Here is a 113,099-nt window from a genome sequence, read left to right on the forward strand (position 1 = left end):
TGCAGCTGGATCGTCGAACCGCCCACCCGCGCCTTGAGCTGCGCCGCCGTGCCGTCGGCGACGATGTGCCCGTCGTGCAGCACGAGGATCCGCTCGGCGAGCACGTCGGCCTCGTCGAGGTACTGCGTCGTCAGCAGGATCGACGCGCCCGCGTCGCCAGCGCGGTGATCTCGTCCCACAGCGCCTGTCTGCTGCGCGTGTCGAGTCCCGTGGTCGGCTCGTCGAGGAAGATCAGCTGGGGTTCGGCGACGAGGCTCGCGGCGATGTCGAGCTTGCGTCGCATGCCGCCCGAATAGGTCTCGACGTGGTTGCCGGCCGCGCCGGTCAGGTCGAACCGTTCCAACAGCACATCGGCCCGGCTGCGCGCTTCCCGACCGGACAGGCCGAACAGCCGGCCCATCATCAGCAGGTTCTCCATGCCGCTGAGTCGGCCGTCGACCGCCGCGTACTGGCCGGTGAGCGAGATGCGGGTCTGCAGGGCCTTGCGGTCGCGCCGCGGGTCGAGGCCCAGTACGCGCACGTCGCCGGTGTCGTGGGGGATGAGCGTCGACAGGATGTTGACCAGCGTCGTCTTGCCGGCCCCGTTCGGCCCCAGCAGTGCGTGGATGCCCGGTGGCAGTGTCAGGTCGAGGCCGCTGAGTACGACGTGGTCGCCGTAGCTCTTCGAGACCCCCGACAGCTCGAGAAGAGTGGAATCTGTGTACGTCATAAACCGAGTATGACATATACAGTGTAGGTCGTACACATCTAATTCGGATGGTGCGAGAATGCGCGCATGGACGAACGCACCGAGACCGGACTGCCGCGCGCCGTCACCATCGCCTGGGGGATGCACGAGGTGCCGCAGCGCGGACCGAACCGCGGGCTCAGCCACGAACGGATCGTGGCCGCGGCGATGGAGATCGCGGACACCGACGGTCTCGCGGCGGTCACCATGCAGGCGGTGGCCAAGTCCCTGGGCTTCACCACCATGTCGCTGTACCGATACGTCTCGGGCAAGGACGAACTGCTGCGCCTCCTGCAGGACGCGGCGCTGAACATCCCGGGACCGATCGACCTGCCCGACGACTGGCGCGAGGCGCTGCGCGTGTGGGCGGGCCACATCCGCGAGGGCTATCGCAGGCACCCGTGGGTGCTCGGGATTCCCCGCGGCCAGGTGTCGGTGCTCATGCCCAGCAGCGTGCGGATCGCCGACCTCGGCATGGCCGCGATGCGCGAGCTACCGATCGACGACGGCGAGAAGATCGGCGTCGTCCTCGTGCTGTCCCAGCACGTCGCCGCGACCGTCGAACTCGAACGGCACCTCGCCGACGAAGGTCCCGTCACGGTGTCCGCGCAGGGGGCGGAGATGCTCGACCAGGTCATCACCGCCGAGCGGTTCCCGCACCTGAGCGCGGTGATCAAGGCCGGCTACTACCCGGGCGCCGAAACGGAGATCGGCAGTATGGCCGACGGGATGGACGAGGACCACGGGGTCGACGACGACTACGAGTACGGACTGGACCTGGTCATCTCCGGCCTGGAGCGGCGACTCGAACAGCAACAGGCCCAGCACGACGAGCAGGGTCCGGCCGCATAACCCGAGGTCGGCGCGCATTACCCGGTCACCCGCGCCGGACTCGGGTTACGCTCGGATTACGACCCCGGCCGTGTCCCCGACGGCCTCACCCCGACCCGAGGTTGTGCGTGCACCCCGACGAACGCCCCGGACCGACCGGTCCGGACCGCCCCGAGCCCGAACCCGGCGCCGACCGCAGGGTGCGCTGGCTGCCCGTCGTCCTGGCGATGGTCGCCGCGGTGCTGATGGTGGGCGGGGTGGTGGTCGTCAGCAACGTCCTGGCCGGCGACACCGATTCCGGTGCGGACGTCGCGCCCGCGGCCGACCCGGCCGCGCCGGACTCGGCCGCCACGGCCCTGCGCGACTCCGGCGCCGAACTGGCCGACGTCGACTGCGAACCCGCCGAGCTCGGCCCCGGCCGCGAGGCCACGCGCGCCTACTTCGAGGACGTGCTCGACTGTCTCGACCGCGCATGGCAGCCCGTGCTCGACGAGACGGGCGCCGAGCCGAGGCCCGCGGCGCGACGTGTCCGAGACGACCGACACCGCCTGCGGTCCGCTGCCGCCCGCCGACCGGGCGCTCGGTCTGTACTGCGACGCCGACCACACGATCCACCTGCCGTACTCGCGGCTCGCCGAGTCCGCGGGCGAGGCCAACGAGCCGGCGTTCCTGGCCACGCTCGCCCACGAGTACGGCCACCACGTCCAGGCGTTGACGGGGGTGTTCACCGAGGCGGGCCACGCGCTGTCCGATGCGACCGTCAGCCGCGAGAACGAGGTCGGCAGGCGGCTCGAACTGCAGGCCACGTGCTTCGCCGGGATGTTCTTCGACGCCGCGCGCGACACCGGACTCGGTGACCGCGCCAGCGGCCCCGCGGTCGCCGTGCAGGACTTCGCCCACTGGAGCGGGGTCGAGAGTCACGGCGGAACGCAGCTCCAGCAGCGATGGGCCACGATCGGCTTCGACGGCGGTTCGCTGGCCGAATGCGACACGTGGAACGTGCCGGCCGCCGACATCGGCGGCGCCGAGCAGGACCGGGGGAGCGGTTAGTCCGACTTCTCCGCGGTCGCGCCGTCGGCGCCGTCCTCGGACTCCGCGGCGTCGGGCTCGGAGCCGGAGCCGGAGTCGCCGTCGGAGCCGGCCAGCACGTGGACGACGACGCAGGTGATGTTGTCCGGACCGCCGGCCTCGTTGGCGAGCTCGATCAACGTCGCGACCGCGTCGGCCGGGTCCTCACCCTTGCCGAGTACCTTGCCGATCTCGTCGGGGGAGACGACGTCGCTGAGCCCGTCGGAGCACAGCAGGTACCGGTCGCCCTCGCGCGCCTCGTGCATGTCGACGTCGGGCTCGGCCTCCTGGCCCGCCAACAGGGCCTTGATCAACACCGAGCGTGCGGGGTGGACCGCGGCCGTCTCCTCGTCGAGCTTGCCCTCGTCGACGAGCGACTGGACGAGCGTGTGGTCGCGGCTGAGCTGGGTGAGCTCGGCCTCGCGCAGCCGGTAGGCGCGCGAGTCGCCGATGTGCCCGAGCGCGAATTCCGAGCCGAGCCACAGGATCGCGGTGAGCGTCGTGCCCATGCCGGCCAGCTCGGGGTCGGCGGCGACCCGCTCGTCGAGCACGCCGGACGCGGCGGCGTAGACGGCGGCCAGCTCCTCGGTGGGTGAGAGCTCGGTGGTCGCTGCTTCCAGGCGCGCGTCCAGGTCGCGGACCGCGTCGATCGCGATCGCGCTGGCGACCTCACCCGCGGCGTGCCCGCCCATTCCGTCGGCGACGGCGAGCAGGCGTGGCGTCGTGAGAGCGGAGTCCTCGTTCCCGCTGCGCCGACGCCCGACGTCCGAGCCTGTCGCACACCGCAGCTCGAGCACCTCGTCACGTGTCATGACTGCAGTGAACCATCACCGGCCGGCGCGCGTGACGTGGCGGGTGGGAAACGGTGCATTTCGACCCGCCTCGGCGGCCCCGGGTGGGCGATTGGTCGCGTTCGGACGCCGCCCGGGCGCGTTCGGTGATCATGACGACGACCGGTGACCGCCGGTGGCGGCGTTCACCCGAGTCGCACCGCGAGACTCCGATCGCGGCGAGCTAGGGTGGGCGTCTCGATCGAGGTTCGCGGGTCCGCGCGTGCGCGCGGAAGGGGAGGTTTCGCCGGTGTCCAACGATTCCTTCGTCCACCTGCATGTGCACACCGAGTACTCGATGCTCGACGGTGCGGCGAAGATGGCTCCGCTGTTCGCCGAGGCGTCCCGGCTCGGGATGCCGGCCGTGGGCATGACCGACCACGGCAACATGTACGGCGCCGACGAGTTCTACCAACAGGCGAAGAAGGCGGGCATCAAGCCGATCATCGGCATCGAGGCCTACATCGCCCCGGAGAGCCGGTTCCACAAGAAGCCGGTGTTCTGGGGGCAGAGCAACCAGCGCGGCGCCGACGACTCCGGTGAGGGCGGCGACGTCTCCGGTGGCGGTGCCTACACGCACATGACGATGCTCGCCCGGAACGCCACGGGCCTGCGGAACCTGTTCAAGCTCTCGTCGCTGGCGAGCATGCAGGGCTACTACCGCAAGCCGCGCATGGACCGCGAGCTGATCGCCGAGAACGCCGAGGGCATCATCGCCACCACCGGCTGCCCGTCCGGCGAGGTCCAGACGCGCCTGCGCCTGGGCCAGCCCGACAAGGCGCTGCAGGCCGCGGCCGACTACCGCGACATGTTCGGCAAGGACAACTTCTTCCTCGACTGATGGACCACGGCCTGGCCATCGAACGTTCGGTGCGCGAAGGCCTGCTCAAGATCGGCAAGGAACTCGGGCTGCAGCCGCTGGCCACGAACGACTCGCACTACGTCACCAAGGACCAGGCCGACGCCCACTCGGCGCTGTTGTGCGTGCAGTCGGGCAAGACGCTGTCCGATCCGAACCGGTTCCAGTTCAACGGCGACGGCTACTTCCTCAAGTCCGCCGAGGAGATGCGCGAGTACTGGGACAAGGAGGTCCCCGGTGCCGCCGACGCGACGCTGCTGATCGCCGAGCGCGTCGAGTCCTACGAGGACGTCTACGCGCACAAGGACCGGTTGCCGCGGGCCGAGGTGCCCGAGGGCTACGACGAGTCGAGCTGGCTGCACCACGAGGTCCTCAAGGGACTGGAGTGGCGGTTCCCGGAGGCGTGCCCGACGGCTACGTCGAGCGGGCCGAGATGGAGCTGGGCGTCATCGCCCAGAAGGGCTTCCCCGCCTACTTCCTCGTGGTCGCCGACCTCTGCAACTACGCACGCAGCGTCGGCATCCGCGTCGGCCCCGGCCGAGGGTCCGCGGCCGGCGCGCTCGTCGCCTACGCACTCGGTATCACCAACCTGGACCCGCTGCCGCAGAACCTGCTGTTCGAGCGGTTCCTCAACCCCGAGCGCGAGTCGATGCCCGATATCGACATCGACTTCGACGACCGCAGGCGCGGCGAGATGGTCCGCTACGCCACCGACAAGTACGGCGCCGACAAGGTCGCCCAGGTCATCACATTCGGCACGATCAAGACCAAGGCCGCGATCAAGGACGCCGCGCGCGTGCACTACGGCCAGCCGGGCTTCTCGATCGCCGACCGGATCTCGAAGGCGCTCCCGCCGCCGATCATGGCCAAGGACATCCCGCTGTCCGGCATCGTCGACCCGGAGCACGAGCGCTACGGCGAGGCCGCCGAGGTGCGCTCGCTCATCGAGAGCGACCAGGAGGTCTCGACGATCTTCGAGACCGCGCGCGGTCTCGAGGGCCTGATCCGCAACGCCGGCGTGCACGCGTGCGCGGTGATCATGTCGAGCGAGCCGCTGCTCGAGACGATCCCGCTGTGGCAGCGCGACGACGGCGCGATCATCACGGGCTGGGACTACCCGTCCTGCGAGAACATCGGCCTGTTGAAGATGGACTTCCTCGGGCTGCGCAACCTCACGGTCATCGGCGACGCGATCGACAACATCAAGGACAACCGCGGCGAGGAGATCGACCTCGACCGGCTCGGCATGGACGATCCCGAGTCGTACAAGCTGCTCGGCCGCGGCGACACGCTCGGTGTGTTCCAGCTCGACGGCGGCGCGATGCGCGACCTGCTGCGGCGCATGGGACCGACCGGCTTCGAGGACATCGTCGCCGTGCTCGCGCTGTACCGGCCCGGTCCGATGGGCGTGAACGCGCACAACGACTACGCCGACCGCAAGAACGGTCGGCAGGAGATCATCCCGATCCACCCCGAGCTCGAGGAGCCCCTGAAGGAGATCCTGGCCGAGACCTACGGCCTGATCGTCTATCAGGAGCAGATCATGCAGATCGCGCAGAAGGTCGCCGGTTACTCCATGGGCCGAGCGGACGTGCTGCGCCGGGCGATGGGCAAGAAGAAGAAGGAGGTCCTCGAGAAGGAGTTCGAGGCTTCCACGCCGGTATGCAGACCAACGGCTTCTCCGACCAGGCGATCCAGGCCCTGTGGGACACGATCCTGCCGTTCGCCGGTTACGCGTTCAACAAGTCGCACGCCGCCGGCTACGGCCTGGTGTCGTACTGGACCGCCTATCTGAAGGCCAACTACCCGGCCGAGTACATGGCGGCGCTGCTGACGTCGGTCGGGGATAATAAGGACAAGTCGGCGGTGTACCTGTCGGAGTGCCGCAGGCTCGGCATCAAGGTGCTGCCGCCCGACGTCAACGAGTCCGGCCCGCGCTTCGCGGCGGTCGGCGACGACATCCGGTTCGGCATGGGCGCGGTGCGCAACGTCGGGCTCAACGTCGTCGACTCGATCATCAAGACCCGGGGCGAGAAGGGCAAGTACAGCTCGTTCACCGACTTCCTCGACAAGTCCGAACTCGTCGCGTGCAACAAGCGCGTGCTGGAATCGCTGATCAAGGCGGGCGGGTTCGACTCGCTCGGCAACACGCGGCTGTCGATGGTGCAGGTGCACGAGGACGCAGTCGAGGCGGTCGTGCCGCTCAAACGCCAGGAGGCGATGGGCCAGTTCGACCTGTTCGGCGCGGGCTCGGCCGACGACACCGACGCGGCGGCGTCGTCCTCGTCGCCGCTGGCGCATCTGAAGTTCGACGAGGACGAGTACCCGCGGAAGCAGAAGCTCGCCTACGAACGGGAGATGCTCGGCCTGTACGTGTCCGGGCACCCGCTCGACGGCGCCGAGCGGATCCTGCGCAAGCACGCCAGGAAGCCGATCGCCGCGATCCTCGCCGACCCGCCGAAGGAAGGCGAGATCGAGGTCTCCGGACTGCTGACGGCGGTGGAGCGCCGCGTCAACAAGAAGGGCGAGCCCTGGGCGATCTGCACCGTCGAGGACATGGACGCCGCGCTGGAGGTGCTGTTCTTCCCGAAGTCGTACGCGATCTTCGCCGCCGACCTCGTGGAGGACAACGCCGTCGTGGTCAAGGGCCGCGTCAACTGGCGGGAGGACAAGATGTCGGTGTTCGGCGGCGGGCTCGTGCCGCTGGACCTGTCCGACATCGCCGCTGGCGACGAGGAGGCTCCGCTGATGCTGGTGGCCTACCCGGACAAGCTCAACCACAGCGCCGTCATCGAACTCAAGCAGACGCTCAAGGCCCACCCCGGTGACACGCCGGTCCGGGTGAAACTGCAGGGCAAACGCGAAACCGTGTACGCGCTGTACGACTACCCGGTGAAGGTCAGCTCGATGTTGATGGGCGAGCTCAAGGGCATCCCGGGCATCATGGCCGGGTGAACCCTCAGGGGGCAGGGGCCGCTTCCGCCCGGGAGCACACCCCGGACCGCGCCGGTGGCGGGCACTGGCCGTCACGCTGACGGCCGGGTTCATGTCGCTGCTCGACGTCAGCATCGTCACCCTCGCGCTGCCGTCCATTCAGGACGGACTGGACGCGTCGGTGTCGGGGACGCAGTGGATCGTCTCCGGCTACGCGTTGACGTTCGGGCTGGTGCTCGTGACCGGCGGCCGCCTCGGCGACGCGTTCGGCAGGCGGCGCATGTTCCTCGTCGCGCTGTCGGCGTTCGTGCTCACCAGCGGTATCGCCGGCGCCAGTTCGAGCGAGGAGATGCTCATCGCCGCGCGGCTCGCGCAGGGCGTGGCCGCCGGCATGCTGACCCCGCAGAACACGGGGCTCATCCAGGAGCTGTTCCACGGCGCCGAACGAGGCAGGGCGTTCGGCATGTTCGGCGCCACCGTCGGACTGTCCACCGCGATCGGGCCGGTGCTGGGCGGGGTGATCATCGCGGCGTTCGGCGACGACGGCTGGCGGTGGGTGTTCTACGTCAACCTGCCGATCGGGCTCGTCGCGCTCGCGCTCGCCGCGCGGTGGCTGCCGACGAGCGCGCCGCGGCGGAAGGGCATCCTCGCCGACCTCGACGTCCTCGGGATGCTGCTGCTCGGCCTGGCCGTGCTCGGCGTGCTGCTCCCGCTCGTGAACTCCGAACAGGGTGGGCTCGCGCGGCTGTGGTGGATGTTCCCGCTGGCGGCCGCGTTCGGCTGGCTGTTCGTGCGCTGGGAACGCGTCCTCGTCCGCCGTGGGCGCGCGCCCGTGCTGCATCCCCGCCTCTACACCGACACACCCGGGTACGCGATCGGCGCGGCCATCGGCGCCGTGTACTTCTGCGGGTTCGCGGGCATGTGGCTGGTGTTCGCGATGTTCTTCCAACAGGGGCTCGGCTTCTCGCCCCTGGTCTCGGGCCTGCTGGTGACGCCGTGCGCGCTCGGTTCGGCCGTGGCGTCGGCGTTCGCGGGCCGGGCCGTGGCCCGATGGGGCACTCGGGTCACGATCACCGGGCTGGTCCTCAGCGCGCTCGGACTGGCGCTGGTGGCCGTGCTCGTGCCGGTCGTGCCGGACGCGGCGCTCGGCTGGGCCGTCGCGTCCTCGCTGCTGCTCACCGGTATCGGCGGCGGCATGGTGATCTCCCCGAACACGACGTTCACCCTCGACCGTGTGCCGACGGCGATGGCCGGCGTCGCCGGCGCGGCGCTGCAGACCGGGCAGCGGCTCGGCACGGCGGTGGGCGTGGCCGTGCTCGCCTCGGCGTTCCACGCGGGCGGCACCGACGGCGACGGTTACCGCACGGGGCTGATGCTCGCGATGGTGTGCGCGGTCGCGTTCACGCTGGTCGCGCTGACGTTGGCCGTCCTGGACGCGCGGAGGAATCCGCGCCGCCGGTTGGCCACCCGACCCGCGGAGGCGGGCCCGTCGACCTGATGCCGGCGGTCAGGACTTGGTCGTGGAGCCGTCGTCGGGCTCGTCGGTCCTGGTGGTCGCCGCGGCCGCCGTGGTGTTCGCCGAGCCCGAGTCGGACGGCACCGTGTCGTCCGTGGTGGCACCCGCGGACGAGGTGTCCGCTCCCGCCGAGGCCGTCGCCGGCCTTCCCAGAGCCTTCTTCTTCTTGAACCGCAGCAGCGCGAACACCGCGGCCGCGGCGAGCAGGCCCACGACGATCGCGCCGCCGGTGCTCATCGCGTCCTCAACCTGCTTGGCGGCCTCGCCCATGGCCGCGCCGAGGGCGATGTGCAGCCCCGACCAGCATGTCGCGCCCGCCACGGCGGCGGGGAAGAACTTGCGGAACGGCAGCTTCGACGTGCCCGCGGCCGCGGGCGTCAGGGTGCGCACGACCGGCAGGAATCGGGCGAAGAACACCGCCCACGCGCCGCGGCGCTTCAGGATGTCGGTGGCCTTGTCCCACGCCTCGGCGCCCGAACGCTGGATCAGTTTCGTCTCGCGCAACCGGGGACCGAACCGGCGGCCGATCGTGTAGCCGATCGAGTCGCCGATACCCGCGCAGACCGTGACGACGACCCACAGGATCATGAAACGCTCGACCGTGGTCGCCGTGGTGGCCGCGATCAGCAGTCCCGACTCGCCCGGGGCGATGAAGCCGAGCCCGATGGTGCATTCGGCGAGGACCAACAGGCCGGTCGCCGTGACGAGCGCAGGCTGCGGCAAGCCTTGCAGCCAGTTGAGAAAGTCGGTGACCACCTGTCAAACCCCTGTTCGTCGAACCCCCGTGCGGCCGGACACGTGGACGTGTCCCACCGCCACAATGTGTGTCGCAGCCTGTAACCGTGACACTAGCTGCTCACCACGTGCCGATGGTGCGGGGTCAGTCCGATTCGAGAGATTTACACCGCGGTGTCTACGACGATTCGCGGGCCAGTACGCTGCTGGCTTCCTGCGCTGCGGGGGCCGCGGCGGCGAGGTGCTCCAGGTTCTCCGGGAGCTGTTCGCCGCGGTGTTCCTTCGTCGTCGCGTAGAGTTTTCCGGCTCGGTACGACGAGCGCACGAGCGGCCCCGCCATGATGCCGGGGAAGCCGATCTCCTCGGCCGCCTTGGTGTGCTCGACGAACTCCTCCGGCTTGACCCAGCGGTCGACCGGGTGGTGCCGCGGCGAGGGCCGGAGGTACTGGGTGATCGTGAGGATCTCGCAGCCGGCGTCGAACAGGTCCTGCATCGCCGGACGCACCTCGTCGGGCGTCTCGCCCATGCCGAGGATCAGGTTCGACTTGGTGACCAGGCCCGCCTTGCGCGCCTCGGTGAGGACCTTCAGTGACCGCTCGTAGCGGAAACCCGGGCGGATGCGCTTGAAGATGCGCGGCACGGTCTCGACGTTGTGCGCGAGCACCTCCGGCTCCGATCCGAACACCTCGGCCAGCTGGTCGGGCTCGGCGTTGAAGTCGGGGATCAGCACCTCGACACCCGTGCCCGGGTTGAGGCGGTGGATCTGCCGCACCGTCTCGGCGTACAGCCACGCGCCGCCGTCGTCGAGGTCGTCGCGCGCGACACCGGTCACCGTCGAGTAGCGCAGGCCCATCGCCTGGACGCTCTCGGCGACCCGGCGCGGCTCGTCGGTGTCGAGCTCGGCGGGCTTGCCCGTGTCGATCTGGCAGAAGTCGCACCGCCGCGTGCACTGGTCACCGCCGATGAGGAACGTGGCCTCGCGGTCCTCCCAGCACTCGTAGATGTTCGGACAGCCCGCCTCTTCGCACACGGTGTTCAGACCTTCGCGGCGGACGAGGCCCTTGAGTTCGGTGAACTCCGGGCCCATCCGGGCGCGGGTCTTGATCCACGACGGCTTTCTCTCGATCGGCGTCTGGCTGTTGCGGACTTCGAGACGCAGCAGCTTCCGACCTTCCGGCAACGCAGTCACGTCACCCACCCTACGCGCCGGAACCGGGCGGACAAGGTCATCCCGGGTCGGGCGTGACGCCCGTCAAGTCGGCGGTCAGATCCCACAGGGCCGTGGCCGTCGCCGCGTCGGTCGCGGACGGCAGCGGGGGCAAGACCGTGGGGTGCCCGCGCGACTGGCCGAGCCCGTCCGGGCCGACGTACTCGCCGCCGCCGAGCTCGGGTGCCGTGGCCGCGTACAGCTGGGGGAGCGTGCCCATGCGGGTGTTCTGTGCCAGCACCAGTCCGCCGAGCTTGCCGCCGACGTTCATGACGGTGCGCAGGACGGGGTTGCGCTGGGACTGTGCCATCGCGCCCGCCAGGCCCGTGTCGGTGTAACCGGGGTGGGCGCCGAGGCTGAGCACGTCCGCACCCGCCGCGCGCAGCCTGCGATGCAGCTCCAGCGCGAACATCTGGTTGGCGAGCTTCGACTGGCCGTACGCGGCGACCGGGTTGTACCGGCGGCGCGTGAAGTTCGGGTCGGCGGTGTCGATGCTGCCCGCGCGGGCGGCCAGGCTCGACACGGTGACCACGCGCGCACCCGACCGCGCGCGCAACGCGGGCATGAGCAGCCACGTCAGCGCCGCGTGGCCGAGGTGGTTGGTGCCGAACTGCAGCTCGAAGCCGTCGGCGGTCGTCTCGCGCGGCGGGGCCATCAGCCCGGCGTTGTTGACCAGCAGGTCGAGGCCGTCGCCGGTGCGCTGCCGGACGTCGTCGGCGGCCCGCCGGACCGAGCTCAGATCGGCAAGGTCGAGGCTGATCAGCACCGGTTCGGCGGCGGCCTGCGCAGCGACGGTCTCCAGGGCCCGCTTGCCGCGTTCGGCCGACCGGCACGCCAGCAGCACCGTCGCCCCACGGGCGGCGAGCACCTCCGCCGTGCGCAGGCCCAGACCGGAGTTCGCCCCGGTCACGAGCACTGTCCGACCCGACTGGTCGGGAATATCCGCTTCGTTCCACTTGCCCGATCCGCGCGTCATGCCCCCAACCTACCGACGCCGTGTCAGCAATTGGCGACACCGTGTCGGCACCCCACGTCGCCGTGTCAGCAGTTGGCGACGCCGTGTCAGCAGTTGGTGTGCGTCAGGTCGGGGTCCCGGTATACCCCGGGCAGCACCCGACCTGGCGACTCGCCCGGCACCCGCGGTGTCGGACTCTGCTGCGCAGCGTAGTGGTCAGCCGGTCGGGGCGAGCTTGCGGAGCAGCTGGCCCACCGGGTTGCGGCGCGGGGCGCCGAGGCCGCCCGCGGTGCGGGCGCGCATGAGGGTCACCAGGGCGTTGCCGGCCTCGGTGATCTCCTCGTCGGACTCGCCGAGCTCGGCGACGCCCGCGGTGAGCGCGAGCATACGCAGTTCGGCGTCGTGCGCGCGTCGCAGTTCGGGGTGGTCGTCGACGTGGGCGTCGAGGACCGCGCGCAGCACCGGGTTGTCGGCGACCGTGCTGCGCCAGGCCCGGGACACGGCGTCGATGTCGTCGGAGTCACCCCCGCCGGGGATGCCGCCGGTCTCCTCGGGGCCGCCGATCGTGGTCCGCAGCCGGCCGCCGAGGGTGTGTCGCCAGCGGTAGTGCATCGCCAACAGCAGGTTCTCCGGGGTGCCGAACAGCTCGGCGGCGCCGGGAACCGCGTCGAAGGGCAGCGGCCCGCCGGCGTCGCGGCGGGCATGGCGCAGGACCTCGTCGATGACGTCGCGCCGTCTGTAGTAGTCGTTCCAGCTCATGAGGTCCCCCTGCTGCAGGTGTCACACGGTTGGGTATTCCGAGATGGCGGCCATACCGCGGGTTTGCGGCATACCGTGGGTGCGGAGCTGACACCACAGAACATACCACCGGTATGGCCGACGGAAACCCAGGTACAGTTGTGAGCGTGGTGACAATGCGGTCCAGGCGTGACGACTACTCGGAATCGACCCGATCTGCGCTGGTGAGGAGTGCCGTTCGGCTGTTCACGGAACGTGGCTACGCCGGCACCTCCCTTGACGAGATCGCCAAGAACGCGCGCGTTACAAAAGGTGCGCTCTATCACCATTTCAGTGGCAAACAGGCAGTTTTCGAAGCCGCCTTCGACGAGGTCGAAAGCGACGTCAAAGGTCGCCTGGAGAAGATCCTGACCGGCTCGCAGCCGCCGTGGGACCGGGCGATGAGCGGCCTCCGGGAGTTCATCCAGATCTGCCTCGACCCGGCGTACCAGCGGCTCGCGCTGCACGAGGCGCCCGTCGTCATGGGCTGGCAGCGCTGGCGCGAGGCCGAGGACCGCTACAGCTTCGGGTTGATCAAGCAGGCCCTGCAGGACCTCATCGACGCCGGTGAGGTGCTCGCCGTACCGGTGGAGGTGACCTCGCGGCTGCTGTTCGGCGCGCTCGTCAACGCCGCCACGGAGATCGCGGGCTCGGCCGACCCCCGCCAGGTGGGTGCGCAGATCGAGGACGTCATCGTCAGCCTCCTGAACCAGGTGCGCCGCACCGAGTCGTGACGGGCACCGGTCACGTCGCCGTGTCTCAGGTTGCCGCGCCTCGGGTCGCGGCCTTTCAGGTCGCCGCGTCGATCAGGCCCTGCAGCGCTGTGCGCGTGCTCGTCAGATCGGCGATCCGCTCGTCGTAGGCGCGCAGGTGCTCGGCGAGCATCGGCACCGCGCACGGTTCGAGCCGGCCCGGTTCGTGCAGGCAACCGAGAAGCTCGCCGATGACGCGCGTGGGCAGACCGGCGTCGAGCAGCATGCGGATGGAGCGCACCTGCTCCACCGCGTTCGGTTCGAACAGCCGCTGGCCGGTCGCCGACCGCTGCGCAGCGAGCAGCCCCTGGGCCTCGTAGTAACGCAACAACCGGGTGTTGACGCCCGTGCGGGCGGAGAGTTCGCCGATGCGCAGCAGTTCGCCGGGTTCGCGACTTGCAGTTGTCACTGGTGTCAGCTCCTACTGTTCGGGCCATGACCCTTCGAGCCACGTATGTCAACGGTAAGACGGCCACCGCCGACGACCTCGCACCACTGGCCTTCGCCGGCTACGCCCACTTCACCGCGATGCAGGTCGTCGACGGCGGCGTCCGTGGTCTGGACCTGCACCTCGACCGGCTTCGGCACGGCAGCGACGTGCTGTTCGGTGCCCACCTGCCGGACGACGTGATCGTCGAGTTCCTCCGCGCCGCCGTCCACGATGCCTCCGCGGCGCACGGGCCGGATGCCTCCCTGTCGTGCTACGTCACGTCCCGGCCGGGGGAGTTCGCGGCGAGTGCCTCGGCACCCGCCCTCGACGTCGTGATCAAGGTCGGCGATCCCGCGCAGCCGCCCGCGGGGCCGTTGGCGCTCGACCTCGTCCGGCACCAACGTCACCTCGCCGGAGTCAAGCACGTCGGCGAGGTCGCCAAGACGCTGTACCTGCGCCGGGCCCGCGAACGCGGATTCGACGACGCCGCGTTCGTCGACACCGACGGCCGGCTCGCCGAGGCGACCATCTGGAACCTGGCCTTCCGGGCCGGTGACGGCACGATCGTGTGGCCCGAGGCCGACGTGCTGCCGGGCGTGACGATGCAGATCGTGCGCCGCCGGCTCGCCGAGTCGGGCGCGCCGCAGGTGACGCGGGCCGTGTCCGACGGCGACGTCGCGGGCATGTCCGCCGTGGTCCTGAACTCGTGGACGCCCGCCGTACCCCTCTCCCGACTGGGTGATCAGCGGCTCGAGCCTGCCGACGAGCTCACGACGTTGCTGCACGAGGCCTACCGCAGCGAGCCGCTCCGCCCGTTGTAGGTGCCGACACGGCGACGCAGGATGCCAACACGGCGACGTGGGGCGCTGACACGGCGACGCCAAGTGCTGACACGGTGTCCTGAGGTGCTGACACGGCGCGATTAGTCTGTGCATTGTGGAACTCAGGATCTTCACCGAACCCCAGCAAGGCGCCGACTACGAGGACCTGCTGCGCGTCGCGAAAGCCACCGAGGCGGGCGGCTTCGGCGCGTTCTTCCGGTCCGATCACTACCTGAAGATGGGCGACGCGTCGGGACTTCCCGGGCCGACCGACGCGTGGCTCACGCTCGCGGGCCTGGCCCGGGAGACCTCGACGATCCGCCTGGGCACGCTCGTCACGGCGGCCACGTTCCGCCACCCGTCCGTGCTGGCGATCTCCGCGGCGCAGGCCGACCGGATGTCGGGCGGCCGCATCGAGTTCGGCTTCGGCTCGGGCTGGTACGTCGACGAGCACACCGCCTACGGCATCGAGCTGCCCGCCGTGAAGGAGCTGTTCGACCGCTACACCGAGCAGCTGGCCGTCATCACGGGCCTGTGGGACACCCCGGAAGGGGAGACGTTCTCGTTCTCCGGTGAGCACTACACGCTTGAGGGCGCGCCGGGTCTGCCGAAGCCGGCGCAGCGTCCGCGTCCGCCGGTGATCCTCGGCGGTGGCGGCAAGAAGCGCACGCCGGCGTTGGCGGCGCAGTACGCCGACGAGTTCAACACGCCGTTCATGGACGCCGACTCGGCGCTGGCGCAGTTCGAACGCGTCGACGCCGCCGCGAAGGAGGCCGGTCGCACGACGCCGATCCTGCGGTCGGCCGCGCTCGTCGTGGCCGCGGGCCGGGACGAGGCCGAGGTGTCCCGGCGCGCCGACGCCATCGGCCGGGAGGTGCCGGAGCTCAAGGAGAACGGTCTGGCCGGCACGCCCGCCGAGATCGTCGACACGATCGGCCGGTGGCGGGACAAGACCGGTGTCGAGCGGCTGTACCTGCAGGTGCTCGACCTGTCGGACCTCGACCACCTCGAGCTCATCGCCTCGGAGGTCTCCCGCCAGCTCGACTGAGCGGCACTGCTCCCGTGGGCCCGATGGTTGCGGTCAACGCAACCATCGGGCCTACGGGAGCGTTTCAGTCCTGGAGGGCGAAGGTGATGCCGGGCGCGGTGGGCTGTTCGCGGGTGATCGACCGGTCGGTGATCGGCAGTTCGCCCTCGAGCGCGGCGAGCACGGCGTCGCGGGCGAGGGGCAGGGCTTCGGCGACGGTGACGTCGCGGCCGAGTTCGGCCGACAGTGATGTCGTGCCCGCGTCGCTGATGCCGCACGGCACGATCCGGTCGAACGCGGACAGGTCGGCGTTGCAGTTGAGTTCGAACCCGTGCATCGTGACGCCGCGCTGCACGCGGATGCCGATGGCGGCGATCTTGCGTTCCGGTCCGCGGTCGTCGGCGGGCAGCCACACGCCGCTGCGGCCGTCGACCCGGCCCGCCCACACGCCGAACTGCCCGCACACGTGGATGAGCGCCTGTTCGATGCGCCGTACGTACTGCACGACGTCGATCGGGTCGGCGAGTTTCACGAGCGGGTAGCCGACGAGCTGGCCGGGTCCGTGCCAGGTGATGCTGCCGCCGCGGTTGACGTCGAGCACGGGTGTGCCGTCGGTGGGCCGGTCCTCGGGTTGGGTCCGTTTGCCGGCCGTGTACACCGACGGGTGCTGCAGCAGCAGCATCGTGTCGGGCCCCGCGTCGTCGGCGCGCGCCGCGGCGTACTCCTGCTGCACATCCCACGCCTCGAGGTAGTCGATCGTGCCGATGTCCCGCACGTCGACGGGTTCGGTGGAGGCACGGCAGGACGGTATGGTGTTCGCAGTCACGATCTCGACTGTACTCCCGTGGGGCGCCCCGGGAGGGGGATGAGGCCGGTGAGCACGGCGGTCACGAGGCCCACGCCGGTGACGACGAGCACCGCGCCGATCGTGTCGGTCAGCCAGTGCACGTCGAGCACGATCCGGCAGGCGGCGATGACGATCGTGGCGAGCACGGTGACCACGATCGTGGTGCGCAGCAGCCGCGGGATCAGCCACGCCACCAGCAGTATCGCGGCGAACCCGGTCGCCGCCACGGACGTCGTGTGCCCGCTGGGGAAGGCGAGGTCGGGGTACTCGCGCGGCCGTTCCCTGCCGAACAGCGGTTTCGTCACGACGGTGGTGAGCCGGCACGCGACGAGCACGATGAGCACGCGGCCGAACAGTTGCGCCCGCAGCCGGTCCCGGCGCCAGTCGACGGCCGCGGCGATCGCCAGGGCCACGGCCGCCGCGATCGGCAGGTACGGGCCCAGCACCAGGCTGAGGAAGCCGGCGACGGTGCCGACCGGGCCCTGCCACGTGTCGGCGAGGGCGTCGCTGATCCGCAGGTCGAGGTCGGTGCCGTTGCGGGCGAACAGGCCGAGGGCCACGAACGCGGCGAGGAGTGCACCGGCGGTGGCGAGGACGCCGGTGCGTGGTTCAGACCGCAGCTGAGAGAGCATCGTCGATTCCGGGGTGGGTGAAGGTGAATCCCGCGCGGCGCAACCGTTCCGGGACGGCGCGCGGGCCGGTCAGCAGCATTTCGTCGGCGGCTTCGCCGAGCACGGCGCGCAGCGGCAGTCGCGGTGCGCGCCACGGTGTGGGGCGGCGCAGCGCCCGGCCGAGCGCCCGGGTGAACTCGGCGTTGGTGACCGGGGTGGGCGCGGTGAGGTTCACCGGCCCCGACAGGTCGGAATCGGTCAGCAGACGCTGCATCGCGGCGATGTGGTCGTCGAGCGAGATCCACGGGAAGTACTGGGTGCCGTCGCCGAGTTTGCCACCCAGTCCCAGGCGGAAGAGGATCTTCAACGGTCCGAGCAGTCCGCCGTCGCGTGCGAGCACGGGCGAGGTGCGCAGCAGGACGACGCGGGTGCCGGCCTGCCGTGCGGGCTCGGTGGCGCCTTCCCATGCGGTGCACAGTTCGGCGAGGAACCCGGCGCCTGCAGTTGCGGTTTCGTCGACCTCCCGGTCGCCGGTGTCGCCGTAGACGTTGATGCCGGAGGCGTTGAGCAGCACGGGCACGTGGTGCCGCGCGACGGCTTCGGCGAGCACCTCGGTGGGTTCGATGCGACTGTCGACGATGTGCTGTTTGCGGGCGCCGCTCCAGCGTCCGGAGGCCAGCGACGCGCCGCACAGGTTGACCACGGCGTCGACGCCGTCGAAGGCACCGTCGTCGATGCGTCCGGCGGGCGGGTCCCAGCTGCGTTCCTCCGGTGTCGTCGAGTCCGGGGGGCCTGAGTCCGGGGGCGCCGATGCGCCGGCGGGTGGGCGTCGCACCAGCCGCACGACGTCGTGGCCGGCCGCGCGCAGCCGGGACGTCAGCGCGCCGCCGAGGAGTCCGCTGGATCCGGCGACCAGAACTCGCATGAACACACCTTAGTAGGTGTCCGATCCGGCCCTGACGCCCCGAGCATGTCCGGTTACCCACCAGAGCCAGTGCGGCATGGGTTCAGCCTTCCACGTTGGTCAGTGCCTTCTCGGCGATCTTCTTCGCCAGGTCGCACGGCTTGTCGTCGGGGGAGGCGTTGGTGATCGACGTGCTGAGCGTGTCGGCGGGCGCGTCGGCGCCCAGCGTCACGTCGACCAGGCACTGCGTTCCGTCGGGCGCGGCACCCTGGACGGCGTCGAGCTCGCCGACCGTGGTCTGCTCGGTGTCGAGGTGGTCGGCGACCGTCTCGAGCCCGCTGCTGACCGTTGCGGACAGCGTGTAGTCCGTGGTCGAGAAGTTGCACTGGGGGCCGTACTCCCGACCTTCGGCAAACTCGATTCCCGTCGCTTCGCGGAGATCGGCGGGCGCCGCAAGATCGCACGGGTCGATGGGCGACACCTCGGGATGCGTGGCCCCGTTTTGCTGGGCGCCTGTTTCCTGGGCGCCCGTGGGCTGGGCACCGGCCTGACCGGACTCATCCTGCCCACACGCACCGAGCATCGCGATCAACGCGAGGGCACAGGTTCCGGCGAGTGCCGAACGGGAGAATATCGACATGGGGGCCTCTCTGTCTGTGCTGTCTCACGCGCCGCTAGCGAGACCAGTGTGCGTTGTTGGTCAGTGCCTTCTCGGCGATCTTCTTCGCCAGGTCGCACGGCTTGTCGTCGGGGGCGGCGTCGGTGATCGACGTGTTGAGGGTGTCGACGGGTGCGTCCGGGCCCAGGGTCACGTCGACCAGGCACTGCGTTCCGTCGGGCGCGGCGCCCTGGACGGCGTCGAGCTCGCCGACCGTGGTCTGCTCGGTGTCGAGGTGGTCGGCGACCGTTTCCAGCCCGCTGCTGACCGTTGCGGTCATGGAGTAGTCGGCGGTGGCGAAGCTGCAGTCGGGCCCGAGCTCCATCCCCTCGGTGAAGTCGGCTCCGGTTGCGTCGCGGAGGTCGGCCGCGGTCGCCAGGTCGCAGGGGTCGATCGGCGACACCTCGGGATGTGTGGCCGACGTGGCCCCTGTTTCCTGGGCGCCCGTGGGCTGGGCACCGGCCTGACCGGACTCATCCTGCCCGCACGCACCGAGCACCGCGATCAACGCGAGGGCACCGAGGGTGGGGACGACGGAACGGGCGGCGTTCGACATGCGCGACAGCCTGGCACAGTGGCCCGGCGCGGTGCGGAGAAACGGCGGGATTCGCCCGCCTCGGTCACCGGATGCGGGCACAAGACCGTGGGACACAACAACGCCCGGGGCGGTGAGTCCGCCCCGGGCGCTGTGTTCGGTGCTGTGCGGCGTTGTCGCCGGCGGTTGGGCCTACAGGCCCAGCTCGCCCTCGAAGTTGCCGTCCTCGAGACGCTGCTTGATCGTCGTGACGAAGCGGCCCGCGTCGGCGCCGTCGATCAGGCGGTGGTCGTAGGTCAGCGGCAGGTACGTCATCGACCGCACGGCGATCGTGTCGTTGCCGTCCTCGTCGGCGACCACGACCGGTCGCTTCACGACCGCGCCCGTGCCGAGCATGCCCGACTGCGGCTGCACGATGATCGGCGTGTCGAACAGGGCACCGTTGCTGCCGATGTTCGTCACCGTGAACGTGCCGCCGGTCAGCTCGTCCGGCTTGATCTTGTTGTTGCGCGCCCGGTCGGCCAGATCCGCGATGCGCTGCGCGAGACCGGACAGGCTCAGCTCACCCGCGTCGTGGATGACCACCGACAGCAGACCACGCTCGGTGTCCACGGCGATGCCGAGGTTGATCGAGCCGTGGTAGGTGATCTCCTTCGTCTCCTCGTTGTACGAGGCGTTGACGTTCGGGTGCTGCTTGAGCGCCTCGACCGTCGCCTTGGCGAAGAACGGCAGGAACGTCAGCTTGACACCCTCGCGCTCGGCGAACGCGGCCTTCGCCCGCTGCCGCAGCCGGGCGATCTTGGTGACGTCGACCTCGTGCACCTGCGTGAGCTGCGCCGAGACCTGCAGCGACTCCTTGGTCTTCTCCGCCGTGATCTGACGGATGCGGTTGGCCTTCTGCACGGTGCCGCGCAGCGCGGCCTTCTCCGTGTCCGACACCTGGGCCGGGGCCGACGTCGCCGCGGCCGGTGCCTGCGCCGCGGGCGCCTGCGCAGCGGCCGGTGCCTGCTGCTTCGAGTCGACCGCGGCCAGCACGTCCTGCTTGCGGATACGGCCGCCCACACCGGAGCCGGTCAGCGTCGACAGGTCGATGCCGTGCTCGGCCGCCAGCTTGCGCACCAGCGGCGTGACGTACGGCGAGCTGCCACCGGAGTCGCCACCGGACTGAGCCGGCGCGACGGAGCGGGCGCGGGCTGAGCCGGTGCCGACTGCGCCGGAGCCTGCTGAGCGGGCGCGGGCTGGGCCGGCGTCTCCTGCTGCACGGGCTGCGACTGCTGCTTCGGCTGCTCGGCGGGCGGCTGCTCGACCGGTGCCTGCTGGGCGGACTGGGCCGGAGCCGAAGGGGCCTCCTGCGCGGCGGGTTCGGGCTCGGGCTCCGGCTCGGGGGCCGGCTGCGAGGAGGGAGCGGCCGGTGCCGCGTCCGCGGAGCCGATCACCGCGAGCTGGCCACCGACCTCGACGGTCTCGTCCTCACCGGCGCTGATCTCCAGCAGGGTGCCGGCGATGGGCGAGGGCACCTCGGTGTCGACCTTGTCGGTGCTGATCTCGAGCAGCGGCTCGTCGACCTCGACCGAGTCGCCGACCTGCTTGAGCCATCGCGTGACGGTGCCCTCGGTGACGCTCTCGCCGAGCTCCGGCAGCGTCACCGGCGAACCCGAGGCGGCACCACCGGAGGCGCCACCACCGCCGGACGGGGCCGGAGCGGCCGGCTCGGCGGGAGCGGCCTCGGCGGCCGCCGGAGCGGGCTCGGACGGCTCGGCCGGCTCGGCCGGAGCGGCCTCCGCAGGAGCGGCGGCCGCGGGGGCCTCGCTCGCGGCCGGAGCCGCCTCGCCGCCACCGGAACCGTCGTCGATCACCGCCAGCTCACCGCCGACCTCGACGGTGTCGTCCTCCTTGGCGATGATCTTCTGGATCGTGCCCGCGACGGGGGAGGGGACCTCGGTGTCGACCTTGTCGGTGCTGATCTCGAGCAGCGGCTCGTCGACCTCGATCGACTCGCCCTCCTGCTTCAGCCACCGGGTGACCGTGCCCTCCGTGACGCTTTCCCCGAGCTCCGGCAATGTGACGGAGTACGCCATCGCTTCCTGACTCCCTTGGTTCGTTGTCGATGTTGGTCTGTGCGAGGCGTCAGCCGTGGACGTGCAACGGCTTGCCGGCGAGCGCGAGGTGCGCCTCGCCGAGCGCCTCGGACTGGGTCGGGTGGGCGTGGATCAGCGGCGCGACGTCCTCGGGGAAAGCCTCCCAGCTGTAGATCAGCTGCGCTTCGCCGATGAGCTCGCCGACGCGGTCGCCGACGAGGTGCAGGCCGACGACCGGCCCGTCCGGCGCCTTCACCAGCTTCACGGCGCCGGAGGTCTTGAGGATCTGGCTCTTGCCGTTGCCGCCGAGGTCGTAGGTGAACGCCTGCACGTCCGCGCCGTACTTCTCCTTGGCCTCGGCCTCGGTGAGACCGACGGAGGCGACCTCGGGGTGCGAGTACGTCACGCGCGGGATGCCTGCCTCGTCGATGGGCGACGGGTTCTGGCCCGCGATCTCCTCGGCCACGAAGATGCCCTGCTGGAAACCGCGGTGCGCCAGCTGCAGGCCGGGGACGATGTCACCGACGGCGTAGACGTTCGGCTGATTGGTGCGCAGCCGCTCGTCGGTGACGACGAAACCGCGGTCGAGCTGGATGCCGGCGTCCTCGTAGCCGTGGCCCGCGGTGTTGGGGCCGCGGCCGACGGCCACCAGCAGCACGTCGCCCTCGAGAGTCTCGCCGGACTCGAGCGTCACGGTGACCCCGGAGTCGTCCTGCTTGGCCTCGGTGAACTTCACGCCCGTCTTGTAGCCGATCTTGCGGCGACGGAACGCGCGCTCGATCTGCTTGGAGGCGAACTCGTCCTCGTTCGGCACGAGTCGGGGCAGCGCCTCGACGATCGTGACGTCGGTGCCGAAGGAGGCCCACACGCTCGCGAACTCGACGCCGATGACACCGCCGCCCAGCACGATCGCCTTCTTCGGCACGTAGTCGAGCTTGAGCGCGTCCTCGCTGGCCATGATGCGCCCGCCGAGTTCGAGACCCGGCAGCGTCTTGGAGTACGAACCGGTGGCCAGCAGGACGTTCTTGCCGGTGTAGCGCGTGCCGTCGACGTCCACGGACGTGCCGCCCGCGTACGTGCCGGTGCCCTCGACGAAGTTGACCTGGTGGGCTTTGGCCAGGCCCTGCAGGCCCTTGTACAGGCGGGTGACGATCCCGTCCTTGTACTTGTGCACCCCGGCCATGTCGACGCCCTCGAACGTGGACTTGACGCCGAACTGCTCGCCGTCGCGGGCGGTGTCGGCGACCTCGGCGGCGTGCAGCAGCGCCTTGGTCGGAATGCACCCGCGGTGCAGGCAGGTGCCGCCCAGCTTGTCCTTCTCGATCAGCGTGACGGACAGTCCCAGTTCGGCGGCTCGGAAGGCCGCCGCGTAACCGCCGGATCCGCCACCCAGGATCACCAGGTCGGCTTCAGCGTCGCTCACTTGTCCAACTCCCTCGCGAAGATCTCCTCGGGCACCCGGTCGACCCTGTGCACACTACGCGGCACCTGCGTGCCTCGGGTGTCCACGCGGCCTCGAAGAGGGTGGCTGTGGTCTCGCACGCGCGCACGCGCGCGGTTGTTCTCGTCTCATCTTGTCACCTCACGTCGGTGGTATGCGAAGTGTGGTCGATCAGCCGCTCGTGCCACTTCGGAAATAAGGGACAATGATCGTCACAGCGACGGCGAGTGAGGTGATCGACGTGGGGCTGTTCGACCGGCTGCGAGGCAAGGGCGGCGGGAAAGGCAGCGGCAAGAGCGGCGGCAAGCAGCGACCGGGGACGTTGCGCGGGGCCACCGAGGCCGACACGAATCATCTGGACGAGTGGGCCGCGAGCCGCCGCGGCGTCGAGGCGTACGTGGAGCCGCGGACCAACGTCACCGAGACGACGGTCGTGCTGGTCGCCCACGACGGCGAGTGGACGCGCAGGCGGATCGGCAGTCTGGGGCGGGCGCAGGACTTCGGCCGGAAGCGGTCGATCCCGGTGTACGAGGTCGGCCGCACCGGATATCCCCAGCGCATGCGGGATTACACGCGCCGGCAGCAGATCCTGGAGAAGCGCAGGCGGCAGGGCGAGCAGGCCTGAGGCCGGACTCGGCCGGCCCGGCGGCGAGTTACTGCTCGCCGGGTTCGGCGAGCCGGGCCTCGCTGGCCTCGAGCAGCCGCAGATGCTCCTCGAGGACCGACCGGATCCCGGGGTGGACGGTGCGGCCGAACAGGTCGTCGTCCTCGGTGACCTCGCCGGACGGCCACAGCGTCAGCACCGGTGGTTCGCTGATCGTCACCGCGCCTGCGCCCTGCGCGGGTGCGGGCGTGAGATCGGCCACGCCCAGCAGGCGCGGGAAGACCACGTCGGCCCGCAGTCCGTCGCATGTGCGCAGGAACGCGCGGAACTCCTCGGACAGGGCCACGCCGAGTCCGCGTTCGGCGGCCTCGATCGCCGCCGGGGACGACGGCGGTGGGACGGCGTCCGGCTCGCCGCGCAGCCGCATGATCGCCTCGATCAGCTCGGCCCAGTCGCCCCGTTGCCGGTCGACGCGGTAGCGCTGGTCGAGCGCCGCGATGAGCGCGGCCGTGTAGTTCCACGCCCAGTTCTCCTCGACCGCGAGCACACCCGCGACGAGCAGGGGAGCGACGTGCCGGCAGGCCGCGAGGGTCGCGGCGTCCGGTTTCGGGATCTCCCTGGCGATCTCGGCCCACCGGTGCAGCGCCTCGGTCGCGGCCGCCGTGTCGCCCTCGGCCGCGGCGTGTGCGGCGTCGGCGGCGGCCGCCCGCTGGCGCTGTCCGCGAGGCGGGAGCGGATCGCGTTCGGCCAGCACCTGTTCGTGCGCCTGCTCCTCGGCGTCGAGGTCGAGCGGGGTCAGGCCCTCGGCCCAGTCCGGCCGCGTTTCACGCGCGGCGAACAACATCTCCCACGCCCTGGCCGTGACGGCGGTGGCGGCGAGCCGGTCGACCGGACGGCCGGTCGCCGCCGCCCAATGCCGCACGAGCGATCCGAGTCGTCGAGCGCGCCCGCGCACGCCAGCAGCAACGCCTCGTGCGCCACGGTCGCGTCGACGGCGTCGTCGGCCGCCGTGAGCAGGGTGCGCACGGCACCCTCCGGGTGTTCACCCGAGCCCGAGTCCGTGCCCGAGCCGGAGCTCGGGTCCGACCCCGTGCCCGCGTCCGCCGTCACCGCGCGACCGCCTCCGTTCGTTGCCGCTCGACCGGACCCTGACCGAACCCTGTCCGGATGTCAGCCGACCTCAGCAGACCTCAGCCGTTGTCGGCGATGTCGGCGAGCACGGCGCCGATGGTCCGGACCGGAACGCCGGTGCCGCCCTTGCCGGTGTAACCCCACGGGCCGCCGGTGTTGTACGACGGGCCTGCGATGTCGATGTGCGCCCAGGACACGTTCTCGGGCACGAACTCGCGCAGGAAGATGCCGGCGGCGAGCATGCCGCCCCACCGCGCGCCCGTGACGTTGGCCAGGTCGGCGAGCTTGGAGTCCAGTTCGGACCGCAGCTCCTCCGGCAGCGGCATCGGCCACGCGTTCTCGCCGGTGGCCTGGCCCAGTTCGGCGATGCGGTCGCGGAACTCGTCGGTGCCCATGACGCCGGCGGTGCGATTGCCGAGTGCGACGACCTGCGCGCCGGTCAACGTCGAGGTCTCGATGATGTAGTCGGGGTCGTCCTCGCCGGCGCGCACGATCGCGTCGGCCAGCACGAGACGGCCCTCGGCGTCGGTGTTGAGCACCTCGACGGTCTTGCCGCCGTACATCGTCAGCACGTCACCGGGCCGGTAGGCCGTGGCCGAGGGCATGTTCTCGGCGAGCGGGATGTAGGCCGTGACGTCGAGCGGGAGCTTGAGCTTCGCGGCCAGCAGCACCGACGCCAGCACGGCGGCGGCCCCGGACATGTCCGAGGTCATGTTGTCCATGCCCGCCGCGGGCTTGATGGAGATGCCGCCGGTGTCGAACGTGATGCCCTTGCCGACGAGGGCGACCTTCTTGCGTGCCTTGGGGCCCTTGTAGGAGACCTGGACCAGCCGCGGCGGGCGGGATGAGCCGATGCCGACGCCCAGGATGCCGCCGAAGCCCTTGCGCTTGAGCTGCTTCTCGTCGAGCACCTCGACGCCCAGGCCGGCCTCGTCGGCCAGTGTGCGGGCGCGGTCGGCGAACGAGCCGGGGTAGAGGTCGTTGGGCGGGGTGTTGATGAAGTCGCGGGTGGTGCACACCGCCTCGGCGGTGGAGGTCGCGGCCTTGAGCGTGGCGCGGTGCTGCTTGGCCGCGCCCTCCGCGGGGGTAGCCACGTCCACAGTGGACACCGGCTTGTCGCCCTTGTCGGACTTGTACTCGGTGAAGACGTAGGCACCCAGCGCGATGCCCTCGACGGCGGCCTGCAGGTCCACGGCGGACAGTGTCGTCAGCGCGCGCTTGGTGCCCGCGAGCGCGCGGCCCGCGGCCCCCGAGGCGCGGCGCACCTGCTCCGCGGTGACCTCCGGCTTGCCCAGCCCGACGGCCAGCACGACGTCGGCCGACAGCTTGCCCAGCGACGGCACCTTCACGACCTCCTCGGCCGCACCCGTGGCGCCGAGGGTCGTGAGCACGTCGGCGAGGGCGCCGCCGAACGCGGCGTCGACCGCCTCGGCTCCTGCGGCGAGTTCGAGGCCGTCGGTGCCCTGCACGGTGCCGACCACGACGGTCTGGGCGCGGGTCTTGGCCAGCGACGCTCGGTCACCTCGGTCAGGGCAAGCTTCGGTACGGCCACGTCGGACTCCTCGTCTCTGGGGGTTGTCGCTCGTAGGCCATGCTATTGGCGTTCGACATCCTCGTCCCGGGTAGGGGGAATCAGGCGTGCGGATCGCGCTCGGTGTGCTGGGCGGACTCGCGGTCGCGGTGTCGGGCGCGGGCTGGTGGGCTCCCGTCGGCATCGCCCTGGCGGCACTGTTCGCGCTCGCGATGCCGAGGACCGGCGACTCGGCGGGTGCGGTGGCGGCGGGGGAGGGGACTTCGCGGGATCGCCTGCTGGACGGACTCGGCAGGGCGGCCAGGCTGGGCGTCGTGGTGTTCGCGGCGTCGACGTTCGCCGAGTACCTGGCCCCGGACTCGCGGCTGGCCGTGGCGGTGCTGTTCGTCGTCGGCGTGGCGATGGTCGATCTGATCGGCGTCCGGTTCGGACTGCGGCTCGATGCCTACTGGCGGCGGTGGATCGGCGGGTTGTGCGCGGCGGCCGGCGCGGCGTTCGTGGCGGTGTGCCTCGGTGTGCCGCCGGTCGCGACGTCGGGCAGGTCGAACCGGTCGCGCTGTGGGGTGTGCCGTTGGCGGCCGCGGTGTTCGTGCCCGTGTTCGTCGACACCACGCGGCGGGTAGTGATCGCAGGCGGCATCGCCGCGGTCGCGGTGTCGGCCGCCGCGCTGTACCAACTCGGCCCGGTGCGGCTCGGCCTGTCGACGACGGCGCTGCGCGACGTGTTCGCCGCCGCCGACGCGCAGGCGCTGGCCCCGGTGCTGGGGATGGTCGTGGCGCTCGCCTGCGTGCCCGCGGCGCTGCTGGCGTTCGGCGCGGCGAGCCGCGACGCGCATCCCTCGCCGGTCGTGCGCACCGTCGTCCCTGCGGCCGTCGCGTCCGTCGGGGCCGCGCTGCTCAGCCCCGTCGGCGCGGTGACGGTCGCCGCGGGCTTGGTGCTCGCCCACGTGGTGGCTCGGGTCGTGGCGGTGCCCCCGCACGGCAGGCGCACCCCGCGGGCCGTCGCTGTCGCGGTCGCCGGGGTGGCGCTGCTGGCGGGTCTGGTGGCCGGACTGTGACCGGAGCGGGCGGCGTGGGCGCGCATGCGGTGGGCGAGGACGTGGTGCTGACGTTCGTGCGGCCCGACGGCAGCGTCGGCCAACGGCATCCGCTGCGGGTCGTGGCCGACGACGGAACGCGGCTGCTCGGCTGGCTGCCCGTCGGCACACCGATCGTCGGCAGCAGGCTCGTCGACGGCCGCACGCTGCGCGAGGCACCGCTGGCCGAGCGGTTCCGCGTGCCGCGCGTGCCGGTCCACGACGTGTGGCGGGGCACGTCGACGCTGCGGCTCGTCGACGACGAACGGTGGTCGTCGGTGTGGTGGTTCTTCGCCGGCGACGGCACGTTCACCGGGTGGTACGTCAACCTGGAGATCCCGTGCGGCCGCGACGCCCACGGCCCGGTGCGCATCGACGGGGTCGTCGACGTGGTGGTCGAGCCCGACGGCACGTGGCGGTGGAAGGACCTCGACGAGGCGGCCGCCGCGGTCGAGGCGGGCAGGCTCACTCAGACCCAGCTGGAGCGGTTGCGGGACGAGGGCCGACGTTGCGGCGAGCTCGCCGAGCGCGGCGCGTACCCGTTCGACGGGACGTGGACCGACTTCCGCCCGGAGCCCGGCACGCCCGCGCCGCGGGTGCCGGCCGCACTGCTGCGGGACGTCGAGCTGGTGCGGGACGTCGAGACCTAGCGGTTCGGGTCAGGTCATCACGGCGGCGAGGCCGAGCAGGACGGCGCCGGTGACGGCGGTGCCGACGATCGACTGGGTCGGGAAGCCGGCGCGCGGGAACACCTTGCCGCCGTGCACACCCGCGAGCCACACGATGCCGAAACCGGCGCCGAAGATGCCGAGGAACGCGCCGAACCCGCCGATCATCATGTAGCCGATCAGCACGAGCATGCCCGCGGCGAACGTCAGGAACGCCGCACCGGCCAGCGTCCGCACACCCGCCGCCAGGTCGCTCTCGGGCGGCGGTTCGGCCGGACGCTGCTGCGCCGGGCGGCCGTACGGGTGGCTCTGGTGCTGCGGATGCATGCTCACACCGCGATGGTAGCTACCGCCGCCGGCGTCCGGGACCCCATCGGCGAGATATGCTCAGGTGCATGACGACGACAACCCTCTTCACCCGTATCCCCAGTTCGCAGCCCGCTTCGGCGGAGCGCGTAGCGGAGGTACTGGCGGAGCCCGGGTTCGGCGTGAAGTTCACCGACCACATGGTGACGGTGAAGTGGAACGCCGAGCAGGGTTGGCACGACGCGCAGGTCCGCGAGTACGCATCGCTGACCTTCGACCCGGCGACGCAGATCCTGCACTACGGCCAGTCGATCTTCGAGGGGCTCAAGGCGTACCGCCAGCCCGACGGTTCGATCGCGGCGTTCCGGCCCGAGGCCAACGCACAGCGTTTCCGCGACTCGGCGCGCAGGCTCGCGATGCCGGAACTGCCGGACGAGCTGTTCCTCGGTTCGATCGCCGAGCTGGTGGACATCGACGAGCGCTGGGTCCCGACGCGGCAGGGCGACGCGCTGTACCTGCGTCCGTTCATGATCGCCACGGGTGAGGGGCTGGGCGTGAACAGCCCGTCGGCCGAGTACCTGTACCTGCTGATCGCCTCGCCCGCCGGGTCGTACTTCGCCGGTGGCGTGAAGCCGGTGACGGTGTGGCTGTCGACCGACTACGTGCGCGCCGCGCCCGGCGGCACGGGCGAGGCCAAGTGCGGCGGCAACTACGCGGCCTCGTTCGTCGCGCAGGCCCAGGCCGTGGAGCAGGGCTGCGACCAGGTGGTGTGGCTCGACGCCGCCGAGCACCGGTGGGTCGAGGAGATGGGCGGGATGAACCTGTTCTTCGTCCTCGGCTCCGGTTCCGACGCGACGGTGGTGACGCCCGAGCTGAGCGGCTCGCTGCTGCCGGGCGTGACGCGCAAGTCGCTGCTGCAGTTGGCCACCGACCACGGCTACAAGGTCGAGGAGCGGCGTATCTCCACCGAGGAGTGGGAGAACGCGGCCAACTCCGGTGAGCTGACCGAGGTGTTCGCGTGCGGCACGGCCGCGGTGATCACGCCCGTCGGGCACGTCAAGCACGCCGGCGGCGAGTTCACGATCGGCGGCGGCGAGCCGGGTGCGCTCACGATGCAGCTGCGCGAGCACCTGACGGGCATCCAGGAGGGCACCCGCAGCGACGACCACGGCTGGCTCCACACCTTCGCCTGACCCAGCGGATCAACACCCCGTAATCACGTTAAAGCTCCCGAGGCCCCATAGTCGCATCGGGCGCTGCCGCGCGTCAGCGCGTTGTTGGGGGGTGGTGGTCGGGCGACGGGTGGGCGCGACCATGGGGCCTCGGGAGCTTTGTGCGGCAGGGGCTGGGTGGGCCGGTCAGGTGATGTCGGCGTCGGCGGGGAGGGTGGGCTTGTCGGCCACGTCGGTCAGCAGGCGCACCGCCGCGGACAGTAGCGGCAGGACGGTCGCCGCGCCGGCGCCCGCGCCGAGCCGGATGTCGAGGTCGACCACCGGGTCCAGGTCGAGGTGGTTCAACGCCAGCACCTGGGCGGGTTCGGCGGCGCGGTGGGCGGCGAGCCACCACGACCGCGCGCCGGGTGCGAGTTCCTCGGCCAGGAGCGCCGCGGCGGCCGACGGGAGTCCGTCGAGCACGACGGGGGTCCGCCGCACGGCGGCCTGGGCGAGGAATCCGGTCATGGCTGCGAGGTCGGCGCCGCCGGCGGTGCGCAGCAGCGCCAGGGGTTCGCCGGTGACGGCGCGGCAGCGGCGCAGCGCGTCGCGCACGACGGTCGCCTTGCGCATCCACCCGTTGTCGTCGATGCCGGAGCCGCGTCCGATGACGGCGACGGGTTCGGTGTCGGTCAGCGACGCGACGAGCGCGGACGCCGGGGTGGTGACCCCCGCCCCGATGTCGGCGGCGACCAGCAGGTCGGCACCTTCGTCGACCTCGGCGTCGGCGGCGCGCATGCCGGCCCGCACGGCGGCGACGGTCTCGTCCTCGGTGAGCGCGTCCTCGACGTCGATGGACCCGGAGCCGCGGCGCACGTGGTCGGGCCCGGTGGCGTCGCCGTCCGTGCCGACGTCGACGACGCGGATGCCCGCACCGGCCGTGTCGGCCAGGACGTTCAGTGCCGTGCCCCCGGCGTCGAGCGCGGTCAGCAGTTCGCGGGTGGTGCCGGGCCCGCCGCGCGACACGCCGCGGGCGACGACCCCGTGGTCGGCGGCGAACACGACCACGCGCATCCGCCGCAACGGCTTCGGCGGCGTACGTCCCTGACAGGCCGAGACCCACGCGCCCAGGCGCTCGAGCCGACCCATCGATCGCTCGGGCGTGAGAAGTGCGGCATGTCGCTGGAGTGCCCCCGCACGCGCGTGCTCGTCGGGCAGGGAAACGGGACCGAACTCGATGCTGCTCACGCGCTCAAGCTACCGGGTGGTGCGAGTCAGCAGCGCCCGGCTCCGCGGCGCCGAACGCCGCCTAGACGAATCGTGCGAAGCCGACGGTCCTTCCGGTGATGGTGAGCGGGACTCCGCCTTCGGCCATGGGGCGGAGTCCCGCGCGGATGTCGTCGTCGGGGTCGCCGTGGACCTCGAAGCTCTCGACCGCGCAGTGCTCCATGACGCCGCGGATATAGGGGTCCGACAGCTGCCAGTGCTCGCGAATCGCGTCGGAGTCGCGGTAGAGCTGGTAGCTGTGGGCCACCATCCGTTCCTCGTCCACGAACACGTCCACCATCAGCTGCGGACCGTGCGCCTCCACGAATTCCACGGCCCGCCGCACGGCATCCCGGAACTCCTCGAGATGCCCGTCGGTGATCCGCATGGTGTTACGGAAGAGGATCGGACCGTCATCGGATCTCCACATGCTCCCAGTCTCGAACCTCCACTTAACACGAGGTCAAGGCCGCGCGTCCCGTCGTAGCGAGCTGACGTAGTCGGCGAGGTTGGCCAAGGTCTGGTTGCCACCGTCGATCGCGCCGAACTGCTCGACGGCCTCGTCCCGTTGCGCCTTGGTGCGGAACAGCGTGTACAGCTCGATTCTCGTCGCGTCGCCGGTGTCCCCAGTGGACGTGAAGGTGAGGACCGACTCGAACGCATCGGGGTCGTCACGTCGCTCGCCGTGGATCATCGCGATCCGTTCCGGCGGGACGATCTCCGTCCACGTGATCCAGTCCTGGTAATCCGTTCCGTCCGGACCATGCATCACGAAGTCCCAGTGCCCGCCGACGCGGAACTCGAAAGCCCGGGTCGTGGTCGTGAACCCGTTCGGTCCCCACCATCGGGACAGGTGCCGCACCTCGGTGAAGGCCTCGAAGACCAGCTCCCGTGGCGCGTCGATGAGTCGGGACACGACGACCTCGCGGTCGTCGGTGGGCGGCCGCTCCGGCGCGGTCCCTCGTGTCGTGTTCATGGGTCATTCCTCCCGGTTGTCGTGTGCTCGAGTGCTCCGTGCCTGCTTGAGGTCCTGTACGTAGGCATCCAGTCGGTCGAAGCTCTCGTTCCAGAACTGCTCGAATCCACCGGCCCACTCGTGGACCGGCCGTAAGCCGCGTGCGTCGAGGCCGTACACGCGCTGCTTGCCCTGCTTGCGATCCCGAACGAGTCCGACCTCGCGGAGAACGCGCAGATGCTTGGACGCGCCGGGCTGGGTGAGTCCCAGTTCCCGGGTCAGCTCCGTCACCGACCGCTCGCCACCGCGTAGCAGGACGAGGATGTCCCGGCGCTGAGGTTCGGCGATGGCGTTGAAGACGTCCGATGTCGTCGTTGCTCGTGCCACACGGTCATCATATACCCATATCGGAATATGTAAACGAGGAATGTTCCGAGTCCTGTCGATCGGTACATGCGTGCAGTCGACGGCTTGCTCGGTGGCGGGCTCGTATGATCGCGGCGTGGCAGAACGCAAATCCCGGCGACCTCGGGCAGGCCGGGTGCCGCCCGCCGCCGGCGTCGTCCTCGCCAGCGGGGCGGGCACCAGGGTCGGCGCGGAGATGAACAAGGTGTATCTGCCGTTGGCCGGTCGCAGGCTGGTGTCGTGGTCGCTGGGCGCGTTCGCCCGGGTGCCGGAGATCGGCGTGCTCGTGCTCGTGGCCCGTCCCCAGGACGCGGACCTCGTCGAGTGGGTGCTCGAACGCGAGGTGGATGCGCCGGTCGAGGTCGTCTACGGCGGGCAGTCCCGGCAGGAGTCCGAACTGCGTGCGTTGCGGAGCCTGTCGAGCCGCATCGAGGACGGTGGCATCGACACGGTCCTGATCCACGACGCGGCGCGGCCGCTCGTGAGCCCGTCCCTTATCGCCGGGGTGTTGCACGAGGCCAGGGAACACGGGGGAGCGATCCCCGCCCTGCCCTCCGACGACCTGGTGACCGTGACGTCGGACGGCACTGGCTTCGCGGAGCACGAACGCTCGCCGTCATCGATCGTGCGGGCGCAGACCCCACAGGGATTCCGGGCCGCACCGCTGCTCGAGGTCTACGAACGGGCGGCCCGCCACGACTTCGTCGGCACGGACACGGCGTCCTTCATGGAGTGTTTCTCCGAGCTCCCGGTGCGCTGGGTGCGCGGGGACCAGCAGAACTTCAAGATCACGTATCCGCATGATCTTGTGGTCGCCGAGCACGTGCTGGCGGCGGACGGCCAAATCTGACGGCGGCGGCGCAGGCCCGTCGTCGCCGGGGTGGCGACGACGGGGCCTGACCGCGCGAAGCGGCTCAGATCGCGTCGGGGCTCTTCGTGTGCCTCGGGTCGGTCTCGACGACGTCGCCGAGGACGCCGTCGATCGCGGCCAGCAGGTCGGCGTCGAGCTTCACGCCCGCGGCCTTGACGTTCTCGTGCACCTGCTCGGGGCGGGAGGCGCCGATGATCGCCGAGGCGACGTTCGGGTTCTGCAACACCCACGCCACCGCGAGCTGGGCCAGCGACAGGCCCGCCTGCTCGGCCAGCGGCGTCAGCTTCTCGACCCGCTCCAGCACCTCGTCGCGCAGGAAGCGCTGCACCGCACCGGCGCCGCCCTTCTCGTCGGTGGCGCGCGAACCGGCCGGCGCGGGCTGACCGGGCTTGTACTTGCCGGTCAGCACGCCCTGCGCGATCGGCGACCACACGATCTGGCTCATGCCCTCACGCTGCGAGGCGGGAACGACCTGATCCTCGATGACCCGCCACAGCATGTTGTACTGCGGCTGGTTCGACACGAACGGGATCCTCAGCTCACGGGCCAGTTCGGCGCCGCGCGTGATCTGCTCGGCGTTCCATTCCGAGACGCCCACATACAGCACCTTGCCCTGGCGCACGAGATCCGCGAACGCCAGCATCGTCTCCTCGAGCGGAGTCGTGTGGTCGAACCGGTGCGCCTGGTACAGGTCCACGTAGTCGGTGCCGAGTCGCTTCAGCGACGCGTGCGCCGACTCCATGATGTGCTTGCGGCCCAGGCCCTTGTCGTTCGGGCCCTTCGGGCCGGTCGGCCAGAAGACCTTCGTGAAGATCTCCAGGCTCTCCCGGCGCTGGCCCTGCAGACCACGGCCGAGCACCGACTCCGCCGCGGTGTTCGCGTAGACATCGGCCGAATCCGAGGTTCCATAGTTCCAACAGACGGAGCAACCGAAGGAGAGAGATGACCCACATGAACGAAGTTCAGCGCTGGATTACGGATGTCGCCGAGACGGCTGCGTCTACCGACCCCGCTGACGTGACGATCCTCGCTGACGTACCCGGGGTCGCATGGATGGTCGCGAAGCCGGTAGACGGCGGCTCGGTCGTCTACGCGGTTACAGAGAAGTCGGTTCTGTACTCGGACGAGATCTTCGCCGACCTCCGGGACTACCTGAGCCACGCGGGGTGCTGGGTCGGCCCGTGGATCGAGCAGACACGAGGCGAGTACGTCGAATCGCTCGGGGAGACGGTCGACGCGGTCTCACGGATCTACGTGACGTTCACTCACTGCCCGGGAGACGACGACGGCGGTACCGGTCACGCGTGCCGGAGGTACCTGTGACGGACGTACCCCGTTGCGAGAACTGCGACGCGAATCTGAGTACGGGTTTCCCGGAGGGTGCTAGGCATTGCTCTAGGTGGTGTCGAGAAACTGTAATCAATCCGTATTCATTCTCCGCTAACGATTCTGCGACGGAAACCGATAACACGAGTAGAAAGGGGTTGAAATAATGAATAACACGTGTCAGATGTGGTGTCCTGAAGGAATCACCCTCGTAACGCCCGGCGACGGAGGCAGCATCGGGGACGAGAACATGAAGACCGTGTGCGCCGAGTGCACCCGGGTTGGCCGCTGGCTGTATCACGAGGTTCTCCCGTCGATTCGTAAGAACGGCTACTACTCGCCGGAGGGGGCGGACGTCGATTCCGAGTTCTACGCGATGCAACAGCAGGCGGGTCTGCGCGACAAGATGCGGCTACTTCTCTCCGATATCGACGATGACCTATCCCGGAGGTTGTTCCGCGATGACATGCCCTAACGGACACGGCCCGGAGAACATCGATATCCGTTCAGACGGCAGCCGTGTCTGCCTAGCCTGCCAGGCGAGGTATCAGCGACGCAATCAGAACCACGAGCACGCCAAGAAGCGTTCATTCGCTCAGAACCGTATCCGTAACCGCGCTATGCGCGAGACCGAAACCGAGAAGGTAAACAGTGCCCGAAGCGAACTATTGTCACCCTGAGGAGGTCTACGCCTACTGCCCCGGGTGCGACGTCTGCCAACGACAAGGCGAACGACGACGGGGAATCGCCGATGATTCACCGATCACCGATGACGAACTGGAAGCCCTCACAAGCGCTCTGCTGGACTGGGCTATCCCTGCTGGGCTGACCGATACCGAGATTGAGTCTCTCGCGGTCAGCGGCCCGCACACCGGTAACCACCAGCGGTTACGCGCTGAGCTGGCTGAGTTGTCGGAGCGTATCCACTCGCGGGTGTGGGCCGGTCGGAGCGGGAAGACAGACCGAGCGGTTGCCTTAGCGCTGGTCGAGTGGGCTCACGAGGTCTGCGTCTGGCACCTGGACGCCAACGTCAGGGACCTAGCCGTCCGGGCCGGTGTCGGTAAGACCACGGCTGCCCGTGCCTTAGGTCGGCTACGGAAGATCGGTCTGTGTCGGCCGGTAGCCGACAACGACCAAGCCCCCGAGAAGGCTCAACGGTGGGCGCTGAACGTCGACTGGGAAAAGTCGCGAACTGGGACATATTATTCCAGGGGTAGTAGTACGGTTAATATGTCCCACTTCGTTCCTTTGAGAACCGATCAGCAGCACCCGGCCTTCCTGCCGGGGGCTCTCGGACGTACAGCGGGTCTTATCTACTTCGGGATGCCGGAGAACGAGGAGGCATCCCCAGCCGACGTAGCAGGCACCGTCGGTTGCCGTACCCAGACAGCCCGAAAGCTGATGAAGCGACTCACCGAACACGGGCTGTTGGTTGAGACCCGTCGGAGGCCGGTCGCTTACCGGCTAGCCGACGTAGACCCGTCGGCTCTGGACGCTATCGCCGATGAATACGGCACGGCCGACTGGGCAGACAGGTCAGTCGATCGAGTCAGCCGGGAACGAAAAGGCTACGAGTTGAAACGGCAAGAGTGGTCCGAGAAGAAATCCGCTCGGTCTGCCGCGACTGCCGATGGATGGGAAACCGTCACCTAGGAAACGGAAGGAAACCTAGATTGACCATGCGTAACGGTCGGAGTACTCCGACATGCAGTAACTGTCAACGACCGAAGACCAAGAGAACACCTCGTTCACCGTGGAAGTGTCAGCCGTGTCATCTCCGCCGGTTGTCCGAGTGGAAGGCCGGTCACCGATGACTACCCCTCCGCCTCAGAACGCTCTCCGAGTCCTCTTCGTCAGCGGTTGGGTATGCGTGATCGTGGCCTACCCGGGACTAGCGATAGCTGCCGGTCTGCTTGCTCTGCTTCTCGGGGGTCGGTGGAGATGACGTTCACCCCACGGGCTACGCCCGAAGACCGGGAGGCAGTCAAGGTCCACCACGAGACCAAGACGAAGAAGCCTGAGGACAAGCTCCAGACGTGGCGACGGAAGAACCCGGACTTCTTTCGGACATGGGAGACCAAGACCGGCTGTGTCATCGCGTTCGGCGGGATGAAGGTCTTCTACGGCCGGTGCCCTGACTGCGGAGCGTTGGTCACCACCCGCCGACGAATGAAGCACGGAGGCTTTAAAGAGGGCCGGTGGCCGGTCTACTGCCGTCCGTGCGGACAGCTTCGACAGAAGCGGACCCCGGCGCAGGAAACAGAGCGGAAACGACGGTACCGGCGGAAGAAGCGTCAAGAACAGCTAGAGTGGCTAGAAGCCAACGTCAACCGGAAACGCAGGGCTAAAGGCGAAGAGCCGGTAACGTGGGCGGAATGGCAACGCAAAGTCAACGGGGAATGATCAGGGAATACGTCCCCGTAAAACATTCTATTCTGGTGTAGGGCGTGCCCAAGAGTGGCGCCACCAGTTCCACTTATCGGCTGGGTACGTTCTACCGACAGATGGATGCCTCTAGCATCGTTAGGGCCTTCGGGTCCACAAGACGCCCCGGGAACCCGGGCCGCGTCAGCTACCTAGTGCGACGTCGTAGCCGTCACTGCGACGTCTGTGTTCGGTCAGCCTCCGTTGTCAGGGCGGAGGCTGGCATTCACTCCCTATAGTCTTCCCGCTGCCAAATCCAGCGGGTTGAGTCGACTGCGGTCGGCTTCGTTTCCATCATTCAACTATCGATCGCGACTTGCTTCTTTCGCTTCCGGTCGTTGAGGACTATGGAAACCGCTAGGTCGAGCCAGCGGGTCTAGGCAACTCGCTGGCACTAGTCTTCTGTACTCCCGTGGTTTGTGTGGGTTGGTTCGGTGGCCACGGGTTGCCGGTGGTGCTCCTTCCCCACCGGCTCAGAGCGCCTTTCTCGGAGCGCTCCGCCGGTTGGGCTTCTTCGGTTTCTCTCCAGTCCCGGGAAGCCTGCCGGTGTTCTCCGTCACGTGGGTGTCATGAAATCGGCTTTACGGCACCCCTTAATAGGTGTAGGGAAATCGCCCGGTGCCTTATGCGGGCTTCGGTGACTTCGCTCACTGCGGTGTGACAAAACCCGACTTGGAACACCACTTAGTAAGTGTAGAGGCTGACTACGGTCGGCTCAAAAAATTTTACCCGTTTCAGATCTATCAAGGAGGACACCATGCCACGCCCGGACGCCTGGTCGGTCAATCTGGCTAGCCACGAGCAGAAGAGGGAACGGCTGAAGACGTACCAGAACGAGTACGAGCTAACCCGTTCTCAGGTGCTGCTGAACGCTATCAACGCTCTAATCCGAGAGCTGGACGAGCGGGAGAAGGCAGAGGCCGGCTAGAGCGCTTCGCCTCTCTCCGGACCGTTTCTGAAACATCCCCTGGTCAACCGCTATTTCCCAAACCTCCCCGGGTCACCCTACTGACTCGGGTCTTTTTGTCACCGTTTCCGCAGGTCAGACCCCTTGAAAAATCGAGGTTCCCCGTGCTCCGAGCTATCCCGTGCAAACAGTGCCGCCAACCGTTCCGCCCGTCGGCTCCGAAGTTCGTTCGGTGCCAGCCGTGCAGACAAACCAACCGCGTGAAGCGGGGCAGCACCGACGACACCCCGCCCACGCTTCCGACGGTAGACACCAACGACCCCGAACGGAGGCGGTACGCACCACCGAAGACGGATGCGGTCAGGCTGGCTACCAAGCTGGCGAAGACAGCACACAAGAAGTGGCGAGAGTTCAGGTCCGCTGCTGAGGCTCAAGAGCACATCAACGCTCTAGCGTGGTTCGCCGAGTGTGCACAGTCCGGGTACATCCCGTCGACCGAGTGGCAGCTTCACCGGGTCGGTTTCATCATCACCCGTCCGGAGGTGGCTTCCCGTGGCTGACTTCCACAACGTGCCGTACAACCGGGATACCGGCTACACGGTCCCCGCCTCCGACTGGAACAACGTCGCAGAGAACACCGTCTACGCGAAGGAAGCCCTAGACGCTCACGCTGACCGCATCGGGTCGCTGGAAGACACCACGTCGGATGACTCCACGGGAAACCTCGCTCTCGGGTTCCGGCTAGGTACCGGGGTCACCGATGACAACTCCGCGACAGCTCAGTTCACCGCGATCCGGAACACCACGAGCGCACTCACCGACCGGGCCGACCGGCTGGACGCTGAGGTGTTCCACGACTCCCGGGGTAACCGGCGGCTCAACGACCGTGTGACGCTGATCGAGAGCACGCCTCCGTCAGAGCGGATCGTGTGGATCACCGGTGCGGACTTCGACCCGAACGCGGTCGGTATGGAGATGCAAGGCACCGCTACCGAACAGCCGTACCACACACCAGGCGGTCCTATCGCGATCTCGTTCCCGAACCCGGAGAAGGTCGTCCGGGTGACCGCGTGGGTTTCCTACGGTGCCTACCTGCCCGGCGATCCGGTGAACCGGTTCATCCGGGGCTACGTCCGCCCCGAAGTCTCGTTCGACAACGGCAACACGTGGAACTTCTCCTCGTCTAACCCGTGGTGCGGTGTCGCTATCCGTTCGGGTCAGTCGACCGTGCCTGAGCGTTCGGCTGTGGGCTCGACCTCGTACAGCTCGAACAACAACGGAGACGTCCCCACCGGCGGTATCTACGTCGGGCTTCGGGCAGTCTCGGACGGTGCCCCTAACGGGAACATCGCGTTCTACCGCGTGAAGCTGTCGGTAGCCGTCACGGAGGCCACAGCAGGCCGCCCGGTGTACGAGTGACCCAACCCCTCAACTTGAGTGGTTGCCACCCAGCGGCCCTCAAGGTCCCGACGGGGGTAGGCGCCTCCCGGCCCCGGCCGCCCTAGGTGCCCCCCTAGGTGGCAGGTAGCCCCCGGGCACCCATGCGGCCCCACGGGCACGGACAGCCCCGTGAGCCCCTTGTGCCGGCCGACTACCTAGAAGCCCTCAGCGAACGCCTGCGAGCCGAATACAGCGGGCTCTAGTAGACACAGCAGGCTCTAACGACTAGCTAGGTAGCCACAACACACACGAGGCTTCCTATTAGCGATCGACATCAACCAGCTAAAGGAAGATTCGTTGTTGTTCTACTCGATCAGAACTACAGATCACACAGATAACTCACGATGATTACTCTTCATTGTTACTGTTCTTGTTAACTAACAAGATACAAACAAGAAAGTAAACAAGAAAGCATTTTCATCTTCGAATCATCTTCGATCTCGATCAACCGTCGATGACCTAGGTCATCACCGCCCGCATGGGCGGCCACTAGCCGCCATACGCGGCCTAGGTCCGCCCTAGGTATACGTGGACACGCAGGTCACTACGCACCCGAGCGGTTTAGGCGTCATTCTGGCCGTTTCAGCGGGCTTTCGAGGCTGCCGCTAGTCGGCTCTGTCCGCTCCGGTATCCGTGGCCGTTGGGTCGACTACGGGTGTCTGTCTCCGCTGGCGGGGGTGCTGTTTCTGATAGCCGGGGGCGGCTCGGATTTCTCGGGGTGTCCCGTTGTCGTCGGATTCGGGGTGTGGATACCCCCGGGGGGTGGGGGAGGCCTCGGCTCTCTGACCAGGGCTTTCGGCGCGCATAGCACGCCGGGAGACAAGCGCATGGTCCCGTGTTTTTCCACGATCCGAAATAGCCCCGGTCAATCCGCATCAAACACGTTTTCCCTAGTCAACCACCGGTTGACGCTTACGCATCCACCAGAAGCGGCGAATAAGAACACCGCGAAACCCTGCCGCGAATGCGGCAGAACAAGAAGATAACCACCATTGGAAGGATCAAATAATGACCGAATACAGCGTCGACGAACCGACGTTTACGCACTCCTACTTTCAGAAGTATTACGCCCCGGGCACCATCGGCCTCACCGATAGCGACTTTCAGAGCACATCCCGCTGTGGTAAACCGGAACTGTCCGTAGACCGCTTCGCGCGAATCGTGGAGCGCGACACCGACGGGAAGTTCCCGAAGAGCGCCAAGAAGCTAGCCGCAGAGATCCGGCAGGCTCAGGACGAACTGAAGGCAGTCCCGGAGTTCACAGAGCCCGACACTGATGACCCCGTAGCGATCGCTGAGGCGAGGGTGAAGCACAAAGAGATCCTTCGCGAACTGAAGCCGGTGAAGGAACAGCAGGCGAAGAAGCGCTTCACGGAGCAACTCCACAAGATCCAGCACGAAGTCGGCCCGGAGATCACAGAGGTTATCCGGGCGGAGTTTGATTCGGCTCTCGCTGACGGAGCTGCCGCTGTGGAACCGTTTATGGGCGACGTCCCCCGGAGTCACCTAGCGGACAGCTCCAAAGACACCGACGAATTCTGGAGGCGGGTCGTCTCCCGGCATGCGTGGGCAGACGTTCAGGAAGCTAACGCCCGGGCGTGGGGTGCTCTGGGGCTCTATCTGAGCCTGATGAGGGACGACTTCATCCCGAGCCCGCTCTGGCGGGGGGTCAACGGCGGTACTTTCTCTACCGTTCACTACCTCGCCCCGGGCATCTTCGTGCCTTCGCCTGCCGGACCTACCGGAGGTAAGCCGAAGCGGACGGGTGGTCTTGTGGCCTACCGCGCGATGTTCGGTGACCTGGTCCGCTTCCGGTCGTCCGAAGAGGTCTGCCAGGACTGGATCACGCTCTCCAGCGTTCCGGACGACCGGCGACCGAAGTTCCACGAAGACCTATATCGGGACCGCCTAGCCCGAGCCGAGCGATCGCAGGAAGCCCGTAAGGAAGCAGACCGGAAGCGCCGGGAGGCCCGCCGTGCCCGTTGGTGATGACTCCCGCCGGTTTCAGCTAGCTCTCCGGTACGCCCCGCCGGGGACCGACCTCGAAACGGTCGACCAGGTCGCCCAGCGGCTGATCGGGTCCACCGACGAAGAGTTATCGGCAGACGCTGAGAAGCTGTACGGGATGATCCCTCCGCCCGTGACGGTCGTCCGGGATCACGTCGACACCCGGGAGCTAATCGGCGGAGGCAACCCCGAAGAGTCCCGGGGTTGGCTGAGGGAAACTCCAAGCTACCTCGCGTCCAAGATCCCTCGGGGTCAAGAGCCGTTGTGGTCCTAGGCCGAAAGTAGCCGGTCGATATCGGTAATCCTGCGTTCCAACCTCGCGGAGTTGACTCCGTTCGAGGTCTTCCGGGCTCGGGTCAACGTGCTGTGCGCGGCATCGAACACCCCGGCCCGGGCGTAGGACTCGGCTAACCACGTCTGATACAAGGCAACTTCCCGGGCGTGGCTCTGGTCGTACGAGTCGATAGCCGCCGACAACAACGGCTCAGCCTGCATAGGCTGTCCCAGCTCGATCAGGCACCGACCGGCCATGACGTCGATTTCCCGCCGGTTGAGCCAGTACACCCACTCCGGCTCTTCGGTGCCGTCGGAGCGCTGGTCGTAAGTGTCGTCTACGAGGTCCAGTGTTCGCCGGGTGGAGTCGTAATCCCGGGATCGAGCGCTGGCCCACGCGACCCGCTCCAACAGTAGGGTCTTAGCCACCGGTGATGCACCGTGAGCACCCCGGACCGCTGACCGAGCGAGTAGGGCAGCGTCCGCAGGGTCTCCGACGTTGGCTATCTGGTAGCTCAGCGACGACAGCAACTGACCGGCTAACGCGTGATCCCCGGCATCCCGGGCGCCGAGACACCGTCCAGGTACACGCGTTGCGCTTCGGTGTACTGCCCGGCGTCGCTGGCCACCCACCCGGCGAGCTGGGCAAGCTCACCGACAACCACCAGCAACCGCCGGCCGATCCGCTCGGAGTAGCTGCCGGTCCTCACGACCTGCTGAGCCTCGGACAACTCCCGAAGCACCAGCGGCGACAGATCACCACCCCCGACGAAGTCGTCCAGGTGTCGTAGCTCAACCACTCGTTCTCCTAGTCGAGTGGCGAGGGTGTCGCCTACGCGTCGACCAGAAGCCGAGTGCAGAGCGATCGGGGTATCGGACACCAACCACTCGTGAGCCACCCGGAGCGGGTCGTCTGGGCTGCCGTACAGCGTGTCGTGGAGACGTTCAGAGCACGGGAGTAGGCGGTGACGTGCTCGGGGCGGACAACCCGTTTCCCGGTCTCCAGATGCCCGAGAAGCGCTTTCGAGTAGTGCGTCCGGGCAGCCATAGCCGACAAGCTCACCCCGGCAGCCTCGCGGGCTGTCCTCAGGTTCTCGCCTAGCTCCGTCACGTGTAGACCCTTGTAGACGCGTTACCGGTTCCGCTCACCGTCTGTGCCGACCAGGCTACCGAACTAAGGCGGCCCCGGTCGGTGCTGAGACATCCCCTCTCATTCCCCGAGCCGGTCGGGGCTGCCTCACCAGTAGTCGTAGTGAGGAGTTGGTATGTCCGGACCGCCGATGAGAACGTGTCCTACGTGTCTAGGTAGTGGTCTCGCGAACAATCGGAAGGATGCTTGTGGAACCTGCGGAGGGCTCGGACAAGTCCCTGACGGCTGGTGACCTCTGTCCGGTATGCGAAGGCGACGGAGTCCTGGTCTGGCAGCAGCCGGACGCTAACGGGGTGTTCCACGAGCTACAGGCACCGTGTCCGCACGGTTGCGGGGACTTCTGGACGTACCCCCACGCGGAACGTCGGCGGGTGGTCCCTGAGCGGGATGACGCACCCGCTAGGCAACGCGACCTAGCCGCCGAAACCGGCGGAGCGATCAGCCTGGACACCCTCCGGGACTTCATGACGCGGCAAGGACTGCCACCCGAAGACCGAGAAGAACGCTGAGGACGACCCCCGGCCGATCGTGGCTGGGGGTCTTCTCGTTCCGGGGTGCAAACAATGCACCCTCGGGCTGACCTGGCTTTTTCCCACCTCCGGGAAGAAGTCAAGGGGTACCTCAATTGCAGGGACCCCGGGGGCCAAAGAACGTCCCCCCGGGCTGACCAGGCTTTTCACGGTCAACCGTGAAAAGGGTCTAGCTACTGTCGATACCCCCGGCGGTGACCAGCGGAAACGTTGTCACCCCGGATCAGGGTTAGTAGCCTTCCAACCCTCTAGCACGCTGTCGGGGATAGGTTCTTTGGTCCCGTCCCGGTGTACGAAGTACGCCCCTTGATCCCCGGGGTCGGTCCAGGCTGGCAACGCCTCCCGGATCTCCTTGGGCTTCCCGATCGACATCAACACGAACGGCTCAGCTATCGCGAGAGCCTTGATACCGGTCTTGTGGATCAGCTCCCGCCGCTGGTCGGTGTCCATCCGGTCCCACGCTTCCCGGTACGTCTCGCCGGTCGGATGCTGCTCCCAGTGCCCAGCCGTCGACGGGAGCGCCTCTAGTTCTCTCCGGCGGTCGGTCAGGTTCTTCAGCCGCTCTAGGTAGCCGTCTTCGTCATCGTCGTAGAGCCCTGCGTCTGCCTCGGACCGAACACGAGCGATAGCCCGCTGGACTTGTTCTAGCTCGGCTGCTGTGTCCGTTCCGGGAATCCAGACAGAATCGGTAACTTCGGTATGCCCGATCCTGCCTAAGAAGTCGTTCGTAAACGCTTCTTCGAGGTCGTCCGCCGTAATCGACTTCATGCTACACCCGGAGGTTGTCACCCGCCTCCGGCAACGCCAATACCGGTAAACCGTCCCTTTCCGGTCTTTGCGGTACTGCATGTTCAGGTACAGCGGGACTAGTTCGCCTTCACCGGTCTCTTTCTCGGTTCGGGTGTAGCACTCGCCGCAGTAGACGACATGCAACAACAGCCCTTGCGGGTGGCTTCGTCGGTTAGGGATCTTGCGACTAGCGAGAGCGGCGTTAGCCGTGCGGTACAAGTCGTCGGAGACCAACGGTTCGCCGAATTGCATCGGCATACCGTCCTCACGAAGGACTAGTTTCCCGTGGTGCTTCTTCTGCCCGAGAACAGCGGTACCTTGAACGATGCGTTTTACGGTAATCCCGCTCCATTGCTTCGCGTGGCTCCGGCCAGGCTTCACACCTCGTTCGTTCAGGTCTCGGACGATCTTGTTCACAGCCCAGTTATCAGCGACTCGCTCGAAGATCTCCCGGACGATCTCGGCTTGCTCCGGGTCGACTTCTAGCCGGTATCCGTCACCGTCGGTCGCCTTGACCGATCGATACCCGTACGGGGTCGCTCCGCCGTGCCAGCGTCCTAGTTCAACCAGCTTCGCCCGGCTGGCCTTCGTGCGGGCCTTGATCGCTTCTAGCTCGCCTTCGGCGACACCGGCGAGGACCGAAGCGACCATCCGACCGGCCCAGTTGCTGAGGTCGATCGACTCGCGAACCGTGGCGAGAACCTTCTTGTTCTCCTCAGCCCACGCGAACAAGTCGTTCAGGCCGAACAACGTACGCCCGAGACGGTCCAGGGCTGCCGCTACGAGGACATCCCAGCTCTCGGGCTGGGCGAGCCACTGGGACAGCTCCGGAGCGTCCAGCGGGCTCACAGCTCCGGATACGTCTACGTCAATGGCCCAGCCGACTATCTGACCGTGGTGCATCTTCGCCCACGCCTCGATACTCTCGCGCTGCCGTTCGACGCTGGTACTGGTGTCGGTGTCCCGGCTCAGTCGGATACGACCGACGATGCGAAGTTGTGACATGTCGCTACAGTAGTCAACTTGACACGTCGGCGGAGTCGAAGGTAGTCACGCCGGCGTCCAGGGCCGCCTTGATGCAGGCGTGCGCCTGGTCCTCCTCCACCTGAGAACCGTGCGTGAGCCAGTTGCCGTACGAGATCTCACTGACCGAGAGGCCGCTGCGGCCGAGACGTCGAAATTCCATGTGTCCCACCCTAGTCCGGTTTGTTCGCATGGCTAACGAACCGGAGCAGGGTGTGCGGCGCAGGGGGTTACGGGACCGGGTCGCCCGCCTTGAGTCGCGGCTTCGGCACCCGCAGCCGGCGCAGCTGGCTGGCGCGGACGAACGCGTACCAGCCAAGCGAGGCACCGCGGATGTGCTCGTTCGGGAAGCGCTCACGGGCCGCGTTCGCGACCCGCCGGCCGTTCAGGAAGCCCTCGGCGAGCATGCCCAGCAGGAAGATCGTCGTCACCATCGTGGCGTACTGCTGGATCTCCACCACGGGGATGAGCAGCGAGAAGAACACGAGAACGGCCAGCGGCATGAACAGCCCGAGCACGTTGCGGCGGGAGTCGATCATGTCGCGCACGAACGCCTTCACCGGGCCGCGGTCGCGGGGGAGCAGGTACCGCTCGTCGCCCGCCATCATGCGCTCGCGGCGCTCCCTGGCCGCGGCGCGCCGCGCTTCCTTGTCCTCCTTCGTCACCGGATTCTGCTTCTTCAGCTCCCGGTTCCGACGGATGGCCTCGCGCGTGGTCGTCGGAGGCGGTGCCACGGGGCCGCGGCGCTTGCCCTCGGCCTCCGTGCGCTTCGGCGTCGGCCGTCCCTTCGCGGGGGTGTACCCCCGGGGCGTGTGAGATCCGTCGGACTCCTCGACGGTCTCGTCGACGGCGTCCGACTCGGTCTTCTCGGCATTATTACGGCGCAGGAACCTCACACCACCAGGGTATTGCAGTGCTCACTGCCGATGTTCAGCCGGTCGAAACATGTGACACCATGGCGGCGAGGGAACAAGACGGACGTCCTCCGTGTTGGCTCCGATAGAGGCTCCGGGCCCCGCACGAACGTGCGCGTCCTGAGGACTGAGCTGCATAGATGTGAGGAGTGCCATGACCACCGCTGAGCAGACCGGCAACACCGCAGCCGAAGAGGCCACCCACGGCGTCGTCCTGACCGAGTCGGCCGCGTCGAAGGCGAAGGCGCTGCTCGACCAGGAGGGTCGCGACGACATGCACCTGCGCATCGCGGTGCAGCCGGGTGGCTGCGCGGGCCTGCGCTATCAGCTGTTCTTCGACGAGCGCGAGCTCGACGGCGACCTGTTCCGCGACTTCAACGGTCTGCGCGTGGCCGTCGACCGCATGAGCGCACCGTACGTCGAGGGCGCCCAGATCGACTTCGTCGACAGCATCGAGAAGCAGGGCTTCACGATCGACAACCCCAACGCGGGCGGCTCCTGCGCCTGCGGCGACTCGTTCCACTGAGTCGAGGCTGAGTCGAAGCCGCGCAAGGCGGAAACGACACGAGCGCCGGCCCATCCGGGTCGCGCTCGTTGCATGTTCACCGACGGCAGCTTGGGCGGCCGGTCGGTATCGAAGGGGCCGCGATCGCCGTTGATCGCGGCCGCCTCAGAGCTTGCCTGGTGTCACACGTAGGCGTCCAGTTCCGCAACCTGAGCGTGACATGCTTCGTCGACCTCCCACGGCTCCGCCTCCGGGTGCGGATGCTGGCCCGGAACGTGCGGACGCGGAATGTCGCGACAATCGGAGATGAGCTCGTCCATCGATTCGGGCTCGGGCGTGCGTTCGGTGCTGTTCACCAGGCCGAACGTAGGGACCACCGGCCGCCGCCGACAGCCCTACCAGTGGGTAGTCGTGCCTTACCGCTCGGTAGTCGCCCGGCGGGGTGAGCGCACGTCGGCTCCGCACCGGCGCCGGGTCGGAACACTGCCGATTCCGAACGGTGCCGATTCAGAACAGCGACGCCTGGGTCTGGGAGAAGAAGGCGTTGTCGACGGCGATGATCGCGGCCAGGATCAGCGTGCCCATCGGCTCACGCGTGGGGAACGGCCGCGTGATGATGTAGGCGTCCTCGCGGCTGAACATCGGCGGTTTGCGCTGACACTCGATCACCTGCCGCCCGCCGGCGTCGGTGAAGTTGAGGACGTTGTTGCGCAGCCCCGCGAGCTTGAGCTGCCCGATCCGCGCGTTGTGCGCGTACAGGCCCATCGTGATGCGTCCGACGAGCTTCTCCGACTCGACGTGCCCCAGCGGCGCCCCGTTCGGCAGCGTGACGTCGAACCGCGGCTTGGCGGCGGACTGCAGTCGCAGGGCCCGCGCCACGTGGAAGTACGGCGTACCGCCCGCGTCGACGAGCTCGAAGTGCTGGGACAGTCCCGCGCCGCCGCCGTCGTCGCCGAACGTGCGTACGTGCTTCGACTCGTCCGGATCCACCTGGGCGACCGCGCCGATGGGGTTGCCCTCGCCGTCGGTGATCGCATAGGTCGCCTTGCCGAGCATGCCGACGAAGAAGCGCTTGTCCTGCACGATGCTGACGCTCGGCGCCCCGTACACCGGCCCCGCGCCCACCTGGGCCATCGGACGTTGCGGAGACCCGTCGGCCTGTTGCGGCACGAGACCGCCCTGCACCGGTTGCGGGCCCGCGGGCTGCGGAACCTGCTGCGGGGGCGGCGCCTGCGGGGTCGGGGCCGGCGGCGCGGCGGGTGCGGGGGTTGCGCGTGCTGGGGAGGCGCCTGTGGGGCGGCGGGCCGGGTGTGCGGCGTCCAGCGGTACCCGTCCCACCACCGGACGTACTGCGGATTGACCTGGTCGGGATACCAGCCCGGTGCCGGCTGCGTCATGCCACGGAGTCTAGGTGCTCACAGGCCCGGTGCCAGCCGGAAAGAACCCGAAACCACCGGAACGCACAACCACCGGAACGAGAAGCGGGCCTGCGCGGAATGATCCGCGCAGGCCCGCTCGTCGGGGAGACCTCAGAGGTAGACCGGGTACTGGGGCTCGGGCACCTCGGGCTTGATGCGGTTCTCGATGAAGATGCCGTGCCAGACCATGAACACCAGCAGGGCCCACAGCCGGCGGCTGTGGTCGAGCGTGCCGGCCCGGTGCTCGTCGAGCATCGCGCGCACCGCGGCCTTGTCGAGCAGGTGACCGGTCTGCGAGTCGGCGATGATGCCGCGCGCCCACTCGTACATCTCGTCGCGCAACCACACCCGGATCGGCACGGGGAAACCGAGCTTGCGCCGGTTCAGCACGTGCTGGGGGACGATCCCGTCGAGGGCCCGGCGGAGCGCGAACTTGGTCGTCTCCTTGGTGATCTTCTGGTCGAGCGGGATGCCGGAGGCCACGCGGAACACCTCGGAGTCGAGGAACGGCACGCGCAGCTCGAGCGAGTTGGCCATGGTGACCTTGTCGGCCTTGACGAGGATGTCGCCACGCAGCCACGTGAACAGGTCGACGTGCTGCATCCGCGACACCGGGTCCCAGCCACGGGACAGGTCGTACCAGGGGCGCGTGACGTCCTGGTGGCCCACACCCTCGGTGAACACCGGCAGCACCTCGCGCAACTGGTCGTCGCGGAACAGGCGCGCGTTGCCGTAGTAGCGCTCCTCCAGCGGCAGCGACCCGCGGCGCAGCAGGTCCTTGCCGCGCTTGCCCTCCGGGATGACGTTCGACACCTTCCCGGCCAGCCTGCGCAGCGCGCCGGGCATCTTCTCGAACGGCGCGAGCGACAGCGGCTCGCGGTAGATCGTGTACCCGCCGAACAGCTCGTCCGAGCCCTCGCCGGACAGGACGACCTTCACGTGCTTACGCGCCTCGCGCGCGATGAACCACAGCGGCACCAGCGCCGGGTCGGCGACCGGGTCGTCGAGGTACCAGACGATCAGCGGCAGCGTCTCCATCATCTCCTCGGCGGAGACGGTGCGCACGACGTGCTTCACACCGATCGCGGCGGCCGACTCGGCCGCGACGTCCACCTCGGAGTAGCCTCACGCTCGAAGCCGGTCGTGAAGGTGATCAGGTTCGGGTTGTGCTCCTTGGCCAGCGCGGCGATGGCCGTCGAGTCGATGCCGCCGGACAGGAACGCGCCGACGGTGACGTCCGCGCGCATGTGCTTGGCCACGGAGTCGCGCATCACCTCGGCGACCTCCTCGTGCAGCGTCGCCGTCTGCGCGGGTCCCGACACCTCCTTGGTGCGGAACTCGGGGGAGAAGTAGCGCTCGGTCTTCAACTCCCCGCCGGGGGCGACGGTGAACGAGGTTCCGGACTCGATGCGGCGCACGTTCCGGTGCAGCGACTCGGGCTCGGGCACGTACTGCAGCAGCAGGTAGTGCTGCAGCGCGGTGCGGTCCAGCTCGTCGGACAGTCCGAGGGTCTCCGACAGCTCGAGCAGGCTCTTCTTCTCGCTCGCCAACGCCACGCCGTTCGGCCCGGACGAGACGAACAGCGGCTTGATGCCGAACGGGTCGCGCGCGCCGAAGACGACCTTGGCCTCCGAGTCCCAGATGAGGAACGCGAACATGCCGCGCAGTCGCCCGACCGCGGCCGGCCCGAGGTGGTGGTAGGCCGCGACGATCGCCTCGGTGTCGCCCTCTGTGGTGAACGTCGCACCGTGCTCGTCGGCGAGCTGGGCGCGCAGCTCGAGGTAGTTGTAGATCTCGCCGTTGAAGTTGATGGTGTACCGGGTCGGATTCTCCGGCGGACCCCAGGTCAGCGGCTGATGCGAGTTGTCGACGTCGATGATCGCCAGCCGGTTGAACCCGAAGACGACCTCGCTCTCGGCCCACGTGTCCGTCTCGTCGGGCCCGCGGTGGCGTTGGCAGCGCAGTGCCTGGCCCACGGCGGGCCGTGCCTTCGCCGCGTCGTCTTCACTGGGACACACCAGTCCAAGCAGGCCGCACACGCGTCTTCACACACCCTTTTCGCTCATCGTGCTCGCTGATCGAACCCCGGCGCGCCCGGTGGTCCGTCCCTGCGTACGGGCCGATACGGACCGCCCGCGGAGGTGATTCAGCGCTGGAGTGGCCAGTATGCCCGGCATGTGTGCCGGGTTACGGCAGCGGGGGCAGGGATACCCCTTGGACGCCGATCCGGTTCAGCTCGGCTAAAGTCCCCCTACGTCACGTAGTGATCGGGCGAGGAGGCATCGCGCAGTGGGCGTTCCAGAACGCACCCGGAACTCAGGCCGGGGCAAGGTCGCCAAGGTGACCGTGCTCGCCGGACTCGTCGCCGTATTGGCGACCGGATGTTCCGGCGAGGAGGTCCTGCGGTTCGGGTGGCCGGACGGGGTGACTCCCGAAGCGACGCCATGCGGACCTTCTGGACCTGGTCGGTCGTCGCAGCATTGATCGTCGGCGTCATCGTGTGGGCGCTGATGTTCTGGACGATGATCTTCCACCGGAAGAAGAAGACGGCCGAGGGCGAGCCGGAGGAACTGCCGCGGCAGTTCCAGTACAACGTGCCGCTCGAGCTCTTCTGCGTCGTCGTGCCCGTGATCATGGTGTGTGTCCTGTTCTTCTTCACGGTCACCACCGAGAACCAGGTGCTGGCGAACGAGGACGACCCGGATGTGACGGTCGACGTCATCGGCTTCCAGTGGAACTGGGAGTTCGCCTACCCGGAGGAGCCGGAGACCGCGGACGGTCAGACGATCTCGACGGTCGGCAGCTCGGCGGAGATCCCGATCCTCGTCCTGCCGACGGATCGGAAGATCCAGTACAACCTGCGGGCGACCGACGTCATCCACTCGTTCTGGGTTCCGGAGTTCAACTTCAAGCGGGACGTCATGCCGTTCCCGGAGAACAACAACCAGAACAACGTCTTCCAGAACACCATCGATCGTGAGGGTGCGTTCGTCGGCCGCTGCGCCGAGCTCTGCGGCACCTACCACGCGATGATGAACTTCGAGGTGCGGGCGTTGTCGCCGGACAAGTACGACCGGTACATCGAGCTGCGCACCGAGACGAACCAGGAGACGGGTCGGACGAACACGACTGCGGAGGCCCTGGCGCAGCTGCAGAACGAGGGCTGCGACTCCGAGCTCTGCAGCCCGACCGCGACGACGACCCAGCCGTTCGCGACCGACCGCACCCTGCGGACCGCGACGGGCTGATCCACGAAGCGGCGCGGCCGGATCCCGGCCGCGCCGCCTTCGGCGGGATCGACCGACCCATCGGACCACCTGAAGAAACCAGACCACTCAGTACTCTGATCACGAACGCTGAGCTAGTAGTAAGGACACAGGGCACATGAAGGACGAAGCCAGGCTTTTCGACATCGTCATGGTCTTCGCGTTCTTCACGGCGGTCGTCTACGGCGTGATGACGGGTGTCATGACCGACGACGGGGTGGAGCCGGTCGGCACCGTCTCGCTGATCCTGACCGGTGGTCTGACCCTCATGGTCGGCAGCTACATCCGCTTCATCGGCCGCCGTATCCCGGCCCGGCCGGAGGACAACGACGAGGCCGAGGTCAGCGACGGCGCGGGCGAGCTCGGCTTCTTCAGCGCGGGCAGCTACTGGCCGGTGGGCCTGGCCGCCTTCTGCGCCCTGGCCGGTGCGGCCATGGCGTTCTGGCAGGTCTGGCTGCTGGTCTTCGCCGTGATCGGCATCCTGATCACCATCGGCGGCCTGGTGTTCGAGTACCACACGGGCCCGAACGCGCACTGAGCCGCAGCTCGACGAACCAGGAGGCCCGCCCCGATGTTCGGGGCGGGCCTCCTCTTTTCGTGTCTCTCCTGTTGTGTGCCGCCGGGGCTCGGGCGGGTCAGCTCTCGGACGACACGGTCGCCGAGAAGTCGATCCACCGCTGCAGCAGTTCGGCCGCCGCGCCCGAGTCGACGGCCTCGGCCACGCGCGCGAGTTGCGTGCGCAGCTCCGCGGTGAGATCCCCGCTGTCGGCGAAGCCGGGGAAGCCCTCGTACGCGGCCAGGGCGCCCGCGGCGTTGAGCAGGACCGCATCCCGCACCGGGCCCGATTTGCCGCTGACGAGCTCCTGGACGACCTTGGCGTTCACCTCGGGTGAACCACCCTTGAGATCGGCCTCGGTGCTCAGAGGGACGTCCAGGGCCCGCGGATCGATCATGGTCTCGTGGATCCGGCCACCGCTGATCACCCACGCCGTCGTCGTGGTCGTGTTGGTGATCTCGTCGAGCCCGTCGTCGCCGCGCACCAGCAGCACGTCGTGGCCCCGCTGGGCGAACACCTCGGCCAGCACCCGCGTCTTGTCGGCGTAGGCGCAGCCGATGAGGCTCGCCGACGGCTGCGCCGGATTGCTCAACGGGCCGAGCATGTTGAACGTCGTCGGCACGCCCAGTTCCCTGCGCGTCGCGCCCGCGTACCGCAACGCGGGGTGGAAGGCGGGCGCGAAGCAGAACCCGATGCCGACCTCGCGAATGCAACGGAGCACATCCGCCGCGGACATGGTGATCGCCACACCCAGCGTTTCCAGTACGTCCGCCGCGCCCGATTTGGACGATGCCGCCCGACTTCCGTGCTTGACGACCGGAGCCCCCGCCGCCGCCGCGACCAGCGACGACATGGTCGAGATGTTCACCGAACCCGACCGGTCACCACCGGTCCCGACGATGTCGACGGCGCGGAAATCGATGTCAAGGGTGCGTGCGTGCGTGAGCATGGCGTACGCCATACCCGCGATCTCGGCGGGCGTTTCGCCCTTGGCCCGCAGTCCGACGGCGAACCCGCCGATCTGCGACGGGCTCGCGGCGTCGGACATGATCTGGTCCATCGCCCAGGCCGTCTCCGATTCGGAGAGGTCGGCGCGCTCGATGAGCCTGCTCAGGACGGTGGGCCAGGTCGGTTCGTCGGTCATGTGAGTGAGATCAACCCTGTACTGGTGTGAGGTGCTGCTTGCGCAGCACCTCGGCGATGGTTTCGGCCGAGGTGAGGGGGTCGAGCGGGTGCACGAGCACGGCGTCCGCCTGCGACCAGGTGGCGAGCCAACGGTCGTCGGCACGCCGGACGGCGACCGCGATCGGCGGGCACGGCTCGATCTCGTTCTTGAGCTGCCTGCACAGGCCGATACCGCCCGTGGGCTGGGCCTCTCCGTCGAGAATGGCCAGGTCGACGGCGCCGGAGTCCATCTCGGCGAGCACGTCGCCGATGCCCTCGGTGTCGCCGTACTCGACGTACGTCACCGTGCCCACGTCCGGCGCCGGCCTGCGGCCGATCGCGGTCATGATCGCGTCCCGAACCTCGGGTCGGTGGCTGAACACGAGGATCCGCCTCGCCTGGTCGGTCATGTTGCCGTCCTCCATGTCACCGGTTCGCGGAGCCTCGTCGCTGCCGCGGGTCGATCTTAACCGTCCCGACCAGGATCAACCCAGGCGATCTCGAGGCTTCCACGACTCTCCGTAGGACCCGGCCTGCACAGCCCGGAAGCGAACAGACATAATGCGACTCGTGACAACGGCAGCTCCCAACATCAGCCAGCGAGTGCACTCGCTGAACCGGCCGAACATGGTCAGCGTCGGGACCATCGTCTGGCTGTCCAGCGAGCTCATGTTCTTCGCCGGGCTGTTCGCGATGTTCTTCACGGTCAAGGCACAGAACGACACCGGGCACTGGCCACCGGTGAACGAAGCCACTGGCGAGCTGATCCATTTGGATATCGCCTATGCGCTGCCGTTCACCGCCATCCTGGTCGCGTCCTCGTTCACCTGTCAGATGGGCGTGTTCGCCGCCGAGCGCGGTGACGTGTTCGGCCTGCGCCGCTGGTACCTGATCACCCTGGCCATGGGCACGGTGTTCACGCTCGGACAGGCCGGCGAGTACATCCAGTTGTTCAGCGAGGGCGTCACGATGCCCTCCGGTGCCTACGCCACCGTCTTCTTCATGACGACCGGCTTCCACGGACTGCACGTCATCGGTGGTCTCGTCGCGTTCGTCTACCTGCTCATCAGGACGAAGCTGAGTAAGTTCACCCCGGCGCAGGCCACCTCGGCCATCGTCGTGTCGTACTACTGGCACTTCGTCGACGTCGTGTGGATCGGCCTGTTCGCGGTGATCTACCTCGTTCCTTGACGCACTGACCACTGTGATCCGTTCTCCCAAGTACGGCCGAACTGACAGCAAGGGTTGCCGCAGAAGATGACCTTCACGAAGAAGCCCGCCACGGCGGGAGACCGGCGAGCGCGCCGCCGCTCGAAGTTCCGTAAGCGTGTCGCCGGATTCGCCGCACTGGCGATGGCGCTGATCGGGGCCGGCGGGCTCTATGCCGTGTTCGCCCCCGAGCCGCAGACCGCCGAGGCGGCGGTCGACCCGGCTCTGCTGCGCAAGGGCGAGCAGATCTACAACAACACCTGCATCTCGTGCCACGGCGCGAACCTCGAAGGTGTGCAGGACAAGGGGCCGGCCCTGGTCGGGGTCGGCGAGGCCTCGGTGTACTTCCAGGTCTCCAGCGGCCGGATGCCGATGGTGCGCCAGGAAGCCCAGGCTTCGCGCAAGCCGACCAAGTACACCCCCGAGGAGATCGACGCGCTGGGCGCCTACATCCAGGCCCACGGCGGCGGTCCGGAGACGCCGAGCGAGCGTGGGGAGCAGCTGCACGGCCAGAACCCCGCGCGCGGCGGCGAACTGTTCCGCCTCAACTGTGCTTCGTGTCACAACTTCACCGGTCAGGGCGGCGCGCTCTCGTCCGGCAAGTACGCGCCCGAGCTCGCCCCGGCGAGCGAGGAAGAGATTTACACCGCGATGCAGAGCGGTCCGCAGAACATGCCGAAGTTCTCGGACCGGCAGCTGAGTCCCGAGGAGAAGCGGGACATCGTCGCCTATGTGAAGTCGGTCAACGACGGCAACAACCAGCCGGGCGGTAACCCGCTGGGTGGTCTCGGGCCGGCTTCCGAAGGTGTCATCGCGTGGTTCGTGGGTATCGGCGCTCTGATCGGCGCCACCCTGTGGATTGGATCGAGGGCATAGGCATGAGTGGCAACGAGCCAGGACCCCGTCCTTCGGACGAGGAACTCGCGGCGATGAGCCGTGACGACCTCGTCAAGCTGGGTGGCCAGCTGGACGGTGTCGAGATTGTCGACTATCCGGACCCGTTCCCGGTCGAGGGAACCAAGGCCGAGAAGCGCGCCGAGCGCGCCGTCGCGGCGTGGTTCCTGCTGTCCGCGATCACCGGACTGGCGTTCGTCGTGGCGCTCATCTGGTGGCCGTGGGAGTACGTGCCGTGGACCGACGAGTCCGGCCACTTCTGGTACAGCCTGTACACACCGGTGCTCGGGATCACCATGGGTGTCTCGATCCTGAGCCTGTCGATCGGTGTGCTGCTGTTCGCGAAGAAGTTCATCCCGGCCGAGACGTCCATCCAGCAGCGCAGCGACAACCTCGGACAGGGGTCGGCCGAGCTCGACCGCAAGACGATCGTCGCGCACCTGCAGGACGCCGGTGAGCGTTCGGGCATCGCCCGTCGCTCGATGATCAAGCGCACCGCCGGTCTCGGTGTGGGTGCGCTGGGTCTGGGCACCGTCGCGCTGCCGCTGGCGTCCTTCATCAAGGACCCGCACGCAGAGGCCGACAACAAGCACGGCCTCATCCACACGGGCTGGAAGCCCGAGCACGAGGGCGAGATCGTGTACCTGCGGCGCAGCACCGGCGACACCAACGAGGTCTCCCTGGTGCGTCCGGAGGAGCTCGACGCGGGTGGCATGGAGACGGTCTTCCCGTTCCGCGAGTCGGAGCGCGGTGACCACGAGGCGCTGCTGCACGCGATCCGCCGTGCGGACAACCCGGTCATGCTGATCCGCCTGCGCCCCGACGACGCCGCCAGGGCGGTCAAGCGTCAGGGCCAGGAGGACTTCAACTACGGCGACTTCTTCGCGTTCACGAAGATCTGCAGCCACGTCGGCTGCCCCACGTCGCTGTACGAGCAGCAGACCAACCGCATCCTGTGCCCGTGCCACCAGTCGCAGTTCGACGCGCTCCAGTACGGCAAGCCGGTCTTCGGCCCGGCGACCCGTGCGCTGGCGCAGCTGCCCATCACGGTGCACACCGATGGATACCTCATCGCCCGGCACGACTTCATCGAGCCGATCGGGCCCGGTTTCTGGGAGCGCAAGTCATGAGCTCACTGACGACACCGACCAAGGGGTCCAGCGCTCTCGCCCGGCACGCGGCCGAGGCGGGCAACAACGCCGATCAGCGGTACGTGCTGTCCAAGGGCCTTCGGCACCAGCTGAACAAGGTCTTCCCGACGCACTGGTCGTTCCTGCTCGGCGAGATCGCGCTGTACAGCTTCATCATCGTCATCCTGTCGGGCGTCTACCTGACCCTGTTCTTCGATCCGTCGATGACCGAGATCATCTACGACGGGCCGTACGAGAACCTGCAGGGCATCGAGATGACCCGCGCGATGGCGAGCACCCTCGAGATCTCGTTCGAGGTCCGGGGTGGACTGTTCGTCCGACAGGTGCACCACTGGTCGGCGCTGATCTTCGTGGCCGCCATGGCCGTGCACATGATGCGCGTGTTCTTCACCGGTGCGTTCCGGCGCCCACGTGAGGCCAACTGGGTCATCGGTGCACTGCTGCTGATCCTGGGTGCGTTCGAGGGCTTCTTCGGCTACTCGCTGCCGGACGACCTGCTCTCCGGTACCGGTATCCGCGCGACGCTGTCCGGTATCACGCTGTCGGTGCCGGTGATCGGCACCTGGGCGCACTGGGCGCTGTTCGACGGGGAGTTCCCGGGAACGGCGATCGTGCCGCGGATGTACACGCTGCACATCCTGATCATTCCGGGCATCATGCTCGCGCTGGTGGCCATCCACCTGGCGCTCGTGTGGTACCAGAAGCACACGCAGTTCCCGGGCGCGAAGCGCAAGGAGACCAACGTCGTCGGCGTTCGGATCATGCCGCTGTTCGCCGTGAAGGCCGGCGCCTTCTTCGCCGTTGTCACGGGCTTCATCGCGCTGATGTCCGGTCTGTTCCAGATCAACGCGGTCTGGCATATCGGCCCGTACAACCCATCACAGGTCTCGGCGGGTTCCCAACCGGACTGGTACATGGCATGGGCCGACGGCATCCTACGAATCTGGCCCGCGTGGGAGCTGTACATCGGCGACTACACGATTCCGCCGGTGTTCTTCGCCGGTGCCGGCGGTATGGGCCTGATGTTCACCCTGCTCATCGCGTATCCGTTCATCGAACGGAAGTTGTCCAAGGACACTGCGCACCACAACCTGCTGCAGCGTCCCAGGGACGCACCGGTACGCACGAGCATCGGCGTCATGGCGCTGACGTTCTTCATGGTGCTGGAGATGTCCGGCTTCAACGACATCTTCGCGTTCGCCTTCGACGTCTCGCTGAACGCGACGACGTGGATGGGCCGGATAGGCATCCTGGTGTTGCCGGCACTCGCGTACGTCATCACCTATCGGATCTGCATCGGGTTGCAACGGTCCGACAGGGAAGTGCTCGAGCACGGCATCGAGACGGGCATCATCAAGCGCCTGCCGCACGGTGAGTTCATCGAGGTCCACCAGCCGCTCGGCCCGGTGGACGACCACGGTCACCCGCTGCCGCTGGACTACCAGGCGCCGCGGTGCCGAAGAAGATGAACAAGCTCGGTTCGGCCGGTAAGCCGGTCGCCGGTGGCTGGTGGTCGCCGGACCCGGCGGACGAGACGGCCGCGCTCGAGGAGGCACACGCCGAGCAGCACGCACGCCAGCACGAGGCTGTGGAGTCGGCCGAGGCGGTCGAGTCCGCCGAGGACACCACGTCCACGGACAGCACGGCGGACGGCACCCAGGCGATCGACTCCGACTCGGGTGAGTCGGACGACTCGAGCGGTGGTTCGACGCCGCGCGCCTGATGCGACGCAACTGAACACAGGAGGAGCCCCGGCCATTCGGCCGGGGCTCCTCCTTTTTGCGTGGACCTGTGAGTGGGCCGCCGGCCGGAATCGCAGGCGGCCCCGGTTGCTCGCTCAGGCCGATTCGATGCCGATCTCGAAGGCCGAGTCGGTGTCGGCGCTCGAGTACGAGCGGAACGCGATGTGGGTGTCGGTGTGCACCACGCCGTCGACCTTGCTGATCTTGGCCGGGATGAGCGCGGCCAGGTCCTCGTGCGAAGCCACGCGCACCCGCGCGATGAGGTCGACGTCGCCGGCGCACGAGTAGACCTCGGACACGCCCTCGATGTCGGCGATCTCCTGTGCCGTTTCGGGAATCCGGTCGGCGGCTGCGCTGATGAGGACGATCGCGGTGATCACACTGGCCTCCTGGGGGAACGTACGGTCATGCCGCGATCCTAAGCCCCCCGCGCCGCCGCCGTGGTTCGTCTCACGTGACGTTCTCGAGGGTCGCGGCGGTGGCGACCTTGTCGAGCCACGGACCCCAGCCGCCGGCGCCGGCGGCGGGTTCGCACCACGGTGCGGTGGTGCGGACCAGTCGGGTACCGGGTGTGGTGAGCCAGCGCAGCAGCAGTGCGGTCTCCTCGGCGGGGGCGCCGCGCAGCGGCCCGGGGGAGGGCAGCACGGTCTCGGCCGAGGCGACGAGTGCGTCGACGACCGGCATGGGCGGCGTCCCGCGCCGCGCGGTGCCTGCGGAGGCGAGGCGGCCGTGCCGGATAACGGCGAACTCCCAGCCGCCGTGGCCGTCCGGGGCCGCCCCGATGAGCTGTTCGATGCTCGCGAGTGCGGCGAGCCGGTGCGCCTTGCCGACGCCGCGCAGGAGCGTGACGAGTTCGTCGCGGCGGCGGGCGGCCTGTTCGAAGTGCCCGCCCGCGGCGAGCTGCTCGATGTGCGAACGCGCGGACCACAATGGAGTGTCACCGGTCCCGGCGACGAGGTCGCGCGCGGCGCGGACGGACGGGGCGTACTCGTCGACGCTCTGTCGGCCCGCGCAGGGCGCTCCGCAGCGCCCGAGTTCGGCCAGCACGCACGGCCGGCCCTGCGGGTCGCGAGCCGGGATGCGCTGGGTGCAGGTGCGCAGTCCGGCGGCCCCGGCGAGGGTGTCGGCGGCCGTTCTCGCCCTGGCCTGCGAGCCGAAGGGGCCGAGCGCGCCGTCGCGTTCGGAGCGGACCACCGACAGCCGCGGGAACGGTTCGTCGGTGAGCACCACCCACCATGCGGTGTGCGGGTTCTTCGAACGCCGGTTGTAGGACGGCCGGTGCGCGGCGAGCAGGCGCAGCTCGCGGACCTGGGCCTCGAGGGGGTGGGCGCATTCGATGCCGTCGACCCGTTCGGCGAGGGTGACCATCTCCCGCATCCGGCCGCGCGATTCGGAGCCGGTGAAGTACTGCCGTACGCGCCGCCGGAGGTTGCGTGCGGTGCCGACGTAGAGGACCTCGTCGCCGGGACCGCGGAACAGATACACACCGGGGCGTTCGGGCAGATGGGCGGCGAGGCCGCGTTTGCGTCGTTGGGCGGGGGTGACGTCGGGCAGGTAGTCGAGGAGTTCCTCGAGGGAGTGCACGCCGAGTGGCCCGACACGTTCGAGGAGACCGTGCAGCACGTCGACCGTGGCGTGCGCGTCGGCGAGCGCACGGTGGTTCGGGGTGGTGCGGGCGCCGAACACGCGCGCCAACGCCGACAACCGGTGCGACCGTGTGTCCTGTGTGGACAACACGCGCCGGGACAGTTGCAGGGTGCACACGACGGCGGGTTTCGGCCATGCGTAGCCGTGACCCTCGCACGCGGCGCGCAGGAAGCGGGTGTCGAATCCGGCGTTGTGGGCTACGAGCACGGCCCCGGCCGCGAACTCGAGGAATGCCGGCAGCACCTGCTCGACGGGCGGTGCGGCCTGGACCATCGCCGTGGTGATGCCGGTGAGCTCGACGATCTGCGGCGGGATGGCGCTGCGCGGATCGACGAGCGTGCCGAACTCGCCGATCACCTCGCCGCCGCGGACCTTCACGGCCCCGATCTCGGTGATCCCGTCGGGTCCGGGAGCCGCGCCGGTGGTCTCGACGTCGACGATCACGAAGGTCACGTCGCGCAGCGGGGTACCCAGTTCGTCGAAAGCCAGCTGCATGGCCGCGGAGGGTACTGGCGGGCACCGACAATCCGCGGCCGGCCACCGCCCGTGGCAGCTCGGGCGGTGGCGGCCGCAGGGCCGTGGTGACGGTGGTGGCGGCGACGCCCAGGGTCCACATCCACACCACCGCGTACAGCACACGTTGCAGGAGACCGCCGAGTTCGGCGACGCCGGGAACGACCGGAGCCACGAGCACGGCGGTGAGCGTCGCGATCGAGACCGCCGCGCAGATCCCCGTCCAGCGGGAGAGTCCCGGGCGCGTGTCGCGCAGGTCCGCGCGCAGCATCAGCAGTGCCGGGATGTGCACCACCATGCCCGGCAGGGCGAGGAGCGTGTGGACCAGGAAGTGCGTGTCGGCGGGGAAGAGGCCGGAGGAGGCCATGCTCAGGCCCCACACCACGAGGAGCGCCGCGGCGACCGTCGTCCGGCGGTTGCGGTGAGATCCCGGACGGCCGTCGAAAGGGTGCAGGTACCAGGCCCCGAGCGCGACCACGAGCCCGCTGAGCAGGAACGCCCAGTTCATCGCGTCGTGCCACGGGGAGCAGATCGCGTAGTCGGCCAGGGGATAGGTGCCGGTGCCGCACGCGGTGACGCCGAGGTCGCTCATCGGCTGGGCGAGCGGGTCGTACGCAACCGTCGACGCCGCGATGGCAGGCAGCTCGACCGCGAAGTAGGCGGTGCCGACCGCCCACGCGCCGGTACCGAGGATCAGGCGCGCACCACTGCTGCGGCGGACGGTCACGCTCAGTGCGAGGCATCCGAGCAGCACCGCCACCATCAGCCACGTCGTCATGCCGACCGTCCCTGCCTTCTGCGTACCCGGTGATGGATGTCGGAAATGTGTACTTTAGTCGTATCCGTGTCGTTGGTCGGGTGTTCATACCGGACTCACCGCTGGGTCGTCCACGCTCGACACGATCACCCCAGGAGTCACCGATCGGGTGAACGACGACTGGAGGGTGCACGGATGAGGAGTCTGCGGAGAGCGACGTCGTCGCTGGTACTGGTGGTGAGCATGCTGGCAGCCGGCGTGTTCGGGGCCTCGGCGGTGAGTGCCGCGCCGCCCGACCGTTCCTCGTTGTCGGTGCTCTCGTTCAACATCCACCACGGGGTGGGCATGGACGACGAACTGGACCTCGACCGCATCGCGCGGGTGATCGCGCGCAGCGGCGCCGACGTCGCCGCGCTGCAGGAGGTCGACCGGCACCACTCCGAGCGCAGCGAGTGGCGCGACCAGACGCGGGAGCTGGCAAAACGGCTCGGCTACCACGCCGTGTTCGGCGCCAACATCGACCGCGATCCGCCGGAGGCGGGCAAGCCGCGCGTGCAGTACGGCACGGCGATCCTGTCGCGCTACCCGATCGTGCAGTGGTCGAACACCTACCTGGAGCGTTCGCCCGACCAGGAGCAGCGCGGTCTGCTGCACGCCCAGCTGAACCTGTGCGGCGAGCGCGTGAACGTCTACAACACGCACCTCGCCGCGTCGTCGCAGCCGGACCGTGCGGCGCAGGCGCAGCAGATCTCGGAGCTGGTCGACCAGACGCGCCCGGCGGTGGTCGCCGGTGACATGAACGCCCTGCCCGACGCCCCGGAGCTCGCGCCGCTGCGCGAGACCTTCACGGACGTGTGGCCGGTGGCGGGCAAGGGCCCCGGTGCGACGTTCCCGGCCGACGAGCCCGACCGGCGCATCGACTACATCTACACCGGCGACGACGTGACCCCGACCTTCGCGAAGGTGCTCGCCACCGAACCGGAGGCCTCGGACCACCGCCCCCTCCTGGCCCACCTAACCCTGGACTGACGGCCGCACGAGGACAGCACCATGGCCTCGGGTGCGTTTGAAGAGCACCCGAGGGCCCCATGGTCGCGTTGAACGGGACCGAAGTTCCCTTCGCGCGATCCCGCCGCGGGCCCACCTCACCCCGTGGTGGGATGCCGGGCGGCCGGTGGGGCGGAACCTAAACTGGACGGATGCAACCGTCGTCGCACCGTCCCGAGGAGTCCGGGGACGCTCCCGACCCCGAGGCGTCCGAACCGGACTGGTCGGCGTTGCCGGAGCCGGTGCGGGAACGGCTGGCGGGTCTGGCTGCGGCTGCGCTGGGTGGACTTCCGACGGCGGATCTGCCGCGCCAGTTGCGGCCCGTGGCACGGTTCGCGCCGGCGAAGCGTGCGCGGGCCGGGGCGGCGGCCCTACTGGCCGGATTGCGGGATTCGCCCCGGTTCCGCACCGGGGTCGTCGAGTGGTTGCGGGCACGCCGGCCCGAGGACCTGAAGCTCGATGACGACGATCCGGTGCGCGTGGCCGCGTCGGCGTTGTTGCTCGAGCACGCCGACGCCGGCGAGCGGGTCCGGCTCGCCGCCGAGCGCGCCGAGGAGTCGAACCTGCGGGCCGAACGCGACGCGGCGTCGGCCCGCGCGCACCGCCTGGAGGCCGAGCTCGCCGAGGTGCGGGCCGAGCTGGCGGCAGCCCGCACCGATGTCGACCGCGTCCGTGCCGAGCGTTCGGATCAACTGGACAAGCTGCGCCAACGGTTGCGCGCCCAGGGCATGGAGCTTCGACAGGCCAAGGACGCCGCCGACGAGGCCAGGGCGGAGGCGGAGGCGGCCAGGTCGGGGCGCGGCGACGAGACCGAGCGGTTGGCTGCCGAACTGGCCAGGGAACGCGACCGCGCCGACGCCGAGCGTGCCCGGGCCGAGCGCGCCGTCGCCGATGCCGACACGGCACGGCGCGCCGCACGCGAGGCCCGCGACGCCGACGAGGTGCGGCTCGGTCTGCTGCTGGACACGCTCGGCGGTGCGGTCGACGGTCTGCGCCGGGAGCTGTCGGTGGACGAGACCGGGCGCGGTGCCCGCCCCGCCGACACCGTCGAGGCGGCGACGACGCAACGCGGTGGTGACCGGGTCGCCGACGTCGAGGCGCTCGACCGACTGCCCGCCCTGCCCGCGGTGCACCTGATCGTCGACGGGTACAACGTCACCAAGACCGGCTATCCCGAGCTGCCGCTGGCGGATCAGCGTTCGCGGCTCGTCGGGCAGTTGGGCGCGTTGAAGGCGCGCGTGGGCGGGGAGGTCACGGCCGTGTTCGACGGGGCCGGTGTCACGTCGATCCCCGCGGCCAACCCGCGCGGCGTGCGCGTGTTGTTCTCGGAGCCGGGTGTGCTCGCCGACGACGTGATCCGCGATCTCGTCGCCGCCGAACCCCGTGGACGGCCGCTCGTGGTGGTGACCTCGGACCAGGAGATCGTCACGTCGGTGCGACGGGCGGGGGCGCACGCCGTGCCGTCGTCGGTGCTCGTGATCCGGCTCCGCTGACGCCCCGAATTCGGTGCGCAGTGACCGTTTTGGCGCGCGGACACCTCGTTCGTCCCGCTCTGTCCGTGCCGCGGCGCCTCACCCTCACGGGTACATGAGAATCCCTTCATGTGGCGTTCATGCCGGTCACGGGATCGCCGCAGTACGGTTCGCCGTATGAAGACACGGAAGATGCTTGCCGTCCTGGCCGCTGCCGGCGCGTTCGCCTTCGTCTCGGCGTGCAACGACTCGGAGCCCGCCGAGGACAACGGTGGCGACACGCAGCAGACCACCCAGCAGCAGGACGGCGGTCAGACCGGCCAGAACAACGGCGACGACGACGCCGACGATCAGGACGACGACCGCGACGGCGATGACGACCGCGACGGCGACGACCGCGACGGCGACGACCGCGACGGCGACGACGACCGTGACGGTCAGGACGACGACCGGGACGACCGGGACGACCACGACGACCACGATCACGACGACAACGACGACGACCACGACGACAACTGAGGCTCGGCCTCACCCCGCGCGTGAGCTCGCCGACCCCGCCGCGAGCGGCGAGCTCACGCGCACGACATGGACAGCCCTCCGTCGACGGGCAGGCACACGCCGTTGACGTAGGCGGCCTCGTCGGAGGCCAGGAACAGACTCGCGTGGGCGACGTCCCACGGGGTGCCCATCCGGCCCGTCGGACTCACCGCATTCCTCGTCGCCAGCAGATCCTCGATCGAACCGGCCTGGGACGAGAGCTGGGCCCGTACCAACGGGGTGTCGATGAAGCCCGGAGCCACGGAGTTCGCGCGGATCCCGCGATCGGCGTAGGTGAGTGCGAACGACACGGTCGCCTGATTCACGGCCGCCTTCGCCGACATGTACGCGGGATAGTCGTAGCCGACGTGCCGTAGCGCCGCCAGTGACGACACGTTGACGATCGCCCCCCGACCGCGCTCGAGCATCGACGGCAGCACGTGCTTGCACGCCAGGAACACACCGTCCACATTGAGCGCGAACGCGCGCCGCCACTCGTCCAGACTCAGCTCGACCGGACCGCCCAGCACGGTCACGCCGACGTTGTTGTGCAACACGTCGACCGGGCCGAGCTCGGTGGTCGCCTCCCGCGCGGCGGCCTCGACCTGATCGGAATCGGTGACGTCCGCGGTGATCGCCACCGCGGTGCCGCCGGCCGACCGCACCGCGTCGGCGGTGAGCGCCGCCGCGTCGGACCGGACGTCCACCACCGCGACCCGCGCGCCGTGTCGGGCGTACGTCACCGCGGCGGCCTGCCCGTTGTTGACGCCGTCCGGGGTGCCACCGCCCCCGAAGACCAGCGCCACCTTGCCGGCCAGTCGTGGTGCGTTCATCTGCCATCCCCTTCTGCCTCGTCCTCGAGGTACAGCTCGTACGTCACGGCCACCGGGTTCTCGCCGGGGAGCACCGCGCCGGAGTGGACGTCGCCGTGGCGGTCCACCATCGCGGCGACGAGCGCGACGTCGTCGCCGCGGACCGTGCCGGTCAATGACGTCAGCTCCGTGGCCGGCCAGTCGACCTCGACGATCTCGTCGGAACTCACGCGCAGGCGGGCGCGACGAGGCTGCCGACGCTCGCGCGCACGGTGGCCGAGGCGAAGCCGGCACGCCGGGCGATGGTGGCGACGGCGCCGCAGAGGTCCTCGCCGGGCCGGATCCGTGACATGACCGCGCGCGCCCGACCCGGCGTGCGGCGCGGATGCGGGGTGAACACCGGCATGTCGGTCTCGGGGTCCGTGGCACTGACGAGGTCCACATCGGACAGCAGGCGCACGGTGGCCTCGATCGGGATGTCGCCGACGGTGGTGTCCGGCAGCAGGTGGCCGCCGCGCACCCGCCCGTGTTCGTCGAACCACGTCGCGTGGATGTGGGCGAAGCCGGCCCCGTCGCGCACGCCGACCGTCGCCGAACCGGTGCGCACGAAGCACGGACCAGCGGGTTCGACCGTCTCGCTGAAGTAGGCCGGCCGGTCGGTGCCGATCGCCGGGTACACGTAGCGCAGGATGCCGAACGATCCGTGGGCCAGCTCGACGCTCGCTGCCGTGGCACCGGATTCGGAGGTCAACCGCCACAACGCGTCGGCGATCCGCTCACCGCGCGGCAGCTGGGTCCGGACAACGGTCACGTCGGTCGGCACGGACACGATCCGCTCGGCGTGCCGCGGTCCGGGGTGCCGCAAGGGAACCCCGGGACAGCGCTGCTCGGCCGCGGCCCCGGTCATGACGTCTCCAGACGCTGTTTGATGGTGCGTTTGACAACCTTGCCGTAGCCGGACTTGGGGATGTCGTCCCACCACACGAACCGCTTCGGGATCTTGTACCGGGCCAGGGACTCGCCCAGCCACGACCGCAGCTCGTCGGTGTCGGCGGGTCGCGCGCCGGCGGCGACGCACACGGCCACGCCGACCTCGCCCCAGCGCGGGTCGGGCACGCCCACGACCGCGACCTCGGCGATCGACGGATGCCGCAGCAGGCGCTCCTCGATCTCCCGGGGGTACACATTGGACCCACCGGAGATGAACATGTCGGACGCTCGGCCGGTGACGTAGACGTAGCCCTCGTCGTCGACCATGCCCAGGTCGCCGGTGCGGAACCAGCCGTCGCGGAACGACTCGGCGTTGGCCGCGTCGTTGTCGAGATACCCGGGGAACACCGCAGGCCCGGCGACGCAGATCTCGCCCTGCTGGCCGGGTGACAGTTCGGTGCCGGTGGTGTCCTGGATGCTCACCTGCATCCCGGTGCGGACCCGGCCGCAGGTGCCGAACTCGATGCCCTCCGGCGACGGCCGGCCGTGCTCGTCGGGCGGCAGGACCGTGATGTTGCCGGTGACCTCGCCGAGCCCGTAGTACTGCACCAGCACGTCGCCGAGCACGGCGCGGGCGTGTTCCTGGTCGGCCCGGTACATGGGCGCACCGGCGTAGACGACGTAGCGCAGCGAACCGAGGTCGTGCCGTGTCGCCTCGGGGCCTGCGTGAGGGTCGTCAGGATCGTCGGCACGGTGAAGGCGTTGGTCACCCGCTCGGTCTCCACGAGCTGCCAGATCTCGGCCGGGTCGAGACTGATCCGTGTCGGCAGCACGGTCTTGGCGCCGCGGGCGACCTGAGGCAGCAGGTGGATCCCGGCGCCGTGCGACAGCGGCGCCACGACGATCTGGGCGTCGTCGCGGTCGAGTCCCGGCATCAGATCGCAGATGTGGTTGGTCACCACGAAACCGAGCCGGTCGTGGGTGAGCACGACTGCCTTCGGGCGTCCGCTCGTTCCCGAGGTGAAGAAGTACCAGGCGGGATCGCCGTTCCACACCGCCGCATCCGTCTCGGGGGAGCTCATCTCCGGAAGTCCCGCGATCGCGCCGGGAGTGTCGGCCGCGGCGCCGAGCCACAGCGTCCCGCCCGGCAGCGCGACCGCATCGGACACGGCCGCGGCGTGCTCGCCGTAGTCGGCGTGGCAGATCAACGCCGCGGGTGTCGTCAGCCGGGCGAGGTCGGCGACCTCCGCGGGGGTGAGGCGGAAGTTGGCCGGGGCGAACACGGCACCCGCCCGCCAGATGCCGAACATCGTCGCGACGAGCTCGACGTGGTTGGGGGAGTGCACGAGGACCGCGTCCCCGCGGCCGAGCCCGCGTCGGCGCAGTTCCGCGGCCACGTCGGACGCGCGGGCGTCGAGCTCACGCCAGTTGAGGCGCCGCCGGCCGCGGACGACGGCGTCGCGATCGGGCAGCCGGGCCGCGGTGTCGGTGAGGAGCCTGGCCACGTTCACCGCGCGCAGCGGACCCGCGGCCGAGGTCGGTGCGCTCATCGGATGCGCTCCAGCACCGAGCAGTAGTTGGCGACGGCGACACCGCCCATGTTGAACACGCCGGCCAGCTCGCTGCCGGGCACCTGCATGTCGCCGGCCTCGCCGGTGAGCTGCAGCGCGGCCATGATGTGCTGCGAGATGCCGGTGGCACCGATGGGATGTCCCTTGGCCTTCAGTCCGCCCGACGGGTTGACGGGCAGCGCACCGTCGCGTTCGGTGCGGCCCTCGGCCAGCACCTCGGCACCCTTGCCGGGCTCGGCAATGCCGAACGCCTCGTACTGGAGCAGTTCGGCGACGGTGAAACAGTCGTGGGTCTCCAGCAGGTCCAGATCGGACAGTCCGGCGCCGGCTTCGGCGAGGGCGTCGCGGAACGCCCTGGCCGCCCCGGAGAAGGCCAGCACGTCCGCGCGCCGGCTCAACGGGAGGTGGTCGTTGGCGTGGGCGCGGCCACGCCACCCGACGGCCCGCGGTGCGTGCGCCGCCACGTCCGGTGCGGCCACGACGAGCGCCGCCGCACCGTCGGACACCAGCGAACAGTCGGTCCGCCGCAGGGGATCGGCGACCAACGGGTTCCGCTCGGAGACCTGGGAGCAGAAGTCGAACCCGAGGTCCTTGCGCAGATGGGCGTAGGGGTTGCCGACGCCGTTGCGGTGGTTCTTCGCGGCGATCCGCGCCAGCGTGTCGCCGTGCTCGCCGTAGCGCTCGAAGTACTCGCGGGTGAGGTCGGCGAAGATCCCGGCGAAACTGCCCGCCCGCTCCTCCTGCCTGCGGTAGGAGGCGGTGAGCAGCGCATCGCCCACGACGTCGCCGTCGGCGGCGGTCATCTTCTCCGCACCCGCGACGAGCGCGACCCGGCCCCGTCCGGATTGGACGAAGTCGAGCGCCGCGAACAGCGCCGACGACCCGGTCGCGCAGGCGTTCTCGGTGTGCACCGCGGGCACGGTCGCCAGCTCCGGGGTGCCCGCGCCGACGAGGCCGGCTTCGAAACCCTGGCGCGACAGTCCACCGTTGAAGACGCCGACGACGATGCCGTCGACGTCGGCGGCGGACAGGCCCGCATGCTCGAGCGCGGGGCCGGTGACACCGGCGAGCAGCGCCTCGACGTCGGGTTCGGCTGCCTTGCCGAACGTCGAATGGGCCCAGCCGATGATCGCGGGGCCGGTGACGGGATCCGTGGTCATGGTCTTCCTCTCGTCCGTCGGGACTGCTGAGCCCGGACCAGTGCGGTGTGGACGGTCGCCGCCTCCTGGGCCAGGAGTGCGGCGAGGTCGTGTTGCCGGTTGCGGTCCAGCCGTTCGGCGATGCTGGCGACGCTGAACGCGGCCACGGGACGGTCCGCGGCGTCGTGGATGGCGACCCCGACCGCCCATGAACCGGGCACGACGCGTCCCTCGTTGAGCGCGTATCCGGCCTGGCGCGAGCGCCGGACCAGGTGCCGCAGCGCGTCGTCGTCGAAGAGCGGATAGCGCCGGCGCGTGGCGGACGTCGAGGCCAGCACCTCCTCGACCTCGGCATCGGACAGTGCGCTGAGGATGGCGAGGCTTCCCGCACCGATGCCCAGCGGATGGCGGTCGCCGACGGCCAGTGCGTAGTTCCGGATCCGGCCCGGCCCCTCCTGCCGGTGGGTGCAGACGCCGTAGCTGCCGTGGCGCACGGTGAGGAACGACGTGTCGGCGGAGGCGTCGGCCAGGCGGATCAGGCTGTCGGTGCTCAGCGCACCGAGATCGCCGCCGTCCTGTTCGGCGAGCCCGCCGAGCACCCGGGCCTGAACGCCCAGTCGGTAGAGCGCGCTGTCGGGGTCCTGTTCGACGAAGCCCTCGCTCGCAAGCGCGACGAGGGTGCGGCGGACGCTGGCCTTCGGCCGTCCGCTGACGCGCGTCAGCTCGGCGAGCGACACGCCCTCGGGACGGTCGCGGGCGAGCACGCCGACGAGATTCAACAGCACGAGCGCCCGTTGGATGCTCTGCGAGCCCGCGGGGCGGGGGCCGTCGTCGGCGGTGTGAGCGATGGTCCACGATGCGGACCGCCTGGCTGCGTGTCCGGGATCGACGGGACGGGTCCGCGGTGGATTCGCGTCGGCATTGGCGCTCACACCACCCATCATGCGAGCGCGAAGCCTCGCGTCGCAATGGTCCACGATATGGACCGAAGATCCACCCGATGGATTGACACCGTTGATCGGGTCTCTCAGGATCGGTGTGCCCTTCCGGGCGGACGAGGAGAACGGACAATGATGTCGAAGCGTCTTCGCGGTGCCGTCGCGCTGCTGGCGTGCCTGGCGCTCGGCGCGTGCGGTACGCCCAGCGCCGGCCCGAACGACCCGGTCTACACCTGGGACATGACCGTCACGGTGGGCGAGTCCTCCACGTGGTACCAAGCGGCCGAACGGTTCGCGGACACGTTGGAGCGGGAATCCGACGGCCGGATGCAGCTGCGCGTGTTCACCGGCGAGCAGCTCTCGGCCGGCGACCCGGTCGCGGGTGTCGAGCAGTTGATGAACGGGGACAAGGATTTCTCGTACAACTCGACGATCATCTACGCCGGGATCGACCCGCGCTTCGGCGCGATCAACGCCCCGTTCCTCTACCGGGACTACGACGAGGCCGACCGCGCGCTCCGCGGCGGCGCCACCGAGGCGTACGAGAAACTGACCGCGGAATTCGGCATCACCATGCTGGGATTCGGCGAGAGCGGTTTCCGGCAGCTGACCAACAACGTGCGTGCGGTCGAGCAGCCGTCCGACCTCGCGGGCATCAAGACGCGGATCCCCGGTATCGGCATGTTCACCGACTTCTTCCGCGACCTGGGCGCGAACCCGACGACGATGAACTTCTCCGAGGTCTTCACCTCGTTGCAGCAGGGCACCATCGAGGGCCAGGAGAACCCGATGGACGTCATCTCCTCGTCGGGACTGGCGGAGGTGCAGACGTATCTGACGGTGTGGAACTACGTCTACGACCCGCTGGTGCTCGGGGTGAACCAGGAGCTGTTCGACTCGCTCAGCCCGGAGGACCAGGAGATCGTCCGGGAGGCCGCGGCCGATGCCAACGCGTTCCAGGTCGAGACCAACCGTGGTCTGGAACAGCAGCAGATCGCCGAGCAGTCCGAGCTGATGGAGACGAGCGAGCTCTCCGACCGTCAGCTCGAGGATTTCCAGCGTGCCGTCGGGCCGCTGCACGAACGGTACGAACAGGTGTGGGGCCCCGAGATGGTCCGCGCCGTGACCCCGGAGCGCTGAGCCGTGCGCAAATCCACTGTGGACCGCGTGCTCGAGGTGGTGGAGAACGTCCTGGCGGCGGTGCCGTTCGCCATCGTCGCCGTGGTCGCCTTCGTCAACGTCGTCAGCCGCTACTTCCTCAACGCGTCGTTGGCGTTCACGTCCGAGCTGACGGTCAGCCTCGCGGTGTGGATGGTGATGATGGGCGGCGTGGTCGCCCTCCGCGAGGGAGGGCACCTCGGGTTCAGCGCCCTGCACGATGCGGCCACCGGCGCGGTGCGCGCGGTCATGACGGTGCTCATCTCCGCCGCGATCCTGGCGTTCCTCGCGGTGCTGCTGATCTTCGGCATCGACGTGGCGATGCTGCAGGCCGAGAGCGGACGCACGACGCCGTCCATCGGCATCCCGCAGTGGCTGTTCACGATCGCCCTGCCGGTCGGCGCGCTGCTCGGGGCGTACCGGACGGTGCAGGCGGGCCGGAACGGCTTCCGGCGATCCACAGTGGACGCCCTGCCGAGTGAGGAGGCCGACCGGTGATCGGTGCCGTGCTGTTCGCCAGCTTCTTCGTGTTGCTGCTGCTCGGGGTTCCCGTAGCGTTCGCCCTCGGCGTCGCCGCATGTGTCGCGCTGGTCGCGATGGGCGGGTTCACCGAGCTGTCGCTCGTACCCAACGTCTTCACGGCGTCCGTGTCGTCGGAGACGCTGCTGGCCATCCCGTTCTTCATCCTCGCCGGCGTGATCATGGAGTACGCGGGCATCTCACGCAGGCTCGTCGATTTCGCGCACGCATGCGTGGGCGGGCGCAAGCATGGGCTCGCGATCGTCGTGGTGCTCGCGGCGTTCTTCTTCTCGGCCATCTCCGGCTCGGGGCCGGCCACGGTCGCGGCGATCGGAACGATCCTGATCCCGGCGTTGATGCGCCACGGCTACCGGGCGCGGCACGCGACGTCGCTGCTGGCGACGGCGGGGTCGATGGGCCTCATCGTGCCGCCCAGCGTCGCGTTCATCATCTTCGCCGTCGTGGTCAGCGACTTCGAGGGCGTGTCGATCGTCCGGCTGTTCGTCGCGGGCATCATCCCCGGCATCCTGCTCGCCGCGGCATTGATGATCGCGAGCCTGTTCCTGCCCCGCAGGCAGGTCGCCGCGCCGGCGAGGGTCGGCGTCGGCGGCGGGGGAGGTGCCGACACCGAGTCCGGCGCCGGTGGTGACGGCAGTGACGGCACTGAGGGCCCTGGCGGCAGTGGCGTGGACGGTGGCGGTGGCGCCGCTCTGGAGTCGGACGAGCCTGCGCGAGGGTTCGGGGCGTCGCTGGTGAAGGCGATTCCCGGGCTGTTGGTGCCGCTCATCATCCTCGGCGGGATCTACGGCGGCATCGTGACGCCGACCGAGTCGGCCGTCGTCGCCGCGGCGTACGCGCTGATCGTCGGTCTGCTGGTGTACCGCGAGATCCAGCTCCGCCAGCTCTACCGGATCCTCGTCACGGCGTCGGCGCAGTCGGCCGTGATCATGCTGATCGTCGGTGCGGCGTCGGTGTTCGCCTACGTCGTCACGGCCAACGAGATCGCCGAGAGCATCTCCGCCGCTCTGCTCGGACTCACCGACAGCCGGGCGCTGATCGTGTTGCTGGCGATCGTGTTGCTGCTGATCGTGGGCGCGTTCATCGACGCGGTGTCGGCGCTGTACCTGTTCGTCCCGGTGATCGCGCCGGTGCTGCTGGCGGCCGGTGTGGACGTCACGACGATCGGCGTGCTCATGGTGGTGAACCTGGCGCTCGGCCTGGTCACCCCGCCGGTGGGCGTCAACCTGTTCGTCGCCGCGGGCATCGCGCGGGTTCCGCTCGTCGAGGTGGTCAAGGGCATCCGTCCGTTCTTCCTGGCCGGGCTCGCCGTCGTGCTGCTCGTGGCGTACGTGCCCGCGTTGTCGAACTGGCTGCCGGATCTGTTGGGCTTCTGACGAGGGGAGCAGCGATGAACCCGTTCGATCTGACCGGTCGGGTGGCGGTGGTGACCGGCGGCGCGCGCGGCATCGGCCTCGCGGTCGCGACGACGCTCGCCCGGCAGGGCGCCGACGTACTGGTCGTCGACCTCGCCGACGAGGCGCCCGCCGTCTCCGCCCTCGCGGCCGACGTCCCGGATCGGCGGGTGCGGTATCGACGTGTCGACGTCCGGGACGCGGAAGCCGTCGCGGCGTCGGTCGACGACGTCGTCGCCGAACTGGGCGCCGTGGACGTCCTGGTCAACAACGCGGGAACGGCCGGCCGCAACGGATTGGCGAGCACCGGCGACGACGAGTGGTGCCGCGATCTCGACACGAACCTGCGCGGCACGTTCCTGTACTGCCGGGCGGTCGAACCGCACATGCGGTCGCAGGGGAGCGGGCGGATCGTCAACGTCAGCTCGATCTCCGGCATCATGGGCGGCCCTCGATCCGGCGGTTCCGGAGGCGGCCGCTCCGGGCCGGCGTACGCCGCGTCGAAGGGCGGCGTGATCGCGTTGACGAAGTGGTTGGCCAAGGAACTCGGCGATTCCGGGATCACCTGCAACTCGGTGGCTCCCGGGCCGATCGCGACGGAGCTGACCAGCAACGTCGCCTACGCCCTCGACGATCAGGTGATCAAGCGGATGGGCCGGCCCGAGGAGGTCGCCGCCGCGGTGGCCTACCTGGCCGGGCCGGGGGCCGGCTTCGTCACCGGGCAGGTGGTGAAGGTGTGCGGCGGGGCCGCGATCGGCTGACGGTAAGTGAATTCGGACGAGTCGGCACACGAGACGGACGCGGGTTGTTAGGTTGCGGGGGAGCGGGCGTGGGGAGTCCCGTCCGCGATCGGTTGTGGGTATGTGGTGGTGTTCGTGTTGAGTGCCGATGTGGCCATGGCGGGCAAGCTGATTCGGTTCGACGAGCTCAAGGGGTATGGCTTCATCACCCCGGACCGGGGCACCGAGGACGTGTTCGTCCACGTCAACGACATCGACATGGATCGGTCCCAGTTCGTGCCGGGTGCGCGCGTGGAGTTCGTCGTCGAGGACGGCGACCGGGGACTGAAGGCGTCGAACGTGCGACTGCTCGAAGCGGCGACGCCGGGTTTCGAGACGGCCCCCGGTGCCGGTCCCGGAGTCGCTGCCGCGCCTGCGGTGCACGGCGACGGTTCGGCGGATGTGTTGACCAGGGACGAGCTCGAACGGGAGGCCACGGAGTTGTTGCTCAGCGGCGTTCCGGATCTGTCCGGTGGTGAGGTCGTCGCTGTGCGCAGGCTGATCATGAAGCTCGCCGAGCGGCACAACTGGGTGGACTCAGCGAACTGAGTCCGGAACGCGGAAACCGCGGAACGTCACCGGTTTGCGCACGGCGAACCCGAGCCGTTCGTAGAGCGCGATGGCGCCGGTGTTCGACGCGGCCGCGTGCAGGAACGGACGTTCGCCGCGGGCCGCGATGCGCGCGGCCAACGCCGTGACCAGACGTGTCGCGTACCCGCGTCCGCGCGCCTCGGGCGCGCTGCAGACCGCGCTGATCTCGGTCCAGCCCGGCGGCCGCAACCGTTCGCCGGCCATGGCGACGAGCGTGCCGCCCTCGACGACACCGAGGTAGGTGCCGAGCTCGTGGGTGCGCGGACGGAACGGTCCGGGCGCGGTGCGGCGCACCAAGTCGAGCATGGCGGGGACGTCGTCGGCACCGAGCTCGACCAGCGCCGAGTAGCCGGAACCATCGGTCTCGGCATCGTCGTTTGTGCTGGTGGTGGCTACGAGCTGCACACCGTCGAGGGAGAACACCTGCTCCCACTCGGCGGGCGGCGGGGCGGGACAGTCGAACAGATCGGCCGCCCCGCCCGGTCCGAGCAATCGCGCGAGATCGGCCCAACTCTGCAGGTCGGGGTCGGTTCCGACGGACGAGAAGGTCGCGACGTCGGCCTCGAACGTGACGGCGCGCCCGACCCGGCGGGCAAGGTGGGCGTGCGTTCCGGTGAGCGACGTGCCGACCGGATCGTCCAGCACGGACGTGTCGCTCATCGTCATGCGGCCCAGCGTAGGTCGCTCCGCCGACCGGGCAGGCGCGGCCCGCGGCCCACCTGGACGGGTGTGATCCACGTAGCACCATGGGGCGTAAGTGAAACGAATCCGGCGCTTCGAACGATCACATGGTCGGCGATGACTAAACTGGGCCTTCACGGCCCGGCGCGGCCGTCGTCAGGCCTCCGTAGCTCAGCTGGATAGAGCAAGAGCCTTCTAATCTCTAGGTCGCAGGTTCGAGTCCTGCCGGGGGCGCGCTGACCAGCCCAAACGGCTTCGAGACTCGAACCTATGGGGGTCAACCCTCCAGAAACCCGCCAAGAACTCCCGCGACGAGCGCGGCGGTCGGGGTTATCCTCGGCCGCCGCGCTCGTCGCTATCGGTGCTCGCTGCCGACCCCTCCCGCCTGTGCGCGCTCTGTGATTACTCGGCGGCGATCGGACCCGTGCGGCTCGTGATCGCGTCACCCTGGGCACGCCGTCTTCGCGGAGGTTCGCGCAGATGAACCGGCGTCTAGGCGTGATCTCGGCCGACCTGATCGACGAGAATGGCAGCATCGCGCCGCTGCGCCTGTGCAGGTTGGCCGACGGAGCTACGCGAGATCGCCGGCGTACTCGAGGCGGCAGCGGCCGAGCGCGAGCGCCGCACCCAACTCGCTCTCTCGGCCAGTGATCGTAGCTTGGCGACGAGTTGGTGGATGGAGTCGCCGCACAACGCGGCGTTAGCGGGTTGGCCGCAGCCGGTGGCGCAAGGGTTTCGGTGCATCCGAATCTCCGCTCGTGCCCCCGCTGCTCCGGTCTTTCTCCTCTGGATCGCGCACATCGAGATTGCGGCGGGCTAGCAGCGTGAAATCGATGAGTGCTCGATCTGCGACCTCGATCGCACGGGTGACGACCGCTGGGTCCGCTGAATCGCCGTCCCCGTCGGCGTCCTGATCGGCGTATGCAACAAAGGCGTCGGTTGCATCGCTGAGCGTGTTGCTCAAGTTGCCCACAGCGGCGACCACCTCCCTGGAACCGACTAAGGCGACTTCGGCGCGAGCTCTCTGGCCCGCTGCGATCAACTCACGGAGCCGCCGTATCTCATCACATTGCCTCGCTGCAACGCCTCGCCGATAGCCGTCAGCAGCATGCAGGACTCCCGGGCTTGGTCGATCACGTCCGTATATACCTTGACGCGCTTGTCGCGCCAGTAGTCGAGATCGGCACGCTCGCGCTCTCGCTGCCACCGTTTGTCGTCGCGCCGAGCGGTGAAGAACCCGTTCAGCCAGGCGCCGCCCACTGACCCGACCAGTGCGATCCCGGCTATCACGAACGTCGCCCAGAGCGGTACTTGATCCTTCATTACAGCCTCTCCTGCGCCATGCGTTCCGCGAGCGTTCATCTTGTCAGGGTGCTCATGTGCCGGAGTCGTTCTCCGGTCTGTCGTCTCGACGTTCCAGCACCGATGACCAGGCCGCGCCGATCAGCAGGTCGGTGATGATCCAGCGCCAGTTGCCGACGAACACTGCGGCCGCAATCGAGACCAGTAGCAGGGCGAAGCCGACGTGACGGCGATGCGCAGGCGAGTGCGTGGGGCCGATTTGGCGGGACTCCGGCGGTCAGGCCCTCGACACGGTCACGCCGATGGGCTGAGATCGGGAGGGGACAGCCCCTGAGGGTATGGGCCTGGTCATCGCGGCGTTCTGTCGAAGATGGTGGCTACAGGATGGAGCGCGCACCGGGGTGTGGGCTCGGCTCCTGTAACAGCCGCTGGGCAGTCTGGCGATAAGGTGGCCATGGAGCAGCCTGACATGCTGGATGAGCAGCAGGAGTTGCTCAAGCTTCTGCGGTCACTCCTTGACAGTTGGCAGACTTTGCCACCTAAGGCTGAGCTCTGCAAGGGCAAGACCGTGGCGCAGGTAGCCACGGTGTTCGGCCTTGCTGCGCATACACATCGACTCGCAACTGCAGTTGACATGCTGTGGAGCGCGGGAATGTATATTGAATCGGCGCCATTGATACGCGGCGCGATGGAGAACGCGCTGACCGCTCAGTTTGTGGCGCAGGTGGACGACGGTGTTTACGGCCTTCTTAACAACTATGCGAGGAAACGTAAAAATCTTGTCGACGAGATCGTCAAGGCTGGCTACCTATCCTCTGATCAGTTGGCCTCCCAGTTGGACGAGTGGGAGCCAGTTCAGACGCCAAGCACCGATTCGGCCACGAAAGTTCAGCAGTTATGTAATGACCTGGAGCCGGGCGGGTCGCAAGCATATGCATGGTACCGACTGTTATCCGCGTGGTCCCATGCGGGAGGCGCCATCGTTGACGAGTATGCACACGATGACCCTTTCCAACTTTCCATTACCCCGGACAAATTTCCGCCATCAACTGGCTTTCTCGTGATTCTAGGTGGCAGTGTGGTCTGGGCGGGTCGAGCATATGACATGCTTACACGCGGTAAGGGGCGACGGGAAGAGCTTCGCCGCGCGGCGGGAAAGATCGGAATCGTACCGGAACTACACCCCAGCGCCGCCTATCGTCGACGGGTCCAGGCTGAAAAGAAGAAGCGGCGCTCAGAGCGGTAAATGGCCGGACGGGTTGGGCGGTGGGAGATACCAGAACCCACCGCCCAAGAGCCTCAGCTACACGCCAGCAAGCTCAGTACGCACGCCGTGCTGCCTGCCGACGGCGAGCTAGCGTCCAACGAGGACGCCCGTGTGCCCACGGTGCTCACTGCGTGAGGAGGGACTCCACCTGACCGGCCGCGAGGGCATGGTCGATCACCATGAACGCCGCGCCGGACACGCCGGCCTCGTCGCCGGAGCGCAACGGCACGATGCGCAGGTTCTGCGTCGCCAGCGGCAGGGAACGTTGATAGACGGCTTCCCGCACTCCCGCGATCAGGTGTTCACCCGCCAGTGAGAGCGCGCCCCCGACCGCGAGCACGGACGGGTTGAACAGGCTGACCGCCGTCGCGAGGACCTCCCCGATGTCGCGGCCCGCTTGCCGGATGTGCTGCAACGCGGCCACCGAACCGTTGCGGGCGAGCGTGACCACGTCGGCGCTGTTCGTCGCGGGGACACCCACCTCGGTCAGCTTCGCCGCGATCGCCGCCCCGCTGGCGACGGCCTCCAGGCACCCGACATTGCCGCAGTGGCAGAGGATGTCGGTGTCGTGCGGCACCCGGACGTGCCCCATGTCGCCCGCCGCACCCTGCGACCCGCGGTGCAGCCGGCCGTAGCTGATCAGGCCACTGCCGATGCCGGTGGCGACCTTCACCAAGATCATGTGCTCGTATTCGGCCCAGTGGGCGCGGTACTCGCCGAGCGCCATGATGTTGACGTCGTTGTCCACCAGCGTCGCCGCGCCGAGTTCACCGCGCACGAACGCGGGGACGTCGAACCCGTCCCAGCCGGGCATTATCGGCGGACTCGTCGGCTTGCCCGACAGGTGCTCGACGGGCCCGGGCAGCCCGATGCCCACGCCGAGCAAGTCGGATTCGTCCCGCTCGGCCTGCGTGAGCAGCGCGCGGCCGCGGTCGCACACCTCCCGCAGCACGACCTCGGGGCCGTCGGCGATGTCGAGGACCTTGTCCTCCTCCACCAGCACGTCGCCCGCGAGGTCGGTGACCGCGAGCTTGGCGTGGGTCGCGCCGATGTCGGCGGCGAGCACCACCCTGGCCGCCGGGTTGAAGGCGACCATCGTCGCGGACGGCCGCCGGTGGAGTTGGCCTTGTCGCTGAACTTCAGCAGGCCCGAACTGAGCAGGGTGTCGATGCGCTCGGCGACGGTGGAGCGTGCCAGGCCGGTCTCGGCGGCCAGCTCGGCGCGGGTACGTGGCCGCCCGTCGCGCAGGAACTGGAACAGCGTCGCCGTGCCTGTCGGTGCCAGCTCACCCCGAGTCATGTGACCGCCTTCCTTCCCCTCATCAGCAGAATTCGCTAGTTCGACACTAGAACAACCCTGACTTCTCACGTCACAGATGCGGCCATTTGGATGTAAATCGGCGGACTTATGATGCCGAACAGGCAAAAGTGCGCCTATAGTCCAGCGCCATGAGCTCAAGGGAGAGCGAGATCACAGACGATGCGGGGCTGGAGCCCCTGCTGCGCATGAGCGGCATCGTCAAGCACTTCCCCGGCGTGAAGGCGCTGGACGGCATCGACCTCGAGGTGCGGGCGGGCGACGTCCACTGCCTGCTGGGGCAGAACGGCGCAGGCAAGTCCACGTTGATCAAGGTGCTGGCCGGGGCGCACCAGCCGGACGGCGGCACGATCCGCTGGCACGGCGAGGACATCCGCATCGCTGGCCCGCAGGACGCGATCGACCACGGGATCGCCACGATCTACCAGGAGCTCGACCTGGTCGACGGGCTGACCGTGGCGGAGAACATCTACCTCGGGCACGAGCGCGCGCGATGGGGAGTCGTCGCGCGCACCGACGCGAACCGGTCGGCCGCCGAGCTGCTGCGTCGTCTCGGTCATCCCGAGGTGGACCCCGATGTCGAGGTGGGGCGCCTGCCGGCCGCGGGAAAGCAGATCGTGAGCATGGCCCGCGCGCTGTCGCACGAGGCCGAGCTGATCGTGATGGACGAGCCGTCCGCCGTGCTGGACCAGGAAGAGGTCGCGCGGCTGTTCGGCGTGATTCGCGAGCTGGCGGCGCAGGGCGTGGCGATCGTCTACATCTCCCACCGGCTGGAGGAGATTCGCGAGATCGGCGACCGGGTCACCGTCCTCAAGGACGGGCGTACCGCCGCCACCGGACTCGCCGCGGCCGAGACGCCGACGTCGGAGATCATCCGGCTGATGACCGGCCGGTCGATCGAGTACGCCTTCCCGGAGCGGTCGCAGCGGCAGCTGGGCGACACCGTGCTCGAGGTGTCGGAGCTGAGCAGGCCGGGGGAGTTCCGCGACGTGTCGTTCACCGTGGCCGCCGGGGAGGTCGTCGGCCTCGCGGGACTGGTCGGCTCGGGCCGCTCGGAGATCCTCGAGACGATCTACGGCGCGCGCAAGGCGCAGGCGGGGACGGTGTCGGTCGCAGGCCGCCGGTTGCGCCCGGGGCGGGTGGGAGCCGCGGTGGCCGCGGGTGTCGGCCTGTGCCCCGAGGAACGCAAGAGTCAGGCACTCGTGCTGCACGAGTCGGTGGCGCGCAACATCTCGCTCGCCAGTCTGGGCCGGTTCGCCCGCGGCGGTTTCGTCAATCGTCGGGACGAGCGGCGTGCGGCCGACGACCAGGTTCGCGCACTCGACGTGCGGCCCGCCGACGCGGCGCGCCACGTGGGCACGCTCTCCGGTGGCAACCAGCAGAAGGTCGTGCTGGCCCGCTGGTTGTTGCGCGAGTGCCGGGTGCTGGCGCTGGACGAACCGACCCGCGGCGTCGACGTCGGCGCGCGGTCCGAGATCTACGCGCTGATCAGGGATCTGGCGGCCCGCGGTATCGCGGTCGTCGTTGTCTCCAGCGAGATCGAGGAGGTGATCGGACTGTCCGACCGGGTCCTGGTGATCTCCGACGCGTCCTCCTCCACGACGGTCCCGCCGATGAGATCGACGAGCACCGGGTGCTCGACATGGTGATGGAAGGAGACGCCGCGTGAGGACCGTTGGCACGTCTGAATCGCCGGGCACGATGCCGCCCGGCGGGCGCACCGAAGGGTCGGTGCGCCGTGTCACCGGGTTGTTCTCCGGTCCTTCCGGTCGCAACCTCGGTCTGGTGATCGCGCTGCTGCTGCTGTGCGTCGTCGGTGTGATCACCGCGGGCGACCGCTTCGTCAGCTTCGACAACATGATGACGATCCTGCGTCTCGCGTCGGTGATCGGCGTGGTGAGCGTAGGCATGACGTTCGTGATCACCGGCGGCGGTATCGATCTGTCGGTCGGTGCGATCGTGGCGCTGTCGTCGGTGTGGGCCTCGACCCTCGCCACGCAGGCGCTCGCGACCGACACCCACTGGATCGTCATGGTCACCACGGCGTTGCTGGTCGGCGCGGGCTGCGGCCTCGTGAACGGGATACTCATCGCCTACGGCAGGATGGCGGCGTTCATCGTGACGCTGGCGATGATGGCCGGTGCGCGTGGACTCGCGGAGATCATCGCGCAGAAGCGCACGCAGGTCGTCACGGTCAGCGGTTTCACCGACGTCATCGGTGGCAGGGTGCTCGGCATCCCGGTGCTCGTGATCATCTTCGCGGTGGTCGCCGTCGCGGGCTGGATTCTGCTCAACCGCACCACGTTCGGCCGCCGGACCCTCGCCGTCGGTGGCAACCCGGAGGCGCGAGGCTTGCGGGAATCAACGTCAAGCGGCACACCACGCTGCTGTACGTCCTCGTCGGTGTCGCATGTGGACTCGCGGCGGTGATGCTGCTGGCGCGCACCACGGCGGGGACCTCGACGCACGGCACGCTCATGGAGCTCGACGCCATCGCGGCCGTCGTCATCGGCGGGACGCTGCTCTCGGGCGGTCGCGGCACGATCGTCGGCACCGTCTTCGGTGTGCTGATCTTCACCACGCTCACCAATGTCTTCACGCTCAACAACCTGGACACGTCCACCCAGGCCGTGGCGAAAGGCGCGATCATCGTCGTCGCGGTGCTGCTGCAACAGCGCGTCGCGGCCCGCAACGGCTCCCCGCCGTGAACCGCGCGACTCCCCACGCGACTCCCCACGCGAAACCCGTCGGAACACTCATCTCCGAGGAGAGAACCATGCGGCACCGCAGCAGACTCCTTCGCGCCACCGGCGCCATGGCAGCCCTCGCCATGCTCGCCACCGCCTGTACAGGCAACGATCCGGCCGCACAGGAGGCCGACAACGACCCGAGGGCGGTCAGCGAGAACGACGATCCCGGCGAGGAAGTCGTCATCGGTTTCTCCGGCCCGGAGGCGGACCACGGCTGGCTGGCGGCGATCAACTCGACCGCCATTGCCGAGGGCGAGGAGTACGAGGACGTCACGTTGCGGGTCGCGGAAGGCACCAACGACCCGAACATGCAGATCAGCCACATCGAGACGTTCATCAACGACGGCGTGGACGCGATCGTGCTGTTGCCGACGGACGGCGCGGCGCTGACCCAGGTCGCCACCCAGGCGATGGACGCGGGCATCCCGGTCGTCAACGTCGACCGCGAGTTCTCCAGCGAGTTCGCCGCCCGCACCACGATCCTCGGTGACAACTACGGAATGGGCGTCTCGGCGGGCAACTACGCCTGCAATCTGGTCGAGGAGAACGACCTCGGCGGCGACGCGGTGGTGACCGAGATCGCGGGCACGGACTCGCTGCCGCTGACCCAGGACCGCTCCGACGGGTTCAAGGACGCGCTGGAGCAGTGCGGTCAGGAGGTCGACCACCGGGTGGCCGCGGACTTCACCGTGGAGTCCGGCGAGCAGGCGGCATCGAACCTGCTGCAGGCGGTGCCGGAGATCGACATCATCTGGAACCACGACGACGACCAGGGCGTGGGTGTCAAGGCCGCGTTCGAGAGCGCGGACCGTGACGAGTTCGCCTTCCTCGGTGGTGCCGGCTCGAAGAACGCGATGCGCTGGATCCAGGCGGGCGAGATGGAAGCCACCGTGCTCTACCCGCCGACGCAGGCCGCCGACGGTGTCCGCCTCGCGCGGCTGCTCGCCCAGGACAAGGGCATGTCCGACCTGGTGCAGCGAGAAGTACCGCGCCGGATCGTGTTGGACGCGCCCGTCGTCACGCAGGAGAACGTCGAGCAGTACCTCCCGCTCGGATTCGAGTCCTGACGCACCGCACCGACGAACCACCCCGGGAGGGCTGATGACGCACGTGGACAGAGCGCCGATCGGGATCGGCATGATCGGCTACGCCTTCATGGGGATGGCGCATTCCCAGGGATGGCGCAACGCCAAGAGCTTCTTCGATCCGAAGCTGGAACCGCGGCTGGTTGCGCTCGGCGGGCGCGATCGCGCCAAGGCCGAGGAGATGGCCCGCCGGTTCGCCTGGCAGAGCGTGGAAACCGACTGGCGCGCACTGATCGCCAGGGACGATGTCGGCCTCGTGGACATCTGCACCCCCGGTGACACGCACGCCGAGATCGCGATCGCCGCGCTCGCGGAGGGCAAGCACGTGCTCTGCGAGAAGCCTCTCGCCAACTCGGTCGACGAGGCCGAGGAGATGGCCAAGGCCGCCGAACAAGCCCGCGCCGACGGCGTCCGTGCGATGGTCGGATTCACCTATCGGCGTGTTCCCGCACTCGCGCTCGCACGAAAACTCGTGCGCGACGGCCGGATCGGCACGCTGCGCCACGTCAGGGCGCAGTACCTGCAGGACTGGCTCACCGACCCGGCTGCTCCCCACTCGTGGCGGCTCGACGCCACCAGGGCGGGCTCCGGCGCGCTCGGTGACATCGGTGCTCACGTGATCGACCTGACCCAGTTCCTCACCGATGAACACATCACCGGGGTCAGTGCCACGCTGGACACCTTCGTCCCCGAACGTCCGCTGCCAGGCGGCGACGGCACCGGGAAGGTGACCGTCGACGACGCGGCGGTGTTCCTCGGCCGGTTCAGCGGCGGTGCGCTGGCCACCTTCGAGGCCACTCGCTACGCCACCGGCCGCAAGAACGCCATTCGCATCGAACTGAACGGGACCGAGGGCAGCCTCGCGTTCGACTTCGAGGACATGAACACCCTGCGGTTCTACGACGCCTCGGCGCCGGACGAGACCCAGGGCTTCACCCGGATCCTCGTCACCGAGCCGACGCACCCCTATCTCGGCGCGTGGTGGCCGCCCGGCCACGTGCTCGGCTACGAACACGGCTTCTCGCACCAGCCGCCGATCTGCTCACCGCCATCGCCGACGGCACCGACCCCGAGCCGTCGTTCGCCGACGGGCTGCGGGTGCAGCGGGTGGTCGCCGCGGTACAGGCCAGTGCGGAGGCCGGCAGCGCGTGGGTCGACGTCGCGGGAACGAACGCAAACACAGCAGGAACGACATGGGAGGTGGCGTGATGGCACGACCGGTCACCCTGTTCACCGGGCAGTGGGCGGACCTGCCGTTCGAGGAGGTCGCGAAGCTCGCATCGGAGTGGGGCTACGACGGGCTGGAGATCGCCTGCTGGGGCGATCATCTCGACGTCTGGCGCGCGGTGGAGGACGAGTCGTATCTCCGGTCCAGATTGGACATCCTGGACAAGCACGGGCTCGGCGTGTGGGCGATCTCAAACCACCTCAAGGGGCAGGCGTCTGCGACGACCCGATCGACGCGCGCCACAAGGCGATCCTGTCCGAGCGGGTCTGGGGTGACGGCGAGCCGGAGGGCATCCGGCAACGCGCGGCCGAGGAGATGAAGCACACCGCGCGGGTCGCCGCCCGGCTCGGCGTGAACACCGTCGTCGGCTTCACGGGTTCGGCGAACTGGAAATACGTGGCGATGTTCCCGCCGGTGCCCGCCGACCTGATCGAGGCCGGATACCGGGACTTCGCGACCGGTGGAACCCGATCATGGACGTCTTCGAGGAAGAGGGCGTGCGGTTCGCGCTCGAGGTGCACCCGTCGGAGATCGCCTACGACTACTGGTCCACCGTGGCCACCCTCGACGCGATCGGGCGCCGGGAATCGTTCGGCCTGAACTGGGATCCGAGCCACATGGTGTGGCAGGACATCGACCCCGCCGGGTTCCTCGTCGACTTCGCGGACCGGATCTTCCACGTCGACTGCAAGGACACCAAGCGCAACACCGGCAACGGCCGCAACGGCAGGCTCGGCTCCCACCTGCCGTGGGGTGACCCGAGGCGCGGCTGGGACTTCGTGTCCACCGGACGTGGGGACGTGCCGTGGGAGGCGTGTTTCCGCGTGCTGAACTCCATCGGCTACGACGGTCCGATCTCGATCGAGTGGGAGGACGCGGGCATGGACCGGCTGCGGGGTGCTCCCGAGTCGCTGCGGTACGTGCGCGAGCAGTTGTTCGACCCGCCGGAGGCCGCGTTCGACGCCGCTTTCAGTTCCTGAACCCCGACACCCGCGCGCCTCGCCGCGCGTGCAACACACCCGATCCTGACGTCTCCAACGAAGAAGTACGGAATAGGAGGGTTCATGTGTTACGGATTCGATGGTGAGAGGGCGGTTCGCCGCTCGCTCGGTGAGCGCGGCATCAGCAGACGAGGTGCGTTGCGGTCCGCGTTGGGCGGTGCGGTCGGTGCCGGGCTTCTCGCCGCCGGGTTCGCGGCACCCGCGGCACAGGCCACCGTCCCGGGTGCCGGACTTCGCCGGGTGCGCCGGGATTGATCAGTGTCCAGTTGTTCACGACGCGCTCGGACCTGGAGGGTGAGCCGGGCTTCGACGCCACGTTGCGGATGCTGGCCGACACCGGATACCGGAAGGTGGAGCAGGCGCTCGGCTACTTCGGCCGCACCGCGCAGGAGCTGCGGGAGTTCTACGACGACATCGGCATCTCGGCGACGTCCGGCCACGACGACATCAGCGACAGCGAACAAGCTCTGCACACCAAGATCGACAACGCACGCACGCTCGGCCAGTCGTTCATGGTGGTGCCCTATCTGGACTCGTCCGACAAGGCCGACTGGCAGCGGTGGGCGGAGCAGATGAACCACGAGGCCGAGGTGGCCCGGTCGGCCGGCCTGCGCTACGGCTACCACAACCATGCGCAGGAGTTCACCACCGATCTCGGCGGCGGCGTGACGCCGTGGCAGGTGCTCACGTCCGAACTGGACCCGGAGCTCGTGCACCTCGAGCTCGACATCTACTGGGCAGTGCGCGGCGGCATCGAGAGCGGTGACGGGGCGAGCGACCCCGAGGGCTTCACGATCGACGTGATCCGGTCCGCGCCGCAGCGCGTGCTGCAGTACCACGTCAAGGACCGGCACGCCCACGACGGCGACATGGCCGACCTGGGCACCGGCCACATCGACTTCGCCCGCATCTTCCGTGCGCACCGCGTGCGGGAGTACATCGTCGAGAACGACACCCCGGACGTGACGGTCCGCCAGACCGTCGAGGTCGGCTACTCCTACCTGCGCACGCTGCGTTTCTGATGCCCAATCCGTCGATCGGCCGGTCGTCACCCGGCGCCGGCCCCATCCAGTGACGTGCGGTCACGTCAGCCGCGCGTGTGTTCTCCACCTATCCGAGGAGAGTTCGTGATGCGCAAAATACCCGTCACGGCGCTCGTGGCCGCCGTGACAACGGCGCTACTGACAGCGCCAGGACTGTCCACGGCGGAGGAAGAAGCTCCGCCGCCGGACTCGGAGTTCCAGAAGGTCGTCCTCGACGACACCCCGGGCGAGCCGATGGATCTCGCCGTGCTGCCGGACGGCAGGGTGCTGCACACCACTCGGCCGGGCGAGGTGCGGATGCACGTCCCGGACACCGGTCGCAACATCGTCGCCGCAGACCTCGACGTCTACGAACACGACGAGGAAGGCCTGCAGAGCATCGCCATCGACCCCGGCTTCAACGGCAAGACGAACCGCTGGGTCTATCTCTACTACTCGCCGCCGTTGGACACCCCGGAGGACGATCCGTCCACACCGGACGTCAACGAGGGCGACGCTCCCGAGGTCGGGACGCCGGAGGACTTCGCCCCGTTCGAGGGCGAGATCCGGCTGTCGCGGTTCCAGCTCGACGGCAACACCCTGGACCTGTCGAGCGAGCAGCAGATCCTCGAGGTTCCGGTCGATCGGGGAATCTGCTGCCATGTCGGTGGGGACATCGAGTTCGACAGCGACGGCAATCTCTACCTCGCCACCGGCGACGACAGCAACCCGTTCTCCTCGGACGGCTACACGCCCATCGACGAGCGGGAGGACCGCAACCCGGCCTTCGACGCGCAGCGCGCCTCGTCCAACACCAACGACCTGCGCGGCAAGGTGTTGCGGATCAATGTCGGCGACGACGGCTCGTACACCATCCCGGAGGGCAACCTCTTCGAGCAGGGCACGGCGAAGACGCGCGCGGAGATCTACCTGATGGGACTGCGGAACCCGTTCCGCATCGACATCGACCCCCACACGGACGCGCTCTACGTCGCCGACTACTCGCCGGACGCGACCGCCGCCGACCCGGACCGCGGCCCGCAGGGGACCGGCAAGTGGTTCGCCGCGACCGAACCGGGCAACTGGGGCTGGCCGTACTGCGCCACCGCCGAACTGCCCTATGTGGACTACGACTTCGCCACCGGTGAGTCCGGCGAGACGTTCGACTGCGCGGCGCCGGTGAACGAGTCCCCGCGCAACACCGGGCTCACGGAGCTACCGCCGGTGGAGCAGCCACAGCTCTGGTACGACTACGAGGAGTCGTCGCAGTTCCCCGAACTCGGCACCGGGGGTATCGGCCCGATGGCCGGCCCCGTCTACGAGTTCGACCCCAAGAACCTCGTCGGCCGCGCGCCGGTCGCCTGGCCGAAGCACTACGACGGGTTGCCGCTGTTCTACGAGTGGACCCGGGACTACATCAAGGGATTCCACCTCGACGAGTCCGGCGCGCTGACCGGCATCGAGGACGTGGTGTCGTCCATCCCGCTGTACGCTCCGATGGCCATGGAGTTCGGCCCGAACGGTGCGCTCTACATGCTGGAGTACGGCAAGGGCTACTTCGGCGAACTGCCGGAGGCGTCGCTGTCGCGGATCGACTACATCGGACCGAACGGCAACCACAGCCCGGAGGCGAAGGCCACGGCCGACGTCGACAACGGGGAGGCACCGCTGACGGTGCAGTTCTCCAGCGAGGGCACCAAGGACGCCGACGGCGACCAGCTGCGCTACGCCTGGGACTTCCACGCCGACGGCAAGGTCGACTCGCGGGAGCCGAACCCGACGCACACCTACACCGAGAACGGGGCCTACAACGTCTCGTTGCAGGTGACCGACGTCGGCGGCAAACACCGGGGCAAGACCGGCGTCGCCGAGGTGCCGATCGTCGTCGGCAATCAGGCACCGGAGGTGGAGTTCGTCACGCCCGTCGACGGGCAGGAGTTCTCCTTCGGTGACGTCGTCCAGTACGAGGTCTCGGTGACCGACGACCAGCCGGTGGACTGCTCGCAGGTCGAGGTGACCTACATCCTCGGCCACGACGATCACGGTCACCCGCAGACAACGTCGTACGGGTGCTCCGGCTCGATCCGGACCACGGTGCCGGGCGGTCACGACCCCGAGCACGACAACTTGTACGGCGTGTTCGACGCCAGTTACACCGACCCGGGCGAGGACGGGCTGCCGTCGCTGTCCGGCAATGACCGGGTCGTGCTCGAACCGGTGCAGTAAACGCACCGCTGCCAACGGGACGTGAGTCGTTGTGGTCGCTGCGGCGGCCGCAACGACTCACGTCCGGCGGTAACCCAACCACCTCAGGGAGGCCGGAGGATGGCACCGAAGACCGGACTGTGGTTCATCGGCGCGCGGGGGTCGGTGGCCACCACCGCGACCGTCGGCGCGCTCGCGTTGACCGCGGGACTGACGCGGCGCACCGGGTGCGTCACCGATCTGCCCGAGGTGGCGGTCGCCCGGCCGCCCGGAGTGGCCGATCTGCTCATCGGCGGCCACGACGTCGCCGGCGACTCGCTGCCGAAACGCGCCGAGGCGCTGGCCGACGGCGGGGTGTTCGGCATCGAGCTCGCGCGGGCGGTGCACGACGGGCTCACCCGGGTGGACGCCCGCATCCGGCACGGCGTCGCGAGCACCGCTCCGCACGGGCCCTCCGAGGGAACCCAGCGGGAGGCGGTCGAGCAGATCAGCCGCGACCTGGCCGGATTCCGCGCGGCGCACGCGTTGGACCGGGTGATCGTCGTGGACGTCGCCACCACCGAGCCCCCGGTCGCCATGACCCCGGAACTGTCCGATCTGGACACACTGGAGCGGGCATTGGCGGCGGGCGAGTCGCCGTTGCCGGCCAGCTCCCTCTACGCCTACGCGGCGTTCCGGGCCGGGTGCCCGGTCGTGGCGTTCACGCCGAGCCCCGGACCCCGGCTTCCCGCACTGGCGCAACTGGCCGAGCGGGTGGGACTGCCGTGGGCGGGTTCGGACGGCAAGACCGGGGAGACGCTGGTCAAGTCGGCGCTCGCGCCGATGTTCGCGACCCGCGCGCTGCGGGTGCGCTCCTGGGCGTCGTACAACCTGCTCGGCGGGGGAGACGGCAGGGCACTCGCCGACCCGGTGACGGCGACGAGCAAGACGGAGACCAAGGGCAAGGGACTCACCGAGCTGCTGGGCGAGCCGGTGGACGGCCCACTGCACATCGACTACGTCGAAGATCTCGGCGACTGGAAGACGGCGTGGGACATGGTGTCGTTCGAGGGTTTCCTCGGCACCAAGATGTCGATGCAGTTCACCTGGCAGGGCTGCGATTCCGCGCTCGCCGCGCCGCTGGTGCTCGACCTCGCCCGGTTGGTCGCCCGCGCCCACCAGGCCGGCGAGTCCGGCCCACTCGGCGCGCTCGGCTTCTTCTTCAAGGACCCCGCAGGCGACTCCGGGCACGACCTGGCCGGCCAGTGGCGCGCCCTCACCGAGTGGTGTGAGCGGCTGGCAGGTGACCGATGAAGGCCCGGGACGCGGTCGAGTTGGTACGGCTGCCTGCCGTCCTGACCATTCCCGGCGACAGCCTTGCCGGCGGCGCGGCGGCGGGCTGGCCGTACGGCACGCGGGGCTGGGCGATGCCGGCCGCCTCGGCGTGCTTCTACCTGGCGGGCATGGCGCTCAACGACTACGCCGACCGGGAGCTGGACGCGTGGAACGCCCCGAACGCCCGATCCCGTCCGGCAGGGTGCGGCCCGGCGAGGCACTCGCGCTGGCCGCCGGGTTGACCGGCGCGGGCCTGGGCATCGCCGCCGCCGTGGGCGGTCGCACCGCCGTCCGGATCGCGGTGCCGGTCGCCGCGGCGGCGTGGACCTACGACCTCGTCGCGAAGAACACCCCGGCCGGACCCGCCGTCATGGCAGCCGCGCGGGGGCTGGACGTGCTGCTCGGAGCTGGGGGTCGACCGCGGAGGGCGGCGCTGCCGGCCTCCGCGGTCGCCGGGCACACGCTCGGCGTCACCAGCCTGAGCAGGGGCGAGGTGCACGGGGGATCGCGGCGCACCGGCCTCGCGGCACTCGGCACGACGGCGTCGGCGGCGGTGGCGGCGACGGTCGCCGCGTTGCCGCGCCGTCGCGGCGGCCGCACCGACGACACGCGCCGCGCCGTTGCCGCCGCCGCGTTCGCCGCCACGTACGCGGGCACGGTCGGGCGCGCGCAGGCCGGCGCCGCGCGCAACCCGGACGCCGCCACGGTCCGCACCGCTACCGGCGCCGGTGTTCGAGGCGTCATCGGATTGCATGCCGCTCTCGTGGCCGGGACCGGGGCGATCGGGCTCGCCGGGGGACTGCTGGCCGCGGGCCCGATCGCGCGGCTGGCCTCGAAGGTGGTGTCGCCGACATGACCCTGCGTTTCGGCTACGGCACCAACGGATTCGCCGGACACCGCCTGGATGACGCCCTCGGCGTGCTCGCCGATCTCGGCTACGACGGTGTCGCGCTGACCCTCGACCATCCGCATCTCGACCCGTTCGCCCCCGACCTCGCGCCCGCACCGACGACGTGCGCCGCCGTCTTGCCGCGTACGGGCTCGGCGTTGTCGTCGAGACCGGTGCCCGCTACGTCATGGACCCGTGGCGCAAACACGAACCGACGCTGGTGTCGGACGCCGGCCGTGAGCGTCGCGTCGACTACCTGCATCGCGCGATCCGCGTCGCGGCCGACCTCGGCGCGGAGGCGGTGTCGTTCTGGTCGGGGACGGTGCCCGAGGGCGTCGGTCCCCCCGAGGCCTGGGAGCGGCTCACCAGCGGCGTCGAGCAGGTGCTGGCCGAGGCCGAGCGCCGCGACGTGCGGTGCGCGTTCGAACCGGAGCCGGGCATGTTCGTCGACACGCTGGCGGGGGTGGCGGAGCTGCGCCGCAGGCTCGGTGATCCCGAACGCCTCACGGTGACCGTCGACGTCGGACACTGTGTCTGCAACGAACCCGCCCCGCCGCAGGACCGCATCCGCGACGTCGGGTCGCCCCTCGGCAACGTGCAGATCGACGACATGCGCCCCGGGGTGCACGAGCACCTCGAGTTCGGCGACGGCGAGGTCGACCTGCCCGCCACGCTCCGCGCGCTGCTCGACGTCGGCTATCAGGGGCTGGTCAGCGTGGAGCTGCCCCGGCATTCCCATGCCGCGCCGGCCGTCGCCGCGCGGTCGCTCGACGCGCTGCGCACCGCCAGGGCAGCGGCACTCGCGGCGGAGGTGACGCTGTGACACGACCGGACGACCTGCTCGACACCGAAGGCAGAGCCAGGCTCGGCGAGCTGATCGACGAGGTGACGTCCGCCCCGGAGCGGATCGCGGTGCTGCTGCCCGCCGTGGCGCGCGTCGTCGGCAGGGGGCCGGCCGACCCGGACGACCCCGACGGCATGGTCACGCCCCGGATCGAGGACCAGGCCAGGGTCGCGCTGGTGCGCGCCGCCGCCCGGAACTGGGATCGGGATGCGCTTGTCACGGAGATCGGCGCGCTGTACCGGCACGGCGACGCCGACGAGAAACGCGCCGTCCTGCGCGCCCTGGACCACCTCGACGTGGGCGGCGCAGCGCTCGATCTGGTGGGGGACGCACTGCGCGGCAACGACACCCGGCACATCGCGGCGGCACTCGGCGCCTACGCGGCGCGGCACCTGGACGCGCACAGCTGGCGGCACGGCGTGCTGAAGTGCCTGTTCACCGGCGTTCCGCTGGCGGCGGTGTCCGGGATCGCCGAACGCGGTGACGCCGAGTTGGCCCGCATGGTCGCAGCCTTCGCCGCCGAGCGCCGTGCGGCGGGCCGCGACGTCCCGGCGGATGCGGCGTGGCTGCTCGACCAGCTGGCTCCGCAGCGACCGGATCTCGACGGGGCGGTTGTCCCCGACCAGCAACGCGCGCGCCCGTGACTAGGAGGACCGATGCGCATCTTCGACCCCCACATCCACATGACCTCCCGCACCACCGACGACTACGAAGCCATGTACGCGGCCGGGGTCCGCGCGGTCACCGAACCGGCGTTCTGGCTCGGCCAGCCGCGCAGCAGCGCTGCGTCGTTCTACGACTACTTCGACTCGCTCCTCGGCTGGGAACGGTTCCGTGCCGCCCAGTTCGGCATCCGCCACCACTGCACGATCGCGCTCAACCCGAAGGAGGCCAACGATCCCCGGTGCGCCGAGGTGCTGGACGCGTTGCCGCGCTACCTCGCCAAGGACGGCGTGGTCGCGGTGGGCGAGGTCGGGTTCGACTCGATGACCGACGACGAGGAGAAGGCCTTCGTCCGGCAGCTCGACCTCGCCGGGGAGCACGACCTGCCGGTGCTGGTGCACACCCCGCACCGCGACAAGGTGGAGGGCACCCGACGCACCTTGGAACTGGTCGCGGCGTCCGGGCTGCCACCGGAACGCGTGCTGGTCGATCACCTGAACGAGGTCACTGTCGACCTGGTGGCCGATTCCGGTTGCTGGCTCGGGTTCTCCATCTACCCGGACACCAAAATGGACGAACATCGCATGGTCCGGATCCTCGGCGACCACGGCCTGGACCGGATGATCGTCAACTCCGCCGCCGACTGGGGTCGCAGCGACCCGCTGAAGACGGCCAAGACCGGGCAGGCGATGCGGGACGCCGGCTTCGATGAGGACGACGTCGACCGCGTGTTGTGGCGAAACCCCGTTGAGTTCTACGGCCAGAGTGGACGGCTGCTCCTCGACCCGATCGACAGCGACCAGACCGCGACGTTCGAGGGCAACTCCGTGCTGCGCGGCCAGCGTCCGGCGTGAGGGGGCTGTATGCGCTTCGCTCACCCCGACGGCAGCATCGTCCATCTCGCGTACTGCACCAACGTCCACCCGGCCGAGGACGTCGACGGCCTGATGCACCAGCTCCGGGTGTTCGGTGGCGGCATCCGCGCGGAGCTCGACGTCGACCGGCTCGGCGTCGGGCTGTGGTTGCCGGCGCCGCTGGCCGCGCACCTTGCCGACCATCCGGACCTCGACCGGCTCCGGACCGCGCTGGACGACCACGGGCTCGAGGTCGTCACGCTGAACGCCTTTCCGTACCAGGGGTTCCACGACCCGGTGGTGAAGAAGGCGGTGTACAGCCCCGATTGGGTGGAGACGCGACGACTGGACTACACCCTGACGTGCGCACGCGTGCTGGCGCGGTTGCTGCCGGACGATGCCGCGCGCGGCAGCATCTCGACGCTGCCGCTGGCGTGGCGGACGCCGTGGCACGCCGACCGTCGCCTGCGGGCGCGTGAGTTGCTGGACCGGCTGGCGGAAGGGCTCGCCAAGCAGACTGCCGAGACCGGCAGGCCGATCCGGGTCGGGCTGGAACCCGAGCCCGGCTGCGTGGTGGAGACGGTCGACGAGGCGATCGACCAGCTCTCCGGCATCGACACCGACCACATCGGACTGTGCGTGGACGCCTGCCATCTTGCGGTGGCGTTCGAGGACCCGGCGTCGGCGGTGCGGCGGCTCACCGACGCCGGACTGCCGATCGTGAAGACCCAGGCCTCGGCGGCGTTGCACGTTGCGGCACCGGGCGACGTAGCGACCCGTCAGGCGTTGTCGTCGTACGCCGAGGACCGGTTCCTGCACCAGGTTCGCGAGCGCGGCCCGTCGCAAATCGCTGAGCGTGAGGACTGCTCGCAGGTCCGCACCATCGGCGTGGACGACCTTCCCGAGGCCGTCGACGGCCGGCGCGCGTTGCGGGGCGCCGGGCCGTGGCGCGTGCATTTCCACGTGCCGATCCATCGACGTCCCGAACCACCGCTGGAGTCCACACAGGACGAACTCGGCGAGACGCTGGACGCGCTGCTCGGCGGTCCGGCCGCGGTGACCGACCACGTCGAGATGGAGACCTACACCTGGTCGGTGCTGCCGGAATCGCAGCGACCGGGCAGCGATGCCGAGCTGATCTCCGGCCTTGCGGAGGAACTGCGCTGGGTCGCCGACCGGATGCGGCGAGCCGGATTGGAGAGCACATGAGTACGAACAAGGTCCTGCTGCTCAACATCGTCGGACTGACCCCACGGCTGCTGGCGCACGCGCCACGTCTGCGCGCGCTCGCCGCGGACGGCTGGCAGGCGCAGCTCGACACCGTGCTGCCCGCCGTCACGTGCTCGGTGCAATCGACGATGCTCACCGGACGTTCGCCGCGTGAGCACGGCATCGTCGGGAACGGCTGGTACTTCCGGGACCTCGGCGAGGTCCACCTGTGGCGGCAGCACAACCGGCTGGTCCGCGGGGAGAAGGTGTGGGAGACCGCGCGGCGCGCCGATCCCGGCTACCGCGCGGCCAACGTGTGCTGGTGGTACGCCATGGGCGCCAGCACCGACTGGACCATCACACCGCGCCCGGTCTATCACGCCGACGGGCGCAAGTCCCCGGACTGCTATGCGCGTCCGCCGGCGCTGCACGACGAGCTCACCGCGGAGCTGGGCGCGTTCCCGTTGTTCAACTACTGGGGTCCGACGGCGTCGTTGCGTTCCAGCGAGTGGGTGGTCGCGGCGTCCCGGCGGCTGCTGCCGGATGCGGACCTGACGCTGGCGTACGTCCCGCACCTCGACTACGACCTGCAACGCCACGGCCCCGACAGTCCGCAGGCCCTTGCCGCCGTGCGCGACGTCGACCGCACCGTCGCGCCGCTGCTGGACGACGCCCAGGCGTGCGGCGCCACGGTCGTCGTGGTGAGCGAGTACGGCATCACGCCCGCGTCGCGGCCGGTCGACGTCAACCGGATGTTGCGGACTTCCGGGTTGCTGGAGGTCTACACCCAGGAGGGGATGGAGTACCTGGACCCGTGGACGTCGCGGGCGTTCGCGGTGGCCGACCACCAGGTCGCGCACGTCTACGTCGCCGACCCGGCCGACGTCGGGGCGGTGGCGAAGCTGTGCCAGGACCTGCCCGGCGTGGACCTGGTGTTGGACCGCGAGGCACAGGCGGACTACGGCATCGACCACGAGCGTGCGGGCGAGTTGGTGCTGGTCGCGGAGCAGGGCGCGTGGTTCACCTACTACTACTGGCTCGACGACGCGCGTGCGCCGGACTTCGCGCGCGGCGTCGACATCCACCGCAAGCCTGGCTACGACCCGGCCGAGCTGTTCCTCGACCCGGCCGATCCGAGGGCGAAGGCGCGGGCCGCGCTCGGGCTGGCGAAGAAGAAACTGGGACTGCGGTACACGATGAACGTCGTGCCGACGGACGGGCGCTGGGTGCAGGGCACGCACGGGCGGCTGCCCGACGACCCCGCCGACGGCCCGGTGTTGCTGTGCAGCGACCCGGGCACGCGCCGCGACCACCTCGCCGCCGCGGACGTCCGGGACCTGGTCCTCGAGTCGGCCGGGGTACCGGAAGCGACGTGACATTCGGGCAGTGCGTTCACGGCTGAGCCCGGATTCGGTGGCCCCTAGGGTGGCTGTCATGGCGATTCGTGCCGTGGTGTTCGACATTGGCGACGTGCTGGAGATCGCGCCTGACCTCGGTGTCAGGAGGCGGTGGGAGCTCAGGCTCGGTCTGGCGGAGGGGGAGATCGGCCGACGGCTGGCGGACATCTGGGCGGCCGGCGCCATCGGCGCTGTCGCCGAGGATGAGGTGCGTCAGGCGATGCGCGATCGACTCGACCTTCCCGGGGAACACGTCGATGCGATCATGGCCGATGTCTGGGAGCAGTATCTGGGCACCGGCAACGCCGAGTTGATCGAGTACTGCCGGGGGCTGCGTCCCCGCTATCGCACCGGCATCCTGAGCAACAGCTTCGTCGGCGCTCGCGAACGGGAACAAGCCGCATACGGGTTCGAAGAGCTCGTGGACGACATCGTCTACTCGCACGAGGTCGGCATGAGCAAGCCTGATCCGCGGATCTACCAGCTCACCTGTGACCGCCTCGAGGTGCGCCCCAAGGACATGATCTTCGTCGACGATCTGGAGCCCAACATCGCCGCGGCGCGTGCCGTCGGGATCCACGGGATCCACTACCGGAACAACGCTCAGGCGATCGCCGAGATCGAGGAGCTGCTGACGTCAGTCGGTGGGTGAACCACCGCCCTGCGGAGCACCGTCCTCCGTCGTTTGTCCAGTTCACCGCCGGCGAGGTCCCGGCTCGACCTCGACCTCGGTGCGTGGTCTCAGATCGAGCCGCTGCCTTCGCGGAGCGGCACGGGAGGGAGGGCTCGGTCGCCTGCCTCGGGGTCGAAGTAGCGGTTGGCCGGCCGGGGCAGGCCGTAGTGTTCCCGCAACGTTGCGGTGCGGTACTCGGAGCGGAACAGGCCGCGCTCGCGCAGGATCGGCACCACCTGCTCGACGAAGTCGGTCAAGCCTGCCGGCAGGACCGGGGGCATCACGTTGAACCCGTCGGCGCGCCCGAACGCCACCAGTCCTCGATCACGTCGGCGATCTGCTCCGGCGTGCCCGCCGTGACGTAGTGCCCGCGGCGCCGGCGAGCTGATGCAACAGTTCGCGCAACGTCGGACGTTGCTGTGAAACCAGCCGGTGAATCAGTTCGGCCCTGCTCTGCGCCGCTTGCACGGTTGCCGGGTCCGGCAGGTCGTCCGGTGACAGTCGCGAGTCGAGGTCGAGGTGCGACAGGTCGACGCCGCCGAACCGCGCAGACAGGTGCCCCAGGCCCACCTCCGGCACGGTCAACGCGTTCAGCTCGTCCCACAACGCCTCGGCCTCCGCCTCGGTGGAGGCCACCGCCGGACTGATCCCCGGCAGAATCAAGACATGGTCGGGATCCCGGCCCAGATCCTTCGCCCGGGTCTTCAGGTCGGTGGCGAACTCGATCGCCGTCGCCTTCTCCAAGTGCGCGGTGAACACAGCCTCCGCATACCGGGCCGCGAACCTCCGTCCGTGCTCGGAGGAACCCGCTTGCACGAGCAGGGGATACCCCTGCGGCGGCCGGGGAATGTTCAACGGCCCCGCGACCCGGTAGTGCTCGCCGTCGTGCGCGATCCGCGTCACCTGTGACGTATCGACGTAGCGTCCCGACTCCACATCGTCGACCCGGGCATCGTCGGCCCAGCTGTCCCACAGCTTCGTGACCACGTCCAGGTACTCGAAAGCCCGGCCGTAGCGCTCGTCGTGGCCGAGCAGATCGTTGTCGCCGAAGTTCGCGCTCGCCGCCCGGAGCCAGCTGGTCACGATGTTCCAGCCGACCCGACCACCACTGATGTGATCGAGCGAGGCGAACTGCCTGGCCAGGTTGTACGGCTCGGTGTAACTGCTCGACGCCGTCCCGATCAGCCCGATGTGCGTCGTCACCTGCGACAGCGCAGCCAACGCCGTCAACGGCTCCAACCCGCCCCGTGCGGCGTGTTCGATCTCGCTGCCCAGCGCGAGGTGGTCGGCCAGGAAAACGGAGTCGAACGTGCCGCGCTCGGCGATCTGCGCGATCTCGGCGAGATGGGCGATGTCGGTCAGGGCTGTGCGACCCGCCCGAGGATGACGCCATCCTGCCTCGTGATGGCCGCGGCCGTGGATGAACACGTTCAGATGCAACTGCCTGGACACAGGGTCTCCTTCATCGACGATCACGCCAACGGCGTTGTGCTGGGGTCGGGTGCGGTCATGAGGTGGTGTCGACGCCGAGCGCGGCCAGCAGTTCGTTCCTGGCCACCGCGAGCTGCGGGTCGGTCGTGGCACGCGGTCGCGGCTGCGGCACTCGGTGATCGCGGGCGATGGCGCCGTCCTCCAACACCAACACCCGGTCGGCGAGCATGAGCGCTTCGTCCACGTCGTGGGTCACCAGCAGCACGGCGGGACGGTGCCGTTGCATCAGGTCGAGCACCAGGCGGTGCATGCGGATCCTCGTCAACGCATCCAACGCGCCGAACGGCTCGTCCGCCAACAACAATGCGGGCTCGCGGACCAACGACCTGGCCAGGGCCACGCGTTGTTGCTCGCCGCCGGACAACGCATTGGGCCATGCCCGTTCCCGTCCGGACAGACCGACATCGGCCAGCGCCTCCGCACCGCGGTCGGCGGCATCAGGTCCCCGGAGTCCGAGCGTCACGTTGCCCAGGACCGGAACCCACGGCAACAGCCGCGAATCCTGGAACAGCACCGAGCGGTTCTCCGGCGTCCGGACCGTTCCGCTTCCCACGACGTCGTCGTCCAGCCCCGCGAGCGCTCGCAGCAGCGTGCTCTTCCCGGATCCGCTCCGCCCGATCAGCGCGACGAACTCGCCGGCCGCGATGTCGAGGTCGATGTCCGCGAGTACGACCCGATCACCGAATCGGCGCGTCAAGCCGCGCAGGGACACCGTCAAAGCGTCGGTCTCCGGCCCCCGTGTCACGTCGGTGGTCATGATCCGATCGCCTTTCGCCAGGACAGTGCTCTGCGTTCCACGAGCCGTACGAGGGCGTCGGATGCGAGGCCGAGGATGGCGTACACGGCCAACCCGACGACGATGATGTCGGTCTGCCCGTAGTCACGCGCTCTCGTCATCACGTAACCGATGCCTTCGGTGGCGTTGATCTGTTCCAGGACGACCAGCGCGGTCCAGCACATCGTCACCGCGAGGCGCAGTCCGGTGAAGAAACCCGGAAGCGCCCCGGGGAGGGCGACCCGCCGGATGAACTCGGCCCGCCGTAGCCCGGTGGTACGGGCCAACTCGACATAGCGCATGTCGATGCCGCGGAGAGCGGCGTGGGTGTTGATGTAGATCGGCACGAACACGCCACTGGCGATCACGGCCACCTTCATGACGTCCCCGATTCCCAGCCACAGAATCGCCAGCGGAATCAGGGCGAGAGTCGGGATGGCGCGGTTGATCTGCACGAGGCTGTCGATCGACGCCTCACCGATCCTGCTCAAGCCGGCCAGCAAGGCGAGAACCGTGCCGACCACCACTCCGATGGCGAGTGCGAGGTACGCCCGCTGCGCAGAGGCGAGCAGGTGCGGCACGAGCTCGCCGTCGAGCACCATCTCGACGCCCGTCCGCACAGCGACGGACGGAGCAGCCAACTGCCTGGGTGACAGCAGGCCGACGGCGGCCGCCGCCTCCCACAGAATGATGACGACGATCGGCCCGGTGAGCAGGCCGATCGGTCCGAGACGGGCGGGTACGAGCCGGGTACGGCGCGGGCGCGTCCGTGGTGTGTCGCTGGTCGACGGGCGAGGGCGGGTTCTGCAGTGGTCGTGCTCACGGGCCGTCACCCCGGGTGGCGCCGATGTCCGCGACCACGTCGTCGATCGCCTCGTCGAAGCGCGAGTCGAACTGCTCGGCCGCATCCAGCTCCTCCGGGATGTCACCGGCGGCATGGATCAGGTCGATCGCGTCCTGGTGGAACTCGACCAGGCTCCCGTCGAGTCGTGGATACGTGAACTCACCCTGCGAGTCGACGACGGCCTGTCCGTCCTCCTCGCTCAGTCCCGCGTTGTCGACGTAATAGGCTTGGATCCACTCGGCCTCGTTCTCCTGAGACCATTGCGCCGCGGTGATCCACCGCTGTACGAAGTCGCGAATAGCCGCAGCCTTCGCGGGGTCGGTCAACGCATCGCCGCGGGCGTAGAGGAATTGCAGCCCACTGGCGACGTTCTCGAGCTCGGAATCGGGAACCGCGGTCGCACCCTGGTCGCCGTAATCCCTGAGGTAGCGGGTGAAATGGGGTTCGTTCAGCACCGCGACATCGACCTGTTCGGTACGGATCGAATCCGGGAAATCCGCTGCGCGCAGCGGCACGAGCTCGACGTCGTCGGTGGTGAGGCCGGCTTCGCGCAATGCCCGCAGGACGAAGGTCTGCCTGCCCGTGCCCTCGCCGTACGCGACCTTCTTCCCCTCGAGGTCCTCGAGTGTCTCCACCGTGACACCGGGCCGGACCGCGATCCGGTAGTCCGGCTTGGACTGAAGCTTGGCTGCGACGATGGGTACGGTCTCGCCGGAGGCATGCGCCTGGATCGGCGGGGTGTCACCCACCGCTGCCACGTCCACCGAGCCGGCGCGAATCGCTTCCAGGATCGCCGGCCCGCCGAGGAAATTGGTGTACTCGGCCGTCGACGCGAGATTGTCGTGTTCACCGGAGGCGCGCATCAACGTCTGCACCTCCTCGTTCTGGTCGGCGACCACCAGGTCCGTGCCGGCGGGAACGTCGGCCGGGAGCGGCTGCTCGGCGATCTCGGCCGCGCCGGTGGCAGTACTGCCCCCGGCGCATGCTGTGAGCATCAACGTGGCCGCCAGACCCAGGCTCAGGCCCTGAAGGACCGGCCGCCGTCGTGCGGCCGAACTACGTGGTCCCAGACGGCGCCGTCGCATCGGCGATCTCCTCTCATGGGTATGGATGACATCTCGAAGGTAGCCGATTAATCCACTTCGTCGAGTTACTCCCATATTGCGAGAAAATGGAACATCAATTGATTTTGAAGCGTTAGAAATAAGCTGAAAAGATGCGTCGAGAGTGCAGGGTGAAATTAATAGAATGAAACAAAAGGTGTTTCATTGTGGCCGGGCCGGTCGCGGTAACCGGCGCGAGCAGGCAGTCAGCCCAGGGCGTGGCGTTTGTCCTGGGTGGCTCGGGGTCGTAGTCTCGAGTCGGGCCGAGGGTCGAGGAGCGCAGTGCAGCGCCGGCCCGGAAGGGGCGCGCCATGTCCGAGCTTCTCGTCGATTTCATCACCTCCCTCGACGGCCACGCATCCGCGGAGGGGTGGCCCGGCTTCTGGGGTCTCGAGGGCCCCGAGTACCTCGCGTGGCTCGGTGAGCAGCCCGAGGCCACGTTTCTGATGGGTGCCCGCACCTACCGTCAGATGTCGGGGTTCGCCGCCGGCGAGGTCCCGAACGGTCTGGACGAGTTCCGGGACGAGGAAGCGGAGTCCATCGCCGAGCTCACGCAAGCGTCCAAGGTCGTGTTCTCCAACTCCCTCGACGGTCCGCTGACCTGGGCGAACTCCACACTCGTGCGTGGTGACGCCGTCGAGGCGATTCGCGGCATGAAGGAGAGCGGCTCGGGGCTGCTGAGCACGATCGGCAGCCTCAGCCTGTGCCGGTCACTGCTGAAGGCCGGACTCGTCGACCGCTTCCGCGTCGTCATGTTCCCGGTGATCACCGGGTTCACCGGTGCCGAACGCATCTACGACGGCTACCCCGACCTGGCGCTCGAGATGATCGACCACCGCACCTTCGACGGCCGCATCCAGCTCGTCGAGTACCGGCCCCGCGTGCTGGAGCACCCGCCGCTCGGCGGCTGAACACCATCCGAAATGGACCTGGATCACCGTCGTTCGAGGATCACCAGACGTTGGGTGGCGCGGGTCATCGCGACGTAGCGGTCGACGGCGTCCGTCACCGGATCCCCGGACGGAGCCGGCTCGGCGAGCAGCACCAGGTCGAACTCGAGTCCCTTGGCCTCGACGGGACTCAACGACCGGACACGGTCGATGCCCGGGTACGTCGGGTCGCCCAGGACGCACGCCGTCCCCTGGTCGTGCTCGGCCAACCACGCGTCGAGGATCGCGTCGCGCTCGGCCGCGGGCCGGTACTCCACCGGAGCACCGCCGCGCCGGATCGACGTCGGGACGTTCGCATCCGGCAGCACCGCCCGGATGACCGGTTCGGCCGCGGCCATCACCTCCTCCGGTGTCCGGTAGTTCACCGTCAACGACGCCGCGCGGACCGCCGTCAACCCCACCCGCGCGAGCCGTTCCTCCCACGACTCGGCGAAACCACCGCGGGCCTGCGCACGATCGCCCACCACCGTCAGGCTCCGCGACGGACAGCGGGCCAACACCATCCGCCACTGCGCATCCGTCAACTCCTGCGCCTCGTCCACCACGACGTGCGCGAACGGACCCGCCAGCGGATCCCGCAGGGCGTCGTCGCCCACCGCGTCGTCCACCAACACCGCGTCGAGGTCGCTGCCGCGGAGCATCGACATGGTCAGCATGTCGCTGTCGTCGCCGGCCACGAGGTCGTCGACCACATCGGCCATGCGCTGCCGCCGGGCTGCCACCGCAGCGTCCTGGCGGCGCCGCCGCCGTTCACTGCCCGCATCGCCGAGCCGCCGCCGCGCCGCATCCAACAGCGGCAGATCCGGCGCCGTCCACGCCTGCGGCCCGCCGCGCCGCAACCGCCGCCGCTCCTGCTCGTCCAGCCACGGGGCGCACAGCCGCAGATACGCCGGCACCTCCCACAGATCGCCGACCACGTCGCCCGGGTCCAGCAGCGGCCACGCCCGATCCAGCATTCCCATCAGCTCGCGATCGGCCGACAGCTCCCGGCGCAGCGCCTCGGTCGGGACGTCCGGGTCGTGCTTGTCGACCAGGATCGCCAGCAACTCCTCCCGGATCTCCGCGCGCGCCTCGTTGTGCGGGGTGCCCGGCTCGGGCGCCGCGAACGCCTGATCCCAGTCCGCGGCGGACAACTCGACCTCGTCCCACGACGTCTCCACCGCGGTGTCCTCGGTGGGCGGTTCCTCGTAGAAGGCGACCGCGCGGTCCACCGCATCGATCATCCGGGCCTCGGACTTCAACCGTGCGATCTCCCGGTCCGGTTCGGACCTGGCGGCGGCGCCTCGGGTACCAGATCGGCCAGTGTGCAGGTGCGTACCCCCTCCTCACCAAGGCCGGGCAGCACCCCGGCGACGTAGTCCAGATACGGCCGGTGCGGGCCGACGACCAGCACGCCGCCGCGACGCTCGTCCAGCCGCGGGTCGGCATACAGCAGGTAGGCGGCCCGGTGCAGCGCCACCACCGTCTTGCCCGTACCCGGACCACCGTCGACCACCAGCGCGCCCCGCGAGTCCGCGCGGATGATCGCGTCCTGATCGGACTGGATCGTGCCGAGCACGTCGCGCATCCGTGACGTTCGGCTCTCACCGAGGCCGGCGAGGAACGCCGACTGCTCGTCCACGGCTGCATGCGCCTGCTGCCCCTCGGCGGTGAACACCTCGTCCCAGTAGTCGCTCACCCGGCCACCGCTCCAGCGATACCGGCGCCGGCTCGCCAGCCCCATCGGATCGGCGTGGGTCGCGCCGAAGAAGGGCGCGGCGGCGGGGGAGCGCCAGTCCACGAGCAGCCGCCGCCCGCTCTCGTCCCCGAGCCCCATGCGCCCGATGTAGACGATGTCGCTCCCGTCTGCCGGCACCATCCGTCCGAGACACAGATCGAGACCGAACCGGCGCATCGTGCGTAACCGGGCGGTCAACCGGTGGACCTCCAGATCGCGGTCCAACGCCGCCTGCCGTCGCGGGCCGGGGCGCGACGTTGGGCGTCGAGCCGAGCTGTCAGATCGGCCCGCTCGTGCTCCAACGTCCGCACGATCTCGGCGAAGTGTGCCTCGTCGCCGTCGATCAGGGCCGGATCGGCCTTGGCGACGAGACGCTCGGGCAACGCGAACGCCGAGGGCAGGGCGGCAGGCATGGCAACAACTCCCGGAAAAGCACACGGCAACGGTGAGCCGACAGACGTCACTGGCGAACTGGCGGCGTACTGAACAGAACCGTGAGTGTGCGGGAGAACGGGGGTCTTGCGGCAAGCCCCCGGGTGCGCTATAGCTTGAGAAGGGCAGGGGAAAGCCCTGTTCTCCGGCCGGCATCGGCCGACGGTCAGCTCGCCCGGGCCCGGGAGCCGGCGAGGAATCCGACGAGATGGTCGATGACCTCGCGCGCGTCGTCGGTGATGCCGTGGATATAGGTCGACTTGCGGCGGCGCAGCACCGGCAAGCCCAACGCATACAGTCCTGGGCTGTCGACGACGCCACCGTCGTGGCGCAACTCGCCCTTCCCGTCGACGACCGGGACGTCGAGCCACGAGTAGTCCGGCCGGAACCCCGTCGCCCACACGATGGTGCGGATCTCGCCGCTGCCCAGGTCGAGCGTGAGCCGCGGCGCGGCCGGCAGCCGCGTCGGTTCGATGTCCTCTGGAGCCGCGACATCGGCGTCGGTACCCGACCGCGTCGCCCACTCGTCGAAGGTGCGCAGCAACCGCTGCGCCTTCAGGTCCGCCAGCGACACGACGTTGCGCAGGCCGCCGGAGAACAGCATCTGCTCGCCGCGCACCGACGCCGCCCTTCCCGTGACCTCCACCCCCGCGTCGCCGAGCGTGTTCAGATCGACCGACGTCCGGTCCGGGGTGCCGGCCAGCTGCGGTGAGGCGAGCCGGCGGGCGCGGGTCAGATCGGGGATCTCGTCGTGACGCTGGTCCCAGACGCCGCTCGCGTCCATCCACCACAACACGTCCCGCCCCCGGTACGTCCGCGGCAACCGCACGTGCTCCCCCGTGGCCAGCACCACCGGACGTCCGGAACGCCGGATCTCGAGCGCCAACTGCGCACCCGTCGCCGAACCGCCCACGACCAGCACGCCACCCTCGGGCAGCGCGTCCGCGCCGCGATAGTCGAACGGCGTGAGCTGCGTGATGTGGCCCGGCACCGCCTCGGCCACCGCCGGAACCCGCGGCCGATTGCAGGCGCCGCTGGCGAGGACCACGGTGCGGGCCCGGATCGGACCGCGGTCGGTCTCGACCACGTAGCCGGTGCCGGCGCCGTCGTCCGGCCGCACCGACGTCACCGTCGTGCCCGTACGCACCGCGCCCGGGTCGCGGCCGCGAACCGCTCGATGTAGTCGATCACCTCGGACATCGTCAGGTAGCCGTCCGGGTCGGCGCCGGGACGGTCCTGGCCGGGCAGGTCGGTCAACCGGTTCGGCGTCAGCAACCGCAGCGAGTCCCACCGCTCGGTGCGCCACGCGTTGGCCACCTCACCCCGCTCGAGCACGACATGGTCGAGCGACCGCGCGCTCAGGAAGTGGCTCGCGGCGAGGCCGGCGTGGCCGGCGCCGATGACGACGGTCGTCACGCGTTCGGTCATGTGCCTGGTCCTCCCACGTCGTCCTGCCTCCGGGCGTCACGGTACACAGCCGAACCGGCATGTCCCACGAAATGGAAACACATCCCACAGATTGCGTACGATGTCGCCATGGCCACGGAGGCGGGTGTGCGCGAAGGCTCGGTCGGACGAACCCGCACGTCGCATGTTGAACTGACGGAGCCGGTGCCCCTCGACTGCGGGCGGACGCTGTCGCGGGTGCGCATCGCCTACGAGACCTACGGAGAGCTGGCGCCGAATCGCGACAACGCGATCCTCGTGTGCCACGCACTCAGCGGGGACGCCCACGCCGCCGGCATCGCGGCCGAACCCACGACCACCGCCACCCGCGACGGGTTCGGCGCAGGCGCGCAGGGCTTCGCGGCCGGGCTCGGCTGGTGGGACGGCATGATCGGGCCCGGCAAGGCGTTCGACACCGATCGCTTCCACGTCGTGTCCACGAACCTGCTGGGCGGCTGCCGCGGCACCACCGGGCCGTCGTCGCCCGACCCCGACACCGGCAGGCCCTACGGCCCCGACTTCCCCGTGCTCACGGTCGCCGATCTCGTGCGGACCCAGCGGATGTTCCTCCGGCAGCTCGGCATCGAGCGGCTCGCCGCCGTCGCGGGCGGCTCGCTGGGCGGGATGCAGGCGTTGGAGTGGGCCGTCGGCTACCCCGACGAGGTGGACACGATCGTCCCCATCGCCAGCACCCACGCGCTGCCCCCGCAGGGCCTGGCCTGGAACGCCATCGCCCGTGAGGCGATCATGCGGGACCCGGCCTGGCAGGGCGGGCGCTACCACGACACCGGCCGCATCCCCGCCGACGGCATGGGCCTGGCCCGGATGATCGGCCACATCACGTACCTGTCGGCCGAATCGCTCGCCGGGAAATTCGGCAGGCGACTGCAATTCTCCGACCGGCCCCGGCACACGCTGACCGAACCGGAATTCGAGGTCGAGAACTACCTGCGGCATCAGGCCGAGGCGTTCGTCGCACGGTTCGACCCCAACACCTACCTGACGCTCTCGCGGGCACTGACGTACTTCGACCTCGCCCGGCAGTACGGCGACGGTTCCCTCGCCCGCGCGCTCGAGGGGGTGCGCGCCCGCACGCTGCTCATCGCGTTCAGCTCCGACTGGCTGTACCCGCCGTCGAGCTCCCGCGAGATCCACGACGCCCTGACCGGCCTGGGCAAGGACACCGAACTGCACGTCATCGACGCGCCGTACGGCCACGACTGTTTCCTGCTCGAGGAACGACGACAGACACCGATCGTCCGCCGCTTTCTGGCCGGTGGGGAAGGGAGTCCGCAGTGACCGAACCGGAACAGCCGCCCGAGGGCGGATACGGATTCGACACCAGACAGCTGCACGCGGGCGCACGGCCCGACCCGAACACGGGTGCGCGCGCCGTGCCGATCTTCCAGACGACCAGCTACGTGTTCGAGGACCCCGAGTCGGCGGCCGCGTACTTCAACCTCCAGGAGTACGGCAACACCTACTCGCGCATCATGAACCCGACGGTCGCCGTGCTGGAGGAACGCGTGGCGAACCTCGAGGGCGCCGTCGGTGCGGTCGCCTTCGCCAGCGGGATCGCCGCGCAGGCCGCGGCACTGTTCACGTTGCTGCAGCCCGGTGACCACGTCGTCGCCTCGTCCGCGCTCTACGGCGGCACGGTCAACCAGCTCAAACACCTGCTCGGCAAGCTGTCGGTCGAGCTGACCTGGGTCGATCCGGACGATCTCGACGCGTGGCGGGCGGCGCTGCGGCCGGAGACGAAGGCGTTGTTCGCCGAGACGATCGGCAACCCGGGCGGCAACGTGCTCGACATCGAAGCCGTCGCCGCCATCGCCCACGAGCACGGCGCGCCGCTGATCGTCGACAACACCTTCGCCACGCCGTACCTGTGCCGGCCCCTGGAATGGGGCGCCGACATCGTGGTGCACTCGGCCACCAAATTCCTCGGCGGACACGGAACCAGCATCGGGGGAGTGGTCGCCGAGTCGGGGACCTTCGACTGGTCCAACGGGCGGTTCCCCGTCGTCGCCGAACCGTCCCCGGCCTACCACGGACTGCGGTTCCACGAGACGTTCGGCGTCTACGGCTACCTGATGAAACTGCGCGCCGAGACGCTGCGCGACCTGGGCGGTGCGTTGTCGCCGTTCAACGCGTTCCTGCTGTTGCAGGGGATGGAGACGTTGTCGCTGCGGATGGATCGGCACGTCGCCAACGCGCAGGCGATCGCCACGTTCCTCGACGGACACCCGCTCGCCTCGCGCGTGACGTACCCGGGGTTGCCCTCGAGCGCCCACCACGCGCAGGCGACGAAGTATCTGCCCGGCGGTCCCGGTGCGGTGTTCTCGTTCGACGTCGCGGGTGGCGTGCGGGCGGCCAGGCCATGATCCGGGCCCTGTCGCTGTGGTCCCACCTGGCGAACGTGGGGGATGCGAAGAGCCTGATCATCCACCCGGCGAGCACGACCCACCGGCAGTTGTCCGACGACGAACTCCGCGCGGCCGGTGTCGGTCCGGGCACCGTGCGGCTGTCGGTCGGCATCGAATCGGCCGACGACCTCATCTGGGACCTGGAGCAGGGCTTCGCCCGTGTCGCCGCGGAACTGGCCGACACGGACTCAGCCGAACAGGAGCTCGCCGCGCCGGATGCGGAGCGGGCGGGGGAGGTGTCGGTGTGAACGTGCCGCCGCGCTACCAGGATCCGGCCACGATCCAGACGATCCTCAACGGTGCCCGCACGATCGCGATCGTGGGGCTCTCGGCCGACGAACTGCGTGCGAGTCACTTCGTCGGGTTCTATCTGCAACGGCACGGCTACCGGGTCATCCCGGTGAATCCCCGTGCCGACCGGATCCTCGGCGAGCGGAGCCGGCCGAGCCTGTCCGATGTGGACGAACCGGTCGACGTCGTCACCGTGTTCCGGGCGCCGACGCGGTCCCCGGCATCGCCGGCGAGGCGGTGGCGACCGGCGCCGGAGCGCTGTGGTGCCAGTTCGGAGTGATCAACCTCGAGGGCGCCGCGATCGCCGAACAGGCCGGGCTGCCCGTCGTGGTCGACCGCTGCGTGAAGATCGAGCACGCACGCTACGCCGGTCGCATGCACTGGCTGGGCTTCAACACCCAGCGCATCACCTCCGTCCGATCCGGCCTGCAGTGACAACACCGGGAGCTGCCGGACCGGCCGGCAGGGCTCCCGGCACCGGTCAGGAGCCGTCCTCGTCGGCGACGGTGTCGAACACGAGGGCACGCCAGTCGGTCGGTTCGGTCTCGATCACGTCGATGGATGCCATGAACGATCCGACCTCGACGAGGCTGTGCGGGGTGGTCGTGTACTCGATGCCCTCCCAGGTCAGGTAGCGCTCGTACTCCTCGGGCGAGGTCTGGTCGTCGTCGGCGCGGGAGAGGATGTCGGCGACCTGCGACGGATCGTCGGTGATCAGCTCGTTCGCGCGGGCGATGGCCTCGTGGAACGCCTCCAGCACCTCGGGTTGGGCCTCGGCGTACTCCTCGGTGGCCGTGACGACGTTGAACCCGTGCCGGCCGAACAGGTCGTAACTGTCGACGAGTTTCCGCGCGCCCTGCTCCACGGCCTGGAACTGGAACGGCGGTGACGTGTACTGACCGGCGATCTGACCGCTCAGCAGAGCCTGCAGCGCCGACGGGTGGTCCATCGACACGATGTTGTCGTCCAGCGCATGCGGGTCGCCGAGTTCCTCCTGCGCGGCGCGTTGCAGCATGACCGACTGGATCGACCCCGGCTGCACGGCCGCGATCTTGTCGTCCGAGCCGAAATCCTCGAGGCTCTGCAGGCGCTCCTCGGTGGCCACCAGCCACAGCGGCATGTCGTTGAGCCCGCTCACCACCTTCCACGGGATCCCCGCGTCGCGGCTGATCAGGAACGGCCCGAGACCACTCGTGCCGAACTGCACCTCCCCGGACAGCATGGCGTCACGACTCGCCGACCCTCCACTGAGGACGGTCCAGTTGACCGTGCGGTCGGGCAGCGCCTCCTCGAGCCATTTCCGCTCCTGGATGACGGTCAGCGGGGCATAGCTGATGCCGTACCCGGAGGCGATGGTGACCCGGTCGGTGGGCCCGCCGGCGGTCGCCGCGCAGCCGGCGGTCGACAGCGCTGCGAGCCCGCCGGCCGCGCCCAACGCGCCGAGTGCGCCGAACCTCAGTGCGGTGCGCCGGTCGTACCGTGCGGGCCGTCCGTGGACATGCGGGCGGTTCATAGATTCGTCCCTTCCTTCATGCCCCAACGGGCGACGGTGCGTCGTTCGAGAAGCGAGAACAGCAGTTCCAGTGCGATACCGATCAGCGCGATCGTGACCAGGCCGGCGAACACCTCGGGGATGCGCGCGAAGTACCGGGCCTCGTTGATGAAGAAGCCGAGTCCGCCCTGGGCGCCGGCGACGCCGAAGACCAGCTCGGCGGCGATGATCGTGCGCCAGCCGAAGGCCCATGCCGTCCGGATTCCCGAGAGCGAGTGCGGCAGCGCGGCGGGTAGCAGGATGTCGCGGACGAGCCGCCAGCGGCTCAGGCCGAGGTTCCGGCCGACCATTACGATCGTCTTCGGCACGGTGCGAAAGCCCATGCTGAGGTTCACCGTCATCGGCCACAGCACGGCGTTGGTGGTCACGAAGATCAGTGCCGTGGGCGTCAGACCGAACCAGAGGATCGCCAACGGCAGGATCGCGACCGACGGAAGCGGATTGATCATCGACGACATGAGCGACACGAGGTCGTTGCCGAAGCTCGTCAACACGCTCAGGACGCTGAGCACGACGGCGCCGGCGACGCCGACGACCATGCTGATCGCCAGCATTTCCAACGTCGTCGCCGTCGACCGGGCGATCTCCCCGCTGCCCCAGCCGCTCACCAGCGCGGTCGCGACCTCCCACGGGCCGGCGAAGACGAACTGACTGACCCCGGACAGCGACACGTATGCCTGCCAGAGTCCGAGCAGGCCGATCGCGATGATCGTGCGCCGCAGCCACGTCGGCATCCGCGACCAGGGGCTGGTCGACTGCGTGCGGGGCGCGGTTCTCGTGGTCGTCTCACTCGAAGGTGGCATGGGTGAGGTCCTCGCTCGTGTCGGTCAGCAGGCCACGCAGGGTCTTGCGGGCGGTGACGAATTCGGGGTCGTCGGGGTCGGCGAGTCCGGCCGTGTCGACCCGGCCGACGATGGTCGACGGCGTGCCACCCAGGACGACGACCTCGTCGCCGAGCAGCACGGCCTCGTCGATCGAATGCGTCACGAACAGCAACGTCGCCCGGGTGCGGACGACGATGTCGACCAGTTCCCGTTGGAGCCGCCCCCGTGTCTGGGCGTCGAGCGCGCCGAACGGTTCGTCCATGAGCAACAACAACGGTTCGATGGCGAGCGCCCGTGCGATGGCCACCCGTTGTTTCATGCCGCCGGACAGTTGGTGCGGGAACTTGTCGACGGCGTCCTGCAGTCCCGTCATCTGCAGGAACTCGCGCGCCACGGTGTCGGCCCGATTCTTCGGGGTGCCGGTCACGCGCAACGGATAGGTGACGTTGCCGAGCACCGTGCGCCACGGCAGCAACTGGTCGAACTCCTGGAACACGACGGCCCGGTCGGGGCCCGGTCCGGGATTCACCCGGCCGTCGACGACGATGCTGCCGCTGTCCGGGGTCAGGAACCCGGCCACGGCCTTCAGCAACGTCGACTTGCCCGACCCGGACGGGCCGAGCAGCACCGTGCGCTCACCGCGCCTCGTGCGGAACGTGGCTTCACCGACCGCGGGTACGTGGCGGCCGTTCTGTCGATAGCCGATCCCGACCCGGTCGACGTCCACAATGGATTTCGAAGGGGATGATCGTAGGGATTCGTGGGGATCGTCCACGCCGCTCATCATCACGTCCTCGGGTTGTTTGTTTTGTGCACGTCGTCAGCAGCGTATCTATCACTCTCCAGAGTGCAAAAATTCCCAATTCGTGGAACAGTATTTGTTTTTCTTTGGTCGAAATAATCGCCGGTTGCGGCGCGTGGCGGATTCGGGTCCATTCCGTGGGAACATGGCGGCGGCGCGATTGACCCGTCGGTCACGGCGCTGCGATTGTCGCGGTATGTCCAGTGCAGACGGCGCACACGTGCGGGTCATCGTCAATCTCGTGGTCGCGGACGGCCGGGCCAACACCGTCGCGGCCACCGTCGCGACGCGTTGCGGACGGCACTCGAGCCGCAGGGCCGGTCGACAACCGTGGCCGTGGAGCAGGTGGGTCCGGCGCGGGTGTCGGACGACGGTGCGGGCGCGGCCGCCCCGAGTCCTCCGGCGGGGGGACGGCAGGCGAACCGGGTCCTGGCGGCGATGCCCGCGGTGGCCGGCGCACAGGCCGGGCCGCGTCTCCGGATCCACATCCCCTCGCGGATCGTGACGATCGACGGCCGGCCCCTTGCGCTGACCCGACTCGAATACGACCTCCTCGTGCATCTGTGCCGAAGCCCGCGCAGAGTGCATCGCCGAGCGGATCTGATGTCGGCGGTGTGGGGTCTGCCGGTCTCGCTCCGCCAGTCGCGCACGGTCGATGTGCACATCCGGCGCCTGCGCCGCAAACTCGGCGACGACCTGCCGCTGATCACCACCGTCCGTGGCGTCGGCTACCGGGTGGACGCGGTCGGCCTCTACCTCGTCGACGAGTCCGTCCACGATCCCGCCGGCCGCGGTGGTGGGTGCCGTGGGGACACCGCCGCTCAGGGAAGGGTCGGAGCGCTGGGCGACGCTCCGCGGCGGTGCCCCCACGACTCGGTCACGGTCGGGGCATCGTGACCTCCTCCCGGGTGAGCGTCCGCGCGGACACGGGTTCCCCTGCCGTGTCGCTGCGGTCTCACCGGGTCTCGTGGCCGGCGAGGGCATCTGGTCGCCGGACCGTCACTCCCAGATCTGCACGGCCCGCACGACGTACGGCGCCTGGGGCACGAACGTTCCCGGTCCCGGATACGTGCTGAAGTCGCCCTCCGTGGCGCAATGCCGATCCTGATAGACGGTGACGTGTCGCTCCATTCTCGTGGCGAACGAGTGGGCCTCCATTCCGTGCGGTAGTGCCACGCATTTCTCGGTATGCGTGTCGCTGAGGTCGAAGCGCTGCATCTGTCCGTTGTAGAACTGGCCGTCCCAGGCGCAGAACTCGCCCACGTTGCAGTCGAACTCCGGACTGTTGGCCGGATTCGCGCCTGGTCCGGCGTTCTCGGACGCCGCGGCACCCGCCGGTGCGGCGATGCCGATCGTGGTCGCGAGGCCGAGCAGAACGGCCGGCAGGGCGGTGCGGTGTCGTCGGTCCATGATGTCTCCCCAGAAGTGCTGTCGTCGATTCCTTCGGTGCGACTCCAGAGTGTCGGAATGCGCAAGGCCTGTCACCGGGGAAATTCAATTCTGTGGACAACTGGGGGTAGGCCACTCGTTCGGGCGACGAAAAGGTACTCAGTGCCTCGAGAATGTGCGGGGGTTGTCCACAGTTCTCGGAAAGTGGTTGCCGGTGGGGCCTCGGGGCTGGTACAGGCGCGCACGTGCGCGCCTGTGAGATGTACGTATGGCTGTGGCGTGGCCCGCGTCCACCCCGACCACCAGGAAAGACGCCGGATCGACCCGCCTACCCTCGGGGACGTGTCCACCGAAGCCGGTTCCGAGCCCGACGTACGCGCCGCCCGCGGGGCGGGTGTCGCACCCCTGCTGGCCGTCGGCGCGCTGCTCGGCATTGTCGTCGCGGTCGGCCTGATCGCGCTCACCGGCGGGATCGCGGCCGTCACCGGTCTGTCCGACCCAGGGCCCGTCACGACCTACGGGATCACCGCGGTGCGGGTGGCGGCCGACATCGCCTCCGCCGTGTGTATCGGGTCCCTGCTGCTCGCGGCGTTCCTGGTCCCGCCTCAGAAATCGGGGACGCTGGCCGCCGACGGGTACGCCGCGCTCCGTACCGCCGGCTACGCCGCGTGGGCATGGTTCGTGCTGGCGCTGGTGTCGGTCTTCTTCGTCGCCGCCGACGGCGCGGGTCAGCCGGTCACCGAACTGCTGGACGCGGACACGTTCCTGAACTACGTCGGCGCGATCGAGCAGCCGAAGGCTGGATCGTCACGGCTGCCGTCGCCCTCGTCGTCGCGGCGGGCTGCCGGATCGTGCTGACGTGGGGCTGGACGGCCACGCTGTTCTTCGTCGCCGTCGCGGGCCTGCTGCCGATCGCCGTGACCGGCCACTCCGCCAGCGGCGGTTCGCACGATGTGGCGACCGACAGCCTGCTGTACCACCTCATCGGCGCCGCGGTGTGGGTCGGCGGGCTCATCGCCCTGCTCGCGCACGGCAGGCGGAACGGCGCGCACCTCACCCTCGCCGCGACGCGATTCTCCAAGGTCGCGCTCGTCGCGTGGATCGTCATGGCGCTGTCGGGCATCGTCAACGCGCTCGTCCGCCTCGACCCCGCCGACCTGCTGACCACCGACTACGGGCTGCTCGTCCTGGGCAAGATCGTGGCCCTGGCAATGCTCGGCGTGTTCGGGCACCAGCAGCGCCGCCGCAGCATCCGTGACTTGCAGGACGGCGCCGGCGGCGGACAGCTGACCAGGCTGGCCGGGGTCGAGGTGCTGATCATGCTCGTCACCATCGGCCTGGCCGTGGCGCTGTCGCGGACCCCGCCGCCGTCGGAGCTCGGCAGCCAGCCCTCGCGCACCGAATTGCTGCTGGGCTACGAACTGGACGCCGAGCCGACGTTCTGGCGGATCCTCACGGCATGGCGGTTCGACCTCATCTACGGCACCGCGGCGCTCGTGGCCATCGCGCTGTACGTGCTGGCCGTGCGCCGCCTGCGCCGGCGCGGCGACGCATGGGCCTCCGGCCGCACGTGGGCGTGGGTGCTCGGCTGCCTGCTGATCCTCGTCGCCACCTCGTCCGGCCTGGGCCGGTACTCGCCGTCGATGTTCAGCATCCACATGATCGGCCACATGTTCCTGTCGATGGGCGCACCCGTGTTGCTCGTGCTCGGCGGGCCGGTCACCCTGGCGCTGCGCGCATTGCCGACGGCGGGTCGGAACGCACCACCCGGGCCGCGCGAGTGGCTGTTGGCGTTCGTCCACTCGCCGGTCACGAAGTTGCTGACGAACCCGGTGGTGGCTACCGCCCTGTTCGTCGGCTCGTTCTACGGCCTGTACTACTCCGGGTTGTTCGACACGGCGTTGAACCACCACTGGGCGCACGTGGCGATGAACGCCCACTTCATCCTGGTCGGCTACGTCTTCTACTGGCCGGTGATCGGCATCGACCCGTCGCCGCGGCCGCTGCCGCACATGGCCAAGCTCGGCATGATCTTCGCCTCGATGCCGTTCCACGCGTTCTTCGGCGTGATCCTGATGAACATGCAGACGGTGATCGGCGAACCGTTCTACCGCGGGCTCGACCTGCCGTGGGTGCACGATCTGCTCGGCGACCAGCGAACGGGCGGCGGTATCGCGTGGGCCACCGGCGAGGTGCCCGTCATCCTGGTCATGATCGCGCTGCTCATCCAGTGGGCCAGGGCCGACGATCGTGAGGCGCGGCGCCGGGATCGGCGCGAGGCCGCCACCAACGACGAGGAGCTGACCGCCTACAACGCGATGCTCAAGCAGCTCTCGGAAG

103 protein-coding genes, 1 tRNA gene and 19 pseudogenes (2 of these 123 running past the window's edge) are annotated in these 113,099 nt (G+C 69.1%); 59 read left to right on the forward strand and 64 right to left on the reverse strand.

Features of this window, described 5'->3' with window-relative positions:
* Together BJF85_RS31175 and BJF85_RS31180 are read right to left on the reverse strand one after the other, a co-directional pair.
* Positions 1-179 carry the 5' portion of a hypothetical protein gene (locus tag BJF85_RS31175; protein ID WP_369822101.1) on the reverse strand. The gene continues 202 nt to the left of window position 1, outside the view, so the window shows 179 of its 381 coding nt (coding positions 1-179); its start codon is at positions 177-179; its stop codon lies beyond the left edge, outside the window.
* Positions 131-709 carry an ABC transporter ATP-binding protein gene (locus tag BJF85_RS31180; RefSeq protein ID WP_369822102.1) on the reverse strand — a complete coding sequence of 193 codons (579 nt, stop codon included), beginning with the start codon at positions 707-709 and terminating at the stop codon, positions 131-133. The genes BJF85_RS31175 and BJF85_RS31180 overlap by 49 nt, the downstream gene beginning before the upstream one ends.
* 66 nt (positions 710-775) lie before the next feature.
* On the opposite strand from BJF85_RS31180, the gene BJF85_RS06380 reads away from it, so the two are divergent.
* The gene (locus BJF85_RS06380; protein ID WP_075846164.1) at positions 776-1,579 is read left to right on the forward strand and encodes a TetR/AcrR family transcriptional regulator; all 804 of its coding nucleotides are present in this window, start codon (positions 776-778) and stop codon (positions 1,577-1,579) included.
* A gap of 85 nt (positions 1,580-1,664) precedes the next feature.
* Here the strand turns inward: BJF85_RS06380 and BJF85_RS27870 are convergent, their stop codons facing one another.
* Complete coding sequence (locus BJF85_RS27870) at positions 1,665-1,988, reverse strand: hypothetical protein (protein WP_075846165.1); 324 nt, start codon at positions 1,986-1,988, stop codon at positions 1,665-1,667.
* A gap of 95 nt (positions 1,989-2,083) precedes the next feature.
* Between BJF85_RS27870 and BJF85_RS06390 the strand changes: the two genes are divergently transcribed.
* Positions 2,084-2,608 (forward strand): neutral zinc metallopeptidase, encoded by a 525-nt coding sequence (locus BJF85_RS06390; protein ID WP_075846166.1) that lies wholly within the window; start codon positions 2,084-2,086, stop codon positions 2,606-2,608.
* On the opposite strand, the gene BJF85_RS06395 is transcribed toward BJF85_RS06390, so the two are convergent.
* Positions 2,605-3,438: a PP2C family serine/threonine-protein phosphatase gene (locus BJF85_RS06395; protein WP_075846167.1), complete on the reverse strand. Its 834-nt coding sequence runs from the start codon at positions 3,436-3,438 to the stop codon at positions 2,605-2,607. The two genes, BJF85_RS06390 and BJF85_RS06395, sit on opposite strands and share 4 nt — an antisense overlap.
* A gap of 268 nt (positions 3,439-3,706) precedes the next feature.
* Here BJF85_RS06395 and dnaE point away from each other — a divergent pair.
* A pseudogene (gene dnaE, locus BJF85_RS06400) lies at positions 3,707-7,270 on the forward strand (DNA polymerase III subunit alpha).
* Positions 7,271-7,334: 64 nt separating this feature from the next.
* Positions 7,335-8,747 carry an MFS transporter gene (locus BJF85_RS06405; RefSeq protein ID WP_075846168.1) on the forward strand — a complete coding sequence of 471 codons (1,413 nt, stop codon included), beginning with the start codon at positions 7,335-7,337 and terminating at the stop codon, positions 8,745-8,747.
* 132 nt (positions 8,748-8,879) lie between these two features.
* Here BJF85_RS06405 and BJF85_RS06410 read toward each other — a convergent pair.
* From BJF85_RS06410 to BJF85_RS06425, 4 genes and pseudogenes are all read right to left on the reverse strand, one after another.
* Positions 8,880-9,521, reverse strand: a pseudogene (locus tag BJF85_RS06410) (DedA family protein); the annotation flags it as partial.
* A 157-nt stretch (positions 9,522-9,678) separates the two neighbouring features.
* Positions 9,679-10,689, reverse strand: coding sequence for a lipoyl synthase (gene lipA, locus BJF85_RS06415; RefSeq protein ID WP_075846305.1), 1,011 nt, complete (start codon positions 10,687-10,689; stop codon positions 9,679-9,681).
* A 37-nt stretch (positions 10,690-10,726) separates the two neighbouring features.
* Entirely contained in the window at positions 10,727-11,683 is a 957-nt protein-coding gene (locus BJF85_RS06420; RefSeq protein WP_075846169.1) for an oxidoreductase, read from the reverse strand.
* Between the two features lie 195 nt (positions 11,684-11,878).
* On the reverse strand, positions 11,879-12,421 hold the full coding sequence (locus BJF85_RS06425) for a hypothetical protein (RefSeq protein ID WP_075846170.1): 543 nt from the start codon (positions 12,419-12,421) through the stop codon (positions 11,879-11,881).
* 155 nt (positions 12,422-12,576) lie between these two features.
* Here BJF85_RS06425 and BJF85_RS06430 point away from each other — a divergent pair, with 155 nt between their 5' ends.
* Positions 12,577-13,173 carry a TetR/AcrR family transcriptional regulator gene (locus tag BJF85_RS06430; protein WP_075846171.1) on the forward strand — a complete coding sequence of 199 codons (597 nt, stop codon included), beginning with the start codon at positions 12,577-12,579 and terminating at the stop codon, positions 13,171-13,173.
* Positions 13,174-13,228: 55 nt separating this feature from the next.
* Here BJF85_RS06430 and BJF85_RS06435 read toward each other — a convergent pair whose 3' ends face one another.
* A complete protein-coding gene (locus BJF85_RS06435; protein ID WP_255375440.1) occupies positions 13,229-13,600 on the reverse strand; it encodes a MerR family transcriptional regulator in 372 nt (123 codons plus the stop codon).
* 26 nt (positions 13,601-13,626) lie between these two features.
* On the opposite strand from BJF85_RS06435, the gene BJF85_RS06440 reads away from it, so the two are divergent.
* The gene (locus BJF85_RS06440; RefSeq protein WP_075846172.1) at positions 13,627-14,442 is read left to right on the forward strand and encodes an aminotransferase class IV; all 816 of its coding nucleotides are present in this window, start codon (positions 13,627-13,629) and stop codon (positions 14,440-14,442) included.
* Positions 14,443-14,557: 115 nt separating this feature from the next.
* The gene (locus BJF85_RS06445; RefSeq protein WP_075846173.1) at positions 14,558-15,490 is read left to right on the forward strand and encodes an LLM class F420-dependent oxidoreductase; all 933 of its coding nucleotides are present in this window, start codon (positions 14,558-14,560) and stop codon (positions 15,488-15,490) included.
* Between the two features lie 64 nt (positions 15,491-15,554).
* Here the strand turns inward: BJF85_RS06445 and lipB are convergent, their stop codons facing one another.
* From lipB to lpdA, 7 genes and pseudogenes are all read right to left on the reverse strand, one after another.
* A complete protein-coding gene (gene lipB / locus BJF85_RS06450) occupies positions 15,555-16,295 on the reverse strand; it encodes a lipoyl(octanoyl) transferase LipB (protein WP_075846174.1) in 741 nt (246 codons plus the stop codon).
* On the reverse strand, positions 16,292-16,948 hold the full coding sequence (locus BJF85_RS06455; RefSeq protein WP_075846175.1) for a phosphatase PAP2 family protein: 657 nt from the start codon (positions 16,946-16,948) through the stop codon (positions 16,292-16,294). The genes lipB and BJF85_RS06455 overlap by 4 nt, the downstream gene beginning before the upstream one ends.
* On the reverse strand, positions 16,926-17,852 hold the full coding sequence (locus tag BJF85_RS06460; RefSeq protein ID WP_075846307.1) for a TIGR01777 family oxidoreductase: 927 nt from the start codon (positions 17,850-17,852) through the stop codon (positions 16,926-16,928). The genes BJF85_RS06455 and BJF85_RS06460 overlap by 23 nt, the downstream gene beginning before the upstream one ends.
* 82 nt (positions 17,853-17,934) lie before the next feature.
* Positions 17,935-18,471 carry a DUF3558 family protein gene (locus BJF85_RS06465; protein WP_075846176.1) on the reverse strand — a complete coding sequence of 179 codons (537 nt, stop codon included), beginning with the start codon at positions 18,469-18,471 and terminating at the stop codon, positions 17,935-17,937.
* Between the two features lie 34 nt (positions 18,472-18,505).
* A complete protein-coding gene (locus tag BJF85_RS06470; RefSeq protein WP_075846177.1) occupies positions 18,506-19,045 on the reverse strand; it encodes a DUF3558 family protein in 540 nt (179 codons plus the stop codon).
* Positions 19,046-19,216: 171 nt separating this feature from the next.
* Positions 19,217-21,102, reverse strand: a pseudogene (gene sucB / locus BJF85_RS06475) (2-oxoglutarate dehydrogenase, E2 component, dihydrolipoamide succinyltransferase).
* Positions 21,103-21,151: 49 nt separating this feature from the next.
* Positions 21,152-22,525 (reverse strand): dihydrolipoyl dehydrogenase, encoded by a 1,374-nt coding sequence (gene lpdA / locus BJF85_RS06480; RefSeq protein WP_075846178.1) that lies wholly within the window; start codon positions 22,523-22,525, stop codon positions 21,152-21,154.
* A 223-nt stretch (positions 22,526-22,748) separates the two neighbouring features.
* Here lpdA and BJF85_RS06485 point away from each other — a divergent pair, with 223 nt between their 5' ends.
* Positions 22,749-23,168, forward strand: a complete 420-nt coding sequence (locus BJF85_RS06485; RefSeq protein ID WP_255375441.1) for an oxidoreductase — start codon at positions 22,749-22,751, stop codon at positions 23,166-23,168.
* A 28-nt stretch (positions 23,169-23,196) separates the two neighbouring features.
* On the opposite strand, the gene BJF85_RS06490 is transcribed toward BJF85_RS06485, so the two are convergent.
* Together BJF85_RS06490 and BJF85_RS06495 are read right to left on the reverse strand one after the other, a co-directional pair.
* Positions 23,197-24,102 (reverse strand): SMI1/KNR4 family protein, encoded by a 906-nt coding sequence (locus tag BJF85_RS06490; protein ID WP_369822103.1) that lies wholly within the window; start codon positions 24,100-24,102, stop codon positions 23,197-23,199.
* A gap of 235 nt (positions 24,103-24,337) precedes the next feature.
* A pseudogene (locus BJF85_RS06495) lies at positions 24,338-25,830 on the reverse strand (leucyl aminopeptidase).
* Positions 25,831-25,916: 86 nt separating this feature from the next.
* Between BJF85_RS06495 and BJF85_RS29735 the strand changes: the two are divergent.
* The 3 genes from BJF85_RS29735 to BJF85_RS29745 are packed head-to-tail and all read left to right on the forward strand — an operon-like array spanning position 25,917 to position 27,534.
* Positions 25,917-26,432, forward strand: coding sequence for a hypothetical protein (locus BJF85_RS29735; protein ID WP_075846179.1), 516 nt, complete (start codon positions 25,917-25,919; stop codon positions 26,430-26,432).
* A complete protein-coding gene (locus BJF85_RS29740; RefSeq protein WP_255375442.1) occupies positions 26,405-26,866 on the forward strand; it encodes a hypothetical protein in 462 nt (153 codons plus the stop codon). Before BJF85_RS29735 ends, BJF85_RS29740 begins: the two co-directional genes overlap by 28 nt.
* The gene (locus BJF85_RS29745; protein WP_255375443.1) at positions 26,863-27,534 is read left to right on the forward strand and encodes a DUF402 domain-containing protein; all 672 of its coding nucleotides are present in this window, start codon (positions 26,863-26,865) and stop codon (positions 27,532-27,534) included. The genes BJF85_RS29740 and BJF85_RS29745 overlap by 4 nt, the downstream gene beginning before the upstream one ends.
* A gap of 9 nt (positions 27,535-27,543) precedes the next feature.
* On the opposite strand, the gene BJF85_RS06515 is transcribed toward BJF85_RS29745, so the two are convergent.
* Positions 27,544-27,879 (reverse strand): hypothetical protein, encoded by a 336-nt coding sequence (locus BJF85_RS06515; RefSeq protein WP_075846310.1) that lies wholly within the window; start codon positions 27,877-27,879, stop codon positions 27,544-27,546.
* Between the two features lie 68 nt (positions 27,880-27,947).
* Here BJF85_RS06515 and BJF85_RS06520 point away from each other — a divergent pair, with 68 nt between their 5' ends.
* Complete coding sequence (locus BJF85_RS06520; RefSeq protein ID WP_075846181.1) at positions 27,948-29,051, forward strand: branched-chain amino acid aminotransferase; 1,104 nt, start codon at positions 27,948-27,950, stop codon at positions 29,049-29,051.
* 165 nt (positions 29,052-29,216) lie between these two features.
* Here BJF85_RS06520 and BJF85_RS06525 read toward each other — a convergent pair whose 3' ends face one another.
* From BJF85_RS06525 to BJF85_RS06540, 4 genes are all read right to left on the reverse strand, one after another.
* Complete coding sequence (locus tag BJF85_RS06525) at positions 29,217-30,257, reverse strand: nicotinate-nucleotide--dimethylbenzimidazole phosphoribosyltransferase (RefSeq protein WP_075846182.1); 1,041 nt, start codon at positions 30,255-30,257, stop codon at positions 29,217-29,219.
* A gap of 61 nt (positions 30,258-30,318) precedes the next feature.
* Entirely contained in the window at positions 30,319-30,705 is a 387-nt protein-coding gene (locus BJF85_RS06530) for a hypothetical protein (protein ID WP_075846183.1), read from the reverse strand.
* Between the two features lie 33 nt (positions 30,706-30,738).
* Positions 30,739-31,251 carry an SRPBCC family protein gene (locus BJF85_RS06535; RefSeq protein WP_075846184.1) on the reverse strand — a complete coding sequence of 171 codons (513 nt, stop codon included), beginning with the start codon at positions 31,249-31,251 and terminating at the stop codon, positions 30,739-30,741.
* Between the two features lie 3 nt (positions 31,252-31,254).
* The gene (locus tag BJF85_RS06540) at positions 31,255-31,617 is read right to left on the reverse strand and encodes a helix-turn-helix transcriptional regulator (RefSeq protein ID WP_075846185.1); all 363 of its coding nucleotides are present in this window, start codon (positions 31,615-31,617) and stop codon (positions 31,255-31,257) included.
* A gap of 115 nt (positions 31,618-31,732) precedes the next feature.
* Between BJF85_RS06540 and BJF85_RS06545 the strand changes: the two genes are divergently transcribed.
* On the forward strand, positions 31,733-32,485 hold the full coding sequence (locus tag BJF85_RS06545; RefSeq protein ID WP_075846311.1) for a 2-C-methyl-D-erythritol 4-phosphate cytidylyltransferase: 753 nt from the start codon (positions 31,733-31,735) through the stop codon (positions 32,483-32,485).
* A 64-nt stretch (positions 32,486-32,549) separates the two neighbouring features.
* Here the strand turns inward: BJF85_RS06545 and BJF85_RS06550 are convergent.
* Positions 32,550-33,410, reverse strand: a pseudogene (locus BJF85_RS06550) (aldo/keto reductase family protein); the annotation flags it as partial.
* 47 nt (positions 33,411-33,457) lie between these two features.
* Between BJF85_RS06550 and BJF85_RS06555 the strand changes: the two are divergent.
* From BJF85_RS06555 to BJF85_RS06570, 7 genes are all read left to right on the forward strand, one after another.
* Positions 33,458-33,829 carry a hypothetical protein gene (locus tag BJF85_RS06555; RefSeq protein ID WP_139320496.1) on the forward strand — a complete coding sequence of 124 codons (372 nt, stop codon included), beginning with the start codon at positions 33,458-33,460 and terminating at the stop codon, positions 33,827-33,829.
* Between the two features lie 169 nt (positions 33,830-33,998).
* Positions 33,999-34,307 (forward strand): hypothetical protein, encoded by a 309-nt coding sequence (locus BJF85_RS06560; RefSeq protein WP_139320497.1) that lies wholly within the window; start codon positions 33,999-34,001, stop codon positions 34,305-34,307.
* 176 nt (positions 34,308-34,483) lie between these two features.
* Positions 34,484-35,485: a hypothetical protein gene (locus tag BJF85_RS27145; protein ID WP_139320498.1), complete on the forward strand. Its 1,002-nt coding sequence runs from the start codon at positions 34,484-34,486 to the stop codon at positions 35,483-35,485.
* Between the two features lie 288 nt (positions 35,486-35,773).
* Positions 35,774-36,235, forward strand: a complete 462-nt coding sequence (locus BJF85_RS27150) for a hypothetical protein (RefSeq protein ID WP_139320499.1) — start codon at positions 35,774-35,776, stop codon at positions 36,233-36,235.
* Between the two features lie 778 nt (positions 36,236-37,013).
* Positions 37,014-37,184, forward strand: coding sequence for a hypothetical protein (locus BJF85_RS27875; protein WP_158056807.1), 171 nt, complete (start codon positions 37,014-37,016; stop codon positions 37,182-37,184).
* A gap of 531 nt (positions 37,185-37,715) precedes the next feature.
* Positions 37,716-38,582, forward strand: a complete 867-nt coding sequence (locus BJF85_RS06565) for a hypothetical protein (RefSeq protein ID WP_075846189.1) — start codon at positions 37,716-37,718, stop codon at positions 38,580-38,582.
* Between the two features lie 1,029 nt (positions 38,583-39,611).
* The gene (locus BJF85_RS06570) at positions 39,612-40,592 is read left to right on the forward strand and encodes a hypothetical protein (RefSeq protein WP_075846190.1); all 981 of its coding nucleotides are present in this window, start codon (positions 39,612-39,614) and stop codon (positions 40,590-40,592) included.
* 288 nt (positions 40,593-40,880) lie between these two features.
* Here BJF85_RS06570 and BJF85_RS29750 read toward each other — a convergent pair whose 3' ends face one another.
* The 6 genes and pseudogenes from BJF85_RS29750 to BJF85_RS06595 form a co-directional block, all read right to left on the reverse strand.
* Positions 40,881-41,312 (reverse strand): tol-pal system YbgF family protein, encoded by a 432-nt coding sequence (locus BJF85_RS29750; protein ID WP_255375445.1) that lies wholly within the window; start codon positions 41,310-41,312, stop codon positions 40,881-40,883.
* Between the two features lie 110 nt (positions 41,313-41,422).
* Positions 41,423-41,683: a hypothetical protein gene (locus BJF85_RS29755; RefSeq protein ID WP_255375446.1), complete on the reverse strand. Its 261-nt coding sequence runs from the start codon at positions 41,681-41,683 to the stop codon at positions 41,423-41,425.
* Positions 41,684-41,715: 32 nt separating this feature from the next.
* On the reverse strand, positions 41,716-41,931 hold the full coding sequence (locus tag BJF85_RS29760) for a helix-turn-helix transcriptional regulator (RefSeq protein WP_255375468.1): 216 nt from the start codon (positions 41,929-41,931) through the stop codon (positions 41,716-41,718).
* Positions 41,932-42,776: 845 nt separating this feature from the next.
* Positions 42,777-44,357, reverse strand: coding sequence for a recombinase family protein (locus BJF85_RS06590; RefSeq protein WP_075846193.1), 1,581 nt, complete (start codon positions 44,355-44,357; stop codon positions 42,777-42,779).
* A gap of 22 nt (positions 44,358-44,379) precedes the next feature.
* Positions 44,380-44,538, reverse strand: a pseudogene (locus BJF85_RS27155) (aldo/keto reductase); the annotation flags it as partial.
* Positions 44,539-44,605: 67 nt separating this feature from the next.
* On the reverse strand, positions 44,606-45,271 hold the full coding sequence (locus BJF85_RS06595; RefSeq protein ID WP_075846194.1) for a DUF3043 domain-containing protein: 666 nt from the start codon (positions 45,269-45,271) through the stop codon (positions 44,606-44,608).
* Positions 45,272-45,443: 172 nt separating this feature from the next.
* On the opposite strand from BJF85_RS06595, the gene BJF85_RS06600 reads away from it, so the two are divergent.
* On the forward strand, positions 45,444-45,815 hold the full coding sequence (locus BJF85_RS06600) for an iron-sulfur cluster assembly accessory protein (protein WP_075846195.1): 372 nt from the start codon (positions 45,444-45,446) through the stop codon (positions 45,813-45,815).
* Between the two features lie 161 nt (positions 45,816-45,976).
* Here the strand turns inward: BJF85_RS06600 and BJF85_RS27880 are convergent, their stop codons facing one another.
* From BJF85_RS27880 to asnB, 3 genes and pseudogenes are all read right to left on the reverse strand, one after another.
* Positions 45,977-46,150, reverse strand: coding sequence for a hypothetical protein (locus BJF85_RS27880; RefSeq protein WP_158056809.1), 174 nt, complete (start codon positions 46,148-46,150; stop codon positions 45,977-45,979).
* Between the two features lie 309 nt (positions 46,151-46,459).
* Positions 46,460-47,191, reverse strand: coding sequence for a DUF2510 domain-containing protein (locus BJF85_RS27160; RefSeq protein ID WP_139320513.1), 732 nt, complete (start codon positions 47,189-47,191; stop codon positions 46,460-46,462).
* 132 nt (positions 47,192-47,323) lie between these two features.
* Positions 47,324-49,251, reverse strand: a pseudogene (gene asnB / locus BJF85_RS06620) (asparagine synthase (glutamine-hydrolyzing)).
* A 250-nt stretch (positions 49,252-49,501) separates the two neighbouring features.
* Here asnB and coxB point away from each other — a divergent pair.
* A pseudogene (gene coxB / locus BJF85_RS06625) lies at positions 49,502-50,460 on the forward strand (cytochrome c oxidase subunit II).
* A gap of 136 nt (positions 50,461-50,596) precedes the next feature.
* Positions 50,597-51,016 carry a cytochrome c oxidase subunit 4 gene (locus BJF85_RS06630; RefSeq protein WP_075846198.1) on the forward strand — a complete coding sequence of 140 codons (420 nt, stop codon included), beginning with the start codon at positions 50,597-50,599 and terminating at the stop codon, positions 51,014-51,016.
* Positions 51,017-51,113: 97 nt separating this feature from the next.
* On the opposite strand, the gene trpD is transcribed toward BJF85_RS06630, so the two are convergent.
* Together trpD and BJF85_RS06640 are read right to left on the reverse strand one after the other, a co-directional pair.
* Positions 51,114-52,178, reverse strand: coding sequence for an anthranilate phosphoribosyltransferase (trpD, locus tag BJF85_RS06635; protein WP_075846199.1), 1,065 nt, complete (start codon positions 52,176-52,178; stop codon positions 51,114-51,116).
* A gap of 10 nt (positions 52,179-52,188) precedes the next feature.
* The gene (locus tag BJF85_RS06640) at positions 52,189-52,608 is read right to left on the reverse strand and encodes a hypothetical protein (protein ID WP_075846312.1); all 420 of its coding nucleotides are present in this window, start codon (positions 52,606-52,608) and stop codon (positions 52,189-52,191) included.
* 151 nt (positions 52,609-52,759) lie between these two features.
* Here BJF85_RS06640 and BJF85_RS06645 point away from each other — a divergent pair, with 151 nt between their 5' ends.
* The 4 genes and pseudogenes from BJF85_RS06645 to BJF85_RS06660 all read left to right on the forward strand — a co-directional run bounded on the left by BJF85_RS06645 (position 52,760) and on the right by BJF85_RS06660 (position 57,175).
* Positions 52,760-53,389 (forward strand): heme-copper oxidase subunit III, encoded by a 630-nt coding sequence (locus BJF85_RS06645; RefSeq protein WP_075846200.1) that lies wholly within the window; start codon positions 52,760-52,762, stop codon positions 53,387-53,389.
* A gap of 66 nt (positions 53,390-53,455) precedes the next feature.
* Complete coding sequence (locus tag BJF85_RS06650; RefSeq protein ID WP_075846313.1) at positions 53,456-54,283, forward strand: cytochrome c; 828 nt, start codon at positions 53,456-53,458, stop codon at positions 54,281-54,283.
* A gap of 2 nt (positions 54,284-54,285) precedes the next feature.
* A complete protein-coding gene (locus BJF85_RS06655; protein WP_075846201.1) occupies positions 54,286-55,431 on the forward strand; it encodes a ubiquinol-cytochrome c reductase iron-sulfur subunit in 1,146 nt (381 codons plus the stop codon).
* Positions 55,428-57,175, forward strand: a pseudogene (locus BJF85_RS06660) (cytochrome bc complex cytochrome b subunit). The gene BJF85_RS06655 and the pseudogene BJF85_RS06660 overlap by 4 nt, the downstream one beginning before the upstream one ends.
* Before the next feature lie 114 nt (positions 57,176-57,289).
* Here the strand turns inward: BJF85_RS06660 and BJF85_RS06665 are convergent.
* From BJF85_RS06665 to BJF85_RS31185, 3 genes and pseudogenes are all read right to left on the reverse strand, one after another.
* Positions 57,290-57,574 carry an Lrp/AsnC family transcriptional regulator gene (locus BJF85_RS06665; protein WP_075846202.1) on the reverse strand — a complete coding sequence of 95 codons (285 nt, stop codon included), beginning with the start codon at positions 57,572-57,574 and terminating at the stop codon, positions 57,290-57,292.
* 70 nt (positions 57,575-57,644) lie between these two features.
* Entirely contained in the window at positions 57,645-59,336 is a 1,692-nt protein-coding gene (locus tag BJF85_RS06670) for a DEDD exonuclease domain-containing protein (RefSeq protein WP_075846203.1), read from the reverse strand.
* A gap of 157 nt (positions 59,337-59,493) precedes the next feature.
* Positions 59,494-60,132: pseudogene (locus BJF85_RS31185) on the reverse strand (DUF998 domain-containing protein); the annotation flags it as partial.
* A gap of 222 nt (positions 60,133-60,354) precedes the next feature.
* On the opposite strand from BJF85_RS31185, the gene BJF85_RS06680 reads away from it, so the two are divergent.
* The 3 genes from BJF85_RS06680 (at position 60,355) to BJF85_RS27885 (ending at position 63,149) form a co-directional block, all read left to right on the forward strand.
* Positions 60,355-61,140 (forward strand): endonuclease/exonuclease/phosphatase family protein, encoded by a 786-nt coding sequence (locus tag BJF85_RS06680; RefSeq protein ID WP_139320514.1) that lies wholly within the window; start codon positions 60,355-60,357, stop codon positions 61,138-61,140.
* Positions 61,141-61,310: 170 nt separating this feature from the next.
* Entirely contained in the window at positions 61,311-62,651 is a 1,341-nt protein-coding gene (locus BJF85_RS06685) for an NYN domain-containing protein (RefSeq protein WP_075846205.1), read from the forward strand.
* 156 nt (positions 62,652-62,807) lie between these two features.
* Positions 62,808-63,149 carry a hypothetical protein gene (locus BJF85_RS27885; RefSeq protein WP_158056810.1) on the forward strand — a complete coding sequence of 114 codons (342 nt, stop codon included), beginning with the start codon at positions 62,808-62,810 and terminating at the stop codon, positions 63,147-63,149.
* Between the two features lie 53 nt (positions 63,150-63,202).
* Here BJF85_RS27885 and BJF85_RS06695 read toward each other — a convergent pair whose 3' ends face one another.
* The 7 genes and pseudogenes from BJF85_RS06695 to BJF85_RS06715 all read right to left on the reverse strand — a co-directional run bounded on the left by BJF85_RS06695 (position 63,203) and on the right by BJF85_RS06715 (position 68,551).
* On the reverse strand, positions 63,203-64,000 hold the full coding sequence (locus tag BJF85_RS06695; RefSeq protein ID WP_075846206.1) for an SDR family NAD(P)-dependent oxidoreductase: 798 nt from the start codon (positions 63,998-64,000) through the stop codon (positions 63,203-63,205).
* On the reverse strand, positions 63,997-64,209 hold the full coding sequence (locus BJF85_RS26465; RefSeq protein ID WP_083666021.1) for a hypothetical protein: 213 nt from the start codon (positions 64,207-64,209) through the stop codon (positions 63,997-63,999). The genes BJF85_RS06695 and BJF85_RS26465 overlap by 4 nt, the downstream gene beginning before the upstream one ends.
* Positions 64,206-64,886: a PCC domain-containing protein gene (locus BJF85_RS06700; RefSeq protein WP_083666023.1), complete on the reverse strand. Its 681-nt coding sequence runs from the start codon at positions 64,884-64,886 to the stop codon at positions 64,206-64,208. Before BJF85_RS06700 ends, BJF85_RS26465 begins: the two co-directional genes overlap by 4 nt.
* Positions 64,883-65,536 (reverse strand): AMP-binding protein, encoded by a 654-nt coding sequence (locus BJF85_RS29770; protein ID WP_369822104.1) that lies wholly within the window; start codon positions 65,534-65,536, stop codon positions 64,883-64,885. Before BJF85_RS29770 ends, BJF85_RS06700 begins: the two co-directional genes overlap by 4 nt.
* Positions 65,537-65,652: 116 nt before the next feature.
* Positions 65,653-66,459 (reverse strand): annotated as a pseudogene (locus tag BJF85_RS29775) (AMP-binding protein); the annotation flags it as partial.
* Positions 66,456-67,640 (reverse strand): acetyl-CoA acetyltransferase, encoded by a 1,185-nt coding sequence (locus BJF85_RS06710; protein WP_075846207.1) that lies wholly within the window; start codon positions 67,638-67,640, stop codon positions 66,456-66,458. The gene BJF85_RS06710 and the pseudogene BJF85_RS29775, both read right to left, overlap by 4 nt.
* On the reverse strand, positions 67,637-68,551 hold the full coding sequence (locus tag BJF85_RS06715) for an IclR family transcriptional regulator (protein ID WP_222844456.1): 915 nt from the start codon (positions 68,549-68,551) through the stop codon (positions 67,637-67,639). The genes BJF85_RS06710 and BJF85_RS06715 overlap by 4 nt, the downstream gene beginning before the upstream one ends.
* Before the next feature lie 141 nt (positions 68,552-68,692).
* On the opposite strand from BJF85_RS06715, the gene BJF85_RS06720 reads away from it, so the two are divergent.
* From BJF85_RS06720 to BJF85_RS06740, 5 genes are all read left to right on the forward strand, one after another.
* Positions 68,693-69,697 (forward strand): DctP family TRAP transporter solute-binding subunit, encoded by a 1,005-nt coding sequence (locus tag BJF85_RS06720; RefSeq protein WP_139320500.1) that lies wholly within the window; start codon positions 68,693-68,695, stop codon positions 69,695-69,697.
* Between the two features lie 3 nt (positions 69,698-69,700).
* A complete protein-coding gene (locus BJF85_RS06725; protein ID WP_255375450.1) occupies positions 69,701-70,213 on the forward strand; it encodes a TRAP transporter small permease in 513 nt (170 codons plus the stop codon).
* The gene (locus BJF85_RS06730) at positions 70,210-71,628 is read left to right on the forward strand and encodes a TRAP transporter large permease (RefSeq protein WP_075846210.1); all 1,419 of its coding nucleotides are present in this window, start codon (positions 70,210-70,212) and stop codon (positions 71,626-71,628) included. The genes BJF85_RS06725 and BJF85_RS06730 overlap by 4 nt, the downstream gene beginning before the upstream one ends.
* Positions 71,629-71,642: 14 nt before the next feature.
* A complete protein-coding gene (locus tag BJF85_RS06735) occupies positions 71,643-72,407 on the forward strand; it encodes an SDR family NAD(P)-dependent oxidoreductase (protein WP_075846211.1) in 765 nt (254 codons plus the stop codon).
* 114 nt (positions 72,408-72,521) lie between these two features.
* On the forward strand, positions 72,522-72,974 hold the full coding sequence (locus BJF85_RS06740; RefSeq protein ID WP_255375451.1) for a cold-shock protein: 453 nt from the start codon (positions 72,522-72,524) through the stop codon (positions 72,972-72,974).
* Here BJF85_RS06740 and BJF85_RS06745 read toward each other — a convergent pair.
* Entirely contained in the window at positions 72,963-73,682 is a 720-nt protein-coding gene (locus tag BJF85_RS06745) for a GNAT family N-acetyltransferase (RefSeq protein WP_075846212.1), read from the reverse strand. The two genes, BJF85_RS06740 and BJF85_RS06745, sit on opposite strands and share 12 nt — an antisense overlap.
* Before the next feature lie 175 nt (positions 73,683-73,857).
* Here BJF85_RS06745 and BJF85_RS06750 point away from each other — a divergent pair.
* Positions 73,858-73,931, forward strand: a tRNA-Arg gene (locus tag BJF85_RS06750).
* A gap of 466 nt (positions 73,932-74,397) precedes the next feature.
* Here the strand turns inward: BJF85_RS06750 and BJF85_RS27165 are convergent.
* Positions 74,398-74,670: a hypothetical protein gene (locus tag BJF85_RS27165; protein WP_222844457.1), complete on the reverse strand. Its 273-nt coding sequence runs from the start codon at positions 74,668-74,670 to the stop codon at positions 74,398-74,400.
* Between the two features lie 65 nt (positions 74,671-74,735).
* Positions 74,736-75,020, reverse strand: coding sequence for a hypothetical protein (locus BJF85_RS06755; RefSeq protein ID WP_075846213.1), 285 nt, complete (start codon positions 75,018-75,020; stop codon positions 74,736-74,738).
* Between the two features lie 433 nt (positions 75,021-75,453).
* On the opposite strand from BJF85_RS06755, the gene BJF85_RS27170 reads away from it, so the two are divergent.
* Positions 75,454-76,245: a DUF5677 domain-containing protein gene (locus tag BJF85_RS27170; RefSeq protein WP_139320502.1), complete on the forward strand. Its 792-nt coding sequence runs from the start codon at positions 75,454-75,456 to the stop codon at positions 76,243-76,245.
* A gap of 145 nt (positions 76,246-76,390) precedes the next feature.
* Here the strand turns inward: BJF85_RS27170 and BJF85_RS06760 are convergent, their stop codons facing one another.
* Both BJF85_RS06760 and BJF85_RS31190 read right to left on the reverse strand, forming a co-directional pair.
* Positions 76,391-77,362: an ROK family protein gene (locus BJF85_RS06760; protein ID WP_255375452.1), complete on the reverse strand. Its 972-nt coding sequence runs from the start codon at positions 77,360-77,362 to the stop codon at positions 76,391-76,393.
* Positions 77,363-77,415: 53 nt separating this feature from the next.
* Positions 77,416-77,565: pseudogene (locus BJF85_RS31190) on the reverse strand (winged helix-turn-helix transcriptional regulator); the annotation flags it as partial.
* 206 nt (positions 77,566-77,771) lie between these two features.
* Here BJF85_RS31190 and BJF85_RS06765 point away from each other — a divergent pair.
* The 16 genes and pseudogenes from BJF85_RS06765 to BJF85_RS06835 all read left to right on the forward strand — a co-directional run bounded on the left by BJF85_RS06765 (position 77,772) and on the right by BJF85_RS06835 (position 94,696).
* Positions 77,772-79,252 (forward strand): annotated as a pseudogene (locus tag BJF85_RS06765) (sugar ABC transporter ATP-binding protein).
* A gap of 32 nt (positions 79,253-79,284) precedes the next feature.
* Positions 79,285-80,291 (forward strand): annotated as a pseudogene (locus BJF85_RS06770) (ABC transporter permease).
* A 68-nt stretch (positions 80,292-80,359) separates the two neighbouring features.
* Complete coding sequence (locus BJF85_RS06775; RefSeq protein ID WP_075846214.1) at positions 80,360-81,400, forward strand: substrate-binding domain-containing protein; 1,041 nt, start codon at positions 80,360-80,362, stop codon at positions 81,398-81,400.
* A gap of 34 nt (positions 81,401-81,434) precedes the next feature.
* Positions 81,435-82,627: pseudogene (locus BJF85_RS30885) on the forward strand (Gfo/Idh/MocA family protein).
* A pseudogene (locus tag BJF85_RS30890) lies at positions 82,627-83,626 on the forward strand (sugar phosphate isomerase/epimerase family protein). Before BJF85_RS30885 ends, BJF85_RS30890 begins: the two co-directional pseudogenes overlap by 1 nt.
* A 272-nt stretch (positions 83,627-83,898) precedes the next feature.
* Positions 83,899-84,669, forward strand: coding sequence for a sugar phosphate isomerase/epimerase (locus BJF85_RS06790; protein ID WP_222844459.1), 771 nt, complete (start codon positions 83,899-83,901; stop codon positions 84,667-84,669).
* Positions 84,670-84,777: 108 nt separating this feature from the next.
* Positions 84,778-86,895: a PQQ-dependent sugar dehydrogenase gene (locus BJF85_RS06795; protein WP_083666025.1), complete on the forward strand. Its 2,118-nt coding sequence runs from the start codon at positions 84,778-84,780 to the stop codon at positions 86,893-86,895.
* A gap of 99 nt (positions 86,896-86,994) precedes the next feature.
* The gene (locus tag BJF85_RS06800) at positions 86,995-88,167 is read left to right on the forward strand and encodes an inositol-3-phosphate synthase (RefSeq protein WP_075846216.1); all 1,173 of its coding nucleotides are present in this window, start codon (positions 86,995-86,997) and stop codon (positions 88,165-88,167) included.
* Positions 88,164-88,430, forward strand: a complete 267-nt coding sequence (locus BJF85_RS31195; RefSeq protein WP_369822105.1) for a hypothetical protein — start codon at positions 88,164-88,166, stop codon at positions 88,428-88,430. Before BJF85_RS06800 ends, BJF85_RS31195 begins: the two co-directional genes overlap by 4 nt.
* Positions 88,355-89,044, forward strand: a complete 690-nt coding sequence (locus BJF85_RS06805; RefSeq protein WP_369822106.1) for a UbiA family prenyltransferase — start codon at positions 88,355-88,357, stop codon at positions 89,042-89,044. Before BJF85_RS31195 ends, BJF85_RS06805 begins: the two co-directional genes overlap by 76 nt.
* 157 nt (positions 89,045-89,201) lie before the next feature.
* Positions 89,202-89,900, forward strand: a complete 699-nt coding sequence (locus tag BJF85_RS31200; protein WP_369822107.1) for a sugar phosphate isomerase/epimerase family protein — start codon at positions 89,202-89,204, stop codon at positions 89,898-89,900.
* The gene (locus BJF85_RS31205; protein ID WP_139320503.1) at positions 89,897-90,565 is read left to right on the forward strand and encodes an EboA domain-containing protein; all 669 of its coding nucleotides are present in this window, start codon (positions 89,897-89,899) and stop codon (positions 90,563-90,565) included. Before BJF85_RS31200 ends, BJF85_RS31205 begins: the two co-directional genes overlap by 4 nt.
* Positions 90,566-90,577: 12 nt before the next feature.
* Positions 90,578-91,438 carry a TatD family hydrolase gene (locus BJF85_RS06820; protein ID WP_075846217.1) on the forward strand — a complete coding sequence of 287 codons (861 nt, stop codon included), beginning with the start codon at positions 90,578-90,580 and terminating at the stop codon, positions 91,436-91,438.
* Positions 91,439-91,447: 9 nt separating this feature from the next.
* Positions 91,448-92,647, forward strand: a complete 1,200-nt coding sequence (gene eboE, locus BJF85_RS06825; RefSeq protein ID WP_075846218.1) for a metabolite traffic protein EboE — start codon at positions 91,448-91,450, stop codon at positions 92,645-92,647.
* Positions 92,644-94,023: a nucleotide pyrophosphatase/phosphodiesterase family protein gene (locus tag BJF85_RS06830; RefSeq protein WP_075846219.1), complete on the forward strand. Its 1,380-nt coding sequence runs from the start codon at positions 92,644-92,646 to the stop codon at positions 94,021-94,023. Before eboE ends, BJF85_RS06830 begins: the two co-directional genes overlap by 4 nt.
* 58 nt (positions 94,024-94,081) lie before the next feature.
* Positions 94,082-94,696 carry an HAD family phosphatase gene (locus tag BJF85_RS06835; protein ID WP_139320504.1) on the forward strand — a complete coding sequence of 205 codons (615 nt, stop codon included), beginning with the start codon at positions 94,082-94,084 and terminating at the stop codon, positions 94,694-94,696.
* Positions 94,697-94,785: 89 nt separating this feature from the next.
* Here BJF85_RS06835 and BJF85_RS31210 read toward each other — a convergent pair whose 3' ends face one another.
* The 5 genes from BJF85_RS31210 to BJF85_RS06855 all read right to left on the reverse strand — a co-directional run bounded on the left by BJF85_RS31210 (position 94,786) and on the right by BJF85_RS06855 (position 98,822).
* The gene (locus BJF85_RS31210; RefSeq protein WP_369822108.1) at positions 94,786-95,031 is read right to left on the reverse strand and encodes a hypothetical protein; all 246 of its coding nucleotides are present in this window, start codon (positions 95,029-95,031) and stop codon (positions 94,786-94,788) included.
* 10 nt (positions 95,032-95,041) lie between these two features.
* Positions 95,042-96,169 (reverse strand): NtaA/DmoA family FMN-dependent monooxygenase, encoded by a 1,128-nt coding sequence (locus BJF85_RS06840; RefSeq protein WP_369822109.1) that lies wholly within the window; start codon positions 96,167-96,169, stop codon positions 95,042-95,044.
* Between the two features lie 55 nt (positions 96,170-96,224).
* A complete protein-coding gene (locus BJF85_RS06845) occupies positions 96,225-96,965 on the reverse strand; it encodes an ABC transporter ATP-binding protein (RefSeq protein WP_075846220.1) in 741 nt (246 codons plus the stop codon).
* Complete coding sequence (locus tag BJF85_RS06850) at positions 96,962-97,603, reverse strand: ABC transporter permease (protein ID WP_255375453.1); 642 nt, start codon at positions 97,601-97,603, stop codon at positions 96,962-96,964. The genes BJF85_RS06845 and BJF85_RS06850 overlap by 4 nt, the downstream gene beginning before the upstream one ends.
* Positions 97,604-97,802: 199 nt before the next feature.
* The gene (locus tag BJF85_RS06855) at positions 97,803-98,822 is read right to left on the reverse strand and encodes an ABC transporter substrate-binding protein (RefSeq protein ID WP_075846222.1); all 1,020 of its coding nucleotides are present in this window, start codon (positions 98,820-98,822) and stop codon (positions 97,803-97,805) included.
* Between the two features lie 419 nt (positions 98,823-99,241).
* On the opposite strand from BJF85_RS06855, the gene BJF85_RS06860 reads away from it, so the two are divergent.
* Positions 99,242-99,841: a dihydrofolate reductase family protein gene (locus BJF85_RS06860; RefSeq protein ID WP_075846223.1), complete on the forward strand. Its 600-nt coding sequence runs from the start codon at positions 99,242-99,244 to the stop codon at positions 99,839-99,841.
* Positions 99,842-99,864: 23 nt separating this feature from the next.
* On the opposite strand, the gene BJF85_RS28715 is transcribed toward BJF85_RS06860, so the two are convergent.
* The 5 genes from BJF85_RS28715 to BJF85_RS28730 form a co-directional block, all read right to left on the reverse strand.
* Positions 99,865-101,121 carry a hypothetical protein gene (locus BJF85_RS28715; RefSeq protein ID WP_222844460.1) on the reverse strand — a complete coding sequence of 419 codons (1,257 nt, stop codon included), beginning with the start codon at positions 101,119-101,121 and terminating at the stop codon, positions 99,865-99,867.
* Positions 101,118-101,795, reverse strand: coding sequence for a hypothetical protein (locus BJF85_RS28720; protein ID WP_222844461.1), 678 nt, complete (start codon positions 101,793-101,795; stop codon positions 101,118-101,120). The genes BJF85_RS28715 and BJF85_RS28720 overlap by 4 nt, the downstream gene beginning before the upstream one ends.
* Positions 101,792-102,010 (reverse strand): hypothetical protein, encoded by a 219-nt coding sequence (locus BJF85_RS28725; protein ID WP_222844462.1) that lies wholly within the window; start codon positions 102,008-102,010, stop codon positions 101,792-101,794. Before BJF85_RS28725 ends, BJF85_RS28720 begins: the two co-directional genes overlap by 4 nt.
* Before the next feature lie 185 nt (positions 102,011-102,195).
* Positions 102,196-103,149 (reverse strand): NAD(P)-binding domain-containing protein, encoded by a 954-nt coding sequence (locus BJF85_RS06870; RefSeq protein ID WP_222844463.1) that lies wholly within the window; start codon positions 103,147-103,149, stop codon positions 102,196-102,198.
* 5 nt (positions 103,150-103,154) lie between these two features.
* Positions 103,155-103,457, reverse strand: a complete 303-nt coding sequence (locus tag BJF85_RS28730) for an NAD(P)-binding protein (RefSeq protein ID WP_222844464.1) — start codon at positions 103,455-103,457, stop codon at positions 103,155-103,157.
* A gap of 108 nt (positions 103,458-103,565) precedes the next feature.
* Here BJF85_RS28730 and BJF85_RS06875 point away from each other — a divergent pair, with 108 nt between their 5' ends.
* From BJF85_RS06875 to BJF85_RS06885, 3 genes and pseudogenes are all read left to right on the forward strand, one after another.
* On the forward strand, positions 103,566-104,774 hold the full coding sequence (locus BJF85_RS06875; protein WP_075846224.1) for a homoserine O-acetyltransferase: 1,209 nt from the start codon (positions 103,566-103,568) through the stop codon (positions 104,772-104,774).
* Positions 104,771-106,071 (forward strand): annotated as a pseudogene (locus tag BJF85_RS06880) (O-acetylhomoserine aminocarboxypropyltransferase/cysteine synthase family protein); the annotation flags it as partial. The gene BJF85_RS06875 and the pseudogene BJF85_RS06880, both read left to right, overlap by 4 nt.
* A gap of 149 nt (positions 106,072-106,220) precedes the next feature.
* Positions 106,221-106,627 (forward strand): annotated as a pseudogene (locus BJF85_RS06885) (CoA-binding protein).
* 46 nt (positions 106,628-106,673) lie between these two features.
* On the opposite strand, the gene BJF85_RS06890 reads toward BJF85_RS06885, so the two are convergent.
* From BJF85_RS06890 to BJF85_RS06900, 3 genes are read right to left on the reverse strand one after another with little or no spacing between them, the layout of a single operon-like run.
* Complete coding sequence (locus BJF85_RS06890) at positions 106,674-107,705, reverse strand: ABC transporter substrate-binding protein (protein ID WP_075846225.1); 1,032 nt, start codon at positions 107,703-107,705, stop codon at positions 106,674-106,676.
* A complete protein-coding gene (locus BJF85_RS06895) occupies positions 107,702-108,547 on the reverse strand; it encodes an ABC transporter permease (protein ID WP_083666031.1) in 846 nt (281 codons plus the stop codon). The genes BJF85_RS06890 and BJF85_RS06895 overlap by 4 nt, the downstream gene beginning before the upstream one ends.
* Positions 108,531-109,352, reverse strand: coding sequence for an ABC transporter ATP-binding protein (locus tag BJF85_RS06900; RefSeq protein WP_075846318.1), 822 nt, complete (start codon positions 109,350-109,352; stop codon positions 108,531-108,533). Before BJF85_RS06900 ends, BJF85_RS06895 begins: the two co-directional genes overlap by 17 nt.
* A 348-nt stretch (positions 109,353-109,700) precedes the next feature.
* Here BJF85_RS06900 and BJF85_RS06905 point away from each other — a divergent pair, with 348 nt between their 5' ends.
* The gene (locus BJF85_RS06905) at positions 109,701-110,267 is read left to right on the forward strand and encodes a winged helix-turn-helix domain-containing protein (RefSeq protein WP_075846227.1); all 567 of its coding nucleotides are present in this window, start codon (positions 109,701-109,703) and stop codon (positions 110,265-110,267) included.
* Positions 110,268-110,369: 102 nt separating this feature from the next.
* On the opposite strand, the gene BJF85_RS06910 is transcribed toward BJF85_RS06905, so the two are convergent.
* A complete protein-coding gene (locus BJF85_RS06910) occupies positions 110,370-110,780 on the reverse strand; it encodes a peptidase inhibitor family I36 protein (protein WP_075846228.1) in 411 nt (136 codons plus the stop codon).
* A 387-nt stretch (positions 110,781-111,167) separates the two neighbouring features.
* Here BJF85_RS06910 and BJF85_RS06915 point away from each other — a divergent pair.
* Positions 111,168-113,099: pseudogene (locus tag BJF85_RS06915) on the forward strand (cytochrome c oxidase assembly protein); it runs 17 nt beyond the window's last position.

Origin of the sequence: Saccharomonospora sp. CUA-673 (assembly GCF_001942305.1) — a bacterium.
GTDB lineage: Bacteria > Actinomycetota > Actinomycetes > Mycobacteriales > Pseudonocardiaceae > Prauserella.

Coding starts and splice junctions, on each gene's coding strand:
- BJF85_RS27150 (WP_139320499.1), top strand. CDS start 35,774: ATGACGTTCACCCCACGGGCTACGCCCGAAGACCGGGAGGCAGTCAAG.
- trpD (WP_075846199.1), bottom strand. CDS start 52,178: ATGACCGACGAACCGACCTGGCCCACCGTCCTGAGCAGGCTCATCGAG.
- BJF85_RS06430 (WP_075846171.1), top strand. CDS start 12,577: ATGCGGTCCAGGCGTGACGACTACTCGGAATCGACCCGATCTGCGCTG.
- BJF85_RS06830 (WP_075846219.1), top strand. CDS start 92,644: ATGAGTACGAACAAGGTCCTGCTGCTCAACATCGTCGGACTGACCCCA.
- BJF85_RS06845 (WP_075846220.1), bottom strand. CDS start 96,965: ATGACCACCGACGTGACACGGGGGCCGGAGACCGACGCTTTGACGGTG.
- BJF85_RS06775 (WP_075846214.1), top strand. CDS start 80,360: ATGCGGCACCGCAGCAGACTCCTTCGCGCCACCGGCGCCATGGCAGCC.
- BJF85_RS06555 (WP_139320496.1), top strand. CDS start 33,458: ATGAACGAAGTTCAGCGCTGGATTACGGATGTCGCCGAGACGGCTGCG.
- BJF85_RS06890 (WP_075846225.1), bottom strand. CDS start 107,705: ATGAACCGCCCGCATGTCCACGGACGGCCCGCACGGTACGACCGGCGC.
- BJF85_RS06835 (WP_139320504.1), top strand. CDS start 94,082: ATGGCGATTCGTGCCGTGGTGTTCGACATTGGCGACGTGCTGGAGATC.
- BJF85_RS27160 (WP_139320513.1), bottom strand. CDS start 47,191: ATGACGCAGCCGGCACCGGGCTGGTATCCCGACCAGGTCAATCCGCAG.
- BJF85_RS31180 (WP_369822102.1), bottom strand. CDS start 709: ATGACGTACACAGATTCCACTCTTCTCGAGCTGTCGGGGGTCTCGAAG.
- BJF85_RS06700 (WP_083666023.1), bottom strand. CDS start 64,886: ATGACCGGGGCCGCGGCCGAGCAGCGCTGTCCCGGGGTTCCCTTGCGG.
- BJF85_RS06650 (WP_075846313.1), top strand. CDS start 53,456: ATGACCTTCACGAAGAAGCCCGCCACGGCGGGAGACCGGCGAGCGCGC.
- BJF85_RS06755 (WP_075846213.1), bottom strand. CDS start 75,020: ATGAAGGATCAAGTACCGCTCTGGGCGACGTTCGTGATAGCCGGGATC.
- BJF85_RS06600 (WP_075846195.1), top strand. CDS start 45,444: ATGACCACCGCTGAGCAGACCGGCAACACCGCAGCCGAAGAGGCCACC.
- BJF85_RS06420 (WP_075846169.1), bottom strand. CDS start 11,683: ATGACGCGCGGATCGGGCAAGTGGAACGAAGCGGATATTCCCGACCAG.
- BJF85_RS06800 (WP_075846216.1), top strand. CDS start 86,995: ATGGCACCGAAGACCGGACTGTGGTTCATCGGCGCGCGGGGGTCGGTG.
- BJF85_RS06485 (WP_255375441.1), top strand. CDS start 22,749: ATGATCGTCACAGCGACGGCGAGTGAGGTGATCGACGTGGGGCTGTTC.
- BJF85_RS06465 (WP_075846176.1), bottom strand. CDS start 18,471: ATGTCGATATTCTCCCGTTCGGCACTCGCCGGAACCTGTGCCCTCGCG.
- BJF85_RS06395 (WP_075846167.1), bottom strand. CDS start 3,438: ATGACACGTGACGAGGTGCTCGAGCTGCGGTGTGCGACAGGCTCGGAC.
- BJF85_RS06745 (WP_075846212.1), bottom strand. CDS start 73,682: ATGACGATGAGCGACACGTCCGTGCTGGACGATCCGGTCGGCACGTCG.
- BJF85_RS06855 (WP_075846222.1), bottom strand. CDS start 98,822: ATGCTCACAGCATGCGCCGGGGGCAGTACTGCCACCGGCGCGGCCGAG.
- BJF85_RS31195 (WP_369822105.1), top strand. CDS start 88,164: ATGAAGGCCCGGGACGCGGTCGAGTTGGTACGGCTGCCTGCCGTCCTG.
- BJF85_RS06875 (WP_075846224.1), top strand. CDS start 103,566: ATGGCCACGGAGGCGGGTGTGCGCGAAGGCTCGGTCGGACGAACCCGC.
- BJF85_RS28730 (WP_222844464.1), bottom strand. CDS start 103,457: ATGACCGAACGCGTGACGACCGTCGTCATCGGCGCCGGCCACGCCGGC.
- BJF85_RS06460 (WP_075846307.1), bottom strand. CDS start 17,852: ATGCGAGTTCTGGTCGCCGGATCCAGCGGACTCCTCGGCGGCGCGCTG.
- BJF85_RS06425 (WP_075846170.1), bottom strand. CDS start 12,421: ATGAGCTGGAACGACTACTACAGACGGCGCGACGTCATCGACGAGGTC.
- BJF85_RS06645 (WP_075846200.1), top strand. CDS start 52,760: ATGCGACTCGTGACAACGGCAGCTCCCAACATCAGCCAGCGAGTGCAC.
- BJF85_RS28725 (WP_222844462.1), bottom strand. CDS start 102,010: ATGCCTGCCGCCCTGCCCTCGGCGTTCGCGTTGCCCGAGCGTCTCGTC.
- BJF85_RS06910 (WP_075846228.1), bottom strand. CDS start 110,780: ATGGACCGACGACACCGCACCGCCCTGCCGGCCGTTCTGCTCGGCCTC.
- BJF85_RS06900 (WP_075846318.1), bottom strand. CDS start 109,352: ATGAGCGGCGTGGACGATCCCCACGAATCCCTACGATCATCCCCTTCG.
- BJF85_RS06570 (WP_075846190.1), top strand. CDS start 39,612: ATGACCGAATACAGCGTCGACGAACCGACGTTTACGCACTCCTACTTT.
- BJF85_RS06680 (WP_139320514.1), top strand. CDS start 60,355: ATGCTGGCAGCCGGCGTGTTCGGGGCCTCGGCGGTGAGTGCCGCGCCG.
- BJF85_RS06590 (WP_075846193.1), bottom strand. CDS start 44,357: ATGTCACAACTTCGCATCGTCGGTCGTATCCGACTGAGCCGGGACACC.
- BJF85_RS29760 (WP_255375468.1), bottom strand. CDS start 41,931: ATGGCTGCCCGGACGCACTACTCGAAAGCGCTTCTCGGGCATCTGGAG.
- BJF85_RS06895 (WP_083666031.1), bottom strand. CDS start 108,547: ATGCCACCTTCGAGTGAGACGACCACGAGAACCGCGCCCCGCACGCAG.
- BJF85_RS06530 (WP_075846183.1), bottom strand. CDS start 30,705: ATGTGGAGATCCGATGACGGTCCGATCCTCTTCCGTAACACCATGCGG.
- BJF85_RS06710 (WP_075846207.1), bottom strand. CDS start 67,640: ATGACCACGGATCCCGTCACCGGCCCCGCGATCATCGGCTGGGCCCAT.
- BJF85_RS06795 (WP_083666025.1), top strand. CDS start 84,778: ATGCGCAAAATACCCGTCACGGCGCTCGTGGCCGCCGTGACAACGGCG.
- BJF85_RS27885 (WP_158056810.1), top strand. CDS start 62,808: ATGAAGACACGGAAGATGCTTGCCGTCCTGGCCGCTGCCGGCGCGTTC.
- BJF85_RS06640 (WP_075846312.1), bottom strand. CDS start 52,608: ATGACCGACCAGGCGAGGCGGATCCTCGTGTTCAGCCACCGACCCGAG.
- BJF85_RS06470 (WP_075846177.1), bottom strand. CDS start 19,045: ATGTCGAACGCCGCCCGTTCCGTCGTCCCCACCCTCGGTGCCCTCGCG.
- BJF85_RS06860 (WP_075846223.1), top strand. CDS start 99,242: ATGTCCGAGCTTCTCGTCGATTTCATCACCTCCCTCGACGGCCACGCA.
- BJF85_RS06455 (WP_075846175.1), bottom strand. CDS start 16,948: ATGCTCTCTCAGCTGCGGTCTGAACCACGCACCGGCGTCCTCGCCACC.
- eboE (WP_075846218.1), top strand. CDS start 91,448: ATGCGCTTCGCTCACCCCGACGGCAGCATCGTCCATCTCGCGTACTGC.
- BJF85_RS06655 (WP_075846201.1), top strand. CDS start 54,286: ATGAGTGGCAACGAGCCAGGACCCCGTCCTTCGGACGAGGAACTCGCG.
- BJF85_RS06380 (WP_075846164.1), top strand. CDS start 776: ATGGACGAACGCACCGAGACCGGACTGCCGCGCGCCGTCACCATCGCC.
- BJF85_RS06735 (WP_075846211.1), top strand. CDS start 71,643: ATGAACCCGTTCGATCTGACCGGTCGGGTGGCGGTGGTGACCGGCGGC.
- BJF85_RS06720 (WP_139320500.1), top strand. CDS start 68,693: ATGTCGAAGCGTCTTCGCGGTGCCGTCGCGCTGCTGGCGTGCCTGGCG.
- BJF85_RS06685 (WP_075846205.1), top strand. CDS start 61,311: ATGCAACCGTCGTCGCACCGTCCCGAGGAGTCCGGGGACGCTCCCGAC.
- BJF85_RS27170 (WP_139320502.1), top strand. CDS start 75,454: ATGGAGCAGCCTGACATGCTGGATGAGCAGCAGGAGTTGCTCAAGCTT.
- BJF85_RS06630 (WP_075846198.1), top strand. CDS start 50,597: ATGAAGGACGAAGCCAGGCTTTTCGACATCGTCATGGTCTTCGCGTTC.
- BJF85_RS06760 (WP_255375452.1), bottom strand. CDS start 77,362: ATGGTCGCCTTCAACCCGGCGGCCAGGGTGGTGCTCGCCGCCGACATC.
- BJF85_RS06535 (WP_075846184.1), bottom strand. CDS start 31,251: ATGAACACGACACGAGGGACCGCGCCGGAGCGGCCGCCCACCGACGAC.
- BJF85_RS06520 (WP_075846181.1), top strand. CDS start 27,948: ATGACGACGACAACCCTCTTCACCCGTATCCCCAGTTCGCAGCCCGCT.
- BJF85_RS06560 (WP_139320497.1), top strand. CDS start 33,999: ATGAATAACACGTGTCAGATGTGGTGTCCTGAAGGAATCACCCTCGTA.
- BJF85_RS06695 (WP_075846206.1), bottom strand. CDS start 64,000: ATGAACGCACCACGACTGGCCGGCAAGGTGGCGCTGGTCTTCGGGGGC.
- BJF85_RS06440 (WP_075846172.1), top strand. CDS start 13,627: ATGACCCTTCGAGCCACGTATGTCAACGGTAAGACGGCCACCGCCGAC.
- BJF85_RS06820 (WP_075846217.1), top strand. CDS start 90,578: ATGCGCATCTTCGACCCCCACATCCACATGACCTCCCGCACCACCGAC.
- BJF85_RS06670 (WP_075846203.1), bottom strand. CDS start 59,336: ATGCAGCTGGCTTTCGACGAACTGGGTACCCCGCTGCGCGACGTGACC.
- BJF85_RS27875 (WP_158056807.1), top strand. CDS start 37,014: ATGCCACGCCCGGACGCCTGGTCGGTCAATCTGGCTAGCCACGAGCAG.
- BJF85_RS06515 (WP_075846310.1), bottom strand. CDS start 27,879: ATGCATCCGCAGCACCAGAGCCACCCGTACGGCCGCCCGGCGCAGCAG.